This is a genomic window from Dietzia sp. NCCP-2495 (assembly GCF_026011735.1).
GTDB lineage: Bacteria > Actinomycetota > Actinomycetes > Mycobacteriales > Mycobacteriaceae > Dietzia.
On sequence record NZ_BRVN01000005.1, the window covers coordinates 55,988 to 168,927 of the forward strand.

Below are 112,940 nucleotides of genomic sequence, written 5' to 3' on the forward strand. Positions count from 1 at the left end.
TTCCCCGCGCGGTCGACCCGCACGAAACTGAACGGCACGCCCGCGGCGCCCGGCCGCTGCAGCGTCGACAGCCGGTGACAGATCGTCTCGTACCCCAGGGCGTGGAAGGTCATGAGGCGCTCGACGTCGTACCGGAAGTCCTCGGCGGTGTCGAGGAACCGTTCGTACGGCATGAGGACCGCGGCGGCGAAGTAGTTCGCCAGGCCACGCCGGGCGAGGTCGCGGCCGGCGGGGGAGCTGAAGGCCCCATCCGCGACCAGCTGCTCGAGCAGCTCGCCGTGCTCGAGGAACGCCAGCTCGGAGGCGACGCGGAAGGCCTGCTGCCCGGCGGTGAGGTGGGCGGACAGGTCGAGCCGGTGGTCATCGGCGGAGAACCGGTGCCACAGGCCGTCAGGCAGGTCGACCCGGCGTGAGACGTGGATGCCGTGCGTCTCGGAGAGCCTGTTCTCGAGTTCCGTACGGACATCGCCGCGGTTCATCCGGATGCGGTTGGTGAGTTCCTCGGCCGCGGTGTCGAGGGAGTCGATGTAGTTCTGCCGCTGGTAGAAGTAGTCGCGCACCTCCTCGTGGGGCAACGCCAGGGCTGTGTGGTCGACCTCCCCGGCGAGGGCGTTGCGGCTCTCGGTGAGTGCGGCCAGCAGATCTGCCGAGTTGCGGTAGCGCTGGTTGAGGACGGCGAACGCCCGGGCGAGGCGGGGATGCGCACGGACGAGATCGATCACCTCCGAGGCCGGGATGCCGGTCGAGACCTGGGGATCGGCCAGGGCCTCGGTCAGCTCGGCGATGAGGCGGGTGTCGGCATCCGAGGCGAAGAACGTCGAGTCGACGCCGTACACCTCCGACAACCGGGTCAGGACCCGCGAGGTGACCGGCCGGGTGTCCTTCTCGAGCTGGTTGAGGTAACTGGCGGACAGGCCGAGACTCTCCGCGAACGCGGCCTGGGTGAGGGCCTGCTCTTCGCGGAGTCGGCGGAGTCTCGATCCCATATGTGAGGGTGTCATCAGGTCTGTTCCTCCGGTCGCGTGGTGTGCCCCACATTCTTCGCAAAGTTTGCAAAAGAGGCAACGAAACTCGCGGAATTTGCACAAGTCGCAGGTAGACGCACTGCGGATGGTGTGGCATTCTTGCGTCGTACAGGATCACGGACTCGCAATAGTGCGAACTTGAGTCCGCCCCCGAGACAGGAAAGAGAGTCCATGTCGAACGTTGGTAAGGCACGTACCGCTGCAGAGATCCAGCAGGATTGGGACACCAACCCGCGCTGGAAGGGCATCACCCGCAACTACACGGCAGAGCAGGTCGCCGAGCTGCAGGGCTCCGTCGTCGAGGAGCACACCCTCGCCCGTCGTGGCGCGGAGATCCTCTGGGACAAGGTCAACAACAAGGACTTCGTCAACTCCCTCGGTGCGCTGACCGGTAACCAGGCCGTGCAGCAGATCCGCGCAGGCCTCGAGGCCGTGTACCTCTCCGGCTGGCAGGTCGCCGGCGACGCCAACCTCTCGGGCCACACCTACCCGGACCAGTCGCTGTACCCGGCCAACTCGGTCCCCAGCGTCGTGCGTCGCATCAACAACGCCCTGCTGCGTGCCGACGAGATCGCCCGCATCGAGGGTGACACCTCGGTCGAGAACTGGCTCGCCCCGATCGTCGCCGACGCCGAGGCCGGCTTCGGTGGCGCCCTGAACGCCTACGAGCTGCAGAAGGCCATGATCGCCGCCGGCGCCGCCGGTGTGCACTGGGAGGACCAGCTCGCGTCGGAGAAGAAGTGCGGCCACCTCGGTGGCAAGGTGCTCATCCCGACCCAGCAGCACATCCGCACCCTGACCTCGGCCCGCCTCGCGGCCGACGTCGCCAACGTGCCGTCCGTGATCATCGCGCGCACGGACGCCGAGGCCGCGACCCTCATCACCTCCGATGTGGACGAGCGTGACCAGGAGTTCATCACCGGCGAGCGCACCGCCGAGGGCTTCTACAACGTCCGCAACGGCATCGAGCCCTGCATCGCGCGTGCCAAGGCCTACGCCCCGTACGCCGACCTGATCTGGATGGAGACCGGCACCCCGGATCTCGAGTACGCCAAGAAGTTCGCCGAGGGCGTCAAGGCCGAGTTCCCGGACCAGCTGCTGGCCTACAACTGCTCGCCGTCCTTCAACTGGAAGGCGAACCTGGACGACGACACCATCGCCAAGTTCCAGAAGGAGCTCGGCGCCATGGGCTTCAAGTTCCAGTTCATCACCCTGGCCGGCTTCCACTCGCTCAACTACAGCATGTTCGATCTGGCCTACGGCTACGCCCGCAACCAGATGACCTCGTTCGTCGAGCTGCAGCAGCGCGAGTTCAAGGCCGCCGAGGAGCGTGGCTTCACCGCCGTCAAGCACCAGCGCGAGGTCGGCGCCGGCTACTTCGACCGCATCGCCACCACGGTTGACCCCAACACGTCCACCGCGGCGCTGAAGGGCTCCACCGAGGAGGGTCAGTTCCACTGACCCCTGGTCGGTCCGCAACGGACCGGCGATCATCGACCCCTGACGGGTCGATGCTCACCATGACGTGAATGATCCGGGGGCCGTGGCCGTCTCGATGAGACGACCCGGCCCCCGGAGTCGTCGGTACGACGTGGTGGGGGAGCGCGGCGACGCCGACAACGACGACGACGACAAGGCCGACGACGACAACGGCCACGACCACGACGACGGTAACGACGACCCCGCTGACGCCGCCCCTCTTCGACGAAAGGCACGAACGGATGAGTACGACTCACGACGCGACTGCCGACCAGGGGCGAATCACGCGCGTCGGCGTGGTCGGGGCGGGTCAGATGGGATCGGGCATCGCCGAGGTGTGCGCCCGGGCCCACGTCGACGTCCTCGTCTGGGAGTCGACCCGCGAGCTGGCGGCCGCGGGCCGGGGACGTGTCCTCGACTCGCTCGACCGTGGCGTCTCCTCGGGCAAGATCACCGAACGCGAACGCGACCGGGCCGCCCTGCGCCTGCGCTTCACCACCGATCTCGGCGACTTCGCCGACCGGCAGCTGGTGATCGAGGCGATCGTGGAGGACGAGGACGCCAAGACCGCGGTGTTCCGCGAGCTGGACTCGGTGGTCACCGACCCGCAGGCCGTGCTCGCCTCCAACACTTCATCCATCCCCATCATGAAGCTCGGCACCTGCACGACGCGGCCCGAGCGCGTGATCGGGATGCACTTCTTCAACCCCGTGCCGGTGCTCCCGCTCGTCGAGCTGGTGAGCACCCTCGAGACCGGGGACCGAGTCCGGGCCCGCGCGGAGCATTTCGCGCAGCAGGTCCTGGGCAAGCAGGTCATCCACTCCGCGGACAGGTCGGGGGCGGTGGTCAACGCGCTGCTCGTGCCGTACCTGCTCTCCGCCATCCGGATGGCAGAGTCCGGCTTCGCCACTCCCGAGGACATCGACAAGGCCATGGTCCTGGGCTGCGCGCATCCGATGGGACCGCTCTCGTTGGCCGATCATGTGGGCCTGGACACAGTCAAGGCGATCGCGGACTCGATGTACGCCGAGTTCAGGGAGCCCATGTACGCGCCGCCCGCACTGCTCATGAGGATGGTGGAGGCGGGCAGGCTCGGCAAGAAGTCGGGACACGGTTTCTTCCGCTACTCCGGCCCACGGGCGCTCGCACGCGTGGCACTCTGAGGTCTGTGTCGTCGGCGCATCTGTCATCCACGCGCGCCTCGAGCGTCCAGGGCTTCCCGCGGATCGGTCGCCGGCGGGAACTCAAGCGTGCGCTCGAGCGCTACTGGCACGGTGACGACACCCGCGCCCAACTGGAGGCGGTAGGTCGACGAATCCGCGACTCCACCTGGCACGATCTGCACGACGCCGGACTCACTCAGCTGCCGGGCAACACGTTCTCGTTCTACGACCACATCCTCGGCGATGCCCTGCTGATCGGCGCGGTGCCCGCGCGGTTCCGGGAGCTCACCGCCGGCCTGGCCCCGGTGGACACGGTGTTCGCGCTCGCCCGCGGCCGCGCCGATGTGTCACCGCTCGAGATGGTGCAGCTACAGGGCACGAGCTACCACTATCGCCAGCCCGAGTTCTCCGCGGGGATCGAGCTGGGTTTGCGGCCTGACTCCCTGGTCGACGAGATCGTCCGGGCGCAGGGGTTCGGATACGAGCTCCGGCCCGTGGTGACGGGGCCGGTGTCCCTGTTGCTGCTCAGCAAGTCGGAGTCGGGCGCTGATCCGGGTTTCACGCCCCTGGACGTGCTGGACCGCGTGCTGGAGCAGTACGAGGCGCTGCTGCGGGTCCTGGCCGGAGCGGGCGTGACGTGCGTGCAGTTCGACGAACCGTGCCTGACGGAGGAGCGCACGCCGGACGAGATCGAGGCCCTGCGGGGTGCGTACGCACGCCTCGCGTCGGTGGCCGAGCGCCCCCGCATCCTCGTGGCGGGCCCGTACGGGGACCTCGGTGACGCACTCCCGGCCATTGTCTCGACCGATGTCGAGGCGATCGGGCTCGACCTCGTCCGTGGACGACGTTCGGCGGCCGAGCTTGCCGCGGTTCCGGGAATGCGGGGCAAGCGCCTCTACGCCGGTGTGGTCGACGGCCAGAACGTCTGGCGCACAGACAAGTTCGCGACCCTGGACTACCTGCGCGACCTCAAGGCCGAGTTCGAAGATCTGGTCGTGACGACCTCGTGCTCCCTCTTGCACGTCCCGTACGACGTCCGTGTCGAGAACGGGCTTCCGGTGGAGCTGGCGGATTCGCTCGCGTTCGCCGACCAGAAGGTCGACGAGGTGGTGTCCCTGGCCGCCGCGCTCGAGGACGGGCCCACCCCGCGCTGGCGTCCGCTCCCCGCCCTGCCCAGCGCGCGTCGGGACGATGTGCGGGCCAGGACGGCCGGGGTCGACGACGACGACAGGGCGCGCAGCCCCTATCCCGAGCGCGCCGCCGTGCAGGCTGCCCGGCTCGGCCTGCCGGTGCTTCCCACGTCGACGCTGGGCTCGTTCCCGCAGACCGTACAGATCCGGCGGGCCCGTCTGGACCTGGCCGAGGGCCGGATCGACTACGACCGCTACCGGGACTACCTGCGCGCCGAGATCGCCGCGGTGATCCGACTGCAGGAGGACATGGGACTGGACGTCCTGGTGCACGGCGAGGTCGAGCGCAACGACATGGTGCAGTACTTTGCCGAGTTGCTCGACGGGTTCGCCGCGACCAGTCAGGGGTGGGTGCAGTCGTACGGCTCGCGCTGCGTACGACCGCCGATTCTCTACGGCGACGTGGCCCGTCCCGCGCCCATGACGGTGGAGTGGACCGGGTACGCGCAGTCGTTGACCAGTCGGCCGGTGAAGGGGATCCTCACCGGCCCCGTGACGATGTTGGCGAGGTCGTTCTGCCGCACGGATCTCGCGTTGCCCGAGGTTGCCACACAGCTGGCGTTGGTGATCCGCGACGAGGTCGCGGATCTCGAGGCTGCGGGGACCGCGATCATCCAGGTCGACGAGCCGGCGCTGCGGGAGTTGCTGCCCCGGCGCGGCGCGGACCGTCAGGCGTATCTCGACTGGGCGGTGGGCACGTTCCGGCTCGCCACCGCCGGCGCGGGGCCGCAGACGCAGATCCACACGCACCTGGGCTACTCGTCGCTGACGGTGATGACCGAGGCGATCGAGGATCTCGACGCGGATGTGACGAACATCGTCGCCACGAGGTCGATCGACTGGGTGCTCGACGCTCTGCAGGACCGCACACTCACGCGCCAGGTCGGCCCCGGTGTGTATGAGTCGCGTTCGGGGTTCGTCCCGGATATCGACCTGATGCACGAGCGCCTCCTCAAAGGGGTGGAGGCGGTCGGGGTCGATCGCCTGTGGGCGGTCCCTGACGGCGGGTTGAAGAGCCGGTACACCTGGCAGTTGGAGCCCAGTCTGCGGAATCTGGTGACCGCCGCGCGCCGGATCCGGCGGGCGATTGCCCGGGACTGCTGAGGGTCTAATAGGATCACTGGTGATACAAGTCCGGCACCGTGGGTGCGGGATAGGTAGACCGAGAGAAGAGGACGCCATCATGGCCGGTCAGACGCTCGAGCACACTGGTGCCGCCATCGTCGAGGAGTACTACCCGGAATATGCGACGACCGAGGCTCCCGTGTACACGCTGTACTCGGGGCCGCTGTACCTCGGTTCGGCCATCATCCTGCTGAGCATGTGCATGCTCGGTCTGCCGCTCACCGCGGCGGGCTACTTCGCGGACGACATGGGCGTCTCCATGGGTCTCGTCATCGCCGCCGTCGTGGCCACCGCCGTCGTGTTCCTGGTCGGTCTCGGCATCTGCTTTTACGCGTTCCGCAAGCACGGGCGTGAGGACGGGCACTGACAGTCGGTTCCGCCGTCACGACGGCACCCGCCTTCAAGGCGGGTGATCCGTCGGACGACGCTGCGCGGAGGGTCGCCCTCCGCCGGATGAAGTTGGTCGCGACGGGGTTCCTCGTCGCGGCCGGTCTCGTTTATCTGGCCGCCGAGTACTGGCTCCACAACGGCGGACCGCAGTGGGTCAACTATGTGCGTGCCGCCGCGGAGGCGGGCATGGTCGGCGGTCTCGCCGACTGGTTCGCCGTGACCGCGCTGTTCCGGCACCCGCTCGGGATCCCGATCCCGCACACGGCGCTCATCCGCAAGAAGAAGGACCAGCTCGGCGACTCTCTCGGCGGGTTCGTGGGGGAGAACTTCCTCGATCCCGAGATGGTGAGCGAGAAGGTCCGCAGCGCCCACATCCCCGAGCGTGCCGGCGAATGGCTGGCGGTCGACGAGAACCGTGCTCTCGCCTCCGACCAGGCGGCCAAGGCCATCCGCTCGACTCTCGCGGTCCTCCGCGACGAGGACGCCGTCGCGATCATCGAACGCACTATCGTCGCCCGCATCGCGGAGCCCCAGTGGGGTCCACCGGCTGGTCGCATCCTCGCTGAACTGTTGGAGGAGGGGCGTCACCTCCCGCTCATGGATCTCATGGCCGACCGGGCCTACGGCTGGGTCGACGCCCATCCGGAGACCATCGACCGCTGGGTCCGCGAGAAGGCGCCGACGTGGGCGCCCGAATTCGTCAACGAGCTGCTCTCTGACCGTGCGTACCGCGAGTTGTCCGAATGGACGTGGCAGATCAAGGTCGACAAGCAGCACGCGGTGCGGCTCGCCCTGATCGGGTTCGTCGAGGACTTCGCCCGCGATCTGCAGTCCGATCCGGCCACCATGGCCAAGCTCGAGACGTTCAAGCACGAGGTCATGAACCGCGACGAGGTGCGCCGTGCCGCCGGCTCGGCGTGGGCGTCCGCCAAGCGGATGATCGTCGAGGCCACCGAGGACACCTCCTCCACGTTGCGCGTCAAGATCGACGACCTGCTGCGGCGGTTGTCCGAGATGCTGGTCGGCGACGAGAAGGTGCGCAACCGCCTCGACGACTACATGACCCGCACCGCCGCGTACGTCGCGGAGAACTACGCGGGTGAGGTGACGTCGATCATCTCCGAGACGGTCGAGCGGTGGGACGCCGATGAGGCCTCGGAGAAGATCGAACTGCTCGCCGGCAAGGATCTGCAGTTCATCCGCATCAACGGCACGGTCGTCGGTGCGCTCGCGGGCCTGGCGATCTATACCGCCACCCAGCTCATCTTCTGAGCTCCGCAGTGGCCGGCACGCCTGCATTACATGTGTAGAGCACTGCTAGCTGTGTCGTGAGCTGAGCCCCCAGTCGCACTGCGACAGTGGCGTTATGCCTGGAGTGAACACACCCCCGGCAAGGTGGGGGCATGTGACGAACGACACCGCTAGAGGGCTCAATTAGCGCTTGCTGCAGTTAGCACGTCTTGTTAGCGTTGTCGGCGGACGAAGACGGATGCAGTGCAGAGGGGGTGGATCCCATGGCAGCTCAACGAGGACGTAAGAGCGAGAAGCCGACGGGTTCTGCCGACCAGTCGGTGGCTCCGGCCACCGGGGCAGCCCTTGCTCGCCGGTCCAAGCCCACGGGAGAGGTGCCGGTTAATGCCGGTGCCGGAAACCGTGCCGAGGGCGGCAAGCGCTCGTCCGATTCGCAGGACATCGGGTCGTTCATCCGCGCACAGCGGGAGGCCGCTCAGGTGTCCATCCGGCAGCTCGCAGAGCGCGCCGGCGTCTCCAACCCGTATCTGAGTCAGATCGAGCGTGGGCTGCGCAAGCCGTCCGCCGAGGTCCTGTCACAGATCGCCAGAGGTCTGAGGCTTTCCGCCGAGGTGCTGTACGCGCAGGCGGGAATTCTCGAACTCAAGCAGGGGAGCCCGGTGAGGGATGCGGTCCTCACTGCTCCTGACCTCACAGAACGGCAGAGGGAGGTGCTCGTGGAGATCTACGAGTCGTTCCGAGCGAACAACGAGACCGCCGCTGAACAGGTCGTCGACGTCCCCTGATGTCGTACGGCGGCCCGAGTGGCCACGAGAACACCACAGACGTGAACACCAGAACGAGACCAACCGTAGAAGGAGTCGACATGACCGAGAAGAAGACCACCGCCAAGAAGGCCCCGGCCAAGAAGGCGCCCGCCAAGAAGACCGCCGCCAAGAAGGTGTCCGGTTCGGCGAAGACCGCCCCGGCCAAGGCCACCACCAAGGACGTCGCCGTGGACGGTCCGCTCGGTCAGGCGATCGCCGCCGTGCGTACCCCGGTCTACGCCTACGTCGGCGTGAACGACCTCGCGATCCAGGCCGTCACCGGTCTCGTCACCGACCTCCGTCGTCGTGCCGAGGATGCCGTCACCGACGCGCAGACCAAGGTCACCGAGCGCTACACCGAGGCCCAGGCCAAGGTGGCCGAGGTGCCCGGGCGCGTCCAGAGCCTGCCGACCGAGGTCGAGGAGCTCGTCAACCGCTTCCGTCCGGAGGAGCTGCGCAAGGTCGCGGACGCCTACGTCCAGGTCGCCGCCGGCATCTACGACGGTCTCGCCGCTCGCGGTGAGGATGTCGTGACCCGCCTCCGCGAGGAGAACCCGCAGCTCGAGGCCGGGCTGGCTCTGGTCAACGAGCAGGTCGCCCGTGCGACCGCGGTCGTCGAGGAGCAGGTCGAGCTGGGCGAAGAGGCCCTCGGCACCGTCGCCCGTCAGACCCGTTCCATCGGTGTGAAGGCCGCCGGCCGCGTCTCCAAGTCCGCCCGCCAGGCCGCCGAGGAGATCGGTGACGCCGCCGATAAGGCCGCCGACGCCGTGGACGAGGCCGCCTACGCCGTGTCCGATGAGGTCCAGAGCACCGCCGCCAAGGTCGAGGACCGCACTATCGCCGAGAAGAAGGCCCCGGCCAAGAAGGCTCCGGCGAAGAAGGCTCCGGCGAAGAAGGCTCCGGCCAAGAAGGCCGCGTCGACCACCACTGCGAAGAAGACCACGGCTGCGAAGCCGGCCGCGTCGACCACCGCCGCCAAGCCGGCTGCGTCGACCACCGCCGCGAAGCCGGCCGCCGGCTCCGCCGACACCAAGTGATGCCGCGCGGGGCGATCCCGCGCACTCACCGATGACGCCGCGCCCCGGCCTGCTCTGAACGAGCAGGCCGGGGCGCAGGCATTTGCGCCGACTAGGATGGCGGCCGTGATCGATCAAATCTCGGGTTCGTGGGGCATGGTCAAGATGGGCATCCAGGCGGCGCTGGTCGTCTGGGCGCTCGCCGGACTGCTCCTGGCCGCTCTTCCGCCGGCCTCCGCCTATTCGATCGAGGGCAAATGGCCGAAGGCCGCGTGGATCGGTATCTGTGCCGTCGCCGCCGTGTTGTTCGCGATCCGACCGCTCGGGTTCCTCAGCCTCATCGCCATGGTCGCCGTGGGCGTCTTCTTCGCCGACGTGAGACCGGCGGTGGGTGGGCGACGTCGATGACGTCCCCCGGCGCCGGGCAGGGGCTACGCATCGACGAGCTCGCCGCCGAGGTGGGAACCACGGCCCGGAATATCCGCGTGTATCAGGAACGCGGGCTGCTCCCGTCCCCTGAACGGCGCGGACGAACCGCCTACTACGGCGCTGAGCACAAGCAACGGCTCCTGTTGATCCTGCGGCTGCTCGACCGCGGTTACACGTTCGCGACGATCGAGGAGCTGCTCATCGCCCAGCGTCACGGGTTCAGCCTCACCGATCTGCTCGAGGTCCACAGCGTCCGGTCTGACAGGCGATCCTCCGGAACCCGTCGGCGCCGCCTCCCGCGCGGCGGTGTGCAGGCGGTGACCGGGTTCGAGCTCCCCGAGGACCTCCTGGACCAGGGTTCCGCGATCGGCCTGAGCGCGGAGACCAGCTCGGACGATCACTTCCTGGCCGACGAGTACATGTACAAGCTCCTCCGCGAACTGATCGTGTTGGGGGTCGACGAGGAGGGCCTCGACCGCATCGGCACCACGTTCATGGAAGGGCAGGCCACGGCGGCCAGTGCTATCGAGGTCCTGGTGGAGACTCTGCGGGACTCCGGAATGGACCAGGCCGTCATCGAGAAACGTGTCACCGACATCCTGCCCGGTGCCGGAGCGGCCGCACGCCTGATCTTTCTCTCCGCAGTCCAGACACTATTGTCCGACAACCACGGATTCCCCAAGAGCTGAGTGCACTGTGCCCGCGGAAGGGGTGAGTGCTCTGTGCCCGCGGAAGGGTTGAGTGCGCTGTGCCCGAGTGTCCGGTGTCCGCGCGGACTAGGTGAACACCACGGTGCGTCCGCCGTGCACCAGGATCCGGTCCTCGAGGTGCCAGCGCAGACCCCGCGCGAGGACCAGCTTCTCGGCGTCGCGCCCCTGACGGACCATGTCCTTCACGGTCGCGGTGTGGTCGACGCGGATGACGTCCTGCTCTATGATCGGGCCCTCGTCCAGATCGGCGGTCACGTAGTGGCAGGTCGCCCCGATCAGCTTCACCCCGCGGGTGTGAGCCTGGTGGTACGGGCGGGCACCGACGAAGCTCGGGAGGAAGCTGTGGTGGATGTTGATCGCCCGTCCGGCCCATCTGGTGCACAGCTCGTCGGGCAGGACCTGCATGAAGCGGGCCAGCACGATCGCGCGCGGGTCGATGTCGTCGACCAGGGTCGCGACCTCGTCGAATGACGGGCCGCGATCGGAGGGATCGGCCGGGAAGGGGATGTGGTGGAACGGCACCCCGTGCGCCTCGGCCATCCCGCGCAGGTTGTCATGGTTCCCGATCACGGCGCGCACCCGGGCCGGATAGTCGCCGCTCGCGACGCGACCCAGCAGGTCGTGCAGGCAGTGCCCGTCCTTCGACACCAGGATCACGACGTCCTTCGGCTCGTCCGAATCGGCGATGTCCCACTCGGTCTCCGGGCCGAGCTCGCTCGCGACACGATCGAAGCGGCGACGCAGCTCGTCGAGCTCCATCCCGATCGACGCGGCGTCGACCGCCTGCCTCGTGAAGAACCAGCCGGTGTCCTCGTCCGCGTGGTAGGCGGCCTCGACGATGGTGCCGCCGAGCTCGGCGAGGAACGTGGCGATGCGGGCGACGATGCCGATGCGGTCCGGGCAGCCGAGGGAGAGGACGAAACGACGTGACATGACACGTCATTGTGCCAGCAGGCGGTGTCGGGGCACGCGGCTAGGCTGGCTCCCATGGATGCCTCCGCCCCTGCCCCCACCCCCGACGGGCTGACCCGTGCGCGGGTCGCCGCGATGATCGACCACACGCTGCTCTCGCCGGATTCCTCCCGCGAGGACGTACAAGCCTGCCTGGCCGAAGCACACGAGCTGGGCGTCAAGGCGGTGTGCGTCAGCCCGGCCATGTTGCCGGTCCGGGGCGAGGAACTCGTCGTGGCCACCGTGGCCGGGTTCCCGTCCGGCAAGCACCACTCCCTGGTCAAAGCCATGGAAGGCCGGCTCGCCGTGGACCAGGGCGCGCGCGAGGTCGACATGGTGATCGACGTGGGCGCCGCGATCGCGGGACTGGTCGACGAGGTGATGGCCGACGTCCTCACCATGCGTGACGCGGTGCCGCCGCCGGTGGTCATCAAGGTGATCCTCGAGACCGCGGCGCTCCACAAGGCCCTGGGCGATGAGGCCGGTGACCGGCGCATCGAGGAGCTGTGCCACGCCGTCGCCAAGGCCGGGGCCGATTTCGTCAAGACCTCCACCGGGTTCCACCCCGCCGGCGGTGCCAGTGTGCGCGCGGTGGAGGCGATGCACCGTGCCGTGGGCGGCACATTGGGGATCAAGGCGTCCGGCGGAATCCGAGATGCCGACACGGCTCGCGCTATGATCGCCGCCGGCGCGACCCGGCTCGGCCTGAGCGGCAGCCGCGGAGTGCTCGACGGGTTCCCGGAATAGTCGTCGCCGGGGACGGTCCCGCCCCGTCCCCGGGGCCAGCGTGCCTACGGCGCCCCGTCCCCGGGAGCGGCCCGCCCCGCCCGGGCAGCTCGGACTCAGGCGCGGACCGCCTCGAGCCTCCAGCCGGACGCAGTGCTGCGCTTGGCCCAGAAGTCCGCGTAGCGGCCGCCGTTGTCGAGCAGCTCGTCGTGCGTGCCCCGCTCGACGACCCGACCCGCGTCGAGGAACAGGATCTGGTCCGCGTGACGAATCGTCGGCAGTCGATGCGCCACCACCGCGACGGTCTTGTCGCGGGTCAGCTCCCTGATCCCACCCACCACAGCGGCCTCGTTCTGCGGGTCGAGCGCACTGGTGGCCTCGTCGAGCAGCACGATCGGCGCGTCCTTGAGCATCGCCCGCGCCACCGAGACACGCTGACGCTCGCCCCCGGACAGGGCCGCACCGCCCTCGCCGACGCGGGTGTCCCACCCGTCGGGAAGGCGCTCGACGATCTCGTCGACCCGCGCGACCCGTGCCGCCTCCAGTACCTCGGCATCGGTGGCATCCGGCCGACCGACCCGGATGTTGTCCAGAACGGACTGGTCGAACAGGTACACGTCCTGGAACACCAATGACACCTGCGCCTGCGCCGTGTCCGTTCCCAGCTCCGCCAGATCCACCCCGCCGACGGAAATCCGACCCTGATCAGGCTCGTGGAACCGTGCTGCCAGCCTCAGAACCGTCGTCTTACCCGAGCCGCTGGGTCCGACGATCGCGGTCGTGGTGCCGGCCGGGACCTCGAACTCCACCGAGTGGAGGACGGCGGCGGACTCGTCGTCGTCATACCCGAACGTCACGCGATCAAACCTCAGGTCCGACCCCGACGGCGACCGGGGGTCCTCCGGCTCGGCGATCGTCGGCGCGTCGAGCAGGGCATTGATGCGCCGCGCGGCCACCTGGGCGCGCCGGATCGCCGAGCTGAGGTCGGCCGCCTGGGTCAACGGCTCGACGAACCTCGAGGCGACGGTGATGAGCGCGATCGCGGTGGGCACGGCGAGCTCTCCGCCGGAGGCCAGCGCCACCACCACCCACACGAGCAGCATGAACGTCAGCTGCACGACGATCGTGAACACCGCCAGGCCCGGAACGGAGGCGAACAGCGCGCGCCGGATGGCGGTGCGCAACGCCTGTAAAGAGGTCATGAGCTGCCGCTCGTGCGAGGCGTCGGTGCCGAACACGCGCAACACAGGTTGGGCCTGGGCGAACTCGATGACCTGCTCGTTCGCGCGAGCGGCGGCGTCGTGCTGGGCCTCGGTCGCGCCCGCGAACAGGCGGTTGCCGACGCGGTTGACCAGATACAGCACCGGCGCGGTGACCACCATCGCCAGCGACACCCGCCAGTCGACCCACAGCATCGCCACGGCCACGGTGACCGGGGTCAGGACGGCGGTGATGAGTGGCGTGAGCAGTTGCGCAAACACCCTCAGGACCTCGTTGGTGCTGGAGTTGAGTACGCGCGAGGTGGAGCCGGCGGTGTGGTTCGAGAACCAGCCCAGCGGCAGGGCGCCCAGGTGGTCGCCGAGGCGAAGGCGCAGGTCACGCATCATCGAGATGCCGATCCGCATCCCCGACATGGCCTGCACGTAGCGGCCGGCCGCGACGGCGACGAGCGCCACCACGACCGCGATGGTCCACGTCCACGCGGTATCGAGATCGCCGCCGAACACCGCGGTGAGCAGTGGCGCGAGCGCGGCGTAGGCAAGTCCCTGGGCCACGCCCAGCACCAGTACGGCCGCGAAGTAGCGGGGCAGGAGGTGCCGGCTGTCTGCGGGCACGAGAGCGATCATATCGCGGATCATCGGAGTCCTCCGTCGTGTCCGGTGAGGTGCGCCGTGGCCTCGGCGTCGGCGCGCCACAGGCGCGCATAGGTCCCACCCGCGGCGAGGAGGTCGGTGTGGGTGCCCTGTTCCACGACCCGGCCGGAGTCGACGACGACGACGGAGTCCACACCCGTGATGGTGTGCAGGCGATGGGCGATCACCAGGACCGTTCTCCCGGCGACGAGGGAGGCGATGGCGGTCTGGATCTCGGCTTCGGACTCCGGGTCGGCGAACGCGGTGGCCTCGTCCAGGACGAGGACGGGCGAATCGGCGAGAAGGGCACGGGCGATCGAGAGTCGCTGGGCCTCGCCGCCGGACAGGTGGGCGTCCACGCCGATGACCGAGTCATATCCGTTCGGTAGCGCCAGGATCCGGTCGTGGATCCGGGCGGCACGGGCGGCCCGTTCGATCTCGACGTCTGTCGCGCCTTCGCGGGCGATCGCGATATTGGCGCGGACGGTGTTGCGGAGGAGCCGCACGTCCTGGAACACGAATCCCACCCGGGCGTAGAGCTCCTCGGGGGCCAGCTCGCGGATATCTACGCCGCCGATAGTGATGCGGCCGCCGGTGACGTCGTGGAAGCGGGGCAGCAGCGCGGCCAGGGTCGACTTGCCGGCCCCGCTCGGGCCGACGAGGGCGGTGATGGTGCCCGGCTGCAGTGTGAGATCGACGCCGCGCAGCACCTCGACGCCCTCGCGGTAGGCGAAGTGGACGTTCTCGAATCGGACGGTGCCGGCGGCGGAGTCGTCGTCGTCGTCCGATCCGGGCGTGCTCGATCCGGGCGCGGTGTCGTGACGTTCGAGAGGCGGGGTGGACAGGAGTCGGTGGATCCGCACGGCGGCGGCGTCGGCCTGGCTGCGGGCCTGGGCCGCGTGACCCACGGTGAGCACCGTGCTGCCCAGGCCGAGGCCCAGGAGCAGGAACGGAAGCAGGTCGACCGGGTCGAGCGCGCCCGAGCCGATCATCGGCAGTCCGGCGAGCAGGATCGCGGTGAGCAGGAAGATCGGGTTGAGCAGGACGCCGGCCGCCGACTCGATGCGGGTCATGGGAGTGGACCACTCCGTGAAGTAGTCGGAGAACTCCTCCACGGCGGCGGCGTAGCGCGCGTGGGCCTGGCCGGCCTGTCCGAAAGTGCGGACCACCTGGATACCGTCGACGAACTCGATCGTCGTGGCCTCGGTCTTCTTCTCCAATTGCTGGTAGATCTCCATCTTGGCCCGGTGATCGCGGCCCACCATGAAGGTCAGCGCCACGGCGTACCCGACAAGCGGGGCGAGCAGCACCAGTGCGAGTCGCCAGTCGACCCAGATCAGGTAGATGAAGGTGAGCGCGGGGGTGGTGATGGCGGCGACGAACTCGACCTGCGCGTGGGCGATCAGATAGTGGATCGCCTCCACGTCGTCCTGCAGCGCCTTCTTGACCTCTGCGGAGCTGCGCGTACCGAACCATCCCAGGGGAACCCGGCGCAGGGTGTCGGCGATGAGGCGGCGCAGGTTCAGCTGGTTGTCGGCGTCCACGAGGTGGGTCCAGAACAGTGCGCCCGAATACAGCAGTGCGCGGGCGGCGAAGACGGCCACCGCCCAGCCGAGGAGCGGCCAGGCGTCGTCGACCCGGTCGGCGAGCATCACCCGGGCGGCCTCCACGATGAGGAGATACGGGACCACGGTGCAGACCGAGGACAGGAACACGAGCGCCGCGGCCACCGCGAGGTGTGGACGGACCGGCGCGAGGATCTCGGCGCGGGCTCGTGTCTCCTCGGAGCGGTCGGGTCGTTCGGCGGACGCCGCGGCCGGGGCCGGGTCCGCGGTGGGTGTGGTCATGCTGCCGCCTCTGCTGCGTATTAGAGCCGCTGTGGGAAATCGGCTCCAGAGTAGATCAGGCAGACGAAGTTAGGGAAGGGTGCCCTAAGTTAACGGGGTGTGAGCACCATCTTCCCGGTCGTGCGTCCGGTCTCTCCGAGCCGGTGGGCCTCGGGGGCCTCGTCGAGGGGGAAGACGGCGGCGATGGTCGGCCGCAATGCGCCCCGGTCAACCAGGTCGGTAAGGGAGTACAGGTTGTGGCGAGAGGAGTCGACCAGCATGCGTAGGGCCCGTACTCCCAGCCTGTCGGCCTCGGCGAAGAGCTCGTCCGATCCCACCGGGAGGATCGACACCAGGGTCCCGCCGGGGCGCAGAACCCGAAGGGACTCCAGCGCTGTCTCGCCGCCGATCGTGTCGAACACGACGTCCACCCCGGACACCGCGTCGGCTATTGACGTGTCGCGGTAGTCGATTACCTCGTCAGCACCCAGTTCCCGCAGGAAGTCGTGCTTGGCGGCACTGGCCGTGCCGATCACGTGGGCGCCCCGGGCCTTGGCGATCTGCACCGCCACGTGCCCGACACCGCCGGCCGCGGCATGGATCAGGACCCGCTGCCCGGGCTCGATGGCGGCGTATTCGACGAGGGCCTGCCACGCGGTGAGGCCGACCAGGGGAAGCGCGGCGGCCTGAACGTGGTCCAGCGAGACGGGCTTGGGGGCGAACCAGCTCGCGGGCGCGGAGACGTACTCGGCATGTGCTCCGTGGCCGAACGGATACGAGAGCATCCCATAGACCTCGTCGCCGGGGGAGAAGCGGGCGACACCGATCCCCACCTCCTCGACCACGCCCGACAGGTCCCAGCCGAGGACGAACGGCGGCTCGCCGATGAGACCGCGACCGGCGCGGTTCTTCCAGTCGGTGGGATTGACGCTGGCGGCTTCGACGCGGATCAGGATCTCGTTCGTCCGCGGGGCCGGGCGGGGGAGATCGACCACGGCCAGGACCTCGGGTCCGCCGAGTGACTCCTGCGAGACGGCGCGCATGGTGGGGCGAGGAGGTCGGGGAGGGGTCATGCGCCCCAGGATGTCAGAGACCGACGTCAGTTAGTCGATTCGAGAACGACGTCGGTGCCGGAGAGGTCGATGGTCATACCCCCGTCCACGACGCGCACGCCGGTGAGCGTCACGCCCTCGGGGAGTTCGGCGAGCGTCGAGTCCATCATCGACACCGTTCCCCCGAGGAGTTCGGGCGGAAGGGTGAACCCGAACACCGACGCCTGCTGCGGGTCCATCTCGAGGTTCCCGCCGTTGAGGCGCGGGGTCACGACGGCCTCGGCGAGGCCGCTGATCGAGACCTTCAGCGTCCCGGATGCGGGATCGGACACGATGTTCTGCACCTGGATCAGCCCGCCGAGCATGGAGTCTCCGGCGCCCTGATCGTTCAGCGCGGCCTGGGTCATGGCCTCGTCGGAGACGAACGCGGTCCCGGTGAGCGAATCGATGTGTGTGGTCTCGCCCTCGGAGCTCACTCCCTCGGCCCGGACGTCGATCGCGGGGGCCGGTCCGGTGGCGCCCTCGGCGGGGGAGCCGTCGGTGGTGAGGTGAACCGAGCCGAGCGTGCCGGTGAAGTACGACAGCAGAACGGGCCGTGCGCCGAGGTCGACCTGTGCGGGCGAGCCCAGAGAGGAGGCGACCTCTTCGGTCATCTGCTGCTTGATCGAGTTCCGGAGTCCGAACTCGAGGCCGACGAGCCCCAGGACGAGTACGAGCACCGTGACACCGCCGATGAGCGCGATGATCGGGCCGCGCCGGCGGCGCCCGGTGTCGCCGCCCTGGCCACCAGAGGTGCCGGCGGCGGGACCGTTGTCCGGGCCGCCGGCGACAGGGTAGGCGGCGGCGAACTGCTGGGTGTCGGCATTCTGGACGCCGGGCTGGTCGTAGGCAGGGAGTCGCTGGGTGTCGTGCGGCTGCATTCGTCCGATTCTCTCCGATTCCGGCCCGGCTCGCAGAACTGCAGGTCAGGCCGGGCGATAGCGTGTCATCTCGGTCTTGGCCAACCGAAAATCGCCGGGGCCCGGCCGGGCTCCCGCGGTCTCAGAGCGATGCGGTCCAGCGGTTGAGCTGCTCGTACTCGGCGACCAGCAGGCGCCGGAGGTGGTCCACGACCAGCTTCTCGAGCTTGCCGCCCATCAGCGGCACGGACACCTTGACGCTGCCCGAGACGTTCTCCACGGCCACACCGTCGGAGGCGACGGCCTCGGATCCGCCCTCGATGCGGCCGAGGCCGCCGGCGGCGTCGGCTTTGGCGTTGCCGAGGAACCGCTCGCCGTCAAATCCGCTGATCACGTTGGTCCGCACCACGACCAACTGGCCGGGGATCACCTTGCGCGCGATGTCCGGGATGTCGTCGTCGGGGATGTGCTGGGTGGTGGTCACGGTGATCGAGTCGTCGGTGAGGTCGAAGGCGTCGAGCGTGTCCTTCGAGGTGCCGACAGCCGAGATGCGGTCGTGCCAGAAGGCCTCCTCGCGGAGGGCGTTGAACACCGTCTCGATGGGAGCCTCGATGCGAGCGTTGTGCGTGAACCTGGTCGCCATAGGCTCAGACGATACAAGCAACGGACTAGTCTCGGGCAGGTGACTGTGAACTCCTCCGAGCCAGACGGATCAGCCCGGACCACGCCTGACGTGCAGGTACAGAGCACGCCTGACGTGCCGGCACGGACCACGCCTGACGTGCCGGGCCGGGCCGCCGATCCGACGGTCCGCGGACTGAGCGGACTGGACGGCGTCGTGGCCGCACCCGCGACGACGCTGTCCGAGCTCACGACCCTGCGGATCGGCGGCCGTCCGCGGGCACTGCTCGAGTGCGTGACGGCCGATGCGGTGGTGGAGGTGGTCCGCGCGCTGGACGAGGCCTCCGAGCCGGTGTTGGTGCTCGGCGGCGGGTCGAACCTCGTGGTGGCGGGTGGCGACCTGGACCTGACGGTGGTGGCGGTGCGGAACCGGGAGGTCGAGTACCTGGACGGCTCCGGTGAGCTGATCGTTCGCGCCGGAGCGGGCCTGACCTGGGATGATCTCGTCGCCGACACCGTCGAGCGCGGGTACGGCGGCCTCGAGTGCCTGTCCGGCATTCCGGGGTCGGTCGGTGCCACGCCGGTCCAGAACGTGGGCGCGTACGGGGTCGAGGTCTCGCAGATCCTGCACCGTGTCCGCTGGTTCGACCGCCGGACCGGCGTCGTGGAGTGGGTCACGCCGGAGGCGCTGGGCCTGGCCTACCGCACGTCGGTCCTCAAGAACACGGATCGTGCGGTGGTGCTGGAGGTCGAGTTCCGGCTCGACGCCGCCGGTCGGAGCGAACCGATTCGCTACGCCGAACTCGCCGGGCGCCTCGGTGTGGAACCGGGGGAGCGGACCGACCCGGCCACGGTGCGCGAGACCGTGCTGGAGCTGCGGCGCGGCAAGGGGATGGTGCTCGACGACGACGACAACGACACCTGGAGCGCCGGGTCGTTCTTCACCAACCCGGTGATCCGTGATGAGGCTCTCCCCGCCGTCCGCGATCGTGTCGCGGGAAAGCTCGGGGATGGCGTGGCCGAGCAGATGCCGGCGTTCGCGGCGCCCGGTGGGACCAAGCTCTCGGCGGGCTGGTTGATCGAGCGGGCCGGTTTCGGCAAGGGTTATCCCTCGTCGTCGTCGCCGGCACGCCTGTCCACCAAGCACACCCTCGCGCTCACCAACCGGGGGGCGGCCACGGCCGATGACGTGATCGCGCTGGCCCGTGACGTGCGTGACGGCGTCCGGGAGGCGTTCGGCGTCGACCTGCACCCCGAGCCCGTCTGGGTGGGCTGCAGCATCTGACCCCCGCGCCCACCGGAACGGCCGCGCCTGGCAGGCTGGTACATGACCTGTCGTTCCTGACCTCACCCCGCGCGCCCGCCACCGCGGCCGCCGATTTCTGGAGATTGCCCCGTGGACCTGTTCGCGTACCCGGTGTCGCTCGTCATGAAGTTCTGGCATTGGGCGCTGAGCTTCGTGGTAGACCCCGACTCGGGCGTCGCCTGGGTGGGCTCCGTGCTCCTGCTGGTGGTGACAGTGCGGCTGCTGCTCCTACGGTCCATGTGGCGGCAGCAGTACTCGATGCGCAAGATGGCGCAGCTCGCCCCCAAGATGAAGGAGCTGCAGCTTAAGTACTCCGGCCGCAAGTCTCCCGAGGACCGCCAGGAGCAGGCCCAGGAGATGCAGGCCCTGTACGCCGACGCCGGGGTGAACCCCCTGGCCGGCTGCCTGCCACTCCTCGTGCAGATCCCCGTGTTCCTGGGCCTGTACTACGTGCTGCTCAACTTCTCGCCTCCCGGCAAGACCATCGAGGAGGCCTCGCAGATGACCAACGGGGCGTTCGGGCCCGAGCAGGTATCGTCGTTCCTCAACGCCGAGATCTTCGGGGTGCCGCTGGCGTCGTACATCCGGATGCCGCAGGAGGTCATGGACTCCCTGCACCCGGGCCTCGAGCGCGCGGACATCCTCATGCTGGCCGTGCCGCTGTTCGTACTGGCCGGCATTGCCACCTTCATCAACATGTGGAACTCCTTCCGCCGGCAGAAGGCCGCCAAGCTGGCGGAGAAGGAGGCGATCGCCGAGGTCGAGGCCGAGGCCCGCGCCGGCGGTCCGGTCGTCGACGGTGAGGTGCTCGAGATCGACGGCGAGTCCGTCACGAGCAGCATCGACGACGGGGCGGATGGTCGCGGTGACGGCCGCGACCGGGACTCCGATCGGGATTCCGATCGGGCCGACGGAACCCCGGGGACCCCAGCCAAGGCGGGTGCCGCGGGCGCGGGCGCCGGGGCAGGAGCCGATGGCGCCGGTGCCGCCGGTGGCGGTGGCGCTGGTGCCGCCGGTGCCGCCGGTACCGACAAGCCCCAGGACTTCCAGTCGATCGCCGAGTCCATGACCGAGTCGATGAACCAGTCGATGAAGATCATGATGTACCTGTTCCCGTTCTTCCCGATCGTGGGCGCGTACTTCTTCAACTTCCCCATCGCGATCGGCCTGTACTGGCTCACCAACAACGTCTGGACCGCCGTGCAGTCGCACTTCTTCATGGAGAAGCTTGAGAAAGAGCTGCCGATGAAGGGACACGAGGGCCTGCCGCCCAGCGCGTTCATGTAGGCGCGGGCTGCTCTGGAGCCTGCCCGGTCCGATCCGGCGCCCGCTCGGCCTGCCCGGCTCGCGCCTATTCCGCGCCCGCTCGCCGATTCCACCGCGTCCGCGCTGAGCCGTCACTCCGGTACGGTTTCAGGATTTGCGTCCTGGGGAAACGCTGACCGGACTGACGGCTCGGCAATAGCTGGCCCGATCAGGCTCGAGCTGGCGCGCGCCTGGCCCGTGCGGCCAGCCGGCGCCCGCCCGGCTCGATCCGGCGCCCGCTCGGCCTGCCCGGCTCGCGCCTATCCCGCGCCCGCTCGCCGTTTCCGCTGCGTCCGCGCTGAGCCGTCACTCCGGTACGGTTTCAGGATTTGCGTCCTGGGGAAACGCTGACCGGACTGACGGCTCGGCAATGGTTGGCCCTGGTTGGCCCTGGCTGGCCCGCTCAGGCACGCTCAGGCTCGAACCGGCACGGCGGCGAGGCGTGTCCTGCCGGGAACGGAGCAGGACGCGGAGCAGGACGCGGAGTTCGACACCGTCGTCATGGGGCGCGCGACCCATCAGGTCGCCGTGGACGAGGGACTGGTCAGTGGCTACCCGCACCTGCGGCAATACGTGTTCACCCGCCGACCCGACGGGCTGCCCGCCGAGGACGGGCTCACCATCACGACGGAGGACCCGGTGGCGGTGGTCCGGAAGCTCAAGGCGGAGGAGTCGGATCTCGACGACTGGTTGTGTGGCGGCGGAACACTCGCCGGGACGCTGGTCGACGAGATCGATGAGTTCCGACTCAAGGTCAATCCGTTCGTCCTCGGTCGGGGGATCCCGTTGGTCGGCGCGCGAACCGCGTCTCCGGACGCTGACGCGACTCCGGCGGTCCCGCTCATCGGCCTCATGCGCCGGCGGGTCAAGGCGTTCGACAGTGGGGTGACGTACGTGGAATACGCACGCGCATAGGGTATTCCGACGCTAGCGGGGACCTGATGCCGATAGCCTGCAGGTAATCACCTGCGGGTGAGCGCCCCTCCCGGGAAATGACCTGTGGGTGAGCGCCCCTCCCGGGAAGGAGCATGATGCGCGGCGTGTGGAAGGTACTCCGGTGGCCGGTGGCGCTCCTCGTCGTCGTCATTCTCGCCGTGGTCCTCGCCCGCGTCGTCAACCACTACCGCTACCCCGAACCGGACGTCACCTACGCCGAACCCGCGGACCCGGCGTCTTATCCCGCCGGGCTGCCGGGGGTCACGGTGACGCCGATCGCCGACGGCCCCGTGCGCGGATTCCACCTGCGGCCCGACGACATCCGCCACGACGGAGTGGTCCTGACCTGGGGCGGATCGGAAGGCGGGCCGGACTTCGAGCACGCCGAACTGCTCGCGCTCGAGGGGCACGAAGTGCTGTCGCTGTTCTACTTCGGGCAGCCGGGGCAGCCCGCGACGCTGGACCGGGTGCCGGTGGAGAACGCGTCGCTGGCGATCGACTGGGCCGAGACCCACGCTGAGTCGGCCGACCCGGTCACGGTCGTGGGGACATCCAAGGGCGCGGAGCTCGCCGCGCTGCTTCCCACGTACGAACCGCGCGTCGACAACCTGGTGCTGTTCGCGCCGATGGACCACGTGATGCAGGGGATGGATCAGCGAGACGTGGTGTCATCGTGGACCGTCGACGGGCAGGACGTGCCGTTCGTCGCCTACTCCGACGCCGCCGAGCGTGGGCCGGTCCTGCGGCTCGCGGTGTCCACGCTGCTGGGCGAGCCCATCCATCTGCGGCCGGTATTCGAGGGGGCGATCGCGGGCCATGATAGGGACGACGCCCGGATCGATCTCGCACCGCTGCCGGGGGAGCTACTGATGTTCGCCGGCGGGGACGACCAGCTCTGGCCCGCCGACGACGCGGCCCGCCGCATGGAGCAGGCCCGCCCGGAGGGTGCCGAGGTACACATCTATGACGATGCCGGGCACGTGTTCTACGTACCCGGCGATCATTCCGACGGGATGCGCAACGGAGGCTCGGCCGAGGCGAATGCCGCTGCGCTCGAGGAGAGCAACCGCGTTCTCGTGGAGAGGCTGGCCGCCTGGTCGCGGTGACCGGGCGGCCGGGGCCTCTCCGGCAGACGGTGCCGGTTCAGGCTGCGCTAGATCCGGAAGTGCCTTGTCAGACCGCTCCGCCGGCGACCGCGGGCGGGGTGCCCGTGTTGGTGGAGGCATCCGTCTCGCGCGCGAGGTACTCCTCGATGCGGAACCAGTCGTTGTCGGCACGCTCCGCGATGGTCACCAGCGTGTTCATGTTGGCGACCTCCTCGACCTGCTCGCGCAGGAACCACAGCATGAACTGCTCGCCCAGCGGATCGTTCTCCGCGCGCGCGGCCTGGAACAGTGCCTCGATCTGACGGGTCACCTCCTTCTCCTGCTCGAGCGCGAGGGCGAGCGCGGCGACGGGGCCGTCGAACTCGACCTGCGGCGCCGGCACGGCGGGGATCACGGTCGGGATGTCCCGATCGAGCATGTACTGGACCATCATCATGGCGTGGTTCCGCTCGCCCAGGCTGTGCTGGTAGAAGCGACCCGCCAGCTGCGGCAGGTCCTGCCCGTCGGCCCACACGGCGATCGCGACGTACTGGTGGCTCGCGGCGAACTCGTGGCCGACCTGGGCGGAGAGAAGGTCTGCGTAGGTGCTGGTGCTCTGGGTCATTGTGAGGCCTTTCGTCAGAGCCGCTCGACAACCGTCGAGTCGGCGGGGAGGGCGTCTCCCGATGGCTCTCACGATAGGAGCAGATTCAGCATCGTGCCAGGTCAGTTAGCCTAACCTGACGGTGGACAGCCTTACCTGATATTGGTCAGCCTTGCCTTCTGTAGAGGTGCTCCGAGGCCGGTGGGAGCCCATCGGCGCGCCCCGGTCGTGGCCGTCGCTGTGTCCCGTCACGGCCGACGCCGCGACCCTCGAGCGTCCCGTCACGGCCGCCCGACGCCGCGTCAGTCGCGGTGAGCACGCATCGCGGAGTGCTGCGCCCGCGGCTTCACCACGATCTGGTCGAGGTTCACGTGCGACGGACGGCTCGCGACGAAACCCACGATCTCGGCGATATCCTCGGCCACCATCGGGGTCAGGCCGCGGTAGACGGCGTCGGCCCGGTCCTTGTCGCCGTCGAAACGCACGGTGGAGAACTCGGTGTCGACCATGCCGGGTGCGATCTCGGTGAACCGCACGGGCTGCCCCAGGTGCTCGCCGCGCAACGTGCGGTGCAGGATGGCCTGCGCGTGCTTGGCGGAGGTGTAACCCGAGCCGTTGTCGTACGACTCGAGCGCGGCGATGGAGGTGATGGTGACGACCAGGCCGTCCCCGGTCTCGACAAGCGTCGGCATGAGGCCCTTGACCATCCGAAGCGTTCCCAGGACGTTGGTCTCCCACATCCACCGCCACTGGTCCTCGTCGGCGTCCATGACACTGGTGGTGCCCTTGGCGCCGCCGGCGTTGTTGACCAGGACGTTCAGGCGGGGGATGGCCGCGCAGAACGACGCGCACGACTGCTCGTCGGTCACGTCCAGAGGGAGGGCGGTGCCGTCGATCTCGCGCGCCAGTGCCTCGAGTCGGTCGACGCGCCTCGCCCCCACCACGACGTGGAAGCCCTGCCGCGCCAGTTCGCGGGCGGAGGCTTCCCCGATTCCGGACGACGCCCCGGTGACCACGGCGACGCGGGTGTCGGAGGGGAGGGCGGAGAGGCGTTCGCGGGCGGCGGAGTGATCGGTCATGTCGTTCAGGGTAGGTGAGGTTCGAGGGCGCGGTCCGGGGAGGAACAGGGATGACGACGACGAGGCCGGGGTCAGCGGCCTCGACCGGTGACCGTGCGGATGATCCCGCGCGCCACACCCCGGGTCATGTCCGCGGTGGAGAAGTAGTCCCGCCACCCGCAGATCCTCCCGTCACGGACCTCGAACCGGCCGCACACCCAGAAGTCCACCGAGAGGGGTCCGAAGCCCAGGATGTCCGTCCGCTCGGTGAGCACGATGGTCGGCGCATGTGGATTCGTCGGGTCGACGGGCGCCTCGACCGCGAGGTGGTGCGTCCGGACGTCGAAGCGGCAGCGACGGTGCATCAGGGCGATCGCGCCCACGACGGATCGCTTGCCCCGGACCACTGGGAGCCCGATGTTCTCCCACCACACGTCGTCGGTGACCAGACCCGCGGCCGCGTCGGTCGAGCCCGAGCACAGGGCGTCCAGGAAGGTGCGGACCACGACATCCGCGTCTGTCTGAGTCGAGGTGGGAACCATTGGCACACGGTAACGAACCCGGCCCGTGGCGGGGGAGAGTTCTGCTCGCAATGCCGGTGCCGGAGTGATCCGGCTGGCACCATGACCCGCATGACCTCCTCCGGTGTACCGACTCCTGCCATGACCGTCGCCTCCGCCGTCTCCTCGGACGGCACCACGATCGCGTTCCGTGAGCTCGGCGACCGCGCCGCCCGGCCGCTCGTGCTGATCCACGGCTGGGCCCAGTCCAGCGCCTGCTGGGGCCCCGAGCTGCTCGCGGAGCTGGCGACGCGCTACCACGTGGTGGCGATGGACCTCCGCGGACACGGGCACTCGACCGTCGCGGACGAGGGGTACGACTCGCCCGCCCAGTGGGCCGACGACGTGGAAGCGGTGCTGGACGCCGCCGGGATCGGCGACGGTGCGGGCGCGGTCCTGCTGGGCTGGTCGTACGGCGGGATCGTCGTCTCGGACTACCTCGCCTCCCGCGGGGAGGGGCGTGTCGCGGGGATCGTGCTCTGCGGCGCGGTCACCTCCATCTCCCGCTCGGCGGGCGGCGCGGTGGGCCCGGCGATGATCGAGGCCACCTCGAACGGTGCGTTCGACGAGCGTCCGGGTAAGGCCGTCGCCGCCCTGGCCGGCTTCGGCACCGCGATGATGCACTCCGGTGACGGGACGAGCGGACAGCGGATCTTCGGCCTGTCACTGGCCACCCCACCAGCGGTCCGCCAGAAGATGCTCACCCGTCGCGTCGACAACGACGACACGCTGCGTGGACTGACCATCCCGGCGCTGGTCATCCACGGCGAGCACGACGGCGTGGTGCTGCCCTCGGCCGGCCGGGCGAACGCCGAGATGATCCCCGGCGGCCGCTATGTCGGCTTTTCCGAGTCCGCCCACGCGCCGTTCCTCGAGGAGACGCCGACGTTCCTGGCCGAGCTCGACGCGTTCACCGCCGAACTCTGACCGGAACGCCGGCCTGACCGGGACGTCAGCCTGACCGGAACGCCGGTCAGGCGGCGTCGTTGATCTTGGCGACCTGCTGCGTCATCAGCCCGGTCAGTGCCGCTTCCGCCTCGGGTCCGAGCTCTCCGCCGGCCCCGGGGGCGGTCATCGCCCCGCCGACCACCTTCACGCCGCGGACCTCGGTCAGGTACACGAGGGACTTCATCTGACCACCCTCGCCCAGAACGCTGTCCACCTGAGTGTCCGAAATACGGGCGAGGACCTCGTCGGCGCCGTCGATCTCCGGGGCGTCCGTCGAGGTCGAGGTGCCGCGCATGCCGAGCGCCTGACCCTCGAACACGACGTTCTCGCAGCTCCCCCAGTTGGACTGGTACTCGTCGAAGGGGACCGAGGTCCGGAGCACCTGCACCGTGTACATCGCGGGGGCGCTCTCGCCTCCGCCCATGAGTGCGGCCATCCCACCGTCCTCGACGTCCCTGGCCAGTGCCGCGTTCGTGTCAGCGGCGTCGGCGCACTCCGGGGGATCGAAGGTGATCTCCATGCCCTCCGGAAGCTCCATGTTCGCACCGGCCTGAGCGAGCATCGCGGGGTCAGCCGCCTGCATGGGCATCGACGGGACCTCCTCGGGGGTCAGCAGCAGCTCCTGCACCGGCGCATCGGTGGGCTCGGAGGTCGCGTCGTCTGTCGCCTCGGAGACCGCGTCCCCGGCCTCACCGGCCACCGATGACGCCGCTGACGTGGCGTCCGAGGCGGCCTGATCGGCGGTGTCGGACGAACAGGACGCGGCGGTGAGTGCGACGCCCAGGGCGAGCGTGATGCCGAGACGGCGAACAGTCATGAGGATCCTCCGGGTGCGATCAGCGGTGACACCTGACGTCGGGCACGCTATATCGCTTCCCGTCCCGACCGGGTATCCAGGCCGCAGGATGGGGAGAAGTTCACCGTCGGGTCGCCGCGCCGTCGTCGTCGTCGTCATACTCGTCCCCGCCCGCACCCTCCCGCACCGGCACGACGTGCACCCCGGTGCTGACGGGGGCACAATCAGACCCGTGACCGTCACCGACTTCAGCGCCGCGTCCGGGGCCCCGCTGCCCCGACGCATCGCCGTGCTGTCCTTCCACACGTCGCCGCTCGCCCAGCCCGGTACCGGCGACGCGGGTGGACTCAACGTCTACGTCCTGCAGACCGCGCGGCGGCTGGCCATGCGCGGCGTCGAGGTGGAGATCTTCACCCGCGCCACCCACTCCACACAGCCCCCGATCGAGGAGGCGGGCGACGGGGTGTTGGTCCGCAACATCGTCGCCGGGCCGTTCGAGGGCCTGCGCAAGGAGGACCTGCCCACCCAGCTGTGTCCCTTTGTCGCCGGCGTCATGCGCGCCGAGGCCGGTCAGGCGCCCGGACACTACGACCTCATCCACTCGCACTACTGGCTCTCCGGGCAGGCCGGACTGGTCGCCGCCGAGCACTGGGGCGTGCCGCTGGTCCACACCGCGCACACGCTCGCCGAGGTCAAGAACGCCGTCCTCACCGCCGGCGACACCCCCGAGCCCGAGTCGCGGCGCATCGGCGAGCAGCAGATCGTCGACGCCGCGCACCGACTGGTGGTCAACACCACCGGCGAGCGCGACGAGCTGGTGGGCTACTACGACGCCGATCCGGCCGACATCGACATCGTGCCGCCCGGCGCCGACCTCGAGCAGTACACCCCCGGCACGCAGCGCGGCACCGAGAAGGCCCGCCGCGCGCTCGGGCTGGCGCAGAAGACCGAGGTCATCGCGTTCGTCGGACGGATCCAGCCGCTCAAAGCGCCCGACGTGGTGGTGCGGGCGCTCGCCGAGATCGTGCGCGCCGAGCCGCACCGCGACGTGCGCCTGATTGTCGTGGGCGGCCCCAGCGGGTCGGGCCTCGAACGGCCGCGCTCGCTCATGGAGCTGGCCGACGAGTTGGGCGTGGCCGACCGCGTGAACTTCCTCGCGCCGCGCCCGCCGTCAGAGTTGGTGGACGTGTACCGCGCCGCGGACATCGTGGCGGTGCCCTCGTACTCCGAGTCGTTCGGCCTGGTCGCGCTGGAGGCGCAGGCGTGCGGGACGCCGGTCGTGGCCGCCGCCGTGGGCGGGCTGCCGACGGCCGTCGCCGACGGCCGGACCGGGATCACCGTGGACGGGCACGATCCGCGCGAGTGGGCACGGACGTTGGTCTCACTCCTCGACGATGACGACCAGCGACTCGCCATGTCCCGTCGCGCACCGGATCACGCCGCCGGGTTCAGTTGGGACGCCACGGCGGACGGACTGCTGGCCTCCTACGCGGGCACGATGGCGGCCTACCGGGCACGACGGGCCGAGGCGACCGCGTCCTGACAGCAGACAGAGACGACTTCGGCCACACTGGGGGAGTCCGGCACCGCAACCGCTCGACCCCAAGGAGTCACGATGACCGACGCGAACAACGCAGGCGAGGCGAACCCGTTCGACAGTGGCGAGGTGCGCGGCCCGCTCGACCCCGGTGACGGCGAGACCCACGGCCCCAGCGTCGAGACGATCCGCCGGTTCCTGGTGGACCGCGAGATCGAGTCAACCCTGGTCGACGGGCGCACGTTCGTCGTGATCCTGCCGGGGGAGAAGCGCCTCAAGACCGCGTGTCACCTCACGGTGAACCGGGAGAGCGTCCGCGTCGAGGCGTTCGTCTGCCGCCGGCCCGACGAGGATTTCGAGAAGGTCTACAACTACCTGCTCCGCCGCAACCGGCGGATGTACCAGGTGGCGTACACGCTGGACAACAACGGTGACATCTATCTCGTCGGTCGGATGCCGCTGGTCGCGGTGACCGAGGAGGAGTTGGACCGCGTCCTGGGCCAGGTCCTCGAGGCCGCCGACCACGACTTCAACATCCTGCTCGAGACCGGCTTCCACACCGCGATCCGGCGCGAGTTCCAGTGGCGCGTCTCCCGCGGGGAGTCGCTGCGCAACCTCGAGGCGTTCCGGCACATCACTGAGGACCTGCCCCAGCCGGAGTAGGGGCCGACCGAGGGCGTGGTCTGCCTTGGGCGCGGCCTCGGGCACGCCGGCCTCAGTCCTCGCCGACCGAGGGCGTCAGGCGTTGACGGCCTCGGCGACCTTCTTGCGCAACACCTTGCCCATCGGGTTGGTGGGCAGCTCGGCCAGCTCGACGAAGTCCCGCGGCACCTTGTAGCCGGTGAGTGAGGCCCGGCAGTGCGCGCGCACCGCGTCGACGTCGAGCGTCGCACCCGGCTCGAGCACCACCGCCGCGACGACCTGCTCGCCTCCGTCCGAGCCAGGTCGACCCACGACCGAGCAGTCAGCGATGCCGGGCGCCGTGCGCAGGACCGCCTCGACCTCGGAGGGGTAGACGTTGAACCCGCCCGTGACGATCATCTCCTTGAGACGGTCCACGATCCGCAGGAAGCCGTCGGGATCCTGCCGGACCACATCGCCGGTGCGGAGCCAGCCGTCGTGGAAGGTCGCCGCGGTGGCCTCGGGATTGCGCCAGTATCCAGGGAAGACCTGGGGCCCCTTGACCAGGAGCTCGCCCGGCTCTCCGGGCGGCGCGTCGCGGGAGGGGTCGTCCTTGTCGGCGATGCGGATATCGGTGTCCGGGAAGGGGACACCGATCGATTCCGGTCGCCTCGCCGTCGACATGGGGTTGCCGACGGTGATGGGCGAGGACTCGGTCATCCCGTACCCCTCCACCAACAGGCCTCCGGTGGCGGACTCCCACCGCGCGATGAGGTCGTCGGGCAGCGCCATGGCCCCGGAGAAGGAGTTGCGGACGCCGCGCAGCGAGATGCCGCGCGCGTCGGCCTCCTCGAGGATCCGCGAGTAGATGGGCGGGACCGCCGGGATGAACGTCGGCAGGTTCTTCGCCATGATCGGCATGATCAGGTCCATGTCGGGCGTCGGGACGAGCTGCAGGCGGGCACCCTGCGCGATGCCGAACACCACGCACATCGTCACCCCGTACGCGTGGAACATCGGCAGGGAGGCCAGGAACCGCTCCTCGCCGGGCACCAGGCCGGGCACCCAGGCCTCGCCCTGCAGGGAGTTGGCGACGAGATTCGCATGCGTGAGCGTCGCGCCCTTGGGGGTGCCGGTCGTGCCCGAGGTGTAGAGGATCAGCGCCGGGTCGTCGCTCGAGGGGTAGGGGTGCGAGAAGTCGAGTTCGGGTCCGTTCTCCAACGCCGACCAGTGGGGCGTGTGGGAGTCCGGGCGCGACAGCTTGTCCCGCGAGGCGCGCAGCGCGGGCACGGGGAGATGTCGCAGGGCGAGGCGCTTGGCGGTGGGGAAGGCCTCGAGGAGGTCGACGGCGAGGATGTGCTCGATCGCGGAACCGGACCGCTGCGCGAGATCCTCGACGACACCGGTGATGACGTTCCACGTCACGACGACCTTCGCGCCGTGGTCCGAGAAAGGGCCCTCGAGCTCGTCGGCGGTGTAGAGGGGGTTGTGCTCCACCACGATCGCCCCCAGTCGGAGGGCCGCGTAGAAGACGACGATTCCCTGGGGGCAGTTGGGCAGCAGCACCGCCACGCGGTCGCCCCTGCCGACGCCGAGCAGGCGGAGCCCCTCGGCGGCGTGACGGACCCGGCGGCCGAGTTCGGAGTAGGTCGTCAGGCGGCCGAAGAACTCGGTGGCGGGACGGTCGGAGAAAGCGGACACGGCACGGTCGAACTGGTCACACAGCGTGGTGGTGCCGTAGTTCAGGTCGTGCGTGGTGCCCGGTGTGTAGTGGACCGTCCAGGGGCGGCTGGTGGATTCAGTGGTGTCTCCGACGTCTGCGGTCATGCCTGCACCGTAGCGGGTGGGCGACGGGTCATAATGTGGGTATGGCTTACGGAACACTCGTCCTCCTGCGTCACGGGCAGTCCCAGTGGAACGCGTCCAATCAGTTCACGGGCTGGGTCGATGTCGACCTGACCAACCTCGGTCGCGAGGAGGCCGTCCGCGGTGGCGCGCTCCTCGCGGAGGCGGGCATCCTCCCCGACGTGCTGTACACCTCGTTGCTGCGTCGCGCGATCACCACCGCGAACATCGCGCTCGACGCGTGCGATCGTCACTGGATTCCCGTCATCCGGCACTGGAAGCTCAACGAGCGTCACTACGGCAAGCTCCAGGGACTCAACAAGGCGGAGATCAAGGCGGAGTTCGGCGACGAGCAGTTCATGCTGTGGCGCCGCAGCTACGACACCCCGCCGCCGGCGATCGATGCGGACAACGAGTACTCGCAGACCGCGGACGCCCGCTACGCCGACCTGCCGGAAGTGCCGCTGACCGAGTGCCTCAAGGACGTCGTCGACCGCTTCATCCCGTACTACTCCGCCGAGATCGCCCCGCGTCTCGCCGCCGGCGAGACCGTGATGGTGGCGGCGCACGGAAACTCCCTGCGCGCGCTGGTCAAGCACCTCGACGGCATCTCGGATTCCGACATCGCCGAGCTGAATATCCCGACCGGCATCCCGCTGGTCTACCGCTTCGACGAGGCCGGCGAGGTCGCCAACCCGGGTGGCACCTACCTGGACCCGGAGGCTGCCGCTGCCGGCGCCGCGGCCGTCGCCAACCAGGGTGGTAAGTGACCGGCACGTCCGAAGTGAGGTGAAACCGGCATCGCCGCACGGTGATCGGCCCGGCAGGGGGACACGCTGGGCTCACGCTCGGTGACGGTCCGGTAAATGAGCAGTAAATCCCCGTCTACCTGCGAACTTCCTGCAGGTGGCCGGGGGTTCTGCGTTTTCTGGCACGACACCTTGCGACGTAGTATCTGGAGCGTGCAGGTCAGTTTGGGGATCTTCCTCGCCATCGTCGCCGGTGTCATCGGCTTCGTGGTGGGCGGATTCATCATCCCCAGACTCAACGCACGCGCAGACCGTCGCCGGGCGGAGCAGGCGGGGCCGACCCGCCTCGATGTGCTGGGGTCCGTCTACGAACAGGCCCCGACGGCGCTGGCTGTGGTGGACCGTCACCAGGACGTGGTCCTCTTCAACCGTCGAGCCGCGGAACTGGGAATCGTCGAGGACCGACTGCTGATCGATTCGATCTGGAAAGCGGCCGACGCGACGTTCGAGGACGGCAAGCCCTCGGCGTTCGACCTGCCGCCGAAAATGGCCGCGGGCCGTCGCCGGATTCCGTCGATCAGTGGCCGTAGTGAGATCCTCGAGGGGCACGGTGAGCAGTTCGTCGTGGTGTTCGCCGACGACGACTCGGAGCACCGGCGCATGGAGGCCGCACGCCGGGACTTCGTTGCCAACGTCTCGCACGAGCTCAAGACCCCGGTCGGGGCGATGGCGCTCCTGGCCGAGGCACTGCTGGAGTCCAAGGACGACCCGGAGCAGGTCGAGTACTTCGGTGGTCGCGTCGTGGACGAGGCCCAGCGACTGGGGAAGATGGTCACCGAGCTCATCGCGCTCTCCCGCCTGCAGGGTGCGGAGCGGATCCGCGACCCGGAGCCGGTGGCGGTCGACGACGTGGTGGACGAGGCCATCCGGCGGGCCCAGTCGGCCGCGGAAGCTGCCGAGATCGAGCTCATCACCGACGCGCCGTCGGGGCTGGAGGTCAAGGGCGACTGGACCCTGCTGGTCACCGCGCTGGCCAACCTCATCCTCAACGCCATCAACTACTCGCCCGAGCGCACCCCGGTGTCGATCACCCGGGACTGCACGGGCGGGACCGTGGTGCTCCGGGTGACCGACCGCGGGATCGGGATCGCCCCCGAACACCAGGCGCGCGTCTTCGAGCGTTTCTTCCGCGTCGACAAGGCCCGGTCGCGTGCCACCGGCGGCACCGGACTGGGACTGGCGATCGTCAAGCACGTCGCCCAGAACCACAACGGCGTCGTGACCCTGTGGAGCCGACCCGGGACCGGGTCGACCTTCACCCTTCAACTCCCGGCCTATACAGAGTCGGAACTCGGTGGGAAGACTCCCGCAGCAGAGCATGTCGAACAAGGAGAGGACCAGGTGCCGTGACCAGGGTGCTGATCGTGGAGGACGAGGACGCGTTGGCGGATCCGCTGGCGTTCCTGCTCCGTAAGGAGGGCTTCGACGTCACCATCGCCGGCGACGGGCCGACCGCGCTGGAACGATTCGAGTCCCACGGCGCGGACATCGTGTTGCTCGACCTCATGCTCCCGGGGATGTCCGGGACGGATGTGTGCAAGCGACTCCGGGCCACCTCAAGCGTGCCGGTGATCATGGTGACCGCGCGCGACAGTGAGATCGACAAGGTGGTGGGCCTCGAGCTGGGGGCCGACGACTACGTGACCAAGCCGTATTCGGCTCGTGAGCTCATCGCCAGGATCCGGGCCGTGCTGCGCCGTGGCACGGAGAAGGAGGCCGAGGAAGTCGACGAGGTCGGCGTCCTCGAATCCGGGCCGGTCCGGATGGACATCGAGCGGCACACGGTGACCGTTCGCGGTGAGCAGGTCACGCTGCCGCTCAAGGAGTTCGACCTGCTCGAGTACCTGCTGCGCAACTCCGGTCGCGTGCTCACCCGGGGTCAGCTCATCGACCGGGTGTGGGGTTCGGACTACGTCGGCGACACCAAGACCCTCGACGTGCACGTCAAGCGCCTGCGCTCGAAGATCGAGGCGGACCCGGGCAAGCCGGTCAACCTCGTGACGGTGCGCGGGCTTGGCTACAAGTTCGAGGGCTGACCGGCCTCGCCCCACCACCCACCGCCAACTCCCAGAATTCGCTACTCCGCCTGCGGATTCGCTACTCCCGTGGGGGTAGCGGATCCTGAGCAGGAGTAGCGGATTCGGAGGCGCCTGGGGGTAGCGGATCCTGAGCAGGAGTAGCGGATCTGCGGAGGGCTCAGCAGGAGCTGGATCCGCAGGCCCGCTCGGTCGCCGGGTGGACGGCGACGATGCCCAACTGGCGACGCCGCCCGCACGCGGCGGCCAGCACCTCGTACACCTCATCGCCGAGCAGCGCGATCAGCTCGTCGCGGAGCGAGAGGTACACGGGCTCCGCGCCGACGTGTGCTTCGGGAGAACCGGTGCAGTACCAGTCCAGGTCCAGTCCGCCGGGACCCCAGCCGCGACGGTCGTACTCACTGACCTTGGTGTGGAGGATCTCGACCTCGTCGGGCCGGTCCTCCCACTCGTGCGTCACGTGTAGGGGCAGTTGCCAGCACACGTCCGGCTTTGCCTCGGTGAGCGGGCGCCCGGTCCGCATCGCCATGTGGTGCAGCGCGCAGCCCGAGCCCGCCGGCCAGCCGGGGTCGTTGAAGAAGACACACCGACCCTTGTGCCTGCGGGTGCGCAGCGCGGGCTCCATCTCGCCGTCGTCCCCGGTCAGTTCGTCCATCTCGAGCCAGGCCTCGTGGTCGGAATTCTCAGCCCCGGTGGCTTCGATGGCGGCATCGCGGTGCTGCCATTCGCCGGGTTCCAGCCTGGACACGTTGAGGGTGAGGCGCTCGCGGTCCTCGGCGTCGCTGATGAACGCGCCGTGGGTGCAGCATCCGGACTCGGGCTGGGAGGCGTCGATGCCGTGGCATGCGGGCGAACCGAACACACACGTCCACGACGACAGGAGCCAGGTCATGTCGACGGAGATGAGATGTTCGTCGTTCGTCGGGTCGGTGAAGCTGTACCACTCGCGGGGGAAGTCCAGAGGGACCTCGGGCTGAGGGGCACCCGGGGTTGGAGAAGGTTCAGTGGCGGTCACAACTTGCGACCGTAGACCCTTTAGGGTGGTCGTGTGAGATTAGGTGTCCTGGACGTCGGAAGTAACACGGTGCACTTCGTCGTCGTCGACGCGCATCGTGGCGGTCATCCGACCCCGATGAACGATTCCAAGACCCGCCTGCGCCTCATCGAGTACCTGGATGAGGAGAACAACATCTCCAAGACCGGCATCGCCCGCCTCATCGACGCGGTGAACGAGGCAGCCGATCTCGCCCGCGCCACCAAGTGCAAAGAGGTCATGGCGCTGGCCACCTCGGCGGTGCGCGACTCCAATAACTCGGACGAGGTCCTGGCCAAGGTCACCAAGGAGACCGGGATCGAACTGCGCGTGCTCTCCGGTGAGGACGAGGCACGGATGACGTTTCTGGCCGCGCGCCGGTGGTACGGCTGGAGTGCCGGGCGGATCCTCAACCTCGACATCGGTGGAGGGTCGCTGGAGTTGACCAGCGGGGAGGACGAACTCCCCGAGCACGCGTTCAGCCTCCAGTTGGGCGCGAGCCGCCTCACCCACGACTGGTTCAAGTCCGATCCGCCGGAACGCAAGCGGATCAACCAGCTGCGCGACTACATCGACGCGGAGCTGGAGGGCCCGGCCAAGGAGCTGAAGACGGCCGGCGAACCGGATCTGGCGTGCGCCACCTCCAAGACGTTTCGTATGCTCGCCCGGTTGACGGGTGCCGCACCGTCCTCGGAGGGGCCGCGGGTTGAGAGAACTCTCACCGCTGCCGGTTTGCGTCAGGTGATCTCGTTCATCTCCCGCATGACCGCAGCGGACAGGGCAGAGTTGGAGGGAATCAGCTCTGACCGGTCGCACCAGGTGGTGGCCGGCGCGCTGGTCGCGGAGGCGTCCATGCGTGCACTGGGACTGGAAAGTGTGAAAATCTGTCCGTGGGCTCTGCGTGAGGGGCTGATCCTGCAGCGTCTCGACCGGGACCTGGGCGGCGACGAGAAGGGGAACTGATGATGGCCGAAGATCCTGACGGTCAGCAGATCACCGTGGCGGAGCTGCTCAAGCGCATGGGCGCGGAGCAGCAGTCCGCTCCGTCCGGGCGCCGGCGTCGCCGGGCGGACGAGGGTGGAGTGAGTGTCTCCGAGCTCACCGGAGAGATCCCGCGGATCACTGACGACACCGTGCTGAGCGGTCGTGCGGCGCGGCGTCGTGCGCGCGAGGCTCAGGAGGCGCAGGAGTCCGAAGCGGGTGGTCAGTCGCCGTCCGCGGGGGAGGGCACCGCAGCCCAGGCCCAGCGGAAGTCGGAGGGGCCGAAGGTGGTGCCGTCCGGCACCGGTGCGGGTGCCACGCCGACGAGTTCGACGACGACGAAGACGCCGTCCACCCCGCAGTCCGGCCGTACGCCGGGCGCCGCGGCATCGGCTCCCGCCGGGCAGAGTGCGACCACGCCGAGTTCCACCACGCCGAGTTCCACCACGCCGAGCTCCCCGACGAAGCGTCCCGCCACGCCGACCCCGAGCACTCCGACCCAGGACCGTCCCGGCGGCCCCACGGCGGCTCCGTCCGCGGCTACCACCACCCGGATCCCCGCCCAGTCGGCGCCCGGGACTTCGACCACCTCCACGGGGTCCCCGTCGTCTGCGAGCCCGGCGGTCCCGAAGGCGGACGCCCTCGCTGCCGACGCCCCTGAAACGTCCGACAAGCCCCCTGAGACATCCGGCAAGAAGGGCGGCCTCCGCGGACTGTTCGGCCGGGGGCGTAAGGGCGCCGACCAGACCAAGTCCGAGGATTCGGCACGGACTGCGGCCCCGACCTCGACCGCTGGCACGAGCACCACGGGTGACTCGAGCACCGCGGGTGACTCGAGCACAACGGGCGTCGAGTCCTCCGAGGCGAAGCGTGACGGCGGACGGTCAGGGCTCGGCACCGCCGGTGTCGCAGCAGGCGGAGCTGCAGCCGCCGGTGCCGCGGTGGCGGGTGGCGCGGCGATGGCCGGCGCCGCGGCCAAGGACACGTCCGCTGACAAGACAGCCGGCAGGTCCGACGACAAGGCCGACGCCAAGGACGCTGGCAGGCCCGGCGGCGCGACCACTGCGGCTACTACGGGCACCGGCGCCGCTGCCGGTGCAGGTGCTGCTGCTGGTGCAGGCACTGCGGGCAGTGCCTCGACCGTTTCCGGCGCCGCTCCGGTACAGGGTGCAAGGGCCTCGGCTGACGCAGCGCAGTCGCCGGCCTGGGGCGTTCCCTCGGGCAGCGGCTCGACCGCCCACCGTGGACCAGACGCCGATGCGGCAACCGGCGCGGGCGCTGAGGACGGGGGCAAGAAGACCGACGCCGACAAGGACGGTGGCAAGGCCGGTGTGGGCGTCGCCGCAGCAGGTGCCGCAGCCGCTGGTGCCGCCGGCCTCGCCGCGACCAAGGCTGCCGGCAAGGATTCAGCCGCCGGTAAGTATTCGGCCGCCGGCACCGACTCGGCAACTGGTACCGACTCGGCAACTGGCACCGAAGCGGCAGCCACCGCCGGCGACGCCGACTCCCGACGCGACCTCGATCGTCGCGACCGGGACCCGGACACCACCGAGCGTTCGGGCGCATCGCAGTGGCTCATCCTCATCGCGCAGGTGCTCGCCTCCGCGGTCGCCGGTGCGGCGCTGTTCCTCGGCTTCCAGTTGCTGTGGGGCGACCTCCCGTGGGTGGCGTTCGCGCTCGCGATCATCGTGGTCTTCGTCCTCGTCGGCATGGTGCGCGTCCTCCGCAGGTCCAACGACACCGTCAGCATCGCCCTGGCGGTGGTCGTGGGCCTGGCCGTGACCTGCGGTCCGCTTCTCCTCCGGCTGATCACCTAGGAGCTGATCGCACAGCGACTCCATTCCGCCCGCATCCGCACGCCGGATGCGGGCGGAACTCGTCTGAGCCCGTCATGACCCTCGACGAGTAAAGCGATGAGCGCCGGTGTGGCACCCTGAAAGCCATGACGAGAATCGCAGTGGTCGGTGGCGGCCGCATCGGAGAGGCGCTCATCGCAGGGCTCCGTGAGGCCGGTACGCCGGCGTCAGACATCGTGGTGATCGAGGCCGTCCAGGCCCGCGCAGACGAGTTGGCCAAGAGGTACAACATCCTCTCCACCGGCCTCGACATCGGTTGTGAAGGCGCCGACGTGATCGTCGTGGCCGTCAAACCCAACGACGTGCCGGCCGTGGTCGACCGTATCGGCGACGCCATCTCCGACAGCGTCCACGAGTCGATCGTGGTCTCCCTCGCTGCGGGCGTCCCCACGCAGACGCTCGAGAACCGGCTCAGTGCCGGCTCTCCGGTCGTCCGCGTGATGCCCAATACGGCGATGCTCGTGGGCAAGGGCGTGTCCGCGATCTGTAAGGGCCGGTTCGCGAAGGACGAGCACCTCGAGCAGGTGCGCACGATCATGGAGAGTGTCGGTGTCGTCGTCGTCGTCACCGAGGCCCAGATGGACGCGGTGACGGCCGTGTCCGGGTCCGGCCCCGCCTACTTCTTCCTCCTCGCCGAGGCCATGGTGGACGCCGGCGTGGAACAGGGGCTGCCACGCGACGTGGCGCACGCCCTGGCGGCCGGTACCGCCCTCGGCGCGGGCGCCATGCTCGCCGCGGGCGAGGACGGCCCCGGACAGCTCCGCTACAACGTCAGCTCGCCCGGTGGCACCACCGCTGCCGCCATCCGCCGGCTCGAGGCCGGTGGGATCCGCGCCGCCGTGGCCGACGCCGTCGAGGGTGCCGCGACGCGCTCGCGTGAGATAGCCGCGTCCGCGGCAGAAGACGACGCCGTGGACTGACGTCCGACTTCGCACCGCCCTCTCCTGTGGATCGTCCCGAGCGGACCCCCGGGAGAGGACCGAGAGCGGCCCGCCAGGTGAGAGAAACCCCACCCGGCGGGCCGATTCGTTTAGCACAACCCCTGCTCAGAACGGGTTACCCCGGGATTCGACGGCGTGTCATCGAAGTAATTCGCCCACTCCCGTCGCATAGACCACACCATTCACGCTAGGCTCATTCCCAGCACGTGCGTGTCCGTACCGCAGGAGGGGAAGCCTGCGGCGCGACGCGTGCCACGAAGGGTTGTGACAATGGCGACTACCGACAAGACCGAGGGCGGCGCACCGGCTGCTGGGGGATCCCAGTTCCTCACGGTGGCCGAGGTGGCCGCGCTGATGCGCGTGTCCAAGATGACGGTCTACCGACTCGTGCACTCGGGCGAGCTGCCGGCCGTTCGCGTGGGCCGCTCGTTCCGCGTCCACTCCAAGGCCGTGCACGAGTACCTCGACACCTCGTACTTCTCCGCGGGCTGACCCCGGTCGGCGCTCTGACCGGAATCGCGACCAGGATCACGCCCGGAGCGCCGCGGCCGGCAGGGGAGGACGGGTCCATTTCCGTCGAGGGGCCGCCTGCAGGTAGTCTGGACTGGTTACGTCCCGGCGAGCCCGCTTTCGAAGCCGGGGCGCGGTATGTCCCACGACCAGTAGTCGACAGGTAGGTGACCCCGATATGGGTTCTGTGATCAAGAAGCGCCGCAAGCGTATGTCCAAGAAGAAGCACCGCAAGATGCTCCGCCGGACCCGCGTGCAGCGTCGCAAGCTCGGTAAGTGAGTCCGGCTGCGCGCTGATCGCGCCCGGATTCACGCCTGTAGCGGATGCCCGTCACCCTCACCGGTGGCGGGCATCGGTGTATCCACGGCAGGGGCCACGGACCCGTCCCCGCTGAGCGGGGTGCCGCGGCTAGACTCGTGCGGGTGAACCCCCAAGCTCCCACCAGCCCTCCGGCCCGCAGAGTCGCGGTTGTCGGCGGCAGCCGGTATCTCGGCGCGCACCTGGTGGGCATGCTGCTCCGGAACGAGTCCGTCGAGCGCGTGCTCGCCATCGATTCGGTCAAACCGTCGGCGCAACACCGCAGGCGTATGCGCGACGCGGAGTTCGTCCGGCTCGACCCGCAATCGCCCCGCCTGCAGGGAATCCTGCGGGACGCGGAGATCGACACCGTGGTCCACGCCGGCCTGTTCCACACCGATTTCGCGCCGGGCGGACGCGCGGCCGTCAAGGAGTCCAACATCATGGGCTCCATGCACGTCATCGCGGCGTGCGGCCGCGCCGCGACGGTCAGGCGCTTCGTGCTGATCTCCTCGACCACCGTCTACGGGTCCTCGGGCGCCGACCCGGCCATGTTCACCGAGGACATGGCGGCCCGTCGGCAGCCCAGCGGCGGCATCCCACTGGACCACCTCTCCGTGGAGGGGTACGTGCGCGGCATGTCCCGCAAGCGGCCGGACATCGACGTGACGATCCTGCGCATCCCCGCCATTCTCGGTCTGCCGGAACCGACTGTCCTGGGGGAGTTGCTGCTGCCGTCCGTGGCGCCGGTCCTGGCGGGCTTCGACCCCCGCGTCCAGCTGTTGCACCCGCAGGACGCCCTGGACGCCCTTGTCCGTGCCACGCTCGGGGCGACACCGGGCACGTTCAACATCGCGGCGGACGGGGTGCTCACGCTGACCCAGGCCATCCGCCGGGCCGGACACATCCCGCTTCCGGTGCCACCGCAGACCTTCCGGCTCGTCGCCCGGCTCGTGCTCAGCCAGGGACTGCGCGACGTGGGTGCGTCCCAGTTGCGGTACATGCGGTACGGCCGCGTGGTGGACACCACCCGCATGCGTACCGAGTTCGGGTTCGAACCGAGCTACACCACCGACGAGGCCATGCACGCGTACCTCGTGGACTCCGGTACGGAACCACTGATCACCCGCGCCTCGCTGGAGAGCAAGGCCGGCCGGATCGCGACCCTGCTCCCCGCGCCGGTGGCTGACCGACTTCACGCCAGTGTGCGCACCACGATCAACGAGCTCAAGGCCATGGGTGCGCTGCCCGAGCTTCTGGAGGAGGCACAGTGAAGGGCCCGGAGTTCGATCTGAGCCAACCCCTCGGGGGTCCCCGCTGGGGAGAAGGGCGTCGTGACGCCCGCAGTGACCGGATGGTGGGCGAGGGATTCCTGGGTGCCACCACCGGGAGTGACGCCGCGGCCACCGAGATCGGCCGCATCGTCGACCGGTTCCTCACCTCGATGCGCTCCGCACTGGGCCAGGTCGTCGAGGCGCTGCCCGTCGACGCCGAGATGCTCGCCCCCGTCGCGGACGTGGCGCGCAGCGTCGACGTGATGCTCGCGACCGGCGACGTCAGCTCCCTGGCGGGGATGGCCGACCTCATCAACTCGGCGGGGGAGGTCCTCGCCAACCGCGTCACCGGTGCCTACGAGGTCGACGAGTTCGGTTTCGACGAGCACTTCCACCGCACCGTGTGGCTACCCTTGTGGCGCCCGCTGTTCGAGCACTGGTTCCGCGTCGAGGTGATCGGCGCGGAGAACATCCCCGAGTCCGGTGCCGGACTGATCGTGTCCAATCACGCCGGCGTCCTCCCGCTCGACGGACTCATGACGAGCGTCGCGGTGCACGACCACGCCGGTCGCTCCCTGCGCCTGCTGGCCGCCGACCTGGCCATGACGCTCCCGTTCTCGGCACCGCTGGCGCGCCGCACGGGTGCCACCCTGGCCTGCAGCGCGGACGCCGAGCGGCTGCTCACCAGCGGCGAGGTCGTGGCCGTGTGGCCCGAGGGGTTCAAGGGCCTCGGCAAGCCGTTCGCCGACCGGTACCGACTGCAGCGATTCGGCCGCGGCGGATTCGTCTCCACCGCGCTGGCCGCGGGCGCGCCGATCATCCCGTGCTCAGTCGTGGGATCGGAGGAGATCTACCCGAAGATCGGCGAGATCCCGGCGATCGCCCGCCTGCTCGGCCTCCCATACATGCCCATCACGCCCACCTTCCCGCTCCTCGGCGGACTCGGCGGCATCCCGCTGCCCACCAAGTGGACGATGGAGTTCGGCGAGCCCATCGAGACGGCCCATCTCGGGCCCGAGGCCGCCGACGATCCGATGGTGGTCTTCGAGATCACCGACCAGGTCCGCGAGACCATCCAGAACACACTGTTCCGGAACCTCGCACGCCGCGGCAGCGTGTTCTTCGGCTGACGCTCGGCTCAGGCTGCCCGGCGCGGGCTACCCGGACCACCGCCGGGGGCTCCCGCACACGACTGGCGCGGGCCGCCTAGTCCGTGCGGGTCCCGAGCCTCGAGCGGACCGCGGCGCCGGCTCCGGCGATACCGCCCACCGCGAGGACGCCCGGAACGGCCTTTTTCGCCGCCTTGCGCACCGTGCGGAAATCCTTGATGTTCCAGCCGTTCTCCGACGCGTACTTCCGCAGCTTCGAATCCGGGTTGATGGCCACCGGGTGACCCACCATGGTCAGCATCGGCATGTCGTTGAAACTGTCCGAATAGGCGTAGCACCGGGACAGGTCGAAGCCCTCGGCCTCGGCGAGCGTCGCGATGGCGTGCGCCTTGCCCGGCCCGTGCAGGATGTCGCCCACCAGTCGACCGGTGTAGACGCCGTCGACCTCCTCGGTGACCGTCCCCAACGCACCCGACAGGCCCAGCCGGGTGGCGATCACGCGGGCCAGCATCAACGGCGTGGCGGTGACCAGCCAGACCTGCTGGCCGGCGTCCAGGTGCATCTGCACCAGCGCGCGCGTGCCGGGCCACACCCGGTCGAGCATCGACGTGTCCACCACGTCCTCGCTCAGCGCGGTCAACTCGGCAACGGTGCGACCCTCGACGAACGCCAACGCCTTGGCCTTGCCGGCCTCCACGTCGTCCTTGTTCTCCTCGCCCGAGATCCGGAACTTGGCCTGCGACCACGCCAACCCCAGGACGTCGCGTGCGGTGAAGAACTTGTGTTTGGCCAGGCCACGGGCCAGCAGGATGATCGATGCGCCCTGGATAAGCGTGTTGTCCACGTCGAAGAACGCGGCGACCTTCGGGTCGGCCACGAACGGCTCGTTGGCGAACTCGTCCGGGGCTTCTTCGGTGGCGAGCTCCTCGGCTCCGGGCTCGTCGGGGGCGGCCGGGGTCTGGGGCACCCGCACGTCGTCCGGCAGCGTGTCCGCCCCGGATCCGGACTCGATCTTGACCGCGTGCTCGGCGGAGGCCTTACCTGCCAGGCGTTGCGTGCGGTTGTTGCGGCTCACCCAGACCAACCGGCCGAGGGCGCTCATGACATCCGCACGACCGGGCACGTGCAGGCCGAACAGGGACCTCCCCGGATCCGCAGACTCCCCGTCCTCGTCCAGCTCGGACGAGTCCACGACGAACTCCTCGCGGCTGGACTCCTCGTTGCCGGGATCGTCGGCCGGCGGGGTGGTGTCGTCGTCGTTCACCTGGGGTGTCCTCCTGCAGGTCGCTGGCACCCCATCCTAGGTCAGGCCCGGGGACGTCGGGCACTATCGAGACATGACACACACGGTGACCCTGCTGACCCGCGAGGGGTGTGGGAGCTGCGTGCGCGTCCACGCCCAGCTGATCCCGCTGTGTGAGGGCGCGGGCGCGCGCCTTGAGACCACGGACGTGGACCTGGCCGCCGACCGTGAGCTCGCCGTGGAGTACGGGGACCGTCTGCCGGTCGTGTTGGTGGACGGTGCGGAGCATTCGTGCTGGGAGGTCGACGACGACGAGCTGGTCGCCACGCTCGCCGAGCCCGAACCGTTCACGGGCTGGGACGACTAGGACTCCGCCTCCGGTTCGGCCTGGCGCTCGCGCAGCTCCTTGAGGAACGTGGCGTGACGGAGCAGGAACGCGCCCTCGTCGAGTTTCTTGCGCCGCATCCAGCCGGTCACCTCGCTGTTGTGCTTGCTCGCGTTGCACGAGGCGCAGGCGGGGACCACGTTCTCGACCGTGTACCGGCCGCCGCGGGAGACGGGCTGCACGCAATCACGCTGCAGGGCAGGACCGGTCGCCCGACAGTAGGCGCACCCTCCCCAGGCGTCGAGGATCTCGTGCCACTGGTCCGTGGTGAGGTCGTTGTCGACCTGCGCGAGCCGGCGCTGCCGTCGCCGGGCATAGCGGGCCCGGGTCGCCGGCGACATCGACGAGGAGTTTCTGCGACGGGGTGGCACGGGGCGATCCTCTATCCGGGGTGACAGTGGGGTGACGGTGCTCCGGCTGTGTGTGTGGGGCCGTGGGGCGATGTCGGTGGTCCGGCACCCGGGGCCGGGCGCTGATCGCGGTTCCTGACACAGGTGGGCTGCGCACAGCGACAAGGGTCGGCTGCGCATAGCATTAGCCCCGGCGACGGTTTTGTCCCGGGGTGTCATGCGGGTTACGGTGGACCTCGTTACGGGTCGTACGCAGGCTTGCCGGTCGCGGCCGTCCCGTCAGGACCGCACCGCTCCGGCGTGGGCCTGTATACCGACGTGCCCACCGACAGGAGACGACCGACTGTGGACCAGCGTTCCGCGAGATCGTCCTGCGGCTCCCTGTTCGTTTCCGTGGCCGTTCCGTCACGAGTTGACGATCTGGCATCCATTCTGGCACGGGCCCGCGGGGCCTCGACGCCCGGGGGTCGGTTGTGAGCATCCTCCTGGTCGGTGTCTCTCATCACAGCGCGCCCGTCTCGCTGCTCGAGGCCGTAGCGGTGTCCGAGGCGGATCGAGACTCCCTCACCGAGGACCTCATCGCCGGCGAGAACGTCGACGAGGCGATGATCGTCACCACCTGTAACCGGGTTGAGGTCTACGCCGCCGTCGGTGCGTTCCACCCGGCACTCGACGACGTGGTGACCCTGCTGTCCACGCACTCCGGCCTGTCCGCCGAGGAGCTCAGCCGCCACCTCTACATCCGGTACTCCGAATCGGCCGCGGAACACCTGTTCTCGGTGGCGTCGGGCCTGGACTCGATGGTCGTGGGCGAACAGCAGATTATCGGACAGATCCGTACCGCCTACCAGTCGGCCTCGGACATCGGCGCCGCCGGCACGACGCTGCACCGGCTTGCGCAGCAGGCCCTGCACGTGGGCAAGCGCGTCCATACCGAGACCGGCATCGACTCCGCCGGGGCGTCGGTCGTGTCGGTCGCGCTGGACCGCGCCGCCGCGATCGTCAATGGCGAGAGCGCCAACGACGTGACCGGCGAGGCCACCGCCACGGGGCGCCGCCTCGACGGCCGTCGAGCCGTCGTGCTGGGGGCCGGCGCGATGGGCGGACTCGCCGTGGCCCACCTCGGCCGCAGCGGGATCGCCCACATCGACGTGACCAACCGTACGGCCGAGCGCGCCGAGCGGCTGTCGGAGATCGCCCGTGACGCCGGCACCCCGGCCTCGTCGTTCCCGCTCGAGGACCTGGCTGATGCCGTCGCCAGGGCCGACATCCTCTTCACCTGTACCGGCGCGGTCGGCGCGGTGGTCACCCTCGGCGACATCCACACCGCCCTCGCCCGCCGGGAGGACGCGCGCCCGCTCGTGATCTGCGACCTGGGGATGCCGCGTGACGTGGACCCCGCGGTGTCCGGCCTGCCGGGCGTCACGGTCCTGGGCATCGAGGCGCTCCGGTCCGATCCCGCAGCCTCCGGCGCGGCCTCGGAGTCCGACGCCGCCCGCACGATCGTCGACGCTGAGCTCACCGCCTACACCCAGGCCGAGCGCATGGCCGAGGTCGGGCCGCTCATCGGCAAACTGCGCGGCCGCGGTGGCCAGGTGGTCGCCGCCGAGATGCGCCGACTGGAGTCCCGGCTCCCGGACATGGACGACACGACGCGGGACGAGATCACCAACACCGTGCGCCGCGTCGTGGACAAACTCCTGCACCCGCCGACCGTGAAGTTCAAGGAACTCGCCGCCCGGCCGGACGGGGAGAACTACGCGGCGGTCGTCCGGACCCTGTTCGACCTGGACGGAACCGTGGACGAGGAGGCGTCATGAGCAGGATCCTGAAGGTGGGCACGCGGGGGAGCGTGCTGGCCACGACCCAGGCCGGCCACGTCCGCGACGCACTCATCGCCGCCGGCCACCCGGCCGAACTGGTCATCGTGCAGACCAAGGGCGACGTGGTGATGGCGCCGGTCGAGCGGATCGGCGTCGGCGTGTTCACGCTCGAGCTGCGCGCCGCCCTCGAGCGCGGGGACTGCGACATCGCCGTCCACTCCTACAAGGACCTGCCCACGGCCCGCGACGACCGGTTCGCGCCCATCGCCGTGCCGCCCCGGGTCGACCCGTCGGACGTGCTCATCGCCCGCGACGGCCTCACCCTGGACACGCTCCCCGAGGGAGCCCGCGTCGGCACCTCCGCGCCGCGTCGGCGGTCCCAGCTCGCCGCCCTGCGGCCCGACCTGGACCTGCGCCCGCTGCGCGGCAACATCGACACCCGCATGGGCTACGTGACCAGCGGCGACCTCGACGCCGTGGTGCTCGCCGCCGCCGGACTCGACCGCACCCGGGCCGGCGCCCGCGCCACCCACCGGTTCGGCATCGACGAGATGTTGCCGGCCCCGGCCCAGGGAGCGTTGGCCGTCGAGGCGCGTGCCGATGACCCGGAGGCGATCGCGGCCCTCGCCGTCGTCGACCACCTCCCGACCCGCGTGCGCATCGCCGCCGAACGGCGCCTGCTCGCCGACCTCGAGGCAGGGTGCACCGCGCCCGTCGGCGCCCGCGCCGAGCTCACCGGGGTCGACTCCGCGGACTCCGCCTTCGCCGGCACCGACCCCGGCGGCGACACCATCGCCACGGGCGCCGAGCTCACGCTCCACGCCGTCGTGGCCGCCCACGACGGATCGGAGGTCCTGCGCGCCGTGGGGACCACCGTCCCCGCCGCGCACCCGGACGGGCCCGTCGCCGGAGCCGAGGACCTCGGCCGGCGACTCGCAGCCGACCTCCTCGACCGGGGCGCGAACGACCTGATGTCCGTCGAGGCGCCGGACCAGGGCGACCCACTCGTACCCAGGGAATCCACGACGGCGCCACCGACCGTCCGAGATTCCTGACCAGACCCACTCCCAGAACTCCCCACTCGCGCGCAGCCAGCGCGCGACATCCACCCCACGGAGAGACGAACAATGACTCGAGCACGCACCACCCGCCCCGGAACCGTCCGCTTCGTCGGCGGCGGCCCAGGCAACGCGGGGATGCTCACCTGCCGGGCCCGGGAGGTCCTCGCGGGCAACGCGGTGGTCTTCGCCGACGCCGACGTCTCGCCCGAGGTACTGGCACTCGTCGCCACCGAGGTGCCCGTCCCGCAGGAACTGCTCGACGCGCGTCAGGCCGAGATGGACGCCGCCGTCGCCGCGGAGGACAAGGCCGAGATCAAGCGACTCAAGGCACTGCCCGCGCCGACCGCCGCCGACATCCGACCCGTGCTGGGCGAGCCCGCCGCCGTGGCCAAGCAGCTCACCGCCGAGGCCAAGAAGGGACGTGACATCGTCCGTCTGGTCGCCGGTGACCCCATGACCACCGACGCCACCGTCACCGAGATCGCCGCCGTGGGTCGCACCGTCGTGCCGTTCGAGGTCGTGCCCGGCGTCGCCGAGGCCACCGCCGTGCCCGCGTTCGCCGGCATCGCGCTGGGCTCCGGCTACGTCTTCGCCGACAGCCGCGGCAAGGTCGACTGGGCCGCCCTCGTCGGCGCCCCCGGGCCGATCGTCCTGCGCACGACCGGCCGCCACCTGGCCGAGGCCGCCTCCTCGCTCGGCGAGCAGGGCCTGGCCGCCGGCACCCCGGTGACCGTCACCTGCTCCGGCTCGATGTGCGCCCAGAAGTCCGCTGACGGCACCCTGGCCACCATGGCCGAGATCGGCCGCGACATGGAGGGCGACCTGGTGGTGACCATCGGCAAGTCCGCCGGTGAGCGTCATCGTCACCAGTGGTGGGAGTCGCGCGCCATGTTCGGTTGGAACGTCCTGGTGCCCCGCACCAAGGCGCAGTCCGCCGAGATGAGCGAGCGCATCGCCGAGCACGGTGCCGTGCCGGTCGAGGTGCCGACCATCGCCGTGGAACCGCCCCGCAGCCCCGCCCAGATGGAGCGTGCCGTCAAGGGGCTCGTCGACGGCCGCTACCAGTGGGTCGTGTTCACCTCCGCCAACGCGGTCCGCGCCGTGTGGGAGAAGTTCGTCGAGTTCGGTCTCGACGCCCGTGCCTTCTCCGGCGTGAAGATCGCGTGTGTCGGCGAGGGGACCGCAGCCCGCGTCCGGGAGCTGGGTATCCAGCCCGAGCTGCTGCCGTCGGGCGAGCAGTCCAGCCTCGGCATGCTCGAGGTGTTCCCGCCCTACGACGATGTACTGGACCCGGTCAACCGCGTCCTGCTGCCGCGTGCCGACATCGCCACCGAGACCCTCGCCGAGGGCCTCACCGATCGTGGCTGGGAGATCGAGGACGTCACCGCCTACCGCACCGTCCGCGCCGCTCCGCCGGCCGCCGAGATCCGCGAGATGATCAAGACCGGCGGGTTCGACGCCGTGTGCTTCACCAGCTCCTCCACCGTGCGCAACCTGGTGGGGATCGCCGGTAAGCCGCACGCCCGCACGCTCATCGCGTGCATCGGGCCGCGCACCGCCGAGACCGCCGCCGAGTTCGGGCTGCGGGTGGACGTGCAGCCGGAGAACGCCTCGGTTCTGGAACTGGTCGACGCACTGGCCTCCCACGCCGATCACCTGCGGGCGGCCGGCGAGCTGCCGCCGCCGCGTCGCCGCGCCCGCCGGCGCTGACGCGGTCCTCGCCGCCGCACACTTCGCGGACGCCGACGCGCCCCGAGCTCGACTGCTCGGGGCGCGTCGCGTTGTCTGTGGAGGCGTGGAGACCGGTCGGGGTCAGTAGCGTCCCGGATCGCCCATTGCGGCGTCCAGCCCGTCGACGGAGGTCACGACGTTCGCCAGGCTTCCCCATGTGAACGAGTAGGCGAGGCTGTGGAAAATGGCCGGCGCGATCGCCAGCAGGTCGTCGGGGTGGAGGTCAAGTCGTCCCATCGCGGTGTCCTTGTCTGTTGGGGTCGATCTGTTGGTGTCCATCAGCTGGTGTCTCCACACGGTCGGGGTCAGGGTCAGGGTCACGGTCACGGTCACGGTCGGGGTCGGGGTCGGGGTCTGGTCTGGGGTCCGTCAGCGGATCTCGTCCAGCAGCCAGTCGATCGCGTGCATGCCGAACAGTTCTGTCATCCACCGGTAGGCATCGGTGATCATCACATCGGGCCCACAGTCGAGTCCGTGGTAGTGCACGTCGACACCCTGGTCGCGGTACGCGTTGGCGAGATCGCGGATGTCCTGCGCGGGCGTGACCACCATCATCGAGTCGTCGGCGGCACATGAGGTGACCAGCACCTTGCCCGGGGCCGCAGCGCCGGGTCACCTTCAGGGTTGTTGCGGCCCAGGTTGTTGTCGCGGTTCACGTGCTGGAAATCGGGTTCGTCGGCTGGCGGGATGCCGCTGGTGAACAGGAGGTTCTGCGGCAGGAACGGCGTGAGGTAGTAGAAGGGGACCTGACAGGAGTCGCGGAACAGGTCGGCCATCGCACGGCCCGCGGGGTTGAGTTTCTCGTTGAGCCTCATCTCGGGGTACTGGGACTCCAGACCCACGAGCGTGGCAAGCACGAAGCCGGACCCGAGGTGACCGTCGGCGAAGTCGATGAAGCTGCGTTGGTCCACGGCGAGCGCCTCGAGGACGGTCGCTGACACGGGCAGTTCGGGCGCGTACCAGGGCTGGTACTCGATCGCGACCGCGGCACTGACCCCTCCGCCGGCGATGCCGAAGACGCCGATGTCGTTGTTCGGGTTCAGTCCCGGGCCGGGCACCTGGTAGGCGGCGCGGAGTCCGTTGAGCAGCGCCATGCCGGCATAGTGGCTGGCGAAGACGACCGCGTCGCCGACTTCATCGCCGGCCTCGTCGCCGCCCGCGACCTTAGCCAGTAGGGGACTGTCCGACCGCGGCGCTAATGTGCCGCCACATGGCAGACCTCCACATCGTCGCCCAGATCCAGGAGGTCGCCGCGACAATCGGCGACGCCGAGTTTCTCGAGCTGTTGCGCTGGCACCGCGCCGTGATCGGCCTTCCTGACCTCGACTGGTCCAGCCAGGGCGCCTACAGGACCGCCATCACCGAACTCGGCGACGATCGAGCCGCCGACCTGCTCCGGGACCTACGCCGAGCAGCCCGCGATCCGCGCCGACACCGCCACGGCGCCGACGGCAAGCCCGTCTACAGCGGCGGTCGCACACTCGCCGATCACCGTCGCCACCAGTAGGGGGGCGCGTCAGTGCCCGGAACGCTAGCGACTAGACGGAATCGGTCTCATCGGCGGCGACCACGTGGCGGACGAAACGTGTTGTACCGGCAGGCCCGACTGATTCCTGCTCACAATGTGGCTTGCAGCTCTCGGTGAGGCGTAGCAGCCCGCTGATGGGCGACTGCGATCTGTGGCGGAGTCCTCCTTGATCACTCTCCTCGGAGGGGTCTACCTCTTCCGAACGAAGGCGAGGGCGGGCTGGGATGCGCCCAGAGGCCCACTTCTCCCAAATTTTGGTAACAGTTTCATAACGGCCAGAAGTGGAGGTTGCCGGCGGTCCTGGTCCCCTCTTCGGCGCCCTGACGGGCCCCCGCGAGACGTCGATTTAGCCGCCCTCCGTCGCCAGCAGGCCCCCTCGTGGCCCGACCTGAGGGCCGCCCTGCACGAGGTCCAGAACGCGCAACAATCCAACCCTGTCGGCAAAGCCGCAGATAGGGGGGTGCGCGGTAATTCGACTCCTATTGCCCAATTATTGTCGACCCATAAAGGGAAAACGCTAACTTCGCTTGAAGCATTCGAGAACCATTTAAAAATAAGATGCAAAAATGCCCATCTTCGAGGCTGCAATAATTCGGGTATTAAATCCAGTATTTCCCGTAAAAACTGCACCCCGGCGATTGCTCGGCAGGTGCCATATCCGCAGGTAGAGGCGTCCGTAAACTGTGTCTAAAACTGGCATTCTCGCAGCGTGTCGAGCGGAGTGGGGCAGTTGCGCGACGATGCACTGTTTGATTTGATTAGGTGGTGGTTGCGACTTGGATATCCCAAAGAGGGTGTGCGCCGAAGCGATATAGGTAATTCGGAGAAGTTGTATACATTGCTTTTGGGTGATGGTTTAACTCATGAATTTTCCACTCAATCACATCAGAGAGAATAATCCGAATATGTCATTGAAAGGACATTAAATGATCCAGAACAACAACGTCGTCTCCCTGCCCCAGAACGTGGCCGTCATTTTCGACGGCTGGAACGCACTTCGCGGTGCGGATCAGGTGCTGGACTTCGGGGACCAGATCGACCGGTATGTGCTCGACTTCGGCAAGCTCGCCGACGAGATCGCAGCTCAGCGCAATCGTCCCTCTCGGGTCGTATCGGTCACGGTCGTGATCGGCGTCCATAACCGGGCGCAGAACCCCCGGGCCAGGATGATCGCGGACCAGAACATCCGTTTCTGGCAGCGCGACAAGCGGGTCCAGGTCATCGCCTTCGAAAACCACTGGGAGAGCGGGATCGAGAAGGGCGTCGATATGGAGCTCGGTATGCAGGTCATGGATCAGGCCAGCGACCCGAAGGTGGATTCGGTGGTGGTGTTCTCAGCCGATCGCGACCTGCAGCCCGCAGTAGATCGGGCGGTAGCCAAGCCCGGAGCGCACATCGAGCTCGCCCGATGGGAAGGGCAAAGCGCGGGCCTGTGGATCCGCCAGGGCAGTGGCAAGCCCGGCTGGTGCCACTGGCTCGGATCCGAGACCTTCCACAAGGTCGCGACCCCTCGAGACCACCAGCTCGCGGCGTAACCCCCACGCCCACCGCACCACACCACAGCATCCGGGGCCGCCGACACCACAGTGCAGGCGGCCCCGGCCACTGCTCCATGAAACCGAGAGAAAAGAGAACCCAATGAATGACCACAACATCACCGAGACCCTCAGCAACGCCGTCACCGATGCTGCCACCGACCGCATGGCTCTGGCGGACGTCGCCGGCATCGTCAAGGTCGCCCTGGTCGACATCATCGACGAGTCGACCGTCAGCAAATGGGCAACCACCTGCGAGCGAGATCAGTTCCTGGCCCTAGCCACCTACCTCATGCGCGCGAGCAGCCTGGTCCACCTGGGCGCGATCATGCTCGACATGGGGGAACGCGACGAGGCGTGGACCCTGATCAACGGAGCAGTCCGGCCGATCGAGGAGCTGCTCATCGTGGGACACGGGTTCGACGGGGACGACACCGCAGCTAGCTACCTCCAGCTGGACACCCTCGCGACCGCCGTCGAGCAAGGCATCAAGCCCAGACTCGAGCCGCGGCTGATCGACGGCAACCACCACACGCGCGCACAGGCCGTCTCGCTCATCACCGACGCCCGCCTGGGGCGTGCACCGGAAGTCTTCCTCGACGAGGAACGCCTCGACGCCCGCTTCGTGCGCACCGGCTGGGACCTCATCACCACAGGCGCATCCTGCATCGAGGACCACATCTGCGACTGGGACCTGATGGACGACATCAACGCCCTGAACCAGGCCATCGCCCAGGCCCACGCTCTGCACGAGGACACCTACCCGTCCGCAGCCTGAGCACCTTCGCGCCCCGGCCCCTGAACTGAAAGGGGCCGGGGCGCGCGGGTTGCTATATTCAGCCTCATGCAGATCGGATACGGACGGATCTATCCCACCGATACCGATCCTGAACACCAGCACGAGGCCCTAGCCGACACTAACTGCCAGCAGATTTTCCTCGACGACGCCCGCGAAACCGGCGCCGCCCAACCACAACTGGCCACCGCGCTCGAGAACCTCAACCCTGGCGACACCCTCGTTGTGACCAGTCTCGACCGTCTCGCACGCCACGCCACCGCCCTCGTCGACCACGTCACCGCCATCGACGCCCGAAACGCCCACCTGCACATCCTCGACAGACAACTCCACACCGAGCTTGATGCCGAACGCATCTTCCTTCGAACAATCCTCGCTCTCGATGATGTCAACACCATCGGACGCTCCCACCGCATCCGAACCGGCATAGCTAAGTCGGCAGATAACGGCAAGCGCCCCGGACGGCCCCAGATCAAGTTCTCCAAGAAACAGAAAGTCATCATGGAGCTCTTGTACGCGAAGGACGAACACGGAAACCGTCGATACACCGTCACTGAAATCGCACGTGAAGCACGCGTCAGCCGCGCCACCGTCTACCGCTACCTCGACCTCTACAACCACGCCGGACACCCGGCCCTAGAAAACTAGGGGAGTGCGCGTTCGACAAACGACACGCCTTAACCGATCTGCGCACGGGGAGATCCCCGATCACCCCACGGGTGCCTGAGAATACGAGCCCGTGGGCTCAACTAGCCAGGTGATCAACCAGGTTCATTGCGTGCGGTTTAGGTGGCAGAGGCCGGGAGCACCAGGAGCGAGCCGTCACTGCGTTTTTCGATCTCGATCACCACATCACCGCTTGGTGAGATGGTGTTGTGCGCGGGCGCGAGTGCACGCAGCCGGTACGACGTTTTGAGTAGGTTGTCGACCTGTGCGCTGGTCAGCAACCTGTCTATAAGCCGTTTCGACGAGCGCAGTTCGAGCGTCGACAGCCGCCGCAGGACCTTCTGCACACGGTCTTCCAAGTCGGAGATCCGCTTCTGGTCCTCTCGAAGACTTCGGAGGAAATTCTCAAAAGGGTTGTCCTCATGGTTCTGGCCGACCTCGACGCCCTGCAGAACGATCACCCGCCGTTTGAGCGCGATCGCCAGTGAAGCCAACTCGAGATGAGCGCGGAACTCGCCACCGTCGCCGGTGATCCCCGGAAACGCCGATTCCAGCTCGGTGGTATCGACGCGATCACCGGCGATCGCGTCGAGCGCGGCTTCCCACTTCTTCACGCGATGCTCTGCATTCTGCGTCGCGGTGCTGATCGCGTGAACAGCCGAATCGAGGCCGAGAGAGGCACCGACCTTCCCATGATCCAGCAAAAGCGTCGTGGCCTTGTCGATCGCGTCACGGCAACCGGTGAGCTCACTTCGTTCAGCCTCCAGCTTGTCAACGTGGAGCTTCTCCAGAAGCTCAGTGATGCTCTCGATGGCCTTCTGGCGCTGTTGGTCGGCATATGCACTAGCGCCCACCGCGACAGCCATGAGCACCAGCGGAGCGGCCACAGTCACCGCGGTCCCCGCTGCAGCCGTCCCCGCAGCGGCGCCAACGACTGTCCCCTTGGCCCCTACCGATGTCACCTCGACCGGCACAAAAGACGCCTTGGCCACAACCCCGGTCCGACCGAGCAGATCCCCGTAAACGCCCCCATCGACCGCCCTTGACGGCATCTGCTTCACTAGGCCCTGGCCGAACTGGGATGCCACCTTCGCAGGCACATGCATCCGATACAGCACCTCAGTCGGTTGGGCGACCTGCGCCACAACAGGCGCATTCGATGAGCGGGTCACGAGCCTTGAAAGCTCCTTCGCCAGAGGGCTCATGGCGTCGAGCGGCAGTCCGCTCGAGCTTTCGCGCCTAGCCGGCAGCGGATGGGCCTCTAACGTCACCAACGGCGCCGAGGCGAACGCGGCAAGCGCGGACCTGAGCTCGGTCAACCTCTCCGAGCTAAGAGGTCCATCATCAGCGAGCGAGGGAACGGTAGCGCCCTCGACAGTGGACAAAGTCCAAACGGGCACGACCGTGCCGTCTACAGCGCTCATCGCTCTCCTTAATCAGAAAGGGGTAAGTCTCCTGGCGTGGTGGGGTTTGGGGGCCGGGGTTTGGGCTGACGACGGTGTGTTGGTCCGCCAGGGGGGTGGGTCATCGCGTAGTGGTCAATGAGTTACCGCCAAGTAGCTCACCGAAAGGACACACCACGCGCTGACCCAGTCCCATTCTGGCGTACACGCCCAGCTCGATGCACTTCTGTCCGCCGATCCGCAGGCCATGTTCGCCGAACTCGTGCGGGCCGGCCTGCAGGCGCTGATCGAGGCAGAAGCCGCGGCCAAGATTGGTGCCGACCGCTACGAGCGCACCGAAGGCCGCACCACGCACCGCAACGGGCACCGCACCAAGACCGCCTCTACGCCCGTAGAGGACATCGAAGCGAAGATCCCCAAGCTGCGCTTTGGGTCGTTCCTCCCCGCGCTGCTGGAGCGGCGTCGCCGCATCGACCGGGCCCTCCTGCGCGGTGATCATGCAGGCCTACGTGCACGGGGTGTCCACCCGCGCCGTGAACCACGTTTCTCGGGTGGGAATCCTCGTGCCTGAAGATCAAATATCAAACATATAGGAGATACTGAATGGCCTCCCGTCCATCGCGTCTGACCTCGGCGTCGAGGTCAGCGCAGATGCGGGGGACCTCCGACTTTCCAGATCCCCGTATCCACGCCGAGTGCACGGACCAGGTCTGAGCGGGGGCCGGGACCGTGAACTACTCATCACTTTCTCAGGCCGGGTATGGACATTGCCGGCAGGTCGTGGCCTGTGGTTGCTCTCCGAACCGCCTGCTTGAGACGCCTCGCCGCCCCGGCGGGGACTTATCTAGAGTGGGGAGCGTGAAGGACTCGTCGGAAATCCCTGCCGCCCCCGTGATTCGACCCCGCCGTCTGAGGGGGACGCCCGCGATGCGGCGCCTGGTGGGGGAGACCTCGCTCCATGCCCGGCAGCTCGTCCTGCCGGCGTTCATCGCCGACGGGATCGACGAGCCGCGCCCCATCGCCTCGATGCCCGGCGTGGTCCAACACACCGAGGACTCTCTGCGTCGTGAGGCCGCAGCCGCGGTCAAGGCGGGGCTCGGCGGGATCATGCTCTTCGGCGTTCCCCGCGAGGAGGACAAGGACGCCGCCGGCAGTTGCGGTGCGCGCGACGACGGCATCCTCAACCGCGCGCTGTCCGCCGTCCGCGCAGAAGTGGGCGACGACCTGGTGGTGATGGCAGACACCTGCCTCGACGAGTTCACCGACCACGGTCATTGCGGCGTGCTGCGCGCCGGCCCCCACGGGGAGACGGTCGTCGACAACGACAGGACCCTGGCCGCCTACGACGAGCTGGCCGTGGCGCAGGCCGCCGCCGGGGCGCATGTGGTGTCACCGAGCGGGATGATGGACGGCCAGATCGCGTCGATCCGCGCGGCCCTCGACGCCGAGGGGCACCAGGACGTGTCGATCCTTGCCTACAGCGCCAAGTACGCGAGCGCCTTCTACGGCCCGTTCCGCGAGGCGGTCGGGTCGTCGCTCCAGGGGGATCGCCGCACGTATCAGCAGGATCCCGCCAACCTGCGGGAGTCGCTGCGTGAGGTGCGGCTGGACCTGGACGAGGGCGCCGACATGGTGATGGTCAAGCCCGCGATGTCGTACCTCGACATCCTGCGTCAGACCGCCGAGATCTCCGACGTGCCCGTGGCCGCGTATCAGGTCTCCGGGGAGTACGCGATGATCTCGGCGGCCGCCGAGAAGGGGTGGATCGACCACGACCCCGCGGTCATGGAGTCGCTGCTGTCCATCCGCCGTGCGGGAGCCGACATCGTGCTGACCTACTGGGCGCTGCTGGCCGCCCGGCGGCTGGCCGAAGGCTGGGGCGGCCGGTGACCTCCAGCGGACCGTGGCGCCCGCCCGCACCGACCCCGCCGGGCGCCTCCACTCCTGACACCTCCACTCCTGACACCTCCACTCCTGACACCTCCACCACCGAGGACTCCGCTCCGGGCGGACGCCCCGCGCGGCCGACGCCACCGGAGGAGATCACCATCGCCTGGACCCTGTGGCTCGCGGCCACGGTGCTCGCGCTGGTGGGTGCTCTGATCAACTCGGCCACGGCGAAGTACGGCGATCTCCCGGCCGCCACCCGGGACGCCGTCGAGCAGGCGGTCACCGACGCCGGGGCGAGCGGCGTCACCGTCGAGGGGGCCTTCACCGCGGCGTTGGTCCTCGGAGCCGTGTTGGCCGTGGCGGCCGCCGCAGTCACGGTGTGGCTCGCCTTCCGGTTGCGCGCGGGCAAGGGCTGGGCGCGCACGATGCTCAATCTGGTGGCCGTATTTCTCGTCGTGGACGCGGTCTCCGTCGTCGTCGGCGTCTTCACCGGCGTCGCCGCGGGCGGTGGGCGAGGGGACGTGCTCACCTTCGTCGTCTTCTCGCTGCAGATCCTCGCCGGCCTGTGCGCCGGCACCGCGGTGTGGCGCCAGCACACCGCCGAGGCGACAAAGTTCCTCGTCGGCACCGGGGGTCGCGGTGCCGCCGGTTGATCCCATGCAGAACCGTCCAGGGGTCGAGCCCGAGGGGCCGATCCTCTACGCCGAGGACGGGTGGAGCTGGGCGTGGATCCTGGCGGCGCCGCTGTTCTGCCTGGCGGCGGGGCTGTTCGAGGTCGTGACGGGCGCGCCGGTGCACTGGCTGATGCTCACCGTCTGTGCGGTGGCCTCGGCCGCGTGCCACGCCGTGATGATCGCCGCGACGCGCGTGCACGGTCGCGTCCGGCTCACGCCCACCGCCTACTACCAGGGCACCGAGGAGTTGGAGTTGGCCCGGGTCGCGGAGGTGCTGCCGCCGGCGGCCGGGGAGACCCAGTCGTGGCAGTCCGCGCGGACCCTGGGGGAGTTGCGGGAGGTGCCTCGCCGCCGCGGGGCCGTGGGGCTGAGGTTGGACTCGGGCGCCGAGGTGCGGGCGTGGGGTCGCAGGCCCGACCGACTGCGGGACGCGCTGGCCGGTGCGGTCGCTGCCGGCGGTGACGCCGGACCGGCCGGAACCGCCGGCGGTTCCGGGGCTGTGGGTGACGGCGGGACAGTCGGGGGCGACCGGCGATCCGGGTACGACGACGACGAGTTCCCGGACCCGGCATGAGTGCCCGGCGCAACGCCGGCGTCGCGGTCGTCTGGGCGATTCTGGCGGTCGTCCTGTGGTGGCTGTCGAAGGGCTCGATCCGGGTGCTCCCGCCGGCGACTGACCCGCCCGTCGAGGGGTATCTCGAGCAGTCCGTCACCACCACATGGATGCTGCTCGCGGCGACCGTCGCGGCGGGGATGTCTCTGCTGTTCACAACGCTGGCGATCCTGAGAGGCGCGGGCCTGAAGGCACGCTGATATATCCACTTCTGCCTGCGGTTTCCTCGCAATTCCCCGTGGTGCGGTAACGATCGGGTGACGGTTCGCTGAGTGCTCGAGGGTGGGTGCCGCGTGGTTCGCGCCACAGGTTACATTTGTGACGATTCGGACGCGTGATGTCAGGGTGACCCGCCTCGGTGTCCGGACACGGGAAGACATTTTCAGCGCAATGGAATCGGGGATAGGTGCAGCCGTCTAGCACTTTTGTAGGCACCACCGCGGTCGTGGGAGCGATCGCACTACTTGGGACCGGTGTGGCCGCGGCCGCCCCGGTGCAGTGGCAGAACTGCACTGACATGCTCGGCGTGGAGTCCGAGTATCTGCCGAAGGGGATGGAGTGCGGCACCGTCGACGTGCCCGTCGACTACTCGAATCCGGACGGTGCGCAGACGCAGGTCGCGTTGACGCGGATCAAGGCCTCCTCAGGGCAGGCCAAGTCGACCGTGTTCGGCAACCCGGGTGGCCCGGGCAGTTACGCGCTCAACTTCTGGGCCCCGCCTCTGGACGGCAACGCCCCGGCGGGCCTGTACGAGAACCACGACCTCGTGGCGGTCCAGCCGCGGGGGATGTACGGCTCCAACCCGATGGTCTGCGACGTGTCGTACATCGGCCCGAACGCGGCCAACCCGCTCCACGACGCGTGCTACGGCACTGATCCGGCCTACATGAAGTCCATGACCACGGAGAACGCCGCGCGCGACATGGACTCGGTCCGGTCCGCCCTCGAGCTGGCCGAGATCGACTACGTGGGCGTGTCCTACGGCACGGCGATCGGGACCGACTACGCGACGCTGTTCCCCGAGCACACCGGCCGGATGGTCCTGGATTCCAACACCCACCCCGACTGGCGCTGGTCCGAGCAGGCCGAGCAGGGCGCATTCGCCCAGGCGGACCGGATCAACGACATCTTCGGCTGGATCGCCGAGCGCGACGACTACTACGGGCTGGGCGACACCCCGCTCAAGGTGTTCCACTCGTGGAAGTGGGTGACCGACCAGGAGGTGGGCGGTCCCGCGAACCTCACCCCGCCGCCGGCCCAGACCGGTGACCTGCCCGTCGAGCTGCGTGACACCCCGCTCGCGCAGCCCGCGCTGGACGTGATCAACACGACCGCGCCCGGGCGGGCCCGCGCCGAGGGACTCGTGCGTGCCGCCGCCCTGCAGGGGCTGACGAACAACGCCACCACCGGCCTGTACGATGCCACGGTGGGCGCCACCTACAGCGAGCAGGCGTGGCCGATGCTCGCGCACATCCTCAAGTACTACAACGACGGCGGCGAGATCGCGCGGGTCGACTACGAGACGGTCGGGAAGATGCTCGCGGCGCAGGAGAACCCGGCGCCGATCTACCGCACGGACATCGAGATGAACTCGATCATCACGTGCAACGAGACGGCCGCCCCGTCGAACGAGCTCGGCGTGATGGCCGCGAAGATCGACAAGCACACCGGCGGCAACCGCCTCACCACCCGCGCCGCCGTCGAGGCCGCGGGCGACGACTGCGTGGGCTGGGCTCCCGTCGCGCAGACGATCGACCCGAACGGTGACGCGCTGGACGAGAAGCCCCTCGTCCTGCACTCCGAGCGCGACGCGGTCACGCCGATCGCCGGGGCCATCCGCACCGCGGAGGCACTGGGCGGCACGCTCGTCACCGTCGGCGGCGGCGACCACGGTACGTTCCGGTCGGGCAACAAGCTCGTGGACGACGTCGTCATGAAGTTCCTCGAGACGGGGATCGCAGACCCGGGCCACGTCGCCGGCAAGCCCTCGCCCGATCCGCTTCCCAAGTGGGGCGCGGACGACCGCGCGGCCGCCGCAGCCGAGGGGATGTCCGGGAACGTCGCCGGCGCAGACGACTGGTACGGCACCGGCCGGGCGACGCCCGCTCCGAACGCCCCGGCGCCCGCCCCGGCGCCCGCCGCGGCTCCGGCCGCCCAGCCTGCCCCCGCTCCGGTGTTGCCCGCCCCGGCACCGCTGCCCACCCCGCAGCAGCTGCAGCAGCAGGCGGAGAAGGCCATCCAGGACGTGGCCGGCCAGATCGACACCGCGGCCAAGTCCTTCTTCGCCCCGCACGCCGCGCCTGCTCTGGCGGCGCCGCAGGCCTGACCCGGGTCCGGCACGGGAACGGCCCGACCTCGGCGGGGGTCGGGCCGCGGGCGGACGGGTGCTCGTCCGAGTTCTCTGAGACACTGGGAACGTGACGACTTCGAGTGATGCCTTCCAGACCCCGTCCGGCTTGTCCGGCACCACACGATCAGCGGAGCTGTTCGCCGAAGCCCGTGAGCTGATCCCCGGCGGGGTCAACTCCCCGGTCCGCGCCTTCAACTCCGTCGGAGGAACCCCGCGTTTCATGCGTGAGGCGCGGGGTTCGCGCATGATCGACGTGGACGGCAACACCTACATCGACCTGGTGTGTTCCTGGGGGCCGATGATCCACGGCCACGCCCATCCCGAGATCGTCGACGCGGTGCGTGAGGCGTCCTCGCGCGGGCTGAGCTTCGGCACCCCCACCGAGGGCGAGGTGGACCTGGCCCGCGAGATCATCGCCCGCACGTCGGTCGAGGAGGTCCGGCTGGTCAACTCCGGCACCGAGGCCACCATGAGCGCGGTGCGTCTGGCCCGCGGCTTCACGGGCCGCGCCAAGGTCGTCAAGTTCTCGGGCTGCTACCACGGCCACGTCGACGCCCTCCTGGCCGACGCGGGCTCGGGCGTCGCCACCTTCTCGCTGCCGGACTCTCCCGGGGTCACCGGCGCCGCGGCCCAGGACACGATCGTGCTGCCGTACAACGACGTGGACGCGGTCCGCCTCGCGTTCGCCACCCACGGTGACCAGATCGCCTGCGTCATCACCGAGGCCGCCGCCGGGAACATGGGCACGGTCCCGCCGCTGCCCGGGTTCAACGAGGAACTCCGCACTCTCTGCTCGGAGAACGGCGCGCTGCTCATCATGGACGAGGTCATGACCGGCTTCCGGGCAGGGGACCGCGGCTGGTGGGGGATCGAGGGTGTGGCCGGCGACCTCACGACGTTCGGCAAGGTCATGTCCGGCGGGCTGCCCGCCGCCGCGTTCGGCGGTCGCGCCGACGTGATGAGCCACCTCGCACCCGCCGGTCCCGTCTACCAGGCGGGAACCCTGTCCGGGAACCCCGTCGCCGTGGCCGCCGGCCTCACCTCGCTGCGCCTGGCGGACCACTCCGCCTACTACACGCTGCAGACCAACGCCGACCGGCTCGAGGCGCTCATCACCAACGCCCTGCAGGCCGCCGGGGTCGCCCACACCATCCAGCGCGCAGGCACCATGCTCAGCACCTTCTTCACCGAGGACAAGGTCACCGACTACGCCGGTGCCAAGGCCGCCGAGACCTTCCGCTACGCGCCGTTCTTCAACACGCTGCTCGACCGCGGCATCTACGCCCCGCCGAGCGCGTTCGAGACCTGGTTCGTCTCCACCGCACTGACGGACGACGACTTCCAGCACATCGCCGATGCTCTGCCCGTCGCGGCCGAGGCCGCCGCTGCCGCCACCACACCGGAGGCCGACCGATGAGCAGTATCAAACGAGGCCTGCGCGGAAAGCTCGCCGTCCCCGCGACCGGCCCCACTTCTCTGCCGATCCCCCTGCGCGGAGACCATCCCGCCCCCGCAGACGCGCCGCCCTCGCTGGCCGTCTCCGGACCGGCGGCCGACGCCGGTGACCGCCGTGTCCCGGCACAGGCCGAGGGGTCCGAGGCCTACGGGGCGGAGCCGGGGTCGATCGCGGCACCGGGTGAGCCGAGCTCGTCGTCGTCGACCTCCCGGGACGCCTCGGCCCGGGGCACCGAGACCCAGACCATCGTCCACCTCGTGCGCCACGGCGAGGTCCACAATCCCGACGGCGTCCTCTACGGTCGCCTGCCCGGATTCCGGCTCTCCGAGCTGGGACGCAGCCAGGCCGAGACGGTCGGCCGGGTGCTGGGGACCGGGCACGACATCGTGTCGGTCGTCGCCTCGCCGCTCCAGCGCGCGCAGGAGACCGCCGCCCCACTCGCCGAGAAGCTCGGGCTGCCGGTGGGGATCGACGAGGACATCATCGAGGCCGACAACCGGTTCGAGGGCAGTAGGGTCGGCGGCCCCGGCGGTGCGCTGCGCGATCCCCAGTACTGGCCGATCCTGCTCAACCCCCTGCGCCCGTCGTGGGGGGAGCCGTACCTGCAGATCGCGCACCGCATGATCGGCGCCGTGTACTCCACGCTCGACGTGGCGCGCGGGCACGAGGCGGTCCTCGTCAGCCACCAGCTCCCCGTGTACACCACCCGACGATTTCTCGAGGGGCGTCGTCTGTGGCACGATCCGCGGAAACGACAGTGTTCGCTCGCGTCGGTCACCTCGCTCGTGTTCGAGGGCACCACGCTGCGTGACATCGTCTACTCGGAACCGGCGGGAGCGTCGGATCCCTCGCAGACCGGAGCCTGAAACACATGGTCAAGACCCGTCGCGCGTTCGCCGCGCTGATGCTCGCGGGAGTGCTCGCCACCGGGGCCTGTGCCACCGGCGACGACGCAGTGGTGGCCGGTCCCGACACGTTCGAGTTCGTCAGCCCCGACGGGCAGATCGAGATCCACTACGCCCCCGACGAGCGCAAGCCCGTCGCCCCCCTCTCCGGTCCCGACCTGCTCGACCCGGACACCACCCTGAACGTGCAGGAGGACCACGCAGGTGAGGTGGTGATCCTCAACCTCTGGGGACAGTGGTGTGGTCCGTGTCGTGCCGAGTCGGACGACCTCCAGCGGCTGCAGGAGGAGTTCGAGCCGCAGGGCGCGACCGTGTTCGGCATCAACCTGCGGGATCCGAACCGGCAGAAGCCGGTCGACTTCGTCACCGACAACGGGATCACCTACCCGTCGATCTGGGACCCGAGCAACGCCGCCGTCGCCGCACTGCACGGCTTCCCGACGTCCGTCGTACCGGCCACCATCATCCTCGACAAGCAGCACCGCGTGGCCGCCGTCTACCTGGCCGAGATCACCGACGAGGGGCTCAAGGACACCGTCTCAGGTCTACTGGCCGAAGAGGGGACCGCGGCGTGAACCCCGAGGTGATCCTGCTCGCGCAGAGCGTGGGGGAGACCTTCCAACAGACCGTCGCGTCCGGGCCGATCATCCTGGCCCTCGGCGCGTGCCTGCTGGCCGGACTGGTGTCCTTCGCCTCGCCGTGCGTCGTTCCGCTGGTGCCGGGATACCTCGCCTATCTCTCCAGCGTCGTGGGCGCCGAGCGCCCGCCGGCGACGGTCGCCGCCGCAGAGAAGCAGCGCGCGGCCGTGGCCACGTTGACGGTCGAGGAGCGGCGGACACGCCGGGCCTCCCGGATGCGCGTCGTGGGCGCCTCCCTGCTGTTCGTGGCCGGGTTCACCGTGGTGTTCGTCCTGCTCAGCGCCATGGTCCTGGGGACGGTCCAGTACCTCCAGCCCCAGGAGAAGCTTCTGCAGCGTCTCGGCGGCGTGGTGACCATCCTCATGGGACTGGTGTTCATCGGCCTCGTCCCGACCCTGCAGCGCGACACCCGCATGCAGCCCAAGGCACTGTCCACCTGGCTCGGCGCGCCTGTGCTCGGCGCCGTGTTCGCCCTCGGCTGGACCCCGTGCCTCGGCCCGACGCTGGCGGCCGCCCTGTCGGTGGCGGCCGGCACGGGTCTCGACGCGGCCCGCGGCGTCCTGCTGATCGTCGCGTACTGCCTGGGACTCGGCCTGCCTTTCGTGATCGTGGCGTTCGGTTCCACCTGGGCCGTGCGCACCGTCGGCTGGCTGCAGCGCAACACGCGCCGGATCCAGATCTTCGGCGGCGTGCTGCTCATCCTCGTTGGCCTGGCCCTGCTCACCGGCCTGTGGTCGGAGTTCGTGTACTGGCTGCGCGACTTCGCCATCACCGACACGACACTGCCCATCTGATCCACCATCCCGTCACACCGCGACTCCGCGACGGCCTGTGGTGCAGGAGTTCGGTCGGTGGCGGTGGGGGTGGCAGGTGCTGGTGCAGGTGTAGGTGTCGGTGGGGTCGCAGCTGCCGGGGCCGGAGAATCCAGAATCGAGTGAACAGGACTGGAGAGTGCCCCGTGCCGCAGCTTTAAGTGCCGTCCTGCCGTCCTGCCGTCCTGCCGTCCTGCGGTCCTGCGGTCCTGCGGTCCTGCCGTCCTGCCGTCCTGGCGTCCTGGCGTCCAGGGGCATTAAAAATTTGATGGCACCACTGCGGTGAAACGCGACGAAAATCGCAGCACCGGCGACAAGAATCGCGACAGTGTCGACAAGAATTCCGCGCGTCGAGCACAGGCCGTGGACGTGCCCAGGGGATCCTGCCCAGCAGAGAAAAATCCCGGGTCCACGCTCAGCGTGGACCCGGGATTTCTCTGTGGAGCGGATGACGGGATTCGAACCCGCGACCCTCACCTTGGCAAGGTGATGCGCTACCAGCTGCGCCACATCCGCATCGTGCCCAGGGAGCGTGTCCTGCTCGTGCCCCCTGCGGATAAGAACACTAGACGATCGATTTTCCACGTCCAACTCGGGGCCCGATCAGCGCTTCAGGGCCAGCGTGTCGGCACGAGACCGCTCTACCCGCCGGGCGCGACTCACCCTGCCAGGTTTCCCTCAGGTCGCCCCGACTAGCCTGGGACCGACCGGCGCCGAACAGTACCCGGGCACCGTCCTTTCCGGGCAGGTATCGGCGCACCGAGACCCGCAGATGGACCCCATGCCCAGATTCGCCTCCGTCACGGCCTTCCTCCGCAACGCTTGGCGCACCCTCACGGCGATGCGCACGGCCCTCATCCTGCTGTTCCTCCTCGCGGTGGCCGCCATCCCCGGCGCGCTCCTGCCGCAGCGCAGCCTCAACGAGGGCAAGGTCCTCGAGTACATCGAGGAGAACGGCTGGTTAGGGGAGCTCTACGACAAGCTCCAGCTGTTCGACGTGTTCTCCAGCTGGTGGTTCACGGCCGTGTACGTGTTGCTTTTCGTCTCGCTGGTCGGGTGCGTCACGCCGCGGTCGATCGAACTGGTCAAGCAGCTGCGGACCCCGCCGCCCCTCACGCCGCGGAACCTCGGCCGGATGCCGCACCACGCGTCGTACCGCACGACGGAGTCGCCCGAGCAGGCGGCGGACCGGGTGCAGGGCGCATTGCGGGGCTGGCGGGTCCGGCGCAACGACGGAGACGGCCGGGTCCCCGACACCATCGAGCTCTCGTCCGAGCGCGGGTACATGCGTGAGGTCGGAAACATCGTGTTCCACTTCGCGTTGCTGGCCCTGCTCATCATGTTCGCGGCCGGGAAGTTCGTATACGCGGAGGGGATGCGGGTCCTCATCGCGAACGCCGAGTCGCCCGCGTTCTGCAACACGACCCCGAGCGCGTACGACTCGTTCCGCGCCGGGCTGCTGGTCGACGGCACGGATCTCGAGCAGTTCTGCATCAAGATCGAGGACTTCCGTGCCGACTACCTGCCCAACGGGCAGGCGGAGATGTTCACCTCGAACGTCCGCTACACCGACGAGATCTCGACCACCGATCCCGACACGTGGGAGCACTTCGAGATGCGGGTCAACCACCCGCTGCGCATCGGGGGCACCCGTGTGTACCTGCAGGGACACGGCTACGCCCCCACGTTCACGGTGACCTTCCCGAACGGCGAGACCCGCACGGACACGCAGCACTGGCAGCCCACCGAACTGCAGACGTTCCTGTCCTCGGGGATCATGCGCTTCGACCCGCCGGCGGGTATGTACCCGGACCTCGCGGACCGTCGTGAGCAGCAGATCGCCATTCAGGGCCTGTTCGCGCCGACGGCGCAGTTCGACGGCACGTTGCTCAGTTCCCGGTTCCCGCGGATGGATGATCCGGCGGTGGCGATCGACGTCTACCGCGGTGACGCCGGACTGGACACCGGTCGTCCGCAGTCGGTGTTCTCGCTGGAGCCGGATCTCATCGAGTCGGGCGCGCTGGAACGCGAGGCGCGCGTCAACCTGCGGCCGGGGGAGTCCACGACGCTCGCCGACGGGACGGAGGTCCGGTTCGACGGCGCCGAGGAGTTCATCAACATCCAGGTCTCCGAGGACCCCACGCAGATCTGGGTGGGTGTGTTCGCCGCGGTCATGATGGGTGGCCTGGTGTTGAGCCTGATGGTGCGGCGCCGGCGTGTGTGGGCGAGGGTCGGTGTCGACGACGACGGCGTGACCCGCGTCGACCTGGGCGGCCTGGCCCGGACGGACCGATCGGGCTGGGGCCGTGAGTTCGACGACCTCCGTGACCGTCTCGTGGCCGAGTCCACGGTCACACCCGTCTTGCCCGGAGCGACCGGGACGGACGACACTGCATCTAGCCGGGGCACACACCCCGGCACCCCGCGGAAGGACGACACCCGGTGAACACCTTGATTCTCGCGCAGGGACTGCCTGTCAACGAGACGCTCTCGAACTACAGTGACCTGGCATTCCGGACGGCGTTCGGCATCTACGCGCTGGCCCTGCTGGCGTCGATGATCTATTACGCCGGGTTCCGAGTGGCCAAGGTGACCGAGTCGCGACGCGAGCTCGCCGGATCGGGTGGACCGGGCCTGACGGAGTCGGTGTCACTGACCGACACCGGTGACGAGGACCGGGCGTCCGCGGGAAGTCTGCGTTGGGCGCGGATCGCGCAGCTGTTCGTGATCATCGCGTGGCTGTTCCAGGCGGCCGCGCTGATCCTCCGCGGGGTGGCCACAAGCCGCTTCCCGTGGGGCAACATGTACGAGTTCATCCTCGCAACCACCCTGTTGGGTGTCGCCGCCGGTCTGGTGTTCCTGCGTAAGCCCGCGATGGCGGTGGCGTGGCCGTACGTGCTCGTCCCGGTGCTCGCCCTGTTGTTCTTCGGTGGCACCCACCTGTACTCCGAGGCGGCCCCGGTCGTGCCCGCGCTCCGGTCGTACTGGCTGCCGATCCACGTGTCGATCATCTCGCTGGGTTCGGGCATCCTCCTCATCGCCGGGGTGGCGTCGATCATGTACCTGATCCGCGTGTGGCAGCCGCAGGGCCTGGAATCCGGCTGGGGCGCGGCGATCGCGCGGCCGCTGCCCGCCGCCGACACTCTCGACCGGCTGGCGTATAGGACCACGGTCATCGCGTTCCCGATCTTCGGCGTGGGGATCCTGCTCGGCGCGGTCTGGGCCGAGAGTGCCTGGGGTCGCTTCTGGGGCTGGGACCCCAAGGAGACCGCGTCGTTCGTGTCCTGGGTGCTCTACGCCGGGTACCTGCACGCCCGGGCGACGTCCGGGTGGGGGCCCAAGAAGGCCGCGTGGATCAACCTCGCCGGCTTCGCGGTGCTGATCTTCAACCTGTTCTTCATCAACATCGTCGTCTCGGGCCTGCACTCGTACGCCGGCCTGAACTGAGCGGCAGTGTGACCTGAGCGGCAGTGTGACGCAGCACTCATTTTTAAGGTTAGGCTGCCCTAACTCACCGGTAGTGCACTAGGATGTGAGCTTCGGAGTCGCGGACGTCGTGGACAGGCACTCGGGGCCACCGGCCGAACATGCGGCGTCACACCCATCGGGGGATGGGTTCGCTTCTGTTGAAACACGGCCGCTCGGCGATCAGATCATGGTCGCGGGATCTCGGGTGCTCACACCAACGTGCGCGGCCACAGCTAGTGAGGGGTTCTACTTGTCCAGGACATTGCGTATTGCCATTGTTGGCGCAGGGCCTGCGGGGACGTACGCCGCAGATATCGTGACCTCGTCGGAGCTTCCGGCAGGCTACGACGGGATCGCCGTCGACGTGTTCGATGCCGATCCGACCCCCTTCGGTCTCATCCGCTACGGGGTGGCGCCTGACCATCCCCGCATCAAGGAGATCGTCAAGGCGCTGAACCGGGTGATGAGCAAGCCCGAGATCTCATTCCACGGCAACCTGCGTATCGGCCGTGACGTCAGCATCGACGAGCTGCGGGCCCACTATGACGCCATCGTCATGGCGACCGGGGCGCGCAAGGACGCCGACCTGAACATCCCCGGTGTGGAGCTGGAGGGCAGCTTCGGCGCCGCGGATTTCGTGAGCTGGTACGACGCGCACCCCGATGCGCCGCAGGAGTGGGAGTTCCGTCCGGAGGCCACCTCGGTGGCTGTCCTGGGCATGGGGAACGTCGCGCTGGACGTCGCGCGGGTGCTGGCCAAGACGGCCGAGGAGATGCTCGTCACCGAGATTCCGGACCACGTCCACGAGGGGCTCGCCGCCAATCCGGCCGTCGACGTCCACGTCTTCGGGCGTCGCGGCCCGGCGCAGGCCAAGTTCTCGCCCATGGAGCTGCGGGAGCTGGCGCACTCGCCGAACGTGGACGTGATCGTGCACCCCGAGGGCTTCGAGTTCGACGAGGGGTCCGAGGAGTACGTGCGCCAGAACAAGTCCCAGCGACTCGTTGTCAACGTGCTCACCACGTACCTCGCCAAGGATCCCAAGCCGGACGCGGCCTGCCGTATCCACCTGCACTTCGGCGCGGCGCCGACGGAGATCCTGGGCGAGGACGGCCGGGTGACCGGACTGCGGACCGAGGTCTCCGAACTCGACGGGACCGGCAACGCGCGGGGGACCGGAGAGTTCGTCGACTGGGAGGTCGGAGCGGTCTACCGGGCGATCGGTTACAAGTCGGATCCGATCGAGGGGCTGCCGTTCGACTTCGGCCGCAACGTGATCCCCAACGACGGCGGGCGCGTACTGGACGAGTCCGGTGAGGCCGTGCCGGGCGCGTACGTCACCGGCTGGGTCAAGCGCGGCCCAATCGGACTGATCGGGCACACCAAGTCCGACGCCCAGCAGACCATCACCCATCTCCTCGAGGATCTCGCCGCTCGCGGCGTCGAGTCGGCGGACGGTATCGAGTCAGCAGACGGCACCGACGGCTTCGAGGGGCTGCGGCCTCTCCTCGACGAGCGTGGGATCACCACAACCGACTGGGACGGCTGGGTGGCGCTCGACGAGCACGAGCGCACGCTCGGTGAGACCGACGCGCATCCGCGCGAGCGGGTGAAGGTGGCCACGCGCGAGGAGATGGTGCGCGTCGCGGCCGGCGCACTGACGCACTGACGCCACTGCTCTGATCACGACCCTGCACTGATCGGACTCTGCTCGGATTACTACGTACACACGGCGGGCCCTCCCTGATGGGAGGGCCCGCCGAGGTGTTGTACGGGTTCAGAGCTGCGCGAGCAGGTCCTTCCAGATCGGGCGCCAGAACTCGATCGCCTCGGCCGAGTCGAGCTTGGTGTGGTTGACGCCCACCGACGTCTTGCCGCCCGGCTTGTCGCTGAAGTTCACGGCCGCTCGCGTCCCGTCGGCCAACGGGACGCGCCAGTAGCGCCATTTCTCGGTGCTCGACGTGGTCGGTGAGGACTCGACCGGAACGCCACCGAACTCCTCGCGCCCGGCGACCACCTCGGACCACGCCTCGAGGACGGAGTCCTTTTCCCCGGCGACGGTGCGCGAGGTGGAGAGCTGGAAGTCGCCCGTGCAGGACTGGCCCGGCACCCGCAGTCCGACCTGCTGTTCGTAGGCGACCGCGGTGCCCTGTGCCCACCACTCGGCCCGCTCGACGCCGGCCGGCATCGACTCCAGCGCCACCCTGGCGATCTCGGTGTGGTTCATCTCGCGTGCGCCGGCGTCGTCGAGCAGGGCGACCCACTCGTCCCATGACCGTGCGGTGCCGGAGGCGATACCGGCGGTGTTGGCAGACCTGACCATGGCCCGATTGTGCCCTCGTCCCCGCTGTTCCGTAGGGGATTTGCGCCGGAAGGCCTCGAGAGCGACGCGCGCCGGCTGGGCTACCGGGTGTGACACTGTGCCGACGGGCTTGACGCTGCGCCGACGGGCGTGTCGCTCGACTGACGGGGCGTGACGCTCTGCTGACGAGTATGTCCGGGGCGGGAGTCGCCTCAGGAAAATCGCGCGGGGGTATTGACCGGGACGCCCACCGGACCTAACGTGAAACCAGATGGTTTCATAATCGGCAATAGGGACCTGGGAGGGGCGCATGAACGCGACGACCTTGAGTGACGCCGACGTCGACCGGATCTTCCGGGCCCTGGCCGATTCCACCCGACGCGACATCGTCCGGCGCACCCTCGTCGAGGAAGTGTCCGTCTCCGAGCTGGCCGAGCGCTACGACATGTCGTTCGCCGCGGTCCGCAAACACGTCAACGTTCTCGAGGAGGCAGGACTGGTGAGCGACAAACGCATCGGCAGACAGCGCCGAATCCGTGGCAACCCCGACGCCATCCGCACCGCACAACAGCTCCTCGCCAGCTTTGAACAGATCTGGCGCGGGCGCATCGACCGACTCGACGCGCTCCTGGCCGAAGACTGAATCCCGGCCGACGACGGAAAGGACCCACACGCCCACGATCACGGACCGCACACCCTGACGACATTCACTAACGCCATTTCCTGACCACGACGCCCACCCACGACCCAGGCACTACATCTCTCCAGGAGGCACGTCATGCCCATCACCTCAGTAGTCAAGGACCCGGAGGCGCTGACCCTTGTCGTCGTCGCCGACTTCCCCGTCCCGCTCCGGCGTCTCTGGGACGCCTACGCCGACCCGCGGCAGATCGAGAAGTTCTGGGGGCCACCCCAGTGGCCCGCGACCTTCGACCGGCACGATCTCACCCCCGGCGGACTCTCGACCTACTACATGACCGGCCCCGACGGCGAGCGCTCCGGCGGCTACTGGGAGTTCCTCGCCGTGGAAGAGGGACGCTCGTTCGAGGTGATCGACGGCTTCACCGGCCCCGACGGGCAGCCGAACCGCGACCTGCCCACGATGCGCATGGTGCTCGAGTTCGTCGAGACCGATGCCGGCTCGCGGCTCACCACCACGACCCACTTCCCGAGCCTGGCGGAACTCGAGCAGCTCGTCGAGATGGGCATGGAGGAGGGCATGACCGCGGCGATGGGACAGATCGATGACGTGCTCGCCGACCTCCGGACTTTCGCCGCGGACAAGGCGGTACTGGCGCAGACGCTCTCCGACACCCGCGTGCGGGTCAGCCGAGTGGTGCGCGGGACCCCCGAGCAGGTCTGGGCCGCACACCACGACGCCGACCTGTTCCGCCGGTGGTGCACCGGCCCCGACGGGTGGGAGTTCACCGACTGTGTCATTGCGGCCGCGCCGGGCGAGAGGTATCGCTACGCCTACGCCCCGACCGACGGCCCCGCCGAGCAGGCGTTCGCACTGGTCGGGGAGCTGCTCGAGTCGGAGCCGCCGCACCGCGAGGTGTTCGCCGAGAGCATGGAGGGCGTCGACGGCCCGCCGGTCCGCAACGAGCAGACGCTGACCGCCGTCGAGGGCGGCACCCTGATCTCGATCGTGATGACCTACGCCAGCCGCGAGCAGCGTGACGCGATCCTCGGTACCGGCATGACCGACGGCATGGAGATCAGCTTCCAGCGGCTGGAGAGGGAGGTGCTGGCCGCCGCGTGAGGCGAGGCGGCGGGGGCCGTGGGCAGTGCCCGCGGCCCCCGGTGCTGTATTCAGCTGCCGTGCCGCCGCGTTGCCGCGTGCCCTCAGCCGTCGCGCAGCTCGGCCATCCGCAGTGCCAGGCGCAGCTCGAGTGCCCGGTCGCCGCGCCGCCAGCCGGGACCGAGCACCGCGTCGAGCCGCTCGAGTCGTTGGTACACGGTATTGACGTGCACGAACAGCTGCTCGGCGGTGGCGGACGGACTGCCCTCGGCGGCGAACCACGCCTGCAGCGTGGCGGTCAGATCGGTGCCGCGGCTGCGGTCGAACGCGCGCACGGGCCCGAGGTGACTGTCGATGAACTGGGTGACGAACTCGCGGTCGACCTCACTGAACAGTAGGCCGTAGAGTCCCAGTTCCTCGGTCGCGGCGCCGTCGCCCTCGCGGTCCAGCGCAATGAGCAGCCGGGCCGCCCTGCGGGCCCTCTCCACGTGATCACCGACATGGTCGCCGCTCCTGCCGGTACCGCTCCCGCCGTCGTCCGACCCGGCGGGCCCCCGCACGCCCGGGAGGGGCCCGGAGGCGCCGACCGTCGCCCGGTGCGCTGACAGGCGACCGGCCACGTCGCGCGCGGTGTCGCCGGCGTCGGAGCCGGCCAGGAGCATCACGGCGCGGTCGCCGTAGGTCGTGACGAGTCCGCCCTCGGCGCGGGCCAGGGCGCGGCAGTCGGTCTGCAGCGCGCGGCTCATGCGGGTCTCGGGCGGGGTGATCACCAGGGCGACGAGGTGGGTGTCGAGGTCCACGCCGAGGAGGTCGGCGCGGCGTCCGATCGAGTCGAGATCGTGCTCGCCGGGCGAGAGCAGTTCGGCGAGCAGCTCGCCACGCACGCGGTTGTCGGCCTCGTCGCGCGCCTGGTGTCCCAGGAGGAACAGGGCGATCACCGACGCGGCCCGGCCCAGTGCGACGCCGGTGGTGGGGGAGGCGCCGCGGCCGCCGATCGCGACGTACCCGAGGTGGTCCGGGCCGGTGACGACCGGGGTGACGACGACGACGTGGTCCGCCACCTGCCGGGTCGTGGGCCCCGCGGGGCGTTCGGTCTCCGCCGTGACCTCACGTAGCACCTGCTCGAGGAGGTCGACGGGCGGCCCCTCCCTGGACCGGGTGGAGCTGAGTTCCCGGTGGGCGAGGTCGAACACGGCCGCGGTGCCGCCCTCGAACTCCACGAGCAGTTCCACGATCTCGCGGACGGTCGCTCCGCGGACGACCAGCTCGGTGAGGCGCTGGTGGATGTCCACCGTGGCGGACAGGGTCGCGGTGCGGGTGCGTTCGAGGTCGAGGGCGTCGCGGGTCTCGTCGAGCTGGCGGCGGTCGCGGGAGGCGCGGGCGGCTGCGGTGAGGGCGGCGGAGATCTGGTCGGCCAGCAGTGCGAGCAGGGTGATCTCGTCCTGGGTGAAGTCCCGCTCGGTGCGGTCGGAGGTGAAGAGCATGCCGGTGAGTCGGCCGTGGGTCCGGACCGGCACGCCGAGGATCGCGGTGAGTCCCTCCTCGACGATGATCGGGTCGATCACGTGCGTGTACTGTGCGTCGGACAGGTAGTTGCGGGTCCAGCGTGGGGCCATGGCCTCGGCGACCTGGCCGCCGAGGCCGAGTCCCATGCCTAGCCGGATGGTGTCGAACCGCGGGCTGGTCGCGCCCTCCGCCATCCGCATGTAGGTGTCGCCCCGCTCGGGGTCGAGCAGCATCACATAGGCGAGATCGGTGCCCATGAGCTGGCGGGCCCTGCGGATGGCGATGTGCAGGACCGCGTCCTCGTCGCGGGCGGAGGCGAGCTCCGCGGCCGCGTCGAGGACGTCGCGCAACCCACGGTTCAGATCGACGGGCACGAGGTCAGTGGCCGGTGAACTCGGCCTTGCCCGGCCCGTTGTCCATGAACGACTGCATGCCGATCTCGCGGTCCTCGGTCGCGAACAGCGCGGCGAACAGCGCACGCTCGATCGCCAGCCCGGTCTCTAGGTCCACCTCGATCCCACGGTCCACGGCTTCCTTCACCGCACGCAGGGCGATGCGCGGCCCGCCGACGAACTGTCGGGCCCAGTCGAGTGCGCGGTCCAGTGCGGTGCCGTCGTCCACGACCTCCTCGACGGCACCGAGCTGTAACGCCTCGGCGGCGGTGAGGGTCCGTCCGGTGAGGCACAGGTCCTTGGCGACGGCCGGACCCACAAGCCTGGGGAGGCGCTGCGTTCCGCCGGCGCCGGGGATGATGCCGAGCAGGATCTCGGGTTGGCCGAGCTTGGCCCGCGACTCGGCAATCCGGCGGTCGCAGCACAGGGCGAGCTCCATGCCGCCGCCCAGGGCCGCGCCGGTGATCGCGGCGACGGTCGGCTGCGGGATCGCGGCCACGGCGGAGAACGCCGACTGCAGGTCGCGGGCCTCGGTGACCATCTGCGCGTGCGTCATGGTGCGCATCTCCTTGATGTCCGCGCCGGCGGCGAACACCCGCTCGCTGCCGGTGAACACCACCGCGTCCACGTCGGAGCGGCCCGCGACGTCACTCGAGACGGCGCGCAGTTCCTCCTGCATGGCGCGGGACAGGGCGTTGACCGGGGGCCGGTCGAGGGTGATGAGGGCAATGCCGTCCGAGAAGTCAACGGACAGATGTTCATACATAGTCAGGCTCCAAGTAGTGGGGGAAGCTCCATTGTATGTGGTGTGGGCCACTCCTACCGTCATGGCATGCACCACAACCTGAGTGAGATCACAGGCGAGCGGGAGGCCCCGTGGAGTCCCCAGTTGGAGCCCGAGGGCTTCGCCTGGGAGATCCCCGACCGGTTCAACATCGGCGCCGCCTGCACCGACGCGCACCCCGCCGACGCCCCGGCGATCATCACCGACCGCGGTGACGCCCCGCCCGAGGTCACCACCTTCGGCCAGCTCGGCGAGCGCGCCCGCCGCCTCATCACCTTCCTCCGCGGACGCGGGGTCGGCGAGGGTGACCGCGTGGCCGTGATGTGCGCCCAGTCCGCCGACACGGCCGTCGCCCACATGGCTGCCTACCTCATGGGTGCGATCGCGGTCCCGCTGTCGGTGAAGTTCGGACCCGAGGCGGCCCTGTTCCGCATGGGCGACTCTGCCGCGGTGGCAGCCGTGTTCGACGCCGCCTGCTACGAGCGCCTCGCCACCGAACTCGCCGAACTACCGGAGCTGCGCACCGTGCTCGTGGCGGGGGAGACGGGTGCGCTGGTGGCGGGGGAGACAGGCGGGCTCACCGTGCTACCGCTGTCCGTCACGGATTCGGCCGACGTCGACGTCGTCGTCCCCGACACCGGCCCCGACGACCCCGCCCTGCTCATCTACACTTCCGGCACCACCGGTCAACCCAAGGGCGCCCTGCACGGGCACCGCGTCGTGCTGGGCCACATGCCCGGCGTCGTCCGCGCGCTCGACGGCTTCCCGGCGACGCGCGACGTGTTCTGGACGCCCGCCGACTGGGCGTGGGCCGGCGGCCTGCTCGACGTGCTCCTGCCCAGCCTCTACAGCGGTGTAGCCGTGGTGGCCTCCGACCGGCGACCCAGCCCCGAGACCGTGGAGCACATCCTCCGCCGGCACGCGGTGACCTGCTCGTTCCTGCCGCCGACGATCCTCAAGATGATGCGCGCCGCCGACGTGGACTACTCCCGCACGGTCCTGCGCGCGGCGTTCTCCGGCGGCGAGGCACTCGGCGAGGCCGTGGCCGAATGGGCACGCGGGGCGCTGGGGATCTCCGTCAACGAGATCTACGGACAGACCGAGCTCAACCTCATCGTGGGCACCTGTCACGCCCGGTTCGACACCCCGCCCGGATCCATGGGGCGCCCCACGCCCGGCTTCGACCTGGTGCTGCTCGACCCGCTCGGTGAGCCCGTCGCCCCCGGCGAGACGGGTGAGATCTGCGTCCGCCTGCCCAGTCCCAACGCGTTCCTGCACTACTGGAACGCGCCGGAGAAGACGGCGGAGAAGACCGGCGGCGGCGTCCTGCACACCGGGGATCTGGCGACGGTCGACGACGACGGCAACTACTGGTTCGCCGGCCGCAACGACGACGTCATCTCCACCGCCGGGTACCGCGTCGGGCCGGGCGAGATCGAGGACCAGATCCTGCGACACCCCTCCGTCGAGATGGTCGCCGTGATCGGCGTGCCCGACGAACTGCGCGGTGAGGCGATCGTCGCGTACGTCGTCCCCGCCGCCGGGACCGCCGCCACCGACGAGCTCGCCGCCGAGATCCAGGACTTCGTCAAGACGCGCCTGGCCTTCTACCAGTACCCGCGCGAGGTCGTCTTCCTAGGCGAACTCCCCACCACCAACACGGGCAAGATCCGCCGCGCGCAACTCCGCGCCGACCACGGACGCTGACCCCTTTTCCCGACGAGCCAGACTCCTTCACCAGAGGAAATGCAATGAACAATCCCGTAGTCATAGGCGTGGTCCTCGCCTACTTCGTGCTGATGTTCGCCATCGGCGCCTGGGCCAACACCAAGATGAAGTCCGCCAAGGAATTCCTCGTCGCCGGGCAGTCACTCGGCTTCTTTGTGATGGCCATCGCCAGTTTCTCCTCAATCCAGTCCGGATGGGGCATGGTCGGCGGCACCGGCCAGACCTACGCCTGGGGCTTCCAGGCACTCGTCGCCGTGGGTCTGTTCGCCCCGTTCGGTTTCGCCGTGGCGTGGTTCCTCCTCGGGAGCCGGCTGAACTGGATCGGCAAGAAGCACGCCGTGTACTCCGTGCCCGACCTCATCCGGGTCAGGTTCCAGGACAAGACCTCGCATGCCACCATGTCCGTCGCGGTGTTCATCGCCGCCGTGGCCTACATGACCGCCCAGGTCACCGCGATCGGCGTGATCATCTCCCTGCTGCTCGGCACCTCCGTCGCCACCAGCGCCTGGATCGGCTCCCTCGTGGTGGCCGCCTACACCATGGCCGGCGGCATGCTCGCCGCCGTGTGGACCGACCTCATCCAGGGCGTGCTGATGGTGGTCATGTCCGTGGGACTGTTCTTCTTCGCGGTTCATTCCGCCGGTGGCTGGGTGCCCATGCTCGACACCATCAGCGCGACCAGCGCGGAGATCCTGGCGATCGACGGTGTGAAGTCGCCGACCTTCATCTTCTCCTTCGGATTGCTGATCTTCGTCGGCGCCGTGGGGCAGCCACAGCTGCTCACCAAGTTCCTCATGCTGCGCGACATGACCCAGCTCAAATGGGGCGCCGCGGTCGCCGGCATCGCCTACGCCGTGACCACCCTGTTCTCCATCGGCATCGGCCTGGCCACCCGCGCCATGACGATCACCGGGGACGCCCCCGAGCTGGAGAACATCGACGACACCGCGATCTGGTTCCTCGACTCGGTCACGCACCCGGTCGTCGGCGGAATCGCGCTGACCGGCCTGCTCGCCGCGATCATGTCCTCAGCCTCGAGCTTCATCACCATCGGTGCCTCCTCGATGATGCGGGACCTGCCCACCGCATTCGGCGTCAAGGTGGTCCGCGAACTGCTGTGGAGCCGCATCTCCTCGCTGGTCCTGGTCGTGCTCTCCGTGTTGCTGACCCTGTTCCTGTCCCAGGTCGTGTTCCTGCTCGGCGCACTGGGCTGGGCGGCGTTCGCCGCCGCGATCGTCGGCCCCGTTGTGATGTCCATCTACTGGCATCGCGCCACGGCCACCGCCGCGACCGTGACGATCATCTTCGCGATCGTCGGCAACCTTGTGATCAGCTCACTTGCCGCACGCGAGGTCATCACCATGCCCGCGTACCTCCAGGTCGGCGGGCTCTCGCTGCTGGTGTCGATCCTGCTGTTCTACGCGGTCTCGCTCGTCACCTCCAACCGGCATCCCGACGCGACACTGGAGCACCTCTACGGCGGGCCGAGCACCCCGATCGGCGGTCTCGCCGCATCCGCGGACACCGGCACAGCCACCGCCGGCGCCGGGGCCGGCGCGTCCACCTCGACCGCCGCGCCTGCCTCGACCGCCGCGCCCTCCGCGACTACCGAAAGGAACGACCATGTCTGAGCCTGTTCTCGCCGCCACCCGCGCCCCCGAGCCCGATCACAAGCGCGCGGACATGCTGATCCACGCCTTCGCCCTGGTCTGCGTGTTCGCCCTGATCGGAATGCTGGCCGACATCTGGCAGATAGTGTTCCTCAGCGTTCCCCTGTTCGCACTGGTGCTCATGCTCAAGGGGTCGCTGCGCGCCGATGGCAGCTGGGAGAAGCAGTCCACCACGGCGATCGTCGCCTACTGCGCGGGTCTGGCCGCGCTGGTGCTGTGGTCGATCCTGTCCTTCGGTGGTGGCTCCACCCTGTGGGGGATCCCCACCTCGATGGCCGTGATCGTCTACTTCATCTGGCCCTACACCGCCGTGGTCGCCGGACTTCTCTACGCGCTCGTGTTCGACCGGACCATCGACGAGAAGCGATCAGTGGTCTGATCCCACGCCCGGCGCCATTATGGCGCTGTACCAGCTCCGCGCCGGCGCCACCCTCGAGATCGCCCCGTTCCGCCCCGCGCGGTGCGGGGCGGTCTCGTCGGTTCTTCCTCGTCGTCGGTTCCGTTCGGCAATTGCTTCCGCGTGAAGGCCCGCGTGACGGAATAGGTGATGAGCAAGGGGGCGACGGTCAGGAAATGGGAGCGGTACCCGGTCGAGGACATGCAGGAGTCGCGGACGGTGGAGGTCGGCGTCGCCTCGACCTGATCGTGACGACGACGTCGGCGGGCACAGCGATCGAGGGCAAGGAGTCCGAGGCCCCAGGACACATGAGAAGAATCCGCCAGATCAGCTACTGCCGACAAACTTGACAGTTGTGAAGTTCGGCCGTGCGAGCTACGATTCAGGATGTCGGTAGCGAAAGCTGATGCCCCCCGCCAGCTGTCGCCGACTTCGCTGCGATGTACGGACACCGCGGACCCTCCCCCCAGGGTTGCGACCGAGATCATCGCGCGTCAGGATCGCCGGGGGTCGCGTAGTCCCCCTCCGTGGCCCCCGGCGATTCCTCTTATCTCTGCTCGGATCCGTGATTCACGTCCGGCCTCTTCGGTGGGTCGCCAGTTGGCAGGATGTGTTCATGGCCAAGGGTGACAGGCGATTCGAGAGAATCCACAAGGAATCCATGGGGATGAGCGATGGCGTGGAGATTTTCCGCGACACTGAGACTGGGGTCTGTTACCTGTGGCGGTTCGGTGGCTTCGGGGGCGGCCTGATACCGCTGCTGGGGGCCGACGGTAAGCCGATCATCCAGCTCTGATCCGGCTGGCGGGTCGTTCCCTCGGGTTGTCAGTAGGCGCTCAGGCGTCGCTGCGCTCGGTGAACTCCTCGATGAGGCCGTGCACCGACGAGTGGATGATCGTCCTGAACTGCTCCGGGGTGAACACATCCGGGGTGATGGTCGACGTGGTGCCCAGGCTCGATACCAGCGCGAACAGTGACCGGGCGAGTGTGGTGAGTTCCTCGGGCTTTGAGGCTGTCCCGATCTCGTCGGCGAGGTGTCCGGCCAGAGTCGAGATCTGCTCCGCCACGTAGGTGTGCAGGATGTCGGCCAGTCGCGGGCTGTGGAGGCTGGCCGACTGGAACGCGGTGTGAATCCGCCAGAACCGCTGCGAGGCGACGTTGTGCGGAAGTGTCCGCACTGCGTTGTCGATCCACTCGGCAAGGTTGGTGGACCGGGGCTCGGCGAGGTCGGTCAATTCCGAGAGCGCTTCGCGTAGTGCCGCCTCGAGCAGGTCGTTCTTGTCCGCGTAGTAGTGCGAGATGTACCCCGTTGTGGCTCCCAGGTGTGTGGCGACCCGCCGCATGGAGATGCTGTCGAGGCCGCCGTCGGCTACCAGTGTGCATGCCGCGGCTGCGATCTCGCGGCGGTTGGTGTCGACACGCGACGGCGGCGTGGTCACGGTGGTCCTCGCTTCTGGGCTGGGCTGGGCTGGGCTGGGCTGCGCTGGGCTGGACTGGGCTGGCAGGGCTTGCTGGTGGGGGTCGGGTCCGGTCGGGCCCGGCGCGTCAGCGTCGGCGCGCAGGTCCACACGGTAGTCGACTCCACGCACTTGTGACGTGTGACACGTATCCACTAGTGTTACCACTCGAGCTCGTTCACACAACAGTTGTTATGTCGGCGCGGCAGGGTGCCCACCTGCGAGAGGGATGCGAGGAACTCACGGATGTCGAGTACCACCGGTGCGAATTACGCGAACGCGGCCGACCCGGCAGCGGCCGAGGTCGAGAGGTTGCTCCCGGACGAGGTCGCCGAGCAGCGGCTCACCTTCGCGGACATCCTCGCTCGCCGCCGGGGCGATACCCGTCCCGGGCTGCTGTTCGAGGACCAGAGTTTCACGTGGGACGAGGTGGTGAGAGAGGCCGAGAAGCGGGCAGTCGTGCTGCGCGACCTTCGCCGCGAGGGCCGGCCGTTTCACGTCGGCTTGCTACTGGAGAACGTGCCGGACTATATCTTCCTCATCGGCGCCGGTGCGCTGGCGGGGGCCACGATCGTCGGCATCAATCCCACCCGCCGTGGGGCAGAGCTCGCTGCCGATATCCGTAGCGTGGACGTGGACCTCATCATCACCGACTCCGCCCAGGCCGAATTGCTGGACGGGCTGGACACGGGGGTCGATGCGGACCGGGTGCTCACGATCGACAGTCTGCGGTGGGCTGAGGCGCTCGAGGCGGCGGGGGAGATGGAGCTTCCCCGGATCCCCGAGGCCGAGGATCCGGCCGCCACATTGCTGCTGACCTTCACCTCCGGCTCGACCGGCGCACCGAAGGCCGTCATCTGCTCGACCGGTCGCATGGCGGCCCTCTCGGCGATCAACCACCTGTCGTTCACCACCGCGGACGTCACGTACAACTCGATGCCGCTCTTCCACGGCAACGCGATCTTCTCCTGCTGGGGCCCGTCAGTCTTCTCGGGCGCGACGTTCAGCATGCGCCGCAAGTTCTCGGCCTCGGGTTTCCTGCCGGATATCCAGAAGTTCGGCGCGACGTTCTTCAACTACGTCGGCCGCTCGCTGGCGTACATCCTCGCGGTCCCCGAGTCGCCGGCCGAGCGTGAGACTGCGCTCCGCCTGGTGTTCGGCACCGAGGCGTCGCCGCACGACCGCGACGAGTTCGAGCGCCGCTTCGGTGTCCGACCCATCGAGAGCTACGGGTCGTCCGAGGGCGGAGTGATCCTCAGCCTCACGCCCGAGACGCCACGGAACTCTCTCGGCGTGCCGCCCGAGTTCATGGACGTCCACGTGGTGGACCCGGACGGTCGGGAGTGCCCGCCGGCGGAGTTCGACGCTGGCGGCCGGCTGGTCAACGCGGACGTCGCGATCGGCGAGATCGTCAACCGCACGGGTGCTGCGAATTTCGAGGGCTACTACCGCAATCCGGAGGCCACCGCGGAGCGCGTCGACGGTGCGACCTACAAGTCGGGTGACCTGGGTTACCGCGACGCGGACGGCTACTTCTACTTCGCAGGCCGTGGTGGGGACTGGATGCGCGTGGACAGCGAGAATTTCGCCGCTGCGCCCGTCGAGCGGATCCTCGCCAGGTTCCCCGGCGTCGCACTGGTCGCGGTGTACCCGGTTCCGGATCCGCGGACGGGCGACCAGGTCATGGCCACCGTCCAGATGGCCGCCGGTGCCGCGTTCGACCCGGCGGAGTTCGGTCGGTTCCTCGGCGAGCAGTCGGATCTGGGCACCAAGTGGGCGCCACGCTTCGTGCGGGTGGTGGAGGACATCCCGGTCACCGCGACGCGCAAGATCGACAAGAAGGACCTGCGCCGCCAGTCCTGGACGGTGCCCGACGCCGTGTACCTGGGTGACACGAAGGCGCTCGAGTACCGCCTGTTGGACGACGACGACGAGGCCGAGCTCCTGGCTCAGTACGAGCGCTACGGCCGCCAGCCGGCCTGATCTATTTTCCGGTATCGCCCGACCGGCGTGTGCGGGACACTGGGTGGTGCACACGCCGGAAGGGGGTCGGTATGGCCAAGTACCTGCTTCTCAAGCATTACCGCGGCGCCCCGGAGCCGCCCAACAACGTGCCGATGAGCGAGTGGACTCCCTCGGAGGTGGACGCTCATGTGCAGTACATGAACGATTTCGCGGCCCGCATCGAGGCGACCGGTGAGTTCGTGACGTCCTTCGCGCTGTCGGAGTCGGGTGCCTGGGTCCGTTCCGGGGGTGACGGTCAGCCGGCCGTCACGGAGGGCCCATTTCCCGACGACAGGGATCTCGTCGCCGGCGGGATGATCATCGAGGCCGCCACGTACGAGCGTGCCCTCGAGTTGGCCGCGGCTCCCGGCGCCGGAGGGGAGCCCATCAGGGAGTGGCTCGAGTTGCGGCCCTTCTACGGTGCGTCGTCGTCATCATCATCGTCGGCGGACGGGACGGGCTGAGTCGTCGGACCGGCCGTCGCTGTAGTCGTCGGAGTAATCGCCGGAGCAGATGTCGGGGCGGGCGTCACTGGTCGGATCCGGTCAGGAATTGGCGATCATCAGGATGATCCAGACCGGTAGCCACAGTCCGGCCGTGAGCAGGGTGAGGATCAGGTGTAGCGGGTGGTTGACGCGGCGCCTGTCGTTCACAACGACCATCTGCTGGAAGTGCTGCGGCGGGTACGGGTAGTTCTGCCCGGGCATCTGCTGTGGGTAGGGGCCGGGCGCGGACTGCAGGGGCATCGCCAGGTGCTGCGGGACGAACTGCTGGTAGCCGGGCTGCTGGCCACTGAACTGCTGCGGCCCGCGCTGCTGAGGTCCATAGCGCTGCGGTCCGTATGGCGGTCTGCTGGGCCCATGGTGACCGAACGACGGTTGGCCGAACGTCTGCTGGCCGAGACTCCGGGGGGCGAACTGCTCTGGCGGGGAAGAGGCCGGTGCCGGCGGCTTCCCGTAGGGGAGCCCGCCCTCGTGCGCCAGAGGCTCGTAGCTCGCCGCAGGGCGGGACGCCGGGCGCTCCGGCCCGGGCGCAGGTGGGAGGGGTCGCGTCTCCGCGTCGAATCGGTCGTGTGCGCGGGTCGCGTCGGACTGGGGCCCGACCGGCTCGCCGTAGAACTGCCCGGACCCGCCCGGCTCGCCGTAGAACGGCTCGGTTTCGAACTTCTCGGTTGCGAACGGCTCGGTCTCGAACGACCGCGTCCGGGCAGCGTCCGAGCGGTCTGCCGCGTAGGCCTCGGACGGCCCCGGCTCGTGCTCGGGTGAGGGGTGCTCCTGCATGACGATCCTCCTGCCAGTACTGGTCCCAATGTACGTGGCACGCGCGACAGTCTTCATCGGGAGAACGCTGAGAATCGTCGGCACTCCCGTCGGCCCTTCTCGTCACGCCGCGGCCCGGTGCTGGCAGGCGTGACGAGCATTCTCAGTCGACCTCGGGCGCCCACTGGACGCCGTTGATGTGGCTGCCGCCGTCGACGTACAGCGTGTTGCCGGTCAGGTAGCTGCTCGCGTCGCCGGCGAGAAACACGGCCACGGGTCCGATGTCGTTGAGCGGGTCGCCCACCCGGCCCATCGGGTTGGCCGCCGCCATCGTCGCCGCCATCTCGGGGTTGGCCTCGGCGACTCGGCGGTAGGCCTCGCTCTGGGCGCCGGGACAGATGACGTTGCAGCTGATGTGTTTGGGGGCCCACTCGCGGGCCGCGGTGCGGGTGAGCGTGCGGAGTGCCTCCTTGGCGGCGTTGTACTGCACCGAGTACATGTGCGCATTGACGCCGTTGAGTGAGCACAGGTTGATCACCCGGCCGGTGCCGTGCTTCTCCAGTTCCGGCAGCGCCGCCTGCATCGCCCAGAACGCAGCCATCACGGCCATCTCGAAACCGCCGCGCAGCTTCTCGTCCGTCATGTTCTCCAAGCGCGCGAAGCCGGATCCCTTCCAGGCGTTGTTGACGAGGATGTCCAGCCGACCGAAGTTCCCGGTTGCCGCGGCGACCATCATTACGCAAAGCTGCTGGAACAAGTTCTACTCACTTGTTGCCACGGGTGCGGGAGGTTCGCCGGTACGGGTCCGGGTGTCGGCATCCGGCGCTGCGGCTCCGCCGACAACCACGCGGGCCAGGAGGTCGGCCACGCGCTCGTCGATACCCTCCCGTTCGGATTCGGGGATGTCCAACGCGTCGAGCATCGGGCCGCGAAAGACCGGCCAGCCGTAGACCGCGGTGAACACCAGCAGGAGTTCCGCGTCTCCCGCGGGCGGCGGGTTGTCCATCCGGCGAAGCGCTGCGGCGGGCCGTTGCGACGGGTCGACCATCGGCGGGAACGCGGCCTCGCGATCCAGTGCCAGCCAGGCGAGCAGGCGGCTGATCTCGGGGTGTGACGAGGCCCCGAGCAGCATGCCGTGCACGGCCTCGCCGGCATTGTCAGTGTTCTCCAGCCGTGCGGCGCCGAACCGCACCGCATCCTGCATGACCGCCGTGATCAGGGCGTCTTTGCGGCCGATGTGGCGATGGATCAAGCCGAGATTCACCCCTGCGGCATCGGCGATGTCGCGCAGCGGGACGTGGGGGCCGCGCTCGGAGAACAGTCGCCGGGCTTCGCGGAGGACGGCCGTCCTTACCTCGTCGCGGCCGGTGGGGCGGGGACCGGTGCCAATGGGGTCGGGGAGGTCGGACGAAGGCTCCGGGGTCGACTTCTCGCGTGCCATTCCCAAACTGTACACAGTTGACTACAGTCGCTGAGGTGGACGTAGAACACGTTCCATTCCCCTCTCGAAAGGCCCCCGACATGACCTCACGTGACCGCCGCGACGACGTCGACGCGATCAAGAACCTCAAGTACCGCTACATGCGCTGCGTGGACCTGCGACTGTGGGACGAGCTCGCCGCGACCCTCGCCCCGGAGGTCACCGCTACCTACGGCAAGCGCCTGTCCTACACCGGTCGCGACGAGGTGGTCGAGGGTCTCAAGGGGCAGATGACCGATGACGTGATCACCGAGCACCAGCTCCACCACCCGGAGATCGAGATCAACGGCGACACCGCGACCGGGGTCTGGTACCTGCAGGACCGGGTGATCGTCCCCGCCTTCGACACCTACATCTTCGGCAGCGCCTTCTACGACGACGCCTATGCCTTCCGCGACGGTCGGTGGCTCATCACCAAGACGGGCTACAAGCGCACCTACGAGGCGATGGTCAACCTCAAGGACGTGCCCAGCTTCCGGCTCAACGACAACCACCTCGCCGCGACGGGGGACCACTAGCGGACCGTGCGGGTGGGGTGGACGAGGACCACCCTGACGACGACAACGACGACGACGAGGTAGGGCATACGCGTGGAACTGATCGCGATCGCGGCGGTGTGCATGGCCGTGGCCTCGATCATCGGCGGCGCGACCGGCTTCGGCACGTCGCTCATGGCGACCCCGTTCATGCTCATGGCCGGGATCGGTCTCACCGAGACCGTCGTGATCAACCTCGTGGTGGCCCTGGTGACGCGCGTCGGCGTAACCGTCCAGCTGCGTGAGCACATCGACTGGCGCAGGGTGGCGCTGCTCGGCGGGGCGAGTCTGCCGGGGGCGTGGCTCGGCGTGGAGACCGTGAGCATGCTGCCCGAGCAGTACCTCAAACCGGCCGCGGGCGTGATCACCGTGGTGTGCGGCCTGCTCATGGCGCTCCCCGGCTCGACGACGGTCAGGCCGCCCTCAACGTGGCTGACCGCGGTCACCGGCGTGATCGGCGGCTACTTCTCCACCACCACCTCGCTCAACGGTCCGCCGGTCGTCCTGCTGCTCGGTCGGGCGAAGCTGCCGCCGCTGAGCTTCATCGCCGACCTCGCCGGCTACTTCGTCGTCACCAGCATCGTCTCCCTGGCGCTGCTGGCGACCGGCACCACCCTCGACGACGGCGCGCTGGGGCCGATGCTCGCCGCCTGTGTGGTGGCCGGCGTCGTGTTCAACCAGCTCGGCATCGCCATCGCCACGCGCCTGCCCACGCACGTGTTCCGCTCCGCCGTGATCGCCCTCGTGGTGATCGCCGGAATCGTCACCATCATCACCGCGTAACCCGTCAACTCTCGATAGCCCGTCAACTCACGTGGAGGAACCATGACCGACAACTCCCCGCTCGACCCCGTCCCGGCTTCGGCCCGCACGGCTCCCGGCGCAGACCGCGCGGACCGCCTCGCCGGCAAGATCGCGATCATCACCGGAGGCGGCCAGGGCGTGGGCCGCGGCATCGCGCTCGGCCTGGCCGAGTCCGGGGCCGCGATCCTGCTGGTCGGCCGCACCCTGTCCAAACTCGAGCGCGTGGCCGAGGAGATCCGCAGCGCCGGTGGCACCGCCGAGTGCCTGGCCGTGGACATCGTCACCGACGGCGCCCCCGAGACCATCATCTCCACCGCCGTCGACCGACTGGGTGGCGTGGACATCCTGGTCAACAACGCCAATATGGCCATGCCGCTGCCGCTGTCCGACTACCCCGACAAGGACTTCCGCAAGGCGTTCGAGGGCGGCCCCCGTGTCACCTTCTCGCTGATGAAGCTGGCCCGCCCGGCGATGGCTGCGCGCGGCGGCGGCACCATCATCAACCTTGTCACCTCCGCGGCCGTGCGCTGGGACGCTGCCAACTACGGCATCTACTCGGCGGTGAAGGAGGCCGTCCGCGCCCTGACCCGCGCCGCCGCCTACGAATGGGCCGCCGATGGCATCCGCGCTCTCAACATCGCCCCGCACGCCCACAGTCCCGGGCTTGACTGGTGGATGGAGAACAACCCGGAAGAAGCCGCCGAGTTCGTCGCTGGCATCCCCGCCGGCCGAGTGGGTGACCCGCTCGCCGACATCGGCCGGCCCGTCGCCTGGCTCTGCTCGGCGGAGGCCTCGTACCTGTCCGGTGCGACCATCCCGCTCGACGGCGGCCAGTCCCGCTGGGGCTGACCGGCACGGAGCCCGTGCCACTACTGCTGGCGCAGGCACTGCCGCTGCCGACGGATCGTCGCTGAAATCTGCGGCATTGTCGTCGTCGTCAACAATCCCCCTCACCCACTCAGGAGTTTCCGCCATGACCACCCCGACCCCCAGCGACGCCGTGGCGCTGGCCGCCGACATCCGCGCCGGCGAGCTCGATCCCGCCGCCGTGCTGGAACAGGCCATCGGCCGCATCGAGGACCTCGACCCCGGCCTGGGCGCGATGGTCGCCACCCGCTTCGACGCCGCGCGTGCCGAGGTCGCCGCGGGCCTGCCCGACGGACCACTGCGGGGCGTGCCGGTGGTGATCAAGGCACTCGGTACCGACGTGGCCGGACTGCCCGCCGCGGACGGCTCGCGACTGTTCGCCGACGTCGTGGCGAGCGTCGACTCGACCATCGTGCAGCGCTACAAGGCCGCCGGGATGATCGTCCTGGGCACCACCAACGTGCCCGAGATGGGCAAGACCACCACCACCGAATCGCTACTGCACGGGCCCTGCCGCAACCCGTGGGACACCGGCCACTCCACCGGCGGGTCGAGCGGTGGGTCGGCGGCCGCTGTGGCCTCCGGGATGGTGCCCGTGGCCCACGCGACCGACGGCGGCGGGTCCATCCGCATCCCCGCCGCGATGTGCGGACTCGTCGGCCTCAAGCCCAGCCGTGGGCGCGTACCGACCTGGCCGCACCCGATCGGCCTCGCCGCACCTCTGGCCTACCACCACGCGGTCACCACGACCGTCCGCGACAGTGCCGCGCTGCTCGACGTGGTCGCCGGTCATGTACCCGGCGACGCCTACGGTGCCCCCACGCCCGCGCGCCCGTTCCTCGACGAGGTGGGCGCGGATCCCGGCCGCCTGAGGGTCGGTGTGCTGCGGGTCGCGCCGGGGCCGTTCCCGACCGACGACGAGTGCACCGCCGCCGTGGACCGCACCGCCGGGACCCTGCGCGGCCTGGGCCACGAGGTGCGCGAGGTGGAGCTGGGGATCGACGTGCTCGCGGGGATGAGTGCCGTCGGCACGATCATGGGCGCCCAGCTGCGCGCGACGATCGACGACCGCCTCACCGCCCTGGGACGAGATCTTGACGACGACGACATCGAGCCCTGGACCCGCGTGATCCTCGAGAATTCCCTGACCCACTCGGCACCTGACGTGGCGCGGGCGCTGCAGACCGCACACCGGCTGGGCTGGACGATCGCCGAGCACTTCGGGGCCGACGGAGTGGACGTGCTGTTGCTGCCGACGTTGCCGTCGGTGACCCCGGAGCTGGGGTTTCTCGACGTGACCGACCCGGAGTCGATGTGGGCGCGCTCGTCGGCCTACTCGGTGTGTACCGGCATGTTCAACCTGTCCGGACAGCCGGCGATCTCGCTGCCCGCGGGGTTGGACTCCCGTGGCCTGCCGGTGGGCGTGCAACTGGTTGCCGACTACGCGCGCGAGGACCTGTTGCTCCGGCTGTCGGGCCAGCTCGAGGCGGCCGCGCCGTGGACCCGGATCGCGCCGGGCTTCGCCGGGTGGTGAGCTGACGGACGGCCGTACGCACCGGAGGTCGAGCAGATGGCCTGGCTGGCGGCCTGGCTGGCGACCCTGCGCACCGCCGGTCGTCGTGTCGACACGGAAACGGCCCCGGATCCCGCGATGGTGCGGGTTCCGGGGCCGTGGTGCGGCCGGTCGCGGGCGTCGGCCGCTCGGCCGCTACGCCCGGGGCGCGGGCGGGACGCTTACTCCTGGACGAACGCGTTGTGGTTGATGAGGTCACGGTCCAGCGCGTAGGTGAGGGCCTGCCGGGCACGCTCGTCGGTGAGGACGCCGTCGTAGCCGCCCGCGCCGGTGTTGAGGTTGACGACGGAGCCGGCGCTGGTGATGGTCTCGAAGCGGGGCGGGTAGAGACAGCCGGGCCCCGGGACCTCGCCGCTGGGCGAGGTGACCCGGGGCCCGGACTGTTGTGGTGGAGCTCGGTGCTGCAGTTCGGTGATGGAGCTCGGTGGTGGAACTCGTCGACGGCGCGTGAGGCACCGTCACGGGTGAGCGGGGCTGCTCACTCCTCGACTCACTCCTGTGCTCACTCCTCGACGTAGGCGTTGTCGAACAGGACGACCGAGGACAGAGTGGGCACGACGCCCTTGACCGACTCGTCGACCACGACGTACTGCTCGGCGTTGGCCAGGACCGTGAACGGCATGACCTCGTTGTAGACCTCCTGGACCGTGGTCAGCGCCTCCTTCTGGGCGTCCAGGTCCGCGGCGGCCTTGAAGTCGGCGAGCGCCGCCGTCAGTTCGGGGTCATCGATGCCGGTGAGGTTGGTCGCGCCACCGGGAGTCATGCCGCTGGCGAACGTCGAGGCCAGGTCGGCGTCCGACGGGGCGAGGCCACCGATCACGATCTCGTAGTCGCCCGTGAACTGGCGAGCGGTGACCTGGGAGACCGGTGCGTTGACGATGCTGACGTTGAAGCCCGCGGCGTCAAGCATGGCCTTGGCCACGACGCCGGCCTCCACGTTCTCCGGCCCGTCCGAGATGAGCAGCTCGAGGGTGCCGTCCCAGTCCGGCTTGTCGGCCTTGACCTCCTCGACGAGTCGCTTGGCCTCCTCCACGTCGTAGGCCGGGCCCTCCTGGCCGTCGAAGAAGCGTGACGACTCGGCCACGAGCGCCGAAGTGGGCTGTCCCTCGCCACCGGCGAGGCGCTGGTCCCACAGATCGCGGTCCAAGGCGTGGGCGACGGCCTGGCGGGCACGCACGTCGGTGAGGACACCGTCGTAGCCGGACTTGCCGGAGTTCATGTTGATGATCGAGCCGGCGCTGATGATCTCCTCGAAGCCCTGGGTCCCGTCCGACTTGGCCTCGGAGACGAACTTGGCGCCACGGAGCACGCCGACCTGCAGCTCGCCGGTCTGGAACGCGTCGTAGGTGCCCTGGGAGCCGGGGATCCGGATGAACTCCAGCGTCGGGCACACCGGGCCGTCGTAGTACTCGGGGTTGGGCTTGAGTACGACCTCCTGGTTCGGGATGTAGGACTCCAGGACGAACGCGCCGGCGCCGATCGGCTCGGTGGCCCACTTCTCCGGCCCCGCAGCCTCGAAGGCCTTCTGCGGGATGACCTCGCCCACGGTCCCCGCGAGCAACGCGGGGAACCCGGCCCACGGCGCGTCGAGGGTGAACTCGACGGTCTGCGGGTCGACGACCTTTGCCTCCGTGACGTAGAGCGCTTGCGTCATGGCGACGGACTGGGTGGCCGGGTCCTTGTGCAGGCCGACGCTGAACGCCACGTCCTCGGCGGTCAGGGGATCACCGTTGGAGAAGTTCACGCCCTCACGGAGCTTCAGGGTCCAGACCGTGTTGTCGTCGTTCGCCTCGAGCGACTCGGCGAGCTTGGGCTCGAACTCATGGGACTCGGGATTCCAGATCATGAGCCGGTCGTAGATGGCTGCGGACTCCGCGCCGCCGCGGATGCCGTACTGGCCCTGCCCCGGCATGAAGGAGGGCAGCATGACGTACTCGCCCATGGTGATGGTGCCGCCGACCTTGTCCTCGGTGCACTCCTCACCGGCGGCCGGGGTGAGCCCCTCGCCGCCACCGGCGGCGGTAGAGGAGTCCTCCGGTCCGCCACCTCCACAGGCGGTGAGGGCCAGCGTGGCCGCGGCGAGTACGGCGATGGCGCCGGTCGTTCTCTTCATCGGATCTCCTCGAAAGGGTGATGGCACGCGACCTTGTGGCCGGGTGCGATGTCGGTAAGCAGGGGTCGTTCACTGGCGCAGATCTCGGTGGCCCGGGGGCACCGCGTACGGAATCTGCAGCCGGACGGTGGGTCGAGAGGGGACGGCAGCTCGGAGCTCGTGGCCGTGATGGGGGCCTCTCCCAGGGTGTCGGCGAGCGTGCCGCTGAGCGTCGGGGCCGACGAGATGAGGAGCATCGTGTACGGATGCGCGGGGGAGCGGTAGAGAGTCTCCGTGTCCGCGACCTCGCACACCGTGCCCAGGTACATCACCGCGACCTTGTCGGCGATGTTGTGCACCACCGACAGGTCATGGGAGATGAACACCATGGTCAGTCGGTAGCGCTCCTTCATGTCTTCGAGCAGGTTGAGGATCTGCGCCTGCACGGACACGTCCAGTGCGGACACCGGCTCGTCGCAGACCAGGACTTCGGGCTCGAGTACCAGGGCGCGGGCCAGAGCGATGCGCTGGCACTGGCCGCCGGAGAACTCCGACGGACGGCGGTCACCGGCGTGCTGGGGATCCAGTCCCACGGCCTCGAGCGCGGCGTCGACCTTCTGCCGGATGTCCGCGCGACTGCCGCCGGTTCCCTGGATCTCCAGTCCCTCGGCCACGATGTCCCGCACGGTGCGTCGTGGATTGAGCGAGGAGATGGGGTCCTGGAAGACCATCTGGATCATCTTCCGGGCGGACTTGAGGGCGGACCCCGAGAGCGTCGTCAGGTCCGTGTCGTCCACCCGCACACTGCCGGACGTGGGTCGGGGGAGCTGGAGCATGGCCCGGCCGAGGCTGGACTTGCCGCAACCCGACTCGCCCACCAGGGCGAGGGTGGTGCCGTGCGGCACGTCCAGGGAGACGTCGCTGACCGCGTGAACGGTGCCCTTGCGGGTGGAGTACTCGACGGTGACGGAGTCGACGACGAGCTTCGCCTCGCCAGCCGGGCCCGCGCCCGCCGGGTTCTGCGCGGCGTCGTCGGTGATGGTGGTGCCGGTCATGATGCCTCGCTCGAGCCGGAGAGGACGGGGATCAACGGGTGGTGGCAGGCGACCCGGTGCACGGACGCGCCACCTGTGTCCTCGAGCGACGGATCGACGCTCCGGCAGACGTCGGATACGCGGGTGCAGCGCGGGGCGAACCGGCATCCCTGTGGCATGTCGCGGAGGTTCGGCGGTCGCCCGTCGATGACGGTCAGCCGGCTGTGCGGCGGGAGGTCCGGGCGGGGGATCGACGACAAAAGTGCGTCGGTGTACGGGTGTGCGGGCTCGTCGAGCATGGCCCGGGTCGCGCCCACCTCGAGGAAGTGTCCCGCGTACATCACGCCGATCCGGTCGGTGTGCTGGGAGACCACCGCGAGGTCGTGGCTGACGAGGATCATCGCCATGTCGCTCTCCGACTGGAGGGAGTGCAGCAGGTCGAGGATCTCGTGCTGGACGGTCACGTCGAGTGCGGTGGTGGGCTCGTCCGCGATGAGCAGCTTGGGGGAGCACGACAGGGCGATCGCGATGCCGACGCGCTGGCGCATGCCGCCCGAGAGTTGGTGCGGGTACTCGTTCATCCGCGCCCGGGGAGAGGGGATGCGGACTCGGTCGAGCAGTTCGACGGCGAGCTCGATTGCGTCCTTGCGGCTCAGACCCAGATGGTGCCGGATCGGATCGGTGATCTGCCGGCCGATCGTGCGGATGGGATTGAGCGAGGTGAGCGGATCCTGGAAGACCATCGCGATCTCGCGGCCCCAGAACTTCTGGGACTCGCGCTGGCCGAGCGCCAACACGTCACGTCCGTCGAAGCGGACCGTCGAGGACTGGTCGACGGTCGCGGCGGACGGCGCGATACCCATGATCGAGCGCACGAGCATCGATTTCCCGGAGCCCGATTCGCCGACGATACCGATCGTCTCACCGCGGTAGAGCGAGATGTCGACGCCGTCGACAGGGGTGATTCTCCCACCGGGAGTATCGATGTGGGTGCGGAGATCACGGACCTCAAGCAACGGGGTGGCGCGGTCGGACTGCGTGCTCGAGTCGCGCGATGGGGCGGCGGTGATGACTGCCTCCTCTGGATCGTGGTCCGGTCTAAGTCATCTACTTAATCCGTCTTGCTGTGATGAGTATCACGACTTATGGTGTCTACGTCAAGACAATTAAGCAACCGCCTCATGCGGTGTCTCAATCGAAGGGTCCACCCACGTGCTCAGGTTCATTGGCGAACGCGCTCTGCACGCGGTCGTCGTCGTCATACTCGCCGCAGTCGGCGCGTTCTTCCTGATGGAGGCGGTGCCGGGTGACTCGGCGGCGTCCGCCGTCGGACCGGGCGCGACCGAGGAGCAGTACCAACTCGCCCGCGAGGAACTCGGTCTCGACGACCCTGTGGCCACACGGTTCGGGAACTGGGCCGGTGACATCGTGCGAGGCGATCTCGGCAACTCGCTCATCCCGCCGAACCAGTCCGTCTCCGAGATGATCGGCAACGCCCTCCCGGTCACGATCCAACTCGCGTTCACGGCGATCATCCTGTCGCTGCTGATCGCCGTTCCCGTCGCGGTGTGGTCCGCCTACCGCCGCGGTGGCGTCTTCGACCAGGTCGCCTCGATCGTCGCGTTCGCGTTCATCTCGGTGCCCAGCTTCGTGGGCGGCCTCCTGCTCATCTACCTGTTCGTGTTCAACCACTCGCTCGCCCAGCAACTCCTCTTCGGGCTCGCGGCGATCGTGGCACTGGCCGTGGCATTGTCCCCGATCGGTCGACGCGGTGGGAAGGACGCACCCGGTGTCATGTGGAGCCGGTCCCTCATCGGCGGCCTCGTCGTGGGCGGGATCCTCGCGCTGATCGCCCTCCTGCTGCCCGAGTTCCCACGACAGGGGTTCGAGCCGCTGACCGACGGACTCGGGGAGAACCTCCGCAGCATCGCATTGCCGGCACTGACCCTGGCCCTCATGGAGGTCGCGATCTTCACCCGCGTCCTGCGCACCGACATGATCTCGACACTGCAGCAGGACTTCGTCCTGTCGTCCCGCGCCAAGGGCATGCCCACCCGCCACGTCCTGGTCTCCGAGGCGCTCCGGCCATCGACGGTCTCCATCATCACGCTCGCGGGCATCAGCCTCGGACGGCTGATCGGCGGCACCGTCGTGATCGAGCGCCTGTTCAACCTCCCCGGAATGGGCACCATGATCGTCGACGCCGTGCAGAACGACAATCTCCCCGTCGTGCTCGGCGGAGTGATCGTGATCGCCGTCTTCTACGTCCTGGTCAACACGATCGTGGACGTCACCTATGCACTCATCGACCCGAGGATCCGCCGTGGCTGACAACACTTCGACCCCCACCGATCCGTCCCGCGACCAGGACCGGGTCCGGGCCCGGGTGCAGGGACCGACCACCGGGTCCGCGTCCCCTCGGCCGCGTCGGCGACCGCCGGGTCTCGGCGGGCTCGGGACGATCCTCGCTCTGGCATGGACCGTTCTGATAGTGGTGGGCGCCCTGATCGTGGACTTTCTCCCCCTCTCCGAGGCCCGCGACCCGTCGCTGGCCCTGATGACCCCCTCGATGCTCCCGCCCGACCTGGCCTCCGCCCATCCCCTCGGCACCGATTCGCAGGGGCTCGATGTCCTGGGTGGCCTCCTCTACGGCGCCCGGGTGTCGCTCGTGGTGGGCATCGGCGGCGTGGTCGTGGGAGCGATCATCGGTGGCGTCCTCGGCCTGGTGGCCGGATACCGCGGCGGCTGGACCGACCGGGTGGTGTCGATCTTCACCGACACACTCCTCGCGTTCCCCTCGCTGATCCTGCTCATCGCGATCGTCACTGTCCTCGACCCGACCCTGCCCAACGTCACGCTCGCGCTGGGAATCATGGTGGTGCCCTCGTTCGCGAGGCTCGTCAGGGCCAACGCCATGACGTACTCGGGGCGGGAGTTCGTCACCGCGGCCCGGTCGCTGGGCGCCGGCGAGCTCCGGATCATGTTCCGCGAGGTCGCCCCGAACATCCTGCCGGCGGTCTTCTCCTACAGCTTCATGCTGGTGGCCGTGCTCATCGTCGCCGAAGCGTCGCTGAGTTACCTGGGCCTGAGTATCCCGCGACCGGAACCGACCTGGGGCAACATGATCAGTGCCGGTCAGGCGGACTTCGAGCGATACCCCTATCTCGTGGGCGTCCCGGCGACAGTACTGTTCCTCACCGTGTTGAGTTTCAATCACCTCGGTGAGAGCGCAGGACGGAAGTGGAGTCCAGGTGCGGCAAAGATCTGATGCTGGCTCCGGGGTCGACGGCGCGGAAGGCCCGGAGAACAGTAGCCCGGGAGCCCGGGAAGCGGGCGGCCCGGAAGCACCGGAGAACGCCTCCACCGACGAGCCCGGCGGCGGCCCCGTGGGCGGCGGCGAGGACCCCCGCGACGCCAAGAGCCTGATGGTCAACGTCGCCGAGGAACTCATCGGCGCCCGGGGACTGGACAACGTCTCGATGCGCGACGTCGCCACGGCAGCCGGGCAGCGGAACAACTCCGCGGTGCAGTACCACTTCGGCAGCAGGGACGGCCTCATCACGCAGATCCTGCGTCGGCGTCTCGTCGCGCTGGACACGGAGCGGAAGCGCCGACTGGCCGAGGTCGACGAGGTGGGCCTGGGCACGGACCTCACGGCGCTCGTACACGTGCTGTTCGACCCGATGGTGGACCTGCTGCGGGCCTCGCCCGAGGCGACCCACTACGCCCGCTTCCTCCAGCGGGTCGGGCCGGTCTTCGGCCCGGCTGTGCCGGAGGTGAACCTGCGCACGGCGACCGACGACGTGGTGGTGCGGCTCATCGACGCGATGTCCCACCTCCCACGCCGGGCGGCGTTCGAGCGGATCGACCTGGCGACCCAGATGTTCACCGGGTCCCTGGCGGTCTACGAGGATCGCCGCGACGCCAACAACACCGTGGTCAACACGCAGTTCGAGAAGGTCGTGGCCCACCTGTTCGACATGATCGAGGCGGCACTGCGCGCCGGCATGGGCACGGGCGCGGCGCCGTCAGAGATCGCGGACGCAGCGGAACCCGAGGTTCCCGGTAGCTGAGTCGGCGGTGTTGGACGACCTCGCGGCGACGCGGTACCGGTAGCAGTAGGAGTCGTGGCACAGGTAGGAGCCGCCGCGCATGACACGCCAGTCCTCGCCGCCCGGGGAGCGGCCCGGCGCGAGCGCGGAGTGCTCCTCCGGCCCGGGTCCCTGCGGATCGTCCACCCCGGACACCGCGTACCAGCCGGGGTCGAACCGGTCGGAACACCACTCCCACACGTTGCCGACCATCTGGTGCAGGCCGTAGGCGTTCGGTCGGTACGACCGCACCGGCGCCGTGGTGATGTGACCGTCATCGCCGGTGTTGTGGGTCGGGAACCGCCCCTGCCACACGTTGAGGTTCCAGCGTCCCTTCGGCGTGAGCTCGTCGCCCCACGGGAAACGGGCCGCGTCGAGGCCGCCGCGGGCCGCGTACTCCCACTCGGCCTCGGTGGGCAGGCGGGTACCGGCCCACGCGCAGTACGCCTGCGCGTCGTTCCAGGACACGTGGACCACCGGATGGTTCTGCAGGTCCGTGATCGAGCTCCGGGGGCCGCCCGGGTGGCGCCAGTTCGCACCCCTGACCGCGACCCACCAGGGCGTGGCGGCGAGCTCGTGGAGGACATCCGCCCGGGCGGCCTCCACGACCTGATGGAACACCGCCGACACGCCTATCTGCTCGGACTCGGTCACGTACCCGGTGTCCTTGCAGAAGGTCGCGAACTGCGCGTTGGTCACCGTGGCCTCGTCCATCCGGAACGACCGCAGTCTGACCTCGTGGACCGGTACCTCGCCGTCCGCGGCGTAGCCCTCGTCGTGGTGATCGCCCATCCGAAACACGCCGGCGGGGATCATCTTCTGGCGACGGGGTCGCCCGGCGCCCGCCCCCGGCACGGCATCGCCCGGCCACGGCACACCGCCGGAATCCGGACCCCTCGCCCCTGCAGGATCGGGCTCACCGGGACCGAGCGGACCCGACGGGGAGCAGCACGAGCTCGTCGTCGTCATAGTTCTTCCTCTTCCTCGGTGACCCTCGCGGTCGATCCTGTCACGACCCGCTCGGTGAGGTCGGCCATGCGCTCGTCGACCCCGTCACGCTGGGCGGGGGTGAACTCGAGGACGTCCATGATCTGCTCGCGCAGCACCGGCCAGGCGTAGATCACCGTGAGCGCCATCGCCAGGCCCAGCTCATCGGCGGGTGGGGGATCGGTCATGTCGAGCACCGCGCGGGCCGGGCGGTCCGAAGCCTCGAGGACGGGGCGGCCCACGGCGCCGGGATCGAGCGAGAGCCACAGGAGCAGACGGCTGAACTCGGGATTGGCGGTGGCGCCTAGCAGCATCGAGCGGACGGCGGCGCCAGCGCCTGTGTGGGCGTCGAGCCGGGCCGAGCCGTGCCGCAGGCCCGAGTCGAGGACCTCGGCCAGCAGGTCGTCCTTGTTGCCGATGTGGCGGTGGATGAGGCCGAGGTTGACGTCCGCGGCCTCGGCGACCTCCCGCAGCGACGCGCGCGGACCTCGGGCCGCGAACACGCGGCGCGCCGTTCCCAGGACCGCACGGCGAACGGCCTCGCGGCCGGAGGGCTTGCCGGACTTCTGAGCGTTCATGGACACAACTGTAGACGAACGTCTACAGTTAGGGATGTGACCGGGACCATCTCGCGCACGATCGGCAGATAAGTCATCTCCGGACCGTCCCCTCCCGCTCATCCCGCCCCGTCACGCGCCCCTCACCCTTCACCCCTCACTCTTCACCCGGAAGCCGCCAGCGGCCCCTCCCGAAAGGAACCCCCATGCAGATCACCGTCGGTGAACACAGGATCGAATTCGGACCCAAACGGTTGCGACTGGGCGTCAGCGCCGACGAGCCCGCGCCGTACGAGCACCTCCGGCTCCGGCCGGTCACGCCCTTCATCGGCGCCGAGATCTCCGGCGTCGACCTCGCGGCCCCGACCCCGGAACAGATCGACGAGCTCAAACGGGCGCTGCTCGAGCGGAAGGTCCTGTTCTTCCGCGACCAGCAGCACCTGACCGCCCGTCATCACCGCGACTTCGCCGCGCACTGGGGCGAGCTCGAGGTCCACCCACTGCTGGACCAGGGGGAGATCCCCGAGGTCGTGCGGTTCGACCGCGGCCAGGAGAACCCGGGCATGGAGAACATCTGGCACGTCGACGTCTCGTGGCAGCAGCGCCCGCCGCTCGGGTCGGTCCTGCGCGCCATCGATGTCCCCGCCGCCGGCGGCGACACCCTGTGGTCCGACATGGGTAACGCCTACGATGCCCTGCCTGAGGACATCAAGGAGCGCATCGACGGACTCACGGCCACCCACGACTTCACGCCGTCGTTCGGGCTCGGGATGACCCCCGAGAAGCTCGCCGAGATGCAGGCGCAGTACCCACCCCAGCACCATCCCGTCGTGCGCACGCACCCTGAGACCGGGCGCAAGCTGCTGTTCGTCAACAGCCTGTTCACCACCCGGATCGACGACGTGGACCTCGTGGAGGGGCGGGAGCTACTGCGGCGCCTGATCGACCAGGTCAAGATGCCCGACTTCCAGGTCCGGCTGCGTTGGGTTCCCGGCACCGTCGCGTTCTGGGACAACCGCGCCACGCAGCACTACGCATGTAGTGACTACTTCCCTAACCGGCGCGTCATGGAGCGGGTCGCGATCGTCGGGGACATACCGGCATGACCGAATCCGCACCGGCCGTCGACCGACACGTCCTCCCCGCTCGGCGACTCACCGGCCGGATCCCCGCCGAGATGGACCGCCGCCACCAGCAGGACGCCTTCCCCGGAGCCGAGCAGGTCCGCGCCCCCGACGGTGCGCCCAACATCCTGCTGGTGATGCTCGACGACGTGGGCTTCGGCGCCTCCTCGGCCTTCGGCGGCCCGTGCCGCACGCCCACGATCGAGCGGCTGGCCCGCGACGGCGCCGGCTACACGCGCTTCCACACCACGGCCCTGTGCTCGCCGACCCGCGCGGCCACCCTCACCGGACGGAACCACCACAGCGTGGGGATGGGCGTGATCTCCGAGATGGCCACGCGCGCCCCCGGGTACACCGGGGTGCGGCCCGACTCGGCCGCCACCGTCGCGCGGGTACTCCGCGGCAACGGCTACGCCACCGGCGCGTTCGGCAAGATGCACCAGACCCCGCCGTGGGAGACCACGGCCGCCGGGCCGTTCGATCGCTGGCCGACCGAGGAGGGGTTCGACACCTTCTACGGCTTCCTCGGTGCCGAGGCCGACCACTTCACCCCCGTCCTCTACGACGGTAGGAAGCAGGTCGACCCACCGCGCACGCCGGAGGAGGGCTATCACCTCACCGAGGACCTGGTGGACCGGGCCATCCAGTGGACCGACGAACTGGGATCAGTGGCACCCGACCAGCCGTGGTTCTGCTACCTACCGTTCGGGGCCTGCCACGCGCCGCTGCACGTTCCCGAGGCGTACCGCGACCGGTACTCAGGCGAGTTCGACGACGGCTGGGACGCGCTTCGCGAGCGCACCCTGGCCCGCCAGAAGGACCTCGGTGTGGTGCCGGAGGACACCGAGCTCGGCCCGTGGGCGCCCGGCCTGCCGCACTGGGAGGAGTTGGACGACGACGAGCGCCGCGCGGCCGCCCGCCTCATGGAGCTGTACGCCGGGTTCCTCGAGCACACCGACGACCAGGTCGGCCGCCTGATCGACCACCTCGAGGTGACCGGAGCGCTGGAGAACACCCTGGCGCTGTACATGGTGGGGGACAACGGCGCCTCCACCGAGGGCGGACGCCTGGGAGCGCTCAACTATCTGGCCGGGCTCAACGGGATCCCGTCGACCACCGAGGAGATCCTCGAGAACTGGGACGCGCTCGGCGGGCCCGAGTCGTACCCACACTTCCCCGCATCGTGGGCGCTCGCGCTGAACACCCCGTACCAGTGGGCCAAGCAGGTCGCCTCGCACTACGGCGGTACCCGCAACGGGCTGGTCGCGCACTGGCCGGGGCGGATCACCGAGCCCGGGCGCCTGCGCCACCAGTGGCACCACTGCGTGGACATCACGCCCACCATCCTCGAGGCGGCCGGTATGCCCATGCCGCACACCGTGGACGGGGTGGCGCAGAAGCCGCTGGAGGGCGTGGGTATGGCGTACACGTTCACTGAGCCCGACGCGCCTGACCGTCACACCACGCAGTACTTCGAGATCTTCGGCAACCGGGGGATCTACGACCACGGGTGGACCGCCGTCACCGCGCAGCGCGCGCCGTGGCTCATGGCGACCGGCGGTGTGGACCTGACACCGCTGACGGAGAGCACCTGGGAGCTGTATGACACGAGCGCGGACTGGTCGCAATCCCGCGACCTGGCCGCCGAGCATCCTGAGATCCTCGAGCGGCTCACGACCAAGTTCATCGCCGAGGCCGCCCGGTATGACGTGCTGCCACTGGATGATTCCACGGTCGGGCGCCAGGCCGGCGCCGCGAACCGGCCGCCGCACCCCATGGCGGGCCGCTCGTCGATCACGCTGTACCCGCACATGGACGGACTCCACGAGAAAGCCGCGCCGACGCTGTTCAACCGGGGTTTCCTGCTCTCGGCGTCACTGGACGTGGACCCCGTCAGCGCGGAGAGCGACCCCTGTGAGGGCGTGCTGCTCAGCCTGGGTGGGCGCTTCGGTGGATTGTCCCTGTACCTGCTCGAGGGCGTGCCGGTGTTCGAGTACAACTTCTTCGGTCGCGCTCGCGGCCGGGCCGCCGGCACCGCGGCGTTGGGCCCGGGCGCTCGCACGGTGGAGCTGGAGTTCGCCTACGACGGCGGTATCGCCGCGGGCGCCGACCTGCTGCTGTTCGTCGACGGCGAGCAGGTGGGTGCCGGTCGCATCGCGGTGACCGCACCAGCGATGTTCAGTATGAACGAGACGCTGGACGTCGGTCGTAGTCGCGGCAGCGCCGTGAGTCACTCCTACGACGGGGCGTTCCCGGTGCGGGGAGCGGTGCTGCACCACGTACGGGTCGATCTGCAGCGCGGCGCCGAACTGCCGCGGGCGCGACGGGAGCGGATCGAGCTGGCCACCCACTGACCGTCCCACTGAGGTTGAGTGGGCGGCGAGGCTAGGTCTCGGCTGTGCCGTCGAGGACGACAGCGCCCGGGCCCACTCTGTCGCGGATGCCGATGAGCAGTTCGGCGACCGACCACGCAGTGATGGCAGAGGTCCGTCCGCCCGAGCCCGGGTCCAGCGAATTCTCGAAGCTCAGCTCGTAGCTGCCCAGCGGTGAGTCGAACTCCACGACATGTCTCGTGCGGCTGACCTGCGGATCGGCAAGGACGATTACTTCTGCGCGGTCGAGACCGAGCGTGGCCAGGGCGAGGGCGACCGACGCGTTGGAGGTTCGAGGGAACCGGAGTGCCGCCTCGCGGGCGCTGCCGCGGAACACCTCCCGTGGTTCGCGGAGATTCTCGTCGACCCCCAGCGCGGCGGGGCTCTTGATGGTGACGTGACGCAGCCGGGCGTCGGCGGTGCTGGCCCGGGACGCGGCGGCGAGGACATCCAGCCCCCCGACCGCGCCGGCGGGCACGAGCACCCTGCCCGGCAGTGCGGACCTGTCGTGCGGTGCCGCGATCAGCTCACGCGGATTCTCGTGGCGTGCGAACACGCCGCAGGAGCAGACGATGATGTCCTTGCCGGCGGCCGTCACGCGCGGGATGAACTCCTCCGCGGCGTCGACGGTGGTCGCCTCCACCACCACGTCGGCTTCGGCGATCGCCCCATCGATCTCGTCAGACGTGCTCCCCGAGTGGAGCTCCGCGATGAGGCGGGCCCCGGGGACCCGCCCGTTCTCGACGGCCTCGATGACGGCGCCGCCGATGGCGCCGGCCCCGATCAGGGCCACGGTGAGGGGGCGGGCACTGCCGGGATTCCGGGGGAGAGGGGCCATACGTCCCGAACCTACCCAGTCTCGTCAGTTCTCGTCAGGCATCGTCAGGTGCGTGAGTTCAGCTGGGCCTGCAGCCGCCGCATCCCGCGCAGCCAACGCTCGGGCTGGGTGGCACGGGTCGCGTAGAACGTCGCGACCTCCGGGTGCGGGAGGATGTAGAACTCCTCGCCGTGCAGGGCGGCCATCACGTCCTCGGCCACCTGCTCCGGAGTGAGCACGTTGTCGCCGAACACCACGTCGCCGAGCGCTCCACCGGGAAGCAGTGGGGTCTGTACCCCCTGCGGGCACAGGCACTGGACGATGACGCCCCTGTCCCCGTAGGTCACCGACAGCCACTCCGCGTACGCGACCGCGGCGTGTTTGGACACCGAATACGGCGCGCTGCCCAGCATGGTGAGCAGTCCGGCGGCGGAGGCGGTCACCACCAGGCGTCCCTCGCCCCGCTCGAGCCAGTCCGGGATCAGCTGGTCGGCGGCGTGGACATGCGCCATCATGTTGACGGCGAACGACCGCTCCCACGCCGCGGGGCTCGCGTCGCTACCGGTCTCGATACCGGCGTTGGCGAAGTACGCGTCGACCTGGCCCAGGTGCGCACGGGCGCCGGCGAGGAGCGCGGCCACTCCGTCAGCGGAGGCGGCGTCGCCGGGCACCGCGAGTGCGCCGATCTCGCGCGCGGTGGCCTCGCAGCCCGCCGAGTCGAGGTCGTTGACCACCACCTTGGCCCCGGCCTGTGCCAGGCGGCGGGCCAGGGCGCGACCGATGCCGCTGCCGGCCCCGGTGACGACAACCCCGGCACCGTCGAGCCAGGCGGGGTCAGACGCGGGACATGAATCTGCGCTGCTGTCTGCGGTGGTGGTCACGTGAGGGGTCCTCTACTCGAGTGGTGGTCAGCGGAGCTGGCGGCGGAGCATCTTCCCCGTTGCGGTCTTGGGGATCTCGTCCATGATGTCGACCAGTCGGGGATATTTGTACGCCGCCATGCGGGTACGGCAGTGATCGATGAGCTCCTCCGGAGTGGCGGAGACTCCCGGTCGGAGGCTGACGAACGCCTTCACCGTCTCTCCCCGGTACTCGTCGGGCACGCCCACCACCGCGGCCTCGCGCACGGCCGGGTGTTCGTAGAGCACGTCCTCCACCTCGCGGGGCCAGACCTTGTAGCCGGACGCGTTGATCTGGTCCTTTTTGCGATCGACGATGTAGAACCACCCGTCTGAGTCCATGAAGCCCCCGTCCCCGGTGCGGAGTTCGCCGCCAGGGATATCCGAGGCGGTGGCCTCCGGCTTGTTCCAGTAGCCGGCCACCACCTGGGGGCCGCGGGTGACGAGCTCGCCCACCTCGCCGGTAGGGAGCTCCGAGCCGTCCTCGCCGATGATCCGCACCATCGTGTCGAAGACCGGCACGCCGACGGAGGTGGCACCACTGTCCGGATCGACGGGTGCACGGACGCCGAATGGCACGGCGTGCGAGGGCGAGGTGGTCTCGGTGAGTCCGTAGATGTTGTGGATGTAGTGCCCGAACTTCTCCTCGAATGCCTGGATGGTGCTCGGCGGGATCGGCGCGCCGGCGGAATAGATCTTGGTCAGCGTGGACAGCGCCGCCGGATCCACGTCGGGGACGTTCATCAGCGCGATGAACACCGTGGCGGAGCCGACCGTGAACGTGGCGCCGTGCTCGGCGACAGTCCGCACGGTCTCGGCCGGATCCATCCGGCCCATCAGCACCAGCGGTGCCCCGGTCAGCAGGGACACGGCGATGTGGCCGACCAGCCCGGTGATGTGGAACAGCGGTGCGACGCCCAGGATGACGTCGTCGGGGCCCAGCCCCACCCAGTCGCGGTAAGTGCGGGCGTTGAACACCACGTTGGCGTGCGTGGTCACGGCGCCTTTCGGCGGGCCGGTGGTCCCCGAGGTGTAGGTCAGGAAAGCGACCGACTCCGGGCCCAGCTCCGCCTCCGCGGGCCGCTGGTCGCGGTAGCGCTCGAGCAGGTCGGCGAGGTCCGTGGTTTCCGCGTCGACCCGGCCGCCAGTGGCCGCGTCGGCAGCGGCGCCGCCCGGTACCCGGTCCGCAGTGAGGGCCCCTCCCTCCGGAATCGTCAGCACCGTGCGCACCTGCGTCGCCTGCACCACGAGCGACGCCACGTCCCGGTAGAGGTCCTCCATCGCCACTAGCACAATGGCCCCGGAATCGGTGAGGATCTCCGACAGTTCCCGGGAGCGGTACATCGGATTGGCGGACACGGCGATCCCGCCCGCCTTCCACGTGCCCACCTGGGCGATCACGAACTGCGGAGCGTTCTGCGCGTAGAGCGCCACCCGATCTCCCGACTGGAAGCCGTCGGCCAGAATCCCGACGGCAAATGCATCCGAGAGTTCGTCCAGCTCACGCCAGGAAAGCCGGCCGCCGCCGAAGCGGATCGCGTCGGAATCCGGAGTACGGGCCACGGTGGCTGCGACCATGTCCAGCGCAGTGGGGAACTCGCTCGTGGAGCCGTCCCGCCGGACGTCCGGATAGAGAGCGCGCCACGGCGCGGCCGTGTATGCCCCGGACGGGGCCGTGATCGCAGGCGGCGCCGTTGTGTCGGATGTGGCCGTGGGGCCGGACGGGACCGTGGGGTCGGACGGAGCCGTGGGGTCGGAATCGCTCCCGACCAGCGGGGGAGTGGTCATCCCAGAGCCTTTCTCGTACTCCCGTCAACCGCTACGGGTCGTCAGGGGAACTCGGTGTCGTCGTCGTTGTCGTCACGTGGACCGCGGTGACCTTCGCACCACGTGGGGTATTGCGCGCATCACATGCGGTGTGTAATCCTGATCACAACTTGACTGCCCGTCAAGTTTCCTCGACAGACCGTCCACTTCGCACACGGTGGACGGACGCCCCCACCCCGACAAGGACGCGGACATGGCCTTCACCCTCCCCGAGTCGAACATCCCCCTCGACATCGACTTCGACCCCGACTACCTCCGCGAGCGCTTCGAGGCCGACAAGCAGGCACGGCTGCGCAAGGACACCCTCGACCAGTTCCAGAACCTCGACGACGTGCTCGAGATCGCCGACCACGACCCCTTCAGCGAGCCGATCACGCGCGAACCCGTCACCGAAGAACTCGACGTCCTGGTCCTGGGCGGCGGCTTCGGAGGGCTCACGGCCGGCGCCTACCTCACCATGAACGGAGTGACGAACTTCCGCATCGTCGAGTACGGCGGCGACTACGGCGGCACCTGGTACTGGAACCGGTACCCCGGCGTCCAGTGCGACATCGAATCGCACATCTACATGCCGCTTCTCGAGGAGACCGGCTACGTCCCCAGCCAGCGCTACGCCGACGGGTCCGAGATCTTCGAACACGCCCAGCGCATCGGTCGCCACTACGACCTTTACGACAAGACCTACTTCCAGACCCGCGCCACCCACGCCCAGTGGGACGAGGCCGAGCAGCGCTGGGAGGTCACCACCGACCGCGGCGACCGCTTCGTCACCAAGTTCTTCATGCGCTGCAACGGAGCCCTGACCAAGCCCGTCCTGCCCAAGGTGCCCGGAATCGGTGACTTCGAGGGAAAGATCTTCCACAGCAGCCGGTGGGACTACGACTACACCGGCGGCTCGGCGGCCGGGAACATGGAGAACCTCCGCGACAAGCGCGTGGCCGTGGTGGGCACCGGCGCCACCGGAATCCAGATGGTGCCGTACGTCGCCGAAGACGCCGAGCACCTGGTGGTGGTACAGCGCACGCCGAGCGTGGTGCAGCCGCGCAACAACCGCAAGACCGATCCCGCCTGGGCGGCGTCCCTGAAGCCCGGCTGGCAGTACGAGCGGCACGACAACTTCAACGGCATCATCAGCGGCCACGAGGTGGAGGGGAACCACGTCGACGACGGGTGGACCCATCTCTTCCCCGAGCTCACCGGTCAGCACCTCGTCGACACCCCCGTCGGTGAGCTGCCCGCCGGCGACCAGGCAGTTGTGGCCGAGATCGCGGACATGAAGCTGCTCATGGGCGCCCACGCCCGCGTCGACTCCATCGTCCGCGACCCCGCCGTGGCCGAGGGACTCAAGCCCTGGTTCGGCTACATGTGCAAGCGGCCCTGTTTCAACGACGAGTACCTGGACACCTTCAACCGGGACAACGTCACCCTCGCCGCGTCACCCACCGGCATCGACGGGATCACCGCCACGGGCATCGTAGTGGACGGAGTCGAGCACGAGGTCGACTGCATCATCTTCGCCACCGGGTTCGAGACCGGCTCGGGTCCGGCCGGCATCTACGGCTACGACGTGATCGGCCGCGACGGCCAGTCCATGCAGGAGTACTTCTCCGACGGCGCGAAGACCTTCCACGGGTTCTTCACCCACGGCTTCCCCAACTTCGTGGAGCTGGGCATGACGCAGACGGCGTATTACGTCAACTTCGTCTACATGCTCGACCGCAAGGCCCGGCACTCCGCGCGCATCATCAAGCACCTGCTGGACAACGACCTGGGCACCTTCGAACCGACCCTTCAGGCCCAGACCGAGTGGGTGCGGAAGGTCCGCGAGTCCAACGAGCCCCGCATGGCCTACTGGGGAGCCTGCACCCCCGGCTACTACAACGGCCAGGGAGATGTCTCCAAGGCAGTGTTCATGGACGTCTACAACTCCTCCGAGATCGACTTCTGGAACATGATCGAGGACTGGTGGCACGCCGGGACCTTCGACGGGCTGATCATGGAGCCGTCGACGACGGCCGTGCCGGTGGCGTAGTGCGATTCAGTGGCATGGTGCGGTTCGGTGGCACTGCCGGACGTGGCGCACATCGTCGGTGGTCAAGGCGCCTAGGGTATGACCCATGAGCACCGGCATCTCGGAATCCGCGTCCGACGTCCAGAGCGGACGTCGGAGGCGGATCCCGCGCGGTGAAATCCAGAGACAGGCGATTCTCGACGCGTTCGAATCACTATTGGGCGAGATGTCGGCGGTGGAGATCACGGTCAAGGACATCACCGACGCGGCCGGGATCAAACGGCCCAACTTCTACTTCTACTTCGAGTCGAAAGACGAGATTCTCGCCGAGCTCGTGGGCGAGGCGTGGAAGGCCTGGGACGAGGCGATCGGCAGCTACCACCGGCACGCGGGGGAGACCCACGCAGACTATTTCGACCGGCTCTTCCGGGTGTCACACACGGTCTGGGTGCCGCGGGGACGGGCACTCGTCGCCGGATTCCAGGCGACCGCCTACGACGAGAAGCTGCGTGCCCGATGGGCGGAACTCGACGAAGAACTCTATTCCCAGCTCGCCGACCAGATGACACGGGACGCGGAGGCCGGGCTGATCGCGCCGCCGTCCGACGATCACTACAGGCTGGTGGTGACCGTGACCGACATGATCACCTATGCCTTCTACAGAGACCGCAGGCTCGAGTGCACGCCGGAGGAGTCCGCGCGGATGCTGGACAGCCTCAAGGCCGTGTGGCTGCGAGCGTGGGGAGCCACCGACCCGGCCCACTAGCGAACAGCTGCTGGTAGGCGGCTTCGGCGTGGGTGTCACGGCGTGGGCGCCGTCAGGCCAGGTGAACCGGGTCGCCCTCGCTGATCCGGCCGGGTTCGACGACACGCAGGTACACGCCGAAGTCCATACCCGTCCGGGCGGCGAGCGCCTTGAGAACCGCGCCGTCGTGGGGGAGCTCCGCCTGGGGAAGGCTGACCATCACGCACCGCGGGATACGGACCGTGACCTCGCAGACCACCTCACCGAGCATGAGCCGGCGACCCACCCAGTCGAACTCGGGGAACCCGCCGGGGTCGGACTCCGGGAACCGGCCGGGTCCGCCGTCCGTGGACACGATGATGTTCTTGCGGAACCGGCGCGGGTCGATCGAGGAGCCCGGAACCGTGCCCTGCACAGATCCCAGCGCGGTGGTGGTGGCCAGCGAGAGCGGCATCGCGTCGAAGTAGGTGTCGCTCCTCTCGGCCTCGGAGAGGCGGCCACGCCGGTGATGCGCGTGGTTCCCAGGAGACTGCCGCGGCCACAGCGTCACGCGCCGGCCAGCTGCTGCGGACAGGGCGGCGTCGACGCCGTTGTCGTCGTCGTCGCTCCGCACCGTTCGTCCCCCTGGCACCGTGATCTCGACCGGCGGCGCCCCGGCTCCGACGGGTTCCGCCAGGTACCGGGCGTGGAACTGCAGCAACGACGTGAGCTTCTTGGCGTTGGTGATTCGTCCGGTCTCCTCGTCGCGCAGGGCCCACCCACGATCGCCGGGGAATCCCCACCGCTCGGTGACCTCGGTGGAGACCACGCGGTCGCCACGCATCGACTTGACCGGGAAGCGCCACAACTCGGAGATCACGCCCACCTGCATGGTGACCACTCTGTCATTGCCGCCCACCCCGGCGTGTGACAACCTCGTCCACAGGGTCCCGACACGGGGACTTCCGGACGAGGGCGGCCGTACCCGGTGTGCGACAAGACGGCGCGCAGGAGGCCGTCGTGTCGTGGATCATTCTCGTCTTGTCCGGTGTGCTGGAGGCCGTGTGGGCCACCGCGCTCGGTCGCTCGGACGGTTTCACCAGGCTCTGGCCGACCGTGGTGTTCGCCGTGGCGCTCGTCGTGAGCATGGGCGGACTGGCCTACGCCATGCGCGACCTGCCCGTCGGGACCGCGTATGCGGTGTGGGTGGGCATCGGGGCGACGCTGACCGTCGTATACGCCATGGCGACCGGGGGTGAGCCGGTGTCGGCGCTCAAGGTCGTGTTCCTGGTGATGATCATCGGCGGCGTGGTGGGGCTCAAGGCGGTCAGTTGATCACCTCGTGCCCGGCTGCCATCACCCTGCGTCGTTGGCGGCGTTCCCGTCCGCGGCGGGGTAACAGGCCGTCTGGCCGCCGTAGGTGAACCCGGCTCCCTCGACGTTGGCGATGGTGATCGTGTCGCCGCGCTCGTTGGCGATCCGCAGTACGTGGTGAGCGCTGCCTTCCATCGGGACCTCGGAGCCGTCGGTGTAGCCGTGGCCCTCGATGATCTCGCGGATCCGTGGCCACGCCTGCCCCCACTGGTCGTCGTCCATCACCGTGGTGACGCTCATCTGGGGCGCGTTGTAGACGTACAGGTCCACGTCGCACGCGGTGACCGCGCCGCTGGACGGGTTCTGCTGCCACCCGTCCGCGCCGAGCGTCTCCTCGGCCACCGCGCGGACCTCCTCGAGCGTCGCGTCCAGCTCACGCCTGGGATCGTCGATGGTCATGGCGTCGGTCACGGGGTGCTCCTCGGTGGTCGTCGGGTCCTCGACGATCTGGCTGTCTGTGCATCCGGCCGCAACGGCCAGGACGCCCGCGCCCAGCGCCGCGGCCAGGACGCGGCGGAGGACGGAGGGGTGGGACGGGCCTTCTCGCATGCTGGTCACCTCGCCAGGAGGTCGAGCCGGTCCGCCGCGATGGCGGCGAGGTTGTGCTGGGAGACGGTCTCGTTCTTCGTATAGATGCTGTGTGCGCCGACGTCCTCGCCGTTGATCCGGTTGTAGTCGGCGCGACCGTAGCGCGTGTCGTGGGCGACCGGCTCGCCGGTCTCGGGGTGGGTCCGCACCACCACGTCGCTGGTCTCCATGGACAACTCCTCGAGCCCCCACTGCCGCGGCGGATTGCCCAGTCCCGCCTTGGTGGTGCCGACCTCGCCGAAGAACTCGTTGACGAAGTCGCCGTCCTCGGTCATGTGGAACGCCCGGCCCTCGTCGATGCCGAGCGCGTCCTTGTCCGGGAGGGGCCGCATGAGGTCCTCGGTCGGGGCGGTCTGCGTCGGATAGGTGGTGGAGGTGTCCGGGCGGAGCTCGGGGAACCCGGGGCTGCCGTAGAGGGCGAGAGTGTCCACCGGGGACCTCCCGTCGGCGGCGAGCTCCTGCGCGGCGATGCCGGAGGTGGTCGAGCCGTACGAGTGGCCGAACAGTGAGAGGTTCACGTCGGTCGTGTTGTTGGCCACGGCGATCCCCCGCACGGCGTTCTCGACCTTGGACGACTCCTGCATCGCGAGCGTATTGGTCCCCACGCCCAGGATGTCGGCCTTCTGGGGATGCTGGTAGGCGAGGAACGCGATCGTGGCGTGCGACTCGCCGGGAGCGAGCTCGGTCGCCGCGAGGTTGAGGTTCTGCGCGTCGTTGACTTTGCCGATCACGCTGTCGTGCACGTTGGTGGTGTAGCCCTCGACGGACATCTCACCGTAGGGGCTCACGCCGCGGCGGACGCGCACTATGGGGCAGGGATGAACGTCATTTCACCTGGGCGGGTGAACGAATGGCTGCGCTGAGCCCTCGACTCTCCCGCCTGGCCCCACCCGCCCGCCAGCTCAGCCCGCAGCGGGGATCGGCGGCGCCGGGGCCTCGGTCACGTCGGTGTGCCCGGTGCGCAGGTACTCCACCACGGCGTCGTCGACCACGGTGTTGCCCTTGGCCACCTGGCCGTGGTCGCCGCCGGCGACGGTGATCATGTGCGCGCCCATCCGGTCCGCCAGGGCGTGGGCGCCGTGCAGGGACGTCTGCGGGTCGCCGACGGAGTTGAGCAGCAACGGCCGGGTCTCGAGCGCGTCGCCGCTGAGCTCGACGGGCGTGGTGATCGCGGGCGCGCCGGCGCAGGCGGCGCCCGAGCTGAACATCAGCCCGGTGGCGTCGAAGATGTCGCCGGTGACGAACTGGGTCCACAGGAACCCGGGGTAGTCGAGCGGCCGCGGGGCCACCCGGTTCTCGTTGCACAGCACGACCGATTGCATGTTGAGCGCGATCATCGCCTCCTCCGGAAGCTCCGGCATCTGCGGGTCCCCGCCGCCCCCGGAGATGGGGTGACCGGCGGCCAGGGCCTCGGCCAGCACCGGCCATGCCGCCGACTGTGCCGCGAGTCCGCGGGTGGAGGCGAGCGTCGGGGAGGCCGCCTGGACGGCGCCGGGGGTCGCCAGTTGCCGGGCGAGCCCCTCGAGCTGCACGCGGGCGGGGCCGGTCAGGGTGGTCCCGGCCATCCACGGCTCGGCGAGGGCCTGCCACGCCGGCGGCACGTCGCCGACCCGCGCCGGAGGCGGGGCGAGCGTGGCGGTGGTGCCCGTCTCGGCGAGGACCTGCTCGGTCCACCGCTGGTACACCTTCAGCGGGGTGTCCCCGAGGCCGTAGACGGCGTCGTTCGCGGCGATCCACTCGAACATCGCGTGGACGCGCTGCTTGTACGGCTCGTTCTGCTGGAAGAGGACCTCGTTCCACATCCAGTCCGGGTTCGCGGCGGAGTCGAGCACCATCTTGTCGGTGTGCTGCGGGAACAGGGTGGCGTAGGTGGATCCGAGCAGCGTGCCGTAGGACAGGCCGTGGATAGAGATCCGCTCCTCACCCAGCGCCTGCCGCACCAGCTCCCAGTCGCGGGCGGTGTTCTCGGTGGTGAGGTGCCGCCAGTCGTCGCCGCTGGCGGCCTCGCATCCGGCGCGGTGGGCGGCGCCGCCGGCGGTGGCGAGGGTGAGAGGGTCGGCGGCCATCGGCTCGCAGAGCAGGGGACCGGCGTGGGCGAGGCCGCGCGGCTGGACGCCGATGAGGTCCCACTCGTCTCGCAGTGCGTCCGGCCAGGTGAACATGCCGTCGTCGAAGTAGGTGAGGGAGTCGCCGCCGGGACCACCGGCGTTGCCGAAGAGGGAGCCGCGCCGTGCGCCCGGGTCGCGCGCCGGGAGTTTGGAGACCGTCACATCGATCGTCTCACCGCCAGGCTGGGAGTAGTCCTGCGGGACGGTCACGGCCGCGCAGACCGCGCCTGGGGTGGTCACCGTCTCCGGGCACGGGCCCCAGGCGAGGGAGGAGGCCGGGGCGGGAACCGCCTGTGAGGTAGGTACGGTCGGCGCGGCGACGGAGAGTCCGGGGACGACGACGGCGACGGCCGCGAGCGCGGCGACGAAACGTGGGGACGTGATTCGGCTTCGACGACTGGGCATATGCCAAGCATCCCAGAAGGCCGCGCTGTGAACATGGCCATGACGGATGTCATGGGTGACAACGTGACATCTGGCCCTTCGCACGGCGCCCGCGGGCGACGAGGCTGGACTCATGACGACACGCACCAGTCCGGCACCGCGCACCCCTCCGGCAGAGCGCACGCCTCCGGCACCGCACACCCCTCCGGCACTGGAGTTCCAGGGACTCACCAAGTCGTTCACCGTGCCCGGATCCGGGCCCGTGCCGGCGGTGCGCAACATCGACCTGCGCATCGAACCCGGAGAGGTAGTGGCGCTGCTGGGCCCCAACGGAGCGGGCAAGACCACGACGCTCGACATCGCTCTGGGTCTGACCGAACCGACCGGCGGTCAGGCCCGGGTCTTCGGTCAGGCTCCGCGTCGGGCGGTGGCGGACGGGCGGGTGTCGGCGGTGTTGCAGTCCGGCGGTCTGCTGTCGGATCTGACGGTCGAGGAGACGGTCCGGGCGATCGCCGGGCTGTATGAGAGCACGCTCGGCGTGGGCGAGGTGCTCGACCGGGCGGGCCTGGCGTCGATCGCCGGCCGGCGCGTGGCCCGGTGCTCGGGCGGTGAGCAGCAGCGCCTGCGTTTCGCGCTGGCACTGCTGCCGGATCCGGACCTGCTCATCCTCGACGAGCCGACCGCCGCGATGGACATCGCCACCCGCCGCGAGTTCTGGTCGACGATGCACGCCGAGGCCTCCTCGGGCTCGACAGTCGTGTTCGCGACCCATCACATGGAGGAGGCCGAGGCGTTCGCGGACCGGATCGTGCTGATGGCGCGCGGCCGGATCGTCGCTGACGGCCCGGTAGCGCGGATCCGCGCGATGGCCTCGGGCAGCACGATCACCGCCGTGTGGAGCCCCGTCGACGGCGAGCCGGCCCCCGAGGAACTCCCCGGTGTCACGGGCGTGGAACGCACCGCGGCACGGGTGATCCTCACCAGTTCGGACAGCGATTCCACCGCCCGCGCCCTGTTCGCCAGGACCGCGGCGCACGACGTCACCATCACCGCGAGGTCGCTCGACGACGCGTTCCTCACCCTCACCGCCGAGCCGGAGGCCTCCTGATGAACACCACCTACTGGGCAATCGACCTGCGCCGTACCGGCCGCGACGTCACCAACATGTTCTTCATCGTGGCCCTGCCCGTCGTGATGTACCTGGTCTTCGGCAGCGCGCAGTCGTACACGGACGCGCCGGTTCTGCGCGGCAATGTAGGAGCGGTCGTCATGGTGTCGATGGCGGTCTACGGCGCGGTCACGGCCACCACGACGATCAGCGGTGGGGCCGCCCTGGAGCGGTTCCAGGGCTGGGGCCGTCAACTCGGGCTCACCCCGTGGAGTAGCGCGGGGTACGTGACCACCAAGTCCGCGGTGGCCATGACGATCGCGGCGGTGCCCGTGGCCCTGATCGGCCTGGTCGGCGCGCTGACCGGCGCGGAGGCGACGCCCCTGGCGTGGGTGCTCTCGCTCGGCGCGGCGTGGCTGGGGTCGGCGGTGTTCTCCGCGTACGGGCTGGCGGCGGGGATGGCGTTCCGATCCGAGTCCGCGCTGGGGGTGGCCGGCGGCAGCCTGGTCCTGCTGGGCTTCGCGGGCAACCTCTTCGTCCCGCTGTCCGGGTTGATGTTGGACCTGGCCCGTTTCACCCCGCTGTACGGGGTCAACGCGCTGGCGCGGTATCCGCTCACCGGCGGGGTGATCAGCGAGGGGGTGTCGGATCCACTGTGGCTGCCGATCCTCAACGTGGTCGCGTGGGCCCTCATACTGGGTGGGGTCGCCGCGGTCCTGGTGCGTCGCCGTCGGGGTCGGGTGTGACCGAGGGGACGACGACGACCCCCCACACCGCCAGCACCAGCACTGACAGCACCCACCCCGCCGACACCCACCCCGCCGACACTTGCACCGCGAGCACCCGCACCGCGTGCGCCCGGTCCCGCAGAGGAGGACACCACCACATGGCCGTGACGGAGCGGAGCTGGACCAGTAGGTGGTCGCGCATCCGGGGACTGTCCTCCGGACCCGCCGTCCTGTTCTCGCTGATCTGGCAGGTCTTCCTGATCTACCCGATCCTCGCTGTGGTCACCGCGGACGCGAGTGCAGCCCGAACGGTCCTCGGGTTGACGGCCGT

At 69.2% G+C, this 112,940-nt stretch carries 107 protein-coding genes, 1 tRNA gene, 2 pseudogenes and 1 riboswitch (2 of these 111 running past the window's edge); of the genes and pseudogenes, 71 read left to right on the forward strand and 39 right to left on the reverse strand.

Features of this window, described 5'->3' with window-relative positions; translation table 11 throughout:
• Positions 1-1,001, reverse strand: the 5' portion of a protein-coding gene (gene ramB / locus OPF83_RS06760; RefSeq protein WP_264886521.1) for an acetate metabolism transcriptional regulator RamB. Its footprint begins 463 nt before the window's first position; 1,001 of the gene's 1,464 nt are visible here — the first part of the coding sequence; the start codon lies at positions 999-1,001; its stop codon lies beyond the left edge, outside the window.
• A gap of 195 nt (positions 1,002-1,196) precedes the next feature.
• Here ramB and aceA point away from each other — a divergent pair, with 195 nt between their 5' ends.
• The 9 genes from aceA (at position 1,197) to OPF83_RS06805 (ending at position 10,563) form a co-directional block, all read left to right on the forward strand.
• Entirely contained in the window at positions 1,197-2,486 is a 1,290-nt protein-coding gene (gene aceA / locus OPF83_RS06765) for an isocitrate lyase (RefSeq protein WP_264886522.1), read from the forward strand.
• A 260-nt stretch (positions 2,487-2,746) separates the two neighbouring features.
• Complete coding sequence (locus OPF83_RS06770) at positions 2,747-3,667, forward strand: 3-hydroxybutyryl-CoA dehydrogenase (RefSeq protein WP_264886523.1); 921 nt, start codon at positions 2,747-2,749, stop codon at positions 3,665-3,667.
• A 20-nt stretch (positions 3,668-3,687) separates the two neighbouring features.
• The gene (metE, locus tag OPF83_RS06775; RefSeq protein WP_264886669.1) at positions 3,688-5,961 is read left to right on the forward strand and encodes a 5-methyltetrahydropteroyltriglutamate--homocysteine S-methyltransferase; all 2,274 of its coding nucleotides are present in this window, start codon (positions 3,688-3,690) and stop codon (positions 5,959-5,961) included.
• 79 nt (positions 5,962-6,040) lie between these two features.
• Positions 6,041-6,349, forward strand: coding sequence for a hypothetical protein (locus tag OPF83_RS06780; protein WP_264886524.1), 309 nt, complete (start codon positions 6,041-6,043; stop codon positions 6,347-6,349).
• Positions 6,350-6,435: 86 nt separating this feature from the next.
• Positions 6,436-7,644 carry a DUF445 domain-containing protein gene (locus OPF83_RS06785; RefSeq protein ID WP_264886525.1) on the forward strand — a complete coding sequence of 403 codons (1,209 nt, stop codon included), beginning with the start codon at positions 6,436-6,438 and terminating at the stop codon, positions 7,642-7,644.
• Positions 7,645-7,886: 242 nt separating this feature from the next.
• Positions 7,887-8,408 (forward strand): helix-turn-helix domain-containing protein, encoded by a 522-nt coding sequence (locus tag OPF83_RS06790; protein ID WP_264886526.1) that lies wholly within the window; start codon positions 7,887-7,889, stop codon positions 8,406-8,408.
• An 80-nt stretch (positions 8,409-8,488) separates the two neighbouring features.
• Complete coding sequence (locus OPF83_RS06795; protein ID WP_309297747.1) at positions 8,489-9,466, forward strand: hypothetical protein; 978 nt, start codon at positions 8,489-8,491, stop codon at positions 9,464-9,466.
• 96 nt (positions 9,467-9,562) lie between these two features.
• Entirely contained in the window at positions 9,563-9,853 is a 291-nt protein-coding gene (locus OPF83_RS06800) for a DUF2516 family protein (RefSeq protein ID WP_264886527.1), read from the forward strand.
• Positions 9,850-10,563, forward strand: a complete 714-nt coding sequence (locus tag OPF83_RS06805) for a MerR family transcriptional regulator (protein ID WP_264886528.1) — start codon at positions 9,850-9,852, stop codon at positions 10,561-10,563. Before OPF83_RS06800 ends, OPF83_RS06805 begins: the two co-directional genes overlap by 4 nt.
• 87 nt (positions 10,564-10,650) lie before the next feature.
• On the opposite strand, the gene purU is transcribed toward OPF83_RS06805, so the two are convergent.
• A complete protein-coding gene (gene purU / locus OPF83_RS06810; RefSeq protein WP_264886530.1) occupies positions 10,651-11,517 on the reverse strand; it encodes a formyltetrahydrofolate deformylase in 867 nt (288 codons plus the stop codon).
• A 54-nt stretch (positions 11,518-11,571) separates the two neighbouring features.
• Between purU and deoC the strand changes: the two genes are divergently transcribed.
• Entirely contained in the window at positions 11,572-12,282 is a 711-nt protein-coding gene (gene deoC / locus OPF83_RS06815) for a deoxyribose-phosphate aldolase (RefSeq protein WP_264886531.1), read from the forward strand.
• A 95-nt stretch (positions 12,283-12,377) separates the two neighbouring features.
• Here the strand turns inward: deoC and OPF83_RS06820 are convergent, their stop codons facing one another.
• From OPF83_RS06820 to OPF83_RS06840, 5 genes are all read right to left on the reverse strand, one after another.
• Complete coding sequence (locus tag OPF83_RS06820) at positions 12,378-14,096, reverse strand: ABC transporter ATP-binding protein (protein ID WP_309297748.1); 1,719 nt, start codon at positions 14,094-14,096, stop codon at positions 12,378-12,380.
• A gap of 20 nt (positions 14,097-14,116) precedes the next feature.
• Positions 14,117-15,961: an ABC transporter ATP-binding protein gene (locus tag OPF83_RS06825; RefSeq protein ID WP_264886534.1), complete on the reverse strand. Its 1,845-nt coding sequence runs from the start codon at positions 15,959-15,961 to the stop codon at positions 14,117-14,119.
• 89 nt (positions 15,962-16,050) lie between these two features.
• Complete coding sequence (locus OPF83_RS06830; protein ID WP_264886535.1) at positions 16,051-17,013, reverse strand: NADP-dependent oxidoreductase; 963 nt, start codon at positions 17,011-17,013, stop codon at positions 16,051-16,053.
• Positions 17,014-17,039: 26 nt separating this feature from the next.
• On the reverse strand, positions 17,040-17,912 hold the full coding sequence (locus OPF83_RS06835; protein WP_264886536.1) for a DUF2993 domain-containing protein: 873 nt from the start codon (positions 17,910-17,912) through the stop codon (positions 17,040-17,042).
• 121 nt (positions 17,913-18,033) lie between these two features.
• On the reverse strand, positions 18,034-18,534 hold the full coding sequence (locus OPF83_RS06840; RefSeq protein WP_264886537.1) for a DUF2505 domain-containing protein: 501 nt from the start codon (positions 18,532-18,534) through the stop codon (positions 18,034-18,036).
• Between the two features lie 174 nt (positions 18,535-18,708).
• Between OPF83_RS06840 and OPF83_RS06845 the strand changes: the two genes are divergently transcribed.
• The 4 genes from OPF83_RS06845 to OPF83_RS06860 all read left to right on the forward strand — a co-directional run bounded on the left by OPF83_RS06845 (position 18,709) and on the right by OPF83_RS06860 (position 23,165).
• On the forward strand, positions 18,709-19,797 hold the full coding sequence (locus tag OPF83_RS06845; protein WP_375546227.1) for a UDP-N-acetylmuramate dehydrogenase: 1,089 nt from the start codon (positions 18,709-18,711) through the stop codon (positions 19,795-19,797).
• Between the two features lie 111 nt (positions 19,798-19,908).
• Complete coding sequence (yidC, locus tag OPF83_RS06850) at positions 19,909-21,105, forward strand: membrane protein insertase YidC (RefSeq protein WP_264886538.1); 1,197 nt, start codon at positions 19,909-19,911, stop codon at positions 21,103-21,105.
• A gap of 402 nt (positions 21,106-21,507) precedes the next feature.
• Positions 21,508-22,038, forward strand: coding sequence for a dihydrofolate reductase family protein (locus OPF83_RS06855; RefSeq protein ID WP_264886540.1), 531 nt, complete (start codon positions 21,508-21,510; stop codon positions 22,036-22,038).
• Between the two features lie 113 nt (positions 22,039-22,151).
• Positions 22,152-23,165: an acyl-CoA thioester hydrolase/BAAT C-terminal domain-containing protein gene (locus OPF83_RS06860; protein ID WP_264886542.1), complete on the forward strand. Its 1,014-nt coding sequence runs from the start codon at positions 22,152-22,154 to the stop codon at positions 23,163-23,165.
• A gap of 67 nt (positions 23,166-23,232) precedes the next feature.
• Here the strand turns inward: OPF83_RS06860 and OPF83_RS06865 are convergent, their stop codons facing one another.
• The 3 genes from OPF83_RS06865 to OPF83_RS06875 form a co-directional block, all read right to left on the reverse strand.
• Positions 23,233-23,769: a ferritin gene (locus tag OPF83_RS06865; protein ID WP_264886543.1), complete on the reverse strand. Its 537-nt coding sequence runs from the start codon at positions 23,767-23,769 to the stop codon at positions 23,233-23,235.
• A 281-nt stretch (positions 23,770-24,050) separates the two neighbouring features.
• Entirely contained in the window at positions 24,051-24,827 is a 777-nt protein-coding gene (locus tag OPF83_RS06870) for an SDR family oxidoreductase (RefSeq protein ID WP_264886545.1), read from the reverse strand.
• A 71-nt stretch (positions 24,828-24,898) separates the two neighbouring features.
• The gene (locus tag OPF83_RS06875) at positions 24,899-25,348 is read right to left on the reverse strand and encodes a limonene-1,2-epoxide hydrolase family protein (protein ID WP_264886546.1); all 450 of its coding nucleotides are present in this window, start codon (positions 25,346-25,348) and stop codon (positions 24,899-24,901) included.
• 90 nt (positions 25,349-25,438) lie between these two features.
• On the opposite strand from OPF83_RS06875, the gene OPF83_RS06880 reads away from it, so the two are divergent.
• A complete protein-coding gene (locus OPF83_RS06880) occupies positions 25,439-26,293 on the forward strand; it encodes an alpha/beta fold hydrolase (RefSeq protein ID WP_264886548.1) in 855 nt (284 codons plus the stop codon).
• A gap of 46 nt (positions 26,294-26,339) precedes the next feature.
• Here the strand turns inward: OPF83_RS06880 and OPF83_RS06885 are convergent, their stop codons facing one another.
• Complete coding sequence (locus tag OPF83_RS06885; protein WP_264886549.1) at positions 26,340-27,131, reverse strand: DUF5642 family protein; 792 nt, start codon at positions 27,129-27,131, stop codon at positions 26,340-26,342.
• A gap of 211 nt (positions 27,132-27,342) precedes the next feature.
• Here OPF83_RS06885 and mshA point away from each other — a divergent pair, with 211 nt between their 5' ends.
• Positions 27,343-28,653 carry a D-inositol-3-phosphate glycosyltransferase gene (gene mshA, locus OPF83_RS06890; RefSeq protein WP_264886550.1) on the forward strand — a complete coding sequence of 437 codons (1,311 nt, stop codon included), beginning with the start codon at positions 27,343-27,345 and terminating at the stop codon, positions 28,651-28,653.
• A 72-nt stretch (positions 28,654-28,725) separates the two neighbouring features.
• On the forward strand, positions 28,726-29,310 hold the full coding sequence (locus OPF83_RS06895) for a YbjN domain-containing protein (protein ID WP_264886551.1): 585 nt from the start codon (positions 28,726-28,728) through the stop codon (positions 29,308-29,310).
• 75 nt (positions 29,311-29,385) lie between these two features.
• On the opposite strand, the gene OPF83_RS06900 is transcribed toward OPF83_RS06895, so the two are convergent.
• Positions 29,386-31,095, reverse strand: a complete 1,710-nt coding sequence (locus OPF83_RS06900) for a long-chain-fatty-acid--CoA ligase (RefSeq protein ID WP_264886553.1) — start codon at positions 31,093-31,095, stop codon at positions 29,386-29,388.
• A gap of 41 nt (positions 31,096-31,136) precedes the next feature.
• On the opposite strand from OPF83_RS06900, the gene OPF83_RS06905 reads away from it, so the two are divergent.
• The 3 genes from OPF83_RS06905 (at position 31,137) to OPF83_RS06915 (ending at position 33,958) form a co-directional block, all read left to right on the forward strand.
• A complete protein-coding gene (locus OPF83_RS06905) occupies positions 31,137-31,883 on the forward strand; it encodes a phosphoglyceromutase (protein WP_264886555.1) in 747 nt (248 codons plus the stop codon).
• 192 nt (positions 31,884-32,075) lie between these two features.
• On the forward strand, positions 32,076-33,272 hold the full coding sequence (locus OPF83_RS06910) for a cell wall metabolism sensor histidine kinase WalK (protein WP_264886556.1): 1,197 nt from the start codon (positions 32,076-32,078) through the stop codon (positions 33,270-33,272).
• Positions 33,269-33,958 carry a response regulator transcription factor gene (locus tag OPF83_RS06915; RefSeq protein WP_264886557.1) on the forward strand — a complete coding sequence of 230 codons (690 nt, stop codon included), beginning with the start codon at positions 33,269-33,271 and terminating at the stop codon, positions 33,956-33,958. The genes OPF83_RS06910 and OPF83_RS06915 overlap by 4 nt, the downstream gene beginning before the upstream one ends.
• A gap of 160 nt (positions 33,959-34,118) precedes the next feature.
• Here OPF83_RS06915 and OPF83_RS06920 read toward each other — a convergent pair whose 3' ends face one another.
• Entirely contained in the window at positions 34,119-34,973 is an 855-nt protein-coding gene (locus tag OPF83_RS06920) for a hypothetical protein (protein ID WP_264886558.1), read from the reverse strand.
• A gap of 33 nt (positions 34,974-35,006) precedes the next feature.
• Here OPF83_RS06920 and OPF83_RS06925 point away from each other — a divergent pair, with 33 nt between their 5' ends.
• The 7 genes from OPF83_RS06925 (at position 35,007) to OPF83_RS06955 (ending at position 41,981) form a co-directional block, all read left to right on the forward strand.
• Positions 35,007-35,954 carry a Ppx/GppA phosphatase family protein gene (locus tag OPF83_RS06925; RefSeq protein ID WP_264886559.1) on the forward strand — a complete coding sequence of 316 codons (948 nt, stop codon included), beginning with the start codon at positions 35,007-35,009 and terminating at the stop codon, positions 35,952-35,954.
• A complete protein-coding gene (locus OPF83_RS06930) occupies positions 35,954-37,789 on the forward strand; it encodes a hypothetical protein (protein ID WP_264886560.1) in 1,836 nt (611 codons plus the stop codon). The genes OPF83_RS06925 and OPF83_RS06930 overlap by 1 nt, the downstream gene beginning before the upstream one ends.
• Before the next feature lie 125 nt (positions 37,790-37,914).
• Entirely contained in the window at positions 37,915-38,748 is an 834-nt protein-coding gene (proC, locus tag OPF83_RS06935; protein ID WP_264886561.1) for a pyrroline-5-carboxylate reductase, read from the forward strand.
• 291 nt (positions 38,749-39,039) lie between these two features.
• Positions 39,040-39,261, forward strand: a complete 222-nt coding sequence (locus tag OPF83_RS06940) for a helix-turn-helix domain-containing protein (protein ID WP_264886562.1) — start codon at positions 39,040-39,042, stop codon at positions 39,259-39,261.
• Positions 39,262-39,457: 196 nt separating this feature from the next.
• Positions 39,458-39,559 (forward strand): 30S ribosomal protein bS22, encoded by a 102-nt coding sequence (locus OPF83_RS06945; protein ID WP_003855542.1) that lies wholly within the window; start codon positions 39,458-39,460, stop codon positions 39,557-39,559.
• 143 nt (positions 39,560-39,702) lie between these two features.
• Positions 39,703-40,851 (forward strand): NAD-dependent epimerase/dehydratase family protein, encoded by a 1,149-nt coding sequence (locus tag OPF83_RS06950; RefSeq protein WP_264886582.1) that lies wholly within the window; start codon positions 39,703-39,705, stop codon positions 40,849-40,851.
• On the forward strand, positions 40,848-41,981 hold the full coding sequence (locus tag OPF83_RS06955) for a lysophospholipid acyltransferase family protein (protein ID WP_264886584.1): 1,134 nt from the start codon (positions 40,848-40,850) through the stop codon (positions 41,979-41,981). The genes OPF83_RS06950 and OPF83_RS06955 overlap by 4 nt, the downstream gene beginning before the upstream one ends.
• A gap of 76 nt (positions 41,982-42,057) precedes the next feature.
• Here the strand turns inward: OPF83_RS06955 and OPF83_RS06960 are convergent, their stop codons facing one another.
• Entirely contained in the window at positions 42,058-43,224 is a 1,167-nt protein-coding gene (locus tag OPF83_RS06960) for an HAD family hydrolase (RefSeq protein ID WP_375546222.1), read from the reverse strand.
• A gap of 73 nt (positions 43,225-43,297) precedes the next feature.
• Here OPF83_RS06960 and OPF83_RS06965 point away from each other — a divergent pair, with 73 nt between their 5' ends.
• Entirely contained in the window at positions 43,298-43,570 is a 273-nt protein-coding gene (locus tag OPF83_RS06965) for a glutaredoxin family protein (protein WP_264886585.1), read from the forward strand.
• Here the strand turns inward: OPF83_RS06965 and OPF83_RS06970 are convergent.
• Positions 43,567-43,929, reverse strand: coding sequence for an HNH endonuclease (locus OPF83_RS06970; RefSeq protein WP_264886586.1), 363 nt, complete (start codon positions 43,927-43,929; stop codon positions 43,567-43,569). The two genes, OPF83_RS06965 and OPF83_RS06970, sit on opposite strands and share 4 nt — an antisense overlap.
• Before the next feature lie 482 nt (positions 43,930-44,411).
• Between OPF83_RS06970 and OPF83_RS06975 the strand changes: the two genes are divergently transcribed.
• From OPF83_RS06975 to OPF83_RS06985, 3 genes are all read left to right on the forward strand, one after another.
• The gene (locus tag OPF83_RS06975; protein ID WP_264886587.1) at positions 44,412-45,758 is read left to right on the forward strand and encodes a glutamyl-tRNA reductase; all 1,347 of its coding nucleotides are present in this window, start codon (positions 44,412-44,414) and stop codon (positions 45,756-45,758) included.
• Positions 45,755-46,816 carry a hydroxymethylbilane synthase gene (gene hemC / locus OPF83_RS06980; RefSeq protein ID WP_264886588.1) on the forward strand — a complete coding sequence of 354 codons (1,062 nt, stop codon included), beginning with the start codon at positions 45,755-45,757 and terminating at the stop codon, positions 46,814-46,816. Before OPF83_RS06975 ends, hemC begins: the two co-directional genes overlap by 4 nt.
• A gap of 72 nt (positions 46,817-46,888) precedes the next feature.
• Positions 46,889-48,532 carry a bifunctional uroporphyrinogen-III C-methyltransferase/uroporphyrinogen-III synthase gene (locus OPF83_RS06985; RefSeq protein ID WP_264886589.1) on the forward strand — a complete coding sequence of 548 codons (1,644 nt, stop codon included), beginning with the start codon at positions 46,889-46,891 and terminating at the stop codon, positions 48,530-48,532.
• Positions 48,533-48,634: 102 nt separating this feature from the next.
• On the opposite strand, the gene OPF83_RS06990 is transcribed toward OPF83_RS06985, so the two are convergent.
• The 3 genes from OPF83_RS06990 to OPF83_RS07000 all read right to left on the reverse strand — a co-directional run bounded on the left by OPF83_RS06990 (position 48,635) and on the right by OPF83_RS07000 (position 49,812).
• Positions 48,635-48,832, reverse strand: coding sequence for a hypothetical protein (locus tag OPF83_RS06990; RefSeq protein ID WP_264886590.1), 198 nt, complete (start codon positions 48,830-48,832; stop codon positions 48,635-48,637).
• Between the two features lie 90 nt (positions 48,833-48,922).
• Positions 48,923-49,108, reverse strand: coding sequence for a hypothetical protein (locus OPF83_RS06995; RefSeq protein WP_264886591.1), 186 nt, complete (start codon positions 49,106-49,108; stop codon positions 48,923-48,925).
• Entirely contained in the window at positions 49,105-49,812 is a 708-nt protein-coding gene (locus OPF83_RS07000) for a lipase family protein (protein WP_264886593.1), read from the reverse strand. Before OPF83_RS07000 ends, OPF83_RS06995 begins: the two co-directional genes overlap by 4 nt.
• Between OPF83_RS07000 and OPF83_RS07005 the strand changes: the two genes are divergently transcribed.
• From OPF83_RS07005 to OPF83_RS07020, 4 genes are all read left to right on the forward strand, one after another.
• Positions 49,764-50,060 carry a hypothetical protein gene (locus OPF83_RS07005; protein WP_264886594.1) on the forward strand — a complete coding sequence of 99 codons (297 nt, stop codon included), beginning with the start codon at positions 49,764-49,766 and terminating at the stop codon, positions 50,058-50,060. The genes OPF83_RS07000 and OPF83_RS07005 overlap by 49 nt on opposite strands.
• Before the next feature lie 947 nt (positions 50,061-51,007).
• Positions 51,008-51,616 carry an NYN domain-containing protein gene (locus OPF83_RS07010; protein ID WP_264886595.1) on the forward strand — a complete coding sequence of 203 codons (609 nt, stop codon included), beginning with the start codon at positions 51,008-51,010 and terminating at the stop codon, positions 51,614-51,616.
• A gap of 103 nt (positions 51,617-51,719) precedes the next feature.
• Positions 51,720-52,394 carry a hypothetical protein gene (locus OPF83_RS07015; protein ID WP_264886596.1) on the forward strand — a complete coding sequence of 225 codons (675 nt, stop codon included), beginning with the start codon at positions 51,720-51,722 and terminating at the stop codon, positions 52,392-52,394.
• 66 nt (positions 52,395-52,460) lie between these two features.
• On the forward strand, positions 52,461-53,060 hold the full coding sequence (locus tag OPF83_RS07020; RefSeq protein WP_264886597.1) for a recombinase family protein: 600 nt from the start codon (positions 52,461-52,463) through the stop codon (positions 53,058-53,060).
• A gap of 137 nt (positions 53,061-53,197) precedes the next feature.
• Here the strand turns inward: OPF83_RS07020 and OPF83_RS07025 are convergent, their stop codons facing one another.
• Positions 53,198-54,502, reverse strand: a complete 1,305-nt coding sequence (locus OPF83_RS07025) for a hypothetical protein (RefSeq protein WP_264886598.1) — start codon at positions 54,500-54,502, stop codon at positions 53,198-53,200.
• A gap of 160 nt (positions 54,503-54,662) precedes the next feature.
• Between OPF83_RS07025 and OPF83_RS07030 the strand changes: the two are divergent.
• The 10 genes and pseudogenes from OPF83_RS07030 to OPF83_RS07075 all read left to right on the forward strand — a co-directional run.
• A pseudogene (locus OPF83_RS07030) lies at positions 54,663-55,071 on the forward strand (transposase); the annotation flags it as partial.
• Between the two features lie 259 nt (positions 55,072-55,330).
• Positions 55,331-56,371 carry a porphobilinogen synthase gene (hemB, locus tag OPF83_RS07035; protein WP_375546223.1) on the forward strand — a complete coding sequence of 347 codons (1,041 nt, stop codon included), beginning with the start codon at positions 55,331-55,333 and terminating at the stop codon, positions 56,369-56,371.
• Positions 56,368-57,024, forward strand: a complete 657-nt coding sequence (locus OPF83_RS07040; protein ID WP_264886600.1) for a hypothetical protein — start codon at positions 56,368-56,370, stop codon at positions 57,022-57,024. The genes hemB and OPF83_RS07040 overlap by 4 nt, the downstream gene beginning before the upstream one ends.
• A 4-nt stretch (positions 57,025-57,028) precedes the next feature.
• Positions 57,029-57,619, forward strand: coding sequence for a hypothetical protein (locus OPF83_RS07045; protein WP_264886601.1), 591 nt, complete (start codon positions 57,029-57,031; stop codon positions 57,617-57,619).
• A complete protein-coding gene (locus tag OPF83_RS07050; protein ID WP_264886602.1) occupies positions 57,616-57,858 on the forward strand; it encodes a hypothetical protein in 243 nt (80 codons plus the stop codon). The genes OPF83_RS07045 and OPF83_RS07050 overlap by 4 nt, the downstream gene beginning before the upstream one ends.
• 245 nt (positions 57,859-58,103) lie before the next feature.
• Positions 58,104-59,984 carry an alpha/beta hydrolase gene (locus OPF83_RS07055; RefSeq protein ID WP_264886603.1) on the forward strand — a complete coding sequence of 627 codons (1,881 nt, stop codon included), beginning with the start codon at positions 58,104-58,106 and terminating at the stop codon, positions 59,982-59,984.
• Positions 59,985-60,075: 91 nt separating this feature from the next.
• The gene (hemL, locus tag OPF83_RS07060) at positions 60,076-61,425 is read left to right on the forward strand and encodes a glutamate-1-semialdehyde 2,1-aminomutase (RefSeq protein WP_375546224.1); all 1,350 of its coding nucleotides are present in this window, start codon (positions 60,076-60,078) and stop codon (positions 61,423-61,425) included.
• A gap of 284 nt (positions 61,426-61,709) precedes the next feature.
• Complete coding sequence (locus tag OPF83_RS07065) at positions 61,710-62,330, forward strand: histidine phosphatase family protein (protein ID WP_264886675.1); 621 nt, start codon at positions 61,710-61,712, stop codon at positions 62,328-62,330.
• A gap of 5 nt (positions 62,331-62,335) precedes the next feature.
• A complete protein-coding gene (locus OPF83_RS07070; protein WP_264886604.1) occupies positions 62,336-62,944 on the forward strand; it encodes a TlpA disulfide reductase family protein in 609 nt (202 codons plus the stop codon).
• Complete coding sequence (locus tag OPF83_RS07075) at positions 62,941-63,801, forward strand: cytochrome c biogenesis CcdA family protein (protein ID WP_264886605.1); 861 nt, start codon at positions 62,941-62,943, stop codon at positions 63,799-63,801. The genes OPF83_RS07070 and OPF83_RS07075 overlap by 4 nt, the downstream gene beginning before the upstream one ends.
• 458 nt (positions 63,802-64,259) lie before the next feature.
• On the opposite strand, the gene OPF83_RS07080 is transcribed toward OPF83_RS07075, so the two are convergent.
• Positions 64,260-64,335: transfer RNA gene (locus tag OPF83_RS07080), tRNA-Gly, on the reverse strand.
• Between the two features lie 265 nt (positions 64,336-64,600).
• Here OPF83_RS07080 and OPF83_RS07085 point away from each other — a divergent pair.
• The 3 genes from OPF83_RS07085 to OPF83_RS07095 all read left to right on the forward strand — a co-directional run bounded on the left by OPF83_RS07085 (position 64,601) and on the right by OPF83_RS07095 (position 68,953).
• On the forward strand, positions 64,601-66,265 hold the full coding sequence (locus OPF83_RS07085) for a cytochrome c biogenesis protein ResB (RefSeq protein ID WP_264886606.1): 1,665 nt from the start codon (positions 64,601-64,603) through the stop codon (positions 66,263-66,265).
• Positions 66,262-67,266, forward strand: coding sequence for a c-type cytochrome biogenesis protein CcsB (gene ccsB, locus OPF83_RS07090; RefSeq protein ID WP_264886607.1), 1,005 nt, complete (start codon positions 66,262-66,264; stop codon positions 67,264-67,266). The genes OPF83_RS07085 and ccsB overlap by 4 nt, the downstream gene beginning before the upstream one ends.
• Before the next feature lie 271 nt (positions 67,267-67,537).
• Positions 67,538-68,953: an FAD-dependent oxidoreductase gene (locus OPF83_RS07095; RefSeq protein ID WP_264886608.1), complete on the forward strand. Its 1,416-nt coding sequence runs from the start codon at positions 67,538-67,540 to the stop codon at positions 68,951-68,953.
• Positions 68,954-69,061: 108 nt separating this feature from the next.
• On the opposite strand, the gene OPF83_RS07100 is transcribed toward OPF83_RS07095, so the two are convergent.
• A complete protein-coding gene (locus tag OPF83_RS07100; protein ID WP_264886609.1) occupies positions 69,062-69,607 on the reverse strand; it encodes a hypothetical protein in 546 nt (181 codons plus the stop codon).
• Between the two features lie 289 nt (positions 69,608-69,896).
• Between OPF83_RS07100 and OPF83_RS07105 the strand changes: the two genes are divergently transcribed.
• Complete coding sequence (locus OPF83_RS07105) at positions 69,897-70,229, forward strand: metalloregulator ArsR/SmtB family transcription factor (RefSeq protein ID WP_264886610.1); 333 nt, start codon at positions 69,897-69,899, stop codon at positions 70,227-70,229.
• 135 nt (positions 70,230-70,364) lie between these two features.
• Entirely contained in the window at positions 70,365-71,348 is a 984-nt protein-coding gene (locus OPF83_RS07110; RefSeq protein ID WP_264886611.1) for an SRPBCC family protein, read from the forward strand.
• A gap of 83 nt (positions 71,349-71,431) precedes the next feature.
• Here OPF83_RS07110 and OPF83_RS07115 read toward each other — a convergent pair whose 3' ends face one another.
• On the reverse strand, positions 71,432-73,207 hold the full coding sequence (locus tag OPF83_RS07115) for a helix-turn-helix domain-containing protein (protein WP_264886612.1): 1,776 nt from the start codon (positions 73,205-73,207) through the stop codon (positions 71,432-71,434).
• Between the two features lie 4 nt (positions 73,208-73,211).
• Positions 73,212-73,991, reverse strand: coding sequence for an enoyl-CoA hydratase/isomerase family protein (locus OPF83_RS07120; protein ID WP_264886613.1), 780 nt, complete (start codon positions 73,989-73,991; stop codon positions 73,212-73,214).
• 66 nt (positions 73,992-74,057) lie between these two features.
• Here OPF83_RS07120 and OPF83_RS07125 point away from each other — a divergent pair, with 66 nt between their 5' ends.
• The 4 genes from OPF83_RS07125 (at position 74,058) to OPF83_RS07140 (ending at position 78,600) form a co-directional block, all read left to right on the forward strand.
• A complete protein-coding gene (locus tag OPF83_RS07125; protein WP_264886614.1) occupies positions 74,058-75,716 on the forward strand; it encodes an AMP-binding protein in 1,659 nt (552 codons plus the stop codon).
• Positions 75,717-75,760: 44 nt separating this feature from the next.
• Positions 75,761-77,368: a sodium:solute symporter gene (locus OPF83_RS07130; protein WP_264886615.1), complete on the forward strand. Its 1,608-nt coding sequence runs from the start codon at positions 75,761-75,763 to the stop codon at positions 77,366-77,368.
• Positions 77,361-77,786: a hypothetical protein gene (locus OPF83_RS07135; protein ID WP_264886616.1), complete on the forward strand. Its 426-nt coding sequence runs from the start codon at positions 77,361-77,363 to the stop codon at positions 77,784-77,786. Before OPF83_RS07130 ends, OPF83_RS07135 begins: the two co-directional genes overlap by 8 nt.
• A gap of 634 nt (positions 77,787-78,420) precedes the next feature.
• On the forward strand, positions 78,421-78,600 hold the full coding sequence (locus OPF83_RS07140; RefSeq protein WP_264886617.1) for a DUF6440 family protein: 180 nt from the start codon (positions 78,421-78,423) through the stop codon (positions 78,598-78,600).
• Between the two features lie 40 nt (positions 78,601-78,640).
• Here the strand turns inward: OPF83_RS07140 and OPF83_RS07145 are convergent, their stop codons facing one another.
• Positions 78,641-79,243, reverse strand: a complete 603-nt coding sequence (locus tag OPF83_RS07145; RefSeq protein ID WP_264886619.1) for a TetR/AcrR family transcriptional regulator — start codon at positions 79,241-79,243, stop codon at positions 78,641-78,643.
• A 264-nt stretch (positions 79,244-79,507) separates the two neighbouring features.
• Between OPF83_RS07145 and OPF83_RS07150 the strand changes: the two genes are divergently transcribed.
• Positions 79,508-81,244: an AMP-binding protein gene (locus OPF83_RS07150; protein WP_264886621.1), complete on the forward strand. Its 1,737-nt coding sequence runs from the start codon at positions 79,508-79,510 to the stop codon at positions 81,242-81,244.
• Between the two features lie 71 nt (positions 81,245-81,315).
• The gene (locus tag OPF83_RS07155) at positions 81,316-81,729 is read left to right on the forward strand and encodes a YciI family protein (RefSeq protein WP_264886623.1); all 414 of its coding nucleotides are present in this window, start codon (positions 81,316-81,318) and stop codon (positions 81,727-81,729) included.
• Positions 81,730-81,810: 81 nt separating this feature from the next.
• Here the strand turns inward: OPF83_RS07155 and OPF83_RS07160 are convergent, their stop codons facing one another.
• The 3 genes and pseudogenes from OPF83_RS07160 to OPF83_RS07170 form a co-directional block, all read right to left on the reverse strand.
• Positions 81,811-82,545 (reverse strand): hypothetical protein, encoded by a 735-nt coding sequence (locus tag OPF83_RS07160; RefSeq protein ID WP_264886624.1) that lies wholly within the window; start codon positions 82,543-82,545, stop codon positions 81,811-81,813.
• A gap of 142 nt (positions 82,546-82,687) precedes the next feature.
• A pseudogene (locus OPF83_RS07165) lies at positions 82,688-83,254 on the reverse strand (SDR family NAD(P)-dependent oxidoreductase); the annotation flags it as partial.
• 30 nt (positions 83,255-83,284) lie between these two features.
• Complete coding sequence (locus OPF83_RS07170; RefSeq protein WP_264886626.1) at positions 83,285-83,965, reverse strand: TetR/AcrR family transcriptional regulator; 681 nt, start codon at positions 83,963-83,965, stop codon at positions 83,285-83,287.
• 80 nt (positions 83,966-84,045) lie between these two features.
• Here OPF83_RS07170 and OPF83_RS07175 point away from each other — a divergent pair, with 80 nt between their 5' ends.
• The 4 genes from OPF83_RS07175 to OPF83_RS07190 all read left to right on the forward strand — a co-directional run bounded on the left by OPF83_RS07175 (position 84,046) and on the right by OPF83_RS07190 (position 87,745).
• Complete coding sequence (locus OPF83_RS07175) at positions 84,046-84,522, forward strand: nuclear transport factor 2 family protein (protein ID WP_264886628.1); 477 nt, start codon at positions 84,046-84,048, stop codon at positions 84,520-84,522.
• 72 nt (positions 84,523-84,594) lie between these two features.
• Positions 84,595-85,323, forward strand: a complete 729-nt coding sequence (locus OPF83_RS07180; protein WP_264886630.1) for a sulfite exporter TauE/SafE family protein — start codon at positions 84,595-84,597, stop codon at positions 85,321-85,323.
• 42 nt (positions 85,324-85,365) lie between these two features.
• Positions 85,366-86,193, forward strand: coding sequence for an SDR family NAD(P)-dependent oxidoreductase (locus OPF83_RS07185; protein ID WP_264886631.1), 828 nt, complete (start codon positions 85,366-85,368; stop codon positions 86,191-86,193).
• Between the two features lie 124 nt (positions 86,194-86,317).
• Entirely contained in the window at positions 86,318-87,745 is a 1,428-nt protein-coding gene (locus OPF83_RS07190; protein ID WP_264886632.1) for an amidase, read from the forward strand.
• 541 nt (positions 87,746-88,286) lie between these two features.
• Here the strand turns inward: OPF83_RS07190 and OPF83_RS07195 are convergent.
• From OPF83_RS07195 to OPF83_RS07205, 3 genes are read right to left on the reverse strand one after another with little or no spacing between them, the layout of a single operon-like run.
• Entirely contained in the window at positions 88,287-89,897 is a 1,611-nt protein-coding gene (locus tag OPF83_RS07195; RefSeq protein ID WP_264886633.1) for an ABC transporter substrate-binding protein, read from the reverse strand.
• Positions 89,894-90,931, reverse strand: a complete 1,038-nt coding sequence (locus OPF83_RS07200; RefSeq protein ID WP_264886634.1) for an ABC transporter ATP-binding protein — start codon at positions 90,929-90,931, stop codon at positions 89,894-89,896. The genes OPF83_RS07195 and OPF83_RS07200 overlap by 4 nt, the downstream gene beginning before the upstream one ends.
• Positions 90,928-91,926, reverse strand: coding sequence for an ABC transporter ATP-binding protein (locus OPF83_RS07205; RefSeq protein ID WP_264886635.1), 999 nt, complete (start codon positions 91,924-91,926; stop codon positions 90,928-90,930). The genes OPF83_RS07200 and OPF83_RS07205 overlap by 4 nt, the downstream gene beginning before the upstream one ends.
• A gap of 196 nt (positions 91,927-92,122) precedes the next feature.
• Here OPF83_RS07205 and OPF83_RS07210 point away from each other — a divergent pair, with 196 nt between their 5' ends.
• From OPF83_RS07210 to OPF83_RS07220, 3 genes are read left to right on the forward strand one after another with little or no spacing between them, the layout of a single operon-like run.
• Positions 92,123-93,241, forward strand: coding sequence for an ABC transporter permease (locus OPF83_RS07210; RefSeq protein ID WP_264886636.1), 1,119 nt, complete (start codon positions 92,123-92,125; stop codon positions 93,239-93,241).
• On the forward strand, positions 93,234-94,178 hold the full coding sequence (locus tag OPF83_RS07215; RefSeq protein WP_264886638.1) for an ABC transporter permease: 945 nt from the start codon (positions 93,234-93,236) through the stop codon (positions 94,176-94,178). Before OPF83_RS07210 ends, OPF83_RS07215 begins: the two co-directional genes overlap by 8 nt.
• The gene (locus OPF83_RS07220) at positions 94,162-94,983 is read left to right on the forward strand and encodes a TetR/AcrR family transcriptional regulator (RefSeq protein WP_264886639.1); all 822 of its coding nucleotides are present in this window, start codon (positions 94,162-94,164) and stop codon (positions 94,981-94,983) included. The genes OPF83_RS07215 and OPF83_RS07220 overlap by 17 nt, the downstream gene beginning before the upstream one ends.
• Here OPF83_RS07220 and OPF83_RS07225 read toward each other — a convergent pair.
• A complete protein-coding gene (locus OPF83_RS07225) occupies positions 94,939-95,970 on the reverse strand; it encodes a formylglycine-generating enzyme family protein (protein ID WP_309297749.1) in 1,032 nt (343 codons plus the stop codon). The genes OPF83_RS07220 and OPF83_RS07225 overlap by 45 nt on opposite strands.
• On the reverse strand, positions 95,967-96,566 hold the full coding sequence (locus OPF83_RS07230; RefSeq protein WP_264886640.1) for a TetR/AcrR family transcriptional regulator: 600 nt from the start codon (positions 96,564-96,566) through the stop codon (positions 95,967-95,969). Before OPF83_RS07230 ends, OPF83_RS07225 begins: the two co-directional genes overlap by 4 nt.
• 185 nt (positions 96,567-96,751) lie before the next feature.
• On the opposite strand from OPF83_RS07230, the gene OPF83_RS07235 reads away from it, so the two are divergent.
• Both OPF83_RS07235 and OPF83_RS07240 read left to right on the forward strand, forming a co-directional pair.
• Positions 96,752-97,651, forward strand: coding sequence for a TauD/TfdA family dioxygenase (locus OPF83_RS07235; protein WP_264886641.1), 900 nt, complete (start codon positions 96,752-96,754; stop codon positions 97,649-97,651).
• Positions 97,648-100,023: an arylsulfatase gene (locus tag OPF83_RS07240; protein WP_264886643.1), complete on the forward strand. Its 2,376-nt coding sequence runs from the start codon at positions 97,648-97,650 to the stop codon at positions 100,021-100,023. Before OPF83_RS07235 ends, OPF83_RS07240 begins: the two co-directional genes overlap by 4 nt.
• Before the next feature lie 31 nt (positions 100,024-100,054).
• Here the strand turns inward: OPF83_RS07240 and OPF83_RS07245 are convergent, their stop codons facing one another.
• The 3 genes from OPF83_RS07245 to OPF83_RS07255 are packed head-to-tail and all read right to left on the reverse strand — an operon-like array spanning position 100,055 to position 103,545.
• Entirely contained in the window at positions 100,055-100,879 is an 825-nt protein-coding gene (locus tag OPF83_RS07245) for an aspartate dehydrogenase domain-containing protein (protein ID WP_264886644.1), read from the reverse strand.
• A gap of 44 nt (positions 100,880-100,923) precedes the next feature.
• On the reverse strand, positions 100,924-101,739 hold the full coding sequence (locus OPF83_RS07250; protein ID WP_264886645.1) for an SDR family oxidoreductase: 816 nt from the start codon (positions 101,737-101,739) through the stop codon (positions 100,924-100,926).
• Positions 101,740-101,766: 27 nt separating this feature from the next.
• Positions 101,767-103,545 (reverse strand): class I adenylate-forming enzyme family protein, encoded by a 1,779-nt coding sequence (locus OPF83_RS07255; RefSeq protein ID WP_264886646.1) that lies wholly within the window; start codon positions 103,543-103,545, stop codon positions 101,767-101,769.
• A 232-nt stretch (positions 103,546-103,777) separates the two neighbouring features.
• Between OPF83_RS07255 and OPF83_RS07260 the strand changes: the two genes are divergently transcribed.
• Positions 103,778-105,616, forward strand: coding sequence for an NAD(P)/FAD-dependent oxidoreductase (locus OPF83_RS07260; RefSeq protein WP_264886647.1), 1,839 nt, complete (start codon positions 103,778-103,780; stop codon positions 105,614-105,616).
• Positions 105,617-105,701: 85 nt separating this feature from the next.
• Entirely contained in the window at positions 105,702-106,361 is a 660-nt protein-coding gene (locus OPF83_RS07265; RefSeq protein WP_264886648.1) for a TetR/AcrR family transcriptional regulator, read from the forward strand.
• A gap of 52 nt (positions 106,362-106,413) precedes the next feature.
• On the opposite strand, the gene OPF83_RS07270 is transcribed toward OPF83_RS07265, so the two are convergent.
• Positions 106,414-107,211 carry an MOSC domain-containing protein gene (locus OPF83_RS07270; RefSeq protein ID WP_264886649.1) on the reverse strand — a complete coding sequence of 266 codons (798 nt, stop codon included), beginning with the start codon at positions 107,209-107,211 and terminating at the stop codon, positions 106,414-106,416.
• 50 nt (positions 107,212-107,261) lie between these two features.
• Positions 107,262-107,329, forward strand: a riboswitch (guanidine-III (ykkC-III) riboswitch).
• Between the two features lie 10 nt (positions 107,330-107,339).
• Between OPF83_RS07270 and OPF83_RS07275 the strand changes: the two genes are divergently transcribed.
• Positions 107,340-107,654, forward strand: a complete 315-nt coding sequence (locus OPF83_RS07275) for a multidrug efflux SMR transporter (RefSeq protein ID WP_264886650.1) — start codon at positions 107,340-107,342, stop codon at positions 107,652-107,654.
• 21 nt (positions 107,655-107,675) lie between these two features.
• On the opposite strand, the gene OPF83_RS07280 is transcribed toward OPF83_RS07275, so the two are convergent.
• The 3 genes from OPF83_RS07280 to OPF83_RS07290 form a co-directional block, all read right to left on the reverse strand.
• Positions 107,676-108,242 carry a hypothetical protein gene (locus OPF83_RS07280; protein WP_264886651.1) on the reverse strand — a complete coding sequence of 189 codons (567 nt, stop codon included), beginning with the start codon at positions 108,240-108,242 and terminating at the stop codon, positions 107,676-107,678.
• Between the two features lie 5 nt (positions 108,243-108,247).
• Positions 108,248-109,069, reverse strand: a complete 822-nt coding sequence (locus tag OPF83_RS07285; RefSeq protein WP_264886653.1) for an alpha/beta hydrolase family protein — start codon at positions 109,067-109,069, stop codon at positions 108,248-108,250.
• Positions 109,070-109,183: 114 nt separating this feature from the next.
• Entirely contained in the window at positions 109,184-110,794 is a 1,611-nt protein-coding gene (locus OPF83_RS07290) for an alpha/beta hydrolase (protein WP_264886654.1), read from the reverse strand.
• 112 nt (positions 110,795-110,906) lie between these two features.
• Between OPF83_RS07290 and OPF83_RS07295 the strand changes: the two genes are divergently transcribed.
• The 3 genes from OPF83_RS07295 to OPF83_RS07305 all read left to right on the forward strand — a co-directional run.
• Positions 110,907-111,881 (forward strand): ABC transporter ATP-binding protein, encoded by a 975-nt coding sequence (locus OPF83_RS07295; RefSeq protein ID WP_264886655.1) that lies wholly within the window; start codon positions 110,907-110,909, stop codon positions 111,879-111,881.
• Positions 111,881-112,627 (forward strand): ABC transporter permease, encoded by a 747-nt coding sequence (locus tag OPF83_RS07300; protein ID WP_264886656.1) that lies wholly within the window; start codon positions 111,881-111,883, stop codon positions 112,625-112,627. The genes OPF83_RS07295 and OPF83_RS07300 overlap by 1 nt, the downstream gene beginning before the upstream one ends.
• A 140-nt stretch (positions 112,628-112,767) precedes the next feature.
• Positions 112,768-112,940: the 5' end (the start) of a sensor histidine kinase gene (locus tag OPF83_RS07305; protein ID WP_264886657.1), read on the forward strand. Its footprint extends 1,111 nt past the window's final position; only the first 173 of its 1,284 coding nucleotides appear in the window; it begins with the start codon at positions 112,768-112,770; the stop codon falls past the right edge of the window.

What these genes read in the sequence shown, in the direction of transcription:
- aceA (WP_264886522.1), top strand. Translation starts at nt 1,197, where the DNA reads ATGTCGAACGTTGGTAAGGCACGTACCGCTGCAGAGATCCAGCAGGAT.
- OPF83_RS06770 (WP_264886523.1), top strand. Translation starts at nt 2,747, where the DNA reads ATGAGTACGACTCACGACGCGACTGCCGACCAGGGGCGAATCACGCGC.
- OPF83_RS06780 (WP_264886524.1), top strand. Translation starts at nt 6,041, where the DNA reads ATGGCCGGTCAGACGCTCGAGCACACTGGTGCCGCCATCGTCGAGGAG.
- OPF83_RS06785 (WP_264886525.1), top strand. Translation starts at nt 6,436, where the DNA reads ATGAAGTTGGTCGCGACGGGGTTCCTCGTCGCGGCCGGTCTCGTTTAT.
- OPF83_RS06790 (WP_264886526.1), top strand. Translation starts at nt 7,887, where the DNA reads ATGGCAGCTCAACGAGGACGTAAGAGCGAGAAGCCGACGGGTTCTGCC.
- OPF83_RS06795 (WP_309297747.1), top strand. Translation starts at nt 8,489, where the DNA reads ATGACCGAGAAGAAGACCACCGCCAAGAAGGCCCCGGCCAAGAAGGCG.
- OPF83_RS06800 (WP_264886527.1), top strand. Translation starts at nt 9,563, where the DNA reads ATGGCGGCCGTGATCGATCAAATCTCGGGTTCGTGGGGCATGGTCAAG.
- OPF83_RS06805 (WP_264886528.1), top strand. Translation starts at nt 9,850, where the DNA reads ATGACGTCCCCCGGCGCCGGGCAGGGGCTACGCATCGACGAGCTCGCC.
- purU (WP_264886530.1), bottom strand. Translation starts at nt 11,517, where the DNA reads ATGTCACGTCGTTTCGTCCTCTCCCTCGGCTGCCCGGACCGCATCGGC.
- deoC (WP_264886531.1), top strand. Translation starts at nt 11,572, where the DNA reads ATGGATGCCTCCGCCCCTGCCCCCACCCCCGACGGGCTGACCCGTGCG.
- OPF83_RS06825 (WP_264886534.1), bottom strand. Translation starts at nt 15,961, where the DNA reads ATGACCACACCCACCGCGGACCCGGCCCCGGCCGCGGCGTCCGCCGAA.
- OPF83_RS06830 (WP_264886535.1), bottom strand. Translation starts at nt 17,013, where the DNA reads ATGACCCCTCCCCGACCTCCTCGCCCCACCATGCGCGCCGTCTCGCAG.
- OPF83_RS06835 (WP_264886536.1), bottom strand. Translation starts at nt 17,912, where the DNA reads ATGCAGCCGCACGACACCCAGCGACTCCCTGCCTACGACCAGCCCGGC.
- OPF83_RS06840 (WP_264886537.1), bottom strand. Translation starts at nt 18,534, where the DNA reads ATGGCGACCAGGTTCACGCACAACGCTCGCATCGAGGCTCCCATCGAG.
- OPF83_RS06860 (WP_264886542.1), top strand. Translation starts at nt 22,152, where the DNA reads ATGATGCGCGGCGTGTGGAAGGTACTCCGGTGGCCGGTGGCGCTCCTC.
- OPF83_RS06865 (WP_264886543.1), bottom strand. Translation starts at nt 23,769, where the DNA reads ATGACCCAGAGCACCAGCACCTACGCAGACCTTCTCTCCGCCCAGGTC.
- OPF83_RS06870 (WP_264886545.1), bottom strand. Translation starts at nt 24,827, where the DNA reads ATGACCGATCACTCCGCCGCCCGCGAACGCCTCTCCGCCCTCCCCTCC.
- OPF83_RS06875 (WP_264886546.1), bottom strand. Translation starts at nt 25,348, where the DNA reads ATGGTTCCCACCTCGACTCAGACAGACGCGGATGTCGTGGTCCGCACC.
- OPF83_RS06880 (WP_264886548.1), top strand. Translation starts at nt 25,439, where the DNA reads ATGACCTCCTCCGGTGTACCGACTCCTGCCATGACCGTCGCCTCCGCC.
- OPF83_RS06885 (WP_264886549.1), bottom strand. Translation starts at nt 27,131, where the DNA reads ATGACTGTTCGCCGTCTCGGCATCACGCTCGCCCTGGGCGTCGCACTC.
- OPF83_RS06895 (WP_264886551.1), top strand. Translation starts at nt 28,726, where the DNA reads ATGACCGACGCGAACAACGCAGGCGAGGCGAACCCGTTCGACAGTGGC.
- OPF83_RS06900 (WP_264886553.1), bottom strand. Translation starts at nt 31,095, where the DNA reads ATGACCGCAGACGTCGGAGACACCACTGAATCCACCAGCCGCCCCTGG.
- OPF83_RS06905 (WP_264886555.1), top strand. Translation starts at nt 31,137, where the DNA reads ATGGCTTACGGAACACTCGTCCTCCTGCGTCACGGGCAGTCCCAGTGG.
- OPF83_RS06930 (WP_264886560.1), top strand. Translation starts at nt 35,954, where the DNA reads ATGATGGCCGAAGATCCTGACGGTCAGCAGATCACCGTGGCGGAGCTG.
- proC (WP_264886561.1), top strand. Translation starts at nt 37,915, where the DNA reads ATGACGAGAATCGCAGTGGTCGGTGGCGGCCGCATCGGAGAGGCGCTC.
- OPF83_RS06940 (WP_264886562.1), top strand. Translation starts at nt 39,040, where the DNA reads ATGGCGACTACCGACAAGACCGAGGGCGGCGCACCGGCTGCTGGGGGA.
- OPF83_RS06945 (WP_003855542.1), top strand. Translation starts at nt 39,458, where the DNA reads ATGGGTTCTGTGATCAAGAAGCGCCGCAAGCGTATGTCCAAGAAGAAG.
- OPF83_RS06965 (WP_264886585.1), top strand. Translation starts at nt 43,298, where the DNA reads ATGACACACACGGTGACCCTGCTGACCCGCGAGGGGTGTGGGAGCTGC.
- OPF83_RS06970 (WP_264886586.1), bottom strand. Translation starts at nt 43,929, where the DNA reads ATGTCGCCGGCGACCCGGGCCCGCTATGCCCGGCGACGGCAGCGCCGG.
- hemC (WP_264886588.1), top strand. Translation starts at nt 45,755, where the DNA reads ATGAGCAGGATCCTGAAGGTGGGCACGCGGGGGAGCGTGCTGGCCACG.
- OPF83_RS06985 (WP_264886589.1), top strand. Translation starts at nt 46,889, where the DNA reads ATGACTCGAGCACGCACCACCCGCCCCGGAACCGTCCGCTTCGTCGGC.
- OPF83_RS06990 (WP_264886590.1), bottom strand. Translation starts at nt 48,832, where the DNA reads ATGGACACCAACAGATCGACCCCAACAGACAAGGACACCGCGATGGGA.
- OPF83_RS06995 (WP_264886591.1), bottom strand. Translation starts at nt 49,108, where the DNA reads ATGATGGTGGTCACGCCCGCGCAGGACATCCGCGATCTCGCCAACGCG.
- OPF83_RS07005 (WP_264886594.1), top strand. Translation starts at nt 49,764, where the DNA reads ATGGCAGACCTCCACATCGTCGCCCAGATCCAGGAGGTCGCCGCGACA.
- OPF83_RS07010 (WP_264886595.1), top strand. Translation starts at nt 51,008, where the DNA reads ATGATCCAGAACAACAACGTCGTCTCCCTGCCCCAGAACGTGGCCGTC.
- OPF83_RS07015 (WP_264886596.1), top strand. Translation starts at nt 51,720, where the DNA reads ATGAATGACCACAACATCACCGAGACCCTCAGCAACGCCGTCACCGAT.
- OPF83_RS07020 (WP_264886597.1), top strand. Translation starts at nt 52,461, where the DNA reads ATGCAGATCGGATACGGACGGATCTATCCCACCGATACCGATCCTGAA.
- OPF83_RS07025 (WP_264886598.1), bottom strand. Translation starts at nt 54,502, where the DNA reads ATGAGCGCTGTAGACGGCACGGTCGTGCCCGTTTGGACTTTGTCCACT.
- OPF83_RS07045 (WP_264886601.1), top strand. Translation starts at nt 57,029, where the DNA reads ATGCAGAACCGTCCAGGGGTCGAGCCCGAGGGGCCGATCCTCTACGCC.
- OPF83_RS07050 (WP_264886602.1), top strand. Translation starts at nt 57,616, where the DNA reads ATGAGTGCCCGGCGCAACGCCGGCGTCGCGGTCGTCTGGGCGATTCTG.
- OPF83_RS07070 (WP_264886604.1), top strand. Translation starts at nt 62,336, where the DNA reads ATGGTCAAGACCCGTCGCGCGTTCGCCGCGCTGATGCTCGCGGGAGTG.
- OPF83_RS07085 (WP_264886606.1), top strand. Translation starts at nt 64,601, where the DNA reads ATGCCCAGATTCGCCTCCGTCACGGCCTTCCTCCGCAACGCTTGGCGC.
- OPF83_RS07100 (WP_264886609.1), bottom strand. Translation starts at nt 69,607, where the DNA reads ATGGTCAGGTCTGCCAACACCGCCGGTATCGCCTCCGGCACCGCACGG.
- OPF83_RS07105 (WP_264886610.1), top strand. Translation starts at nt 69,897, where the DNA reads ATGAACGCGACGACCTTGAGTGACGCCGACGTCGACCGGATCTTCCGG.
- OPF83_RS07110 (WP_264886611.1), top strand. Translation starts at nt 70,365, where the DNA reads ATGCCCATCACCTCAGTAGTCAAGGACCCGGAGGCGCTGACCCTTGTC.
- OPF83_RS07120 (WP_264886613.1), bottom strand. Translation starts at nt 73,991, where the DNA reads ATGTATGAACATCTGTCCGTTGACTTCTCGGACGGCATTGCCCTCATC.
- OPF83_RS07125 (WP_264886614.1), top strand. Translation starts at nt 74,058, where the DNA reads ATGCACCACAACCTGAGTGAGATCACAGGCGAGCGGGAGGCCCCGTGG.
- OPF83_RS07130 (WP_264886615.1), top strand. Translation starts at nt 75,761, where the DNA reads ATGAACAATCCCGTAGTCATAGGCGTGGTCCTCGCCTACTTCGTGCTG.
- OPF83_RS07135 (WP_264886616.1), top strand. Translation starts at nt 77,361, where the DNA reads ATGTCTGAGCCTGTTCTCGCCGCCACCCGCGCCCCCGAGCCCGATCAC.
- OPF83_RS07140 (WP_264886617.1), top strand. Translation starts at nt 78,421, where the DNA reads ATGGCCAAGGGTGACAGGCGATTCGAGAGAATCCACAAGGAATCCATG.
- OPF83_RS07150 (WP_264886621.1), top strand. Translation starts at nt 79,508, where the DNA reads ATGTCGAGTACCACCGGTGCGAATTACGCGAACGCGGCCGACCCGGCA.
- OPF83_RS07155 (WP_264886623.1), top strand. Translation starts at nt 81,316, where the DNA reads ATGGCCAAGTACCTGCTTCTCAAGCATTACCGCGGCGCCCCGGAGCCG.
- OPF83_RS07160 (WP_264886624.1), bottom strand. Translation starts at nt 82,545, where the DNA reads ATGCAGGAGCACCCCTCACCCGAGCACGAGCCGGGGCCGTCCGAGGCC.
- OPF83_RS07170 (WP_264886626.1), bottom strand. Translation starts at nt 83,965, where the DNA reads ATGGCACGCGAGAAGTCGACCCCGGAGCCTTCGTCCGACCTCCCCGAC.
- OPF83_RS07175 (WP_264886628.1), top strand. Translation starts at nt 84,046, where the DNA reads ATGACCTCACGTGACCGCCGCGACGACGTCGACGCGATCAAGAACCTC.
- OPF83_RS07185 (WP_264886631.1), top strand. Translation starts at nt 85,366, where the DNA reads ATGACCGACAACTCCCCGCTCGACCCCGTCCCGGCTTCGGCCCGCACG.
- OPF83_RS07190 (WP_264886632.1), top strand. Translation starts at nt 86,318, where the DNA reads ATGACCACCCCGACCCCCAGCGACGCCGTGGCGCTGGCCGCCGACATC.
- OPF83_RS07195 (WP_264886633.1), bottom strand. Translation starts at nt 89,897, where the DNA reads ATGAAGAGAACGACCGGCGCCATCGCCGTACTCGCCGCGGCCACGCTG.
- OPF83_RS07200 (WP_264886634.1), bottom strand. Translation starts at nt 90,931, where the DNA reads ATGACCGGCACCACCATCACCGACGACGCCGCGCAGAACCCGGCGGGC.
- OPF83_RS07225 (WP_309297749.1), bottom strand. Translation starts at nt 95,970, where the DNA reads ATGACGACGACGAGCTCGTGCTGCTCCCCGTCGGGTCCGCTCGGTCCC.
- OPF83_RS07230 (WP_264886640.1), bottom strand. Translation starts at nt 96,566, where the DNA reads ATGAACGCTCAGAAGTCCGGCAAGCCCTCCGGCCGCGAGGCCGTTCGC.
- OPF83_RS07235 (WP_264886641.1), top strand. Translation starts at nt 96,752, where the DNA reads ATGCAGATCACCGTCGGTGAACACAGGATCGAATTCGGACCCAAACGG.
- OPF83_RS07240 (WP_264886643.1), top strand. Translation starts at nt 97,648, where the DNA reads ATGACCGAATCCGCACCGGCCGTCGACCGACACGTCCTCCCCGCTCGG.
- OPF83_RS07245 (WP_264886644.1), bottom strand. Translation starts at nt 100,879, where the DNA reads ATGGCCCCTCTCCCCCGGAATCCCGGCAGTGCCCGCCCCCTCACCGTG.
- OPF83_RS07255 (WP_264886646.1), bottom strand. Translation starts at nt 103,545, where the DNA reads ATGACCACTCCCCCGCTGGTCGGGAGCGATTCCGACCCCACGGCTCCG.
- OPF83_RS07260 (WP_264886647.1), top strand. Translation starts at nt 103,778, where the DNA reads ATGGCCTTCACCCTCCCCGAGTCGAACATCCCCCTCGACATCGACTTC.
- OPF83_RS07265 (WP_264886648.1), top strand. Translation starts at nt 105,702, where the DNA reads ATGAGCACCGGCATCTCGGAATCCGCGTCCGACGTCCAGAGCGGACGT.
- OPF83_RS07270 (WP_264886649.1), bottom strand. Translation starts at nt 107,211, where the DNA reads ATGCAGGTGGGCGTGATCTCCGAGTTGTGGCGCTTCCCGGTCAAGTCG.
- OPF83_RS07280 (WP_264886651.1), bottom strand. Translation starts at nt 108,242, where the DNA reads ATGCGAGAAGGCCCGTCCCACCCCTCCGTCCTCCGCCGCGTCCTGGCC.
- OPF83_RS07290 (WP_264886654.1), bottom strand. Translation starts at nt 110,794, where the DNA reads ATGCCCAGTCGTCGAAGCCGAATCACGTCCCCACGTTTCGTCGCCGCG.
- OPF83_RS07295 (WP_264886655.1), top strand. Translation starts at nt 110,907, where the DNA reads ATGACGACACGCACCAGTCCGGCACCGCGCACCCCTCCGGCAGAGCGC.
- OPF83_RS07300 (WP_264886656.1), top strand. Translation starts at nt 111,881, where the DNA reads ATGAACACCACCTACTGGGCAATCGACCTGCGCCGTACCGGCCGCGAC.